This window comes from Pseudorhodoferax sp. Leaf265 (assembly GCF_001422365.1).
GTDB lineage: Bacteria > Pseudomonadota > Gammaproteobacteria > Burkholderiales > Burkholderiaceae_C > Pseudorhodoferax.
This window is the reverse complement of the sequence record NZ_LMMT01000023.1, coordinates 223,627-337,383: the sequence shown is the minus strand read 5'-3', so window position 1 is coordinate 337,383 and position 113,757 is coordinate 223,627. Positions and strand designations below refer to the sequence as shown.

100 protein-coding genes and 2 pseudogenes (2 of these 102 cut by a window edge) are annotated in these 113,757 nt (G+C 68.7%); 59 read left to right on the top strand and 43 right to left on the bottom strand.

Annotated features, from left to right (window positions below):
* The 6 genes from ASF45_RS20090 to ASF45_RS20065 all read right to left on the bottom strand — a co-directional run.
* Positions 1–385, bottom strand: the 5' portion of a protein-coding gene (locus ASF45_RS20090; RefSeq protein ID WP_056666708.1) for a Na+/H+ antiporter subunit E. 122 nt of this gene lie to the left of the window's left edge; the window shows 385 of its 507 coding nt (coding positions 1–385); the start codon lies at positions 383–385; its stop codon lies off the left edge, out of view.
* Positions 382–2,031 carry a monovalent cation/H+ antiporter subunit D gene (locus tag ASF45_RS20085; protein ID WP_056667056.1) on the bottom strand — a complete coding sequence of 550 codons (1,650 nt, stop codon included), beginning with the start codon at positions 2,029–2,031 and terminating at the stop codon, positions 382–384. Before ASF45_RS20085 ends, ASF45_RS20090 begins: the two co-directional genes overlap by 4 nt.
* 62 nt (positions 2,032–2,093) lie before the next feature.
* Positions 2,094–2,447, bottom strand: a complete 354-nt coding sequence (locus ASF45_RS20080; RefSeq protein WP_056666705.1) for a Na+/H+ antiporter subunit C — start codon at positions 2,445–2,447, stop codon at positions 2,094–2,096.
* A gap of 1 nt (position 2,448) precedes the next feature.
* The gene (locus ASF45_RS20075; RefSeq protein WP_056666701.1) at positions 2,449–5,397 is read right to left on the bottom strand and encodes a monovalent cation/H+ antiporter subunit A; all 2,949 of its coding nucleotides are present in this window, start codon (positions 5,395–5,397) and stop codon (positions 2,449–2,451) included.
* 106 nt (positions 5,398–5,503) lie between these two features.
* The gene (locus ASF45_RS20070) at positions 5,504–5,947 is read right to left on the bottom strand and encodes a VOC family protein (protein WP_056666698.1); all 444 of its coding nucleotides are present in this window, start codon (positions 5,945–5,947) and stop codon (positions 5,504–5,506) included.
* A 1-nt stretch (position 5,948) separates the two neighbouring features.
* Positions 5,949–6,386 carry a VOC family protein gene (locus ASF45_RS20065; protein ID WP_056666695.1) on the bottom strand — a complete coding sequence of 146 codons (438 nt, stop codon included), beginning with the start codon at positions 6,384–6,386 and terminating at the stop codon, positions 5,949–5,951.
* Between the two features lie 121 nt (positions 6,387–6,507).
* Here ASF45_RS20065 and ASF45_RS20060 point away from each other — a divergent pair, with 121 nt between their 5' ends.
* Positions 6,508–7,599 (top strand): PA0069 family radical SAM protein, encoded by a 1,092-nt coding sequence (locus ASF45_RS20060; RefSeq protein WP_056666692.1) that lies wholly within the window; start codon positions 6,508–6,510, stop codon positions 7,597–7,599.
* Between the two features lie 34 nt (positions 7,600–7,633).
* Here the strand turns inward: ASF45_RS20060 and dnaJ are convergent, their stop codons facing one another.
* From dnaJ to ASF45_RS20030, 6 genes are all read right to left on the bottom strand, one after another.
* The gene (dnaJ, locus tag ASF45_RS20055; RefSeq protein ID WP_056666689.1) at positions 7,634–8,779 is read right to left on the bottom strand and encodes a molecular chaperone DnaJ; all 1,146 of its coding nucleotides are present in this window, start codon (positions 8,777–8,779) and stop codon (positions 7,634–7,636) included.
* A 92-nt stretch (positions 8,780–8,871) separates the two neighbouring features.
* Positions 8,872–10,833 (bottom strand): molecular chaperone DnaK, encoded by a 1,962-nt coding sequence (gene dnaK / locus ASF45_RS20050; RefSeq protein ID WP_056666685.1) that lies wholly within the window; start codon positions 10,831–10,833, stop codon positions 8,872–8,874.
* A 120-nt stretch (positions 10,834–10,953) separates the two neighbouring features.
* Positions 10,954–11,517 carry a nucleotide exchange factor GrpE gene (grpE, locus tag ASF45_RS20045; RefSeq protein ID WP_056667052.1) on the bottom strand — a complete coding sequence of 188 codons (564 nt, stop codon included), beginning with the start codon at positions 11,515–11,517 and terminating at the stop codon, positions 10,954–10,956.
* A gap of 130 nt (positions 11,518–11,647) precedes the next feature.
* Positions 11,648–11,998, bottom strand: coding sequence for an FKBP-type peptidyl-prolyl cis-trans isomerase (locus tag ASF45_RS20040; RefSeq protein ID WP_056666683.1), 351 nt, complete (start codon positions 11,996–11,998; stop codon positions 11,648–11,650).
* Between the two features lie 53 nt (positions 11,999–12,051).
* Positions 12,052–13,227 carry a fumarylacetoacetate hydrolase family protein gene (locus ASF45_RS20035; RefSeq protein ID WP_056666681.1) on the bottom strand — a complete coding sequence of 392 codons (1,176 nt, stop codon included), beginning with the start codon at positions 13,225–13,227 and terminating at the stop codon, positions 12,052–12,054.
* The gene (locus ASF45_RS20030; protein ID WP_235580980.1) at positions 13,205–13,576 is read right to left on the bottom strand and encodes a helix-turn-helix domain-containing protein; all 372 of its coding nucleotides are present in this window, start codon (positions 13,574–13,576) and stop codon (positions 13,205–13,207) included. The genes ASF45_RS20035 and ASF45_RS20030 overlap by 23 nt, the downstream gene beginning before the upstream one ends.
* A 155-nt stretch (positions 13,577–13,731) precedes the next feature.
* On the opposite strand from ASF45_RS20030, the gene ASF45_RS20025 reads away from it, so the two are divergent.
* Positions 13,732–15,642, top strand: a complete 1,911-nt coding sequence (locus tag ASF45_RS20025; protein WP_056666678.1) for a propionate--CoA ligase — start codon at positions 13,732–13,734, stop codon at positions 15,640–15,642.
* A 21-nt stretch (positions 15,643–15,663) separates the two neighbouring features.
* On the opposite strand, the gene ASF45_RS20020 is transcribed toward ASF45_RS20025, so the two are convergent.
* Complete coding sequence (locus ASF45_RS20020) at positions 15,664–16,800, bottom strand: acyltransferase (RefSeq protein WP_056666674.1); 1,137 nt, start codon at positions 16,798–16,800, stop codon at positions 15,664–15,666.
* Between the two features lie 158 nt (positions 16,801–16,958).
* Here ASF45_RS20020 and ASF45_RS20015 point away from each other — a divergent pair, with 158 nt between their 5' ends.
* The 7 genes from ASF45_RS20015 (at position 16,959) to ASF45_RS19985 (ending at position 25,349) form a co-directional block, all read left to right on the top strand.
* Entirely contained in the window at positions 16,959–17,402 is a 444-nt protein-coding gene (locus ASF45_RS20015) for a thiosulfate oxidation carrier protein SoxY (protein ID WP_235580979.1), read from the top strand.
* Between the two features lie 14 nt (positions 17,403–17,416).
* A complete protein-coding gene (gene soxZ / locus ASF45_RS20010; protein ID WP_200932182.1) occupies positions 17,417–17,710 on the top strand; it encodes a thiosulfate oxidation carrier complex protein SoxZ in 294 nt (97 codons plus the stop codon).
* A 186-nt stretch (positions 17,711–17,896) separates the two neighbouring features.
* A complete protein-coding gene (locus ASF45_RS20005) occupies positions 17,897–20,779 on the top strand; it encodes a 2-oxoglutarate dehydrogenase E1 component (protein ID WP_056666669.1) in 2,883 nt (960 codons plus the stop codon).
* Between the two features lie 36 nt (positions 20,780–20,815).
* On the top strand, positions 20,816–22,087 hold the full coding sequence (gene odhB, locus ASF45_RS20000; RefSeq protein WP_056666666.1) for a 2-oxoglutarate dehydrogenase complex dihydrolipoyllysine-residue succinyltransferase: 1,272 nt from the start codon (positions 20,816–20,818) through the stop codon (positions 22,085–22,087).
* A gap of 68 nt (positions 22,088–22,155) precedes the next feature.
* The gene (gene lpdA / locus ASF45_RS19995; RefSeq protein WP_056666662.1) at positions 22,156–23,583 is read left to right on the top strand and encodes a dihydrolipoyl dehydrogenase; all 1,428 of its coding nucleotides are present in this window, start codon (positions 22,156–22,158) and stop codon (positions 23,581–23,583) included.
* A 3-nt stretch (positions 23,584–23,586) separates the two neighbouring features.
* Positions 23,587–24,690 carry a cell division protein ZapE gene (gene zapE / locus ASF45_RS19990; protein ID WP_056666659.1) on the top strand — a complete coding sequence of 368 codons (1,104 nt, stop codon included), beginning with the start codon at positions 23,587–23,589 and terminating at the stop codon, positions 24,688–24,690.
* Complete coding sequence (locus ASF45_RS19985; protein WP_056666656.1) at positions 24,687–25,349, top strand: hypothetical protein; 663 nt, start codon at positions 24,687–24,689, stop codon at positions 25,347–25,349. Before zapE ends, ASF45_RS19985 begins: the two co-directional genes overlap by 4 nt.
* 6 nt (positions 25,350–25,355) lie before the next feature.
* Here the strand turns inward: ASF45_RS19985 and ASF45_RS19980 are convergent, their stop codons facing one another.
* From ASF45_RS19980 to ASF45_RS19970, 3 genes are all read right to left on the bottom strand, one after another.
* Entirely contained in the window at positions 25,356–25,760 is a 405-nt protein-coding gene (locus ASF45_RS19980) for a hypothetical protein (protein ID WP_056666654.1), read from the bottom strand.
* An 88-nt stretch (positions 25,761–25,848) separates the two neighbouring features.
* Complete coding sequence (locus ASF45_RS19975; RefSeq protein WP_056666651.1) at positions 25,849–27,663, bottom strand: M14 family metallopeptidase; 1,815 nt, start codon at positions 27,661–27,663, stop codon at positions 25,849–25,851.
* Between the two features lie 17 nt (positions 27,664–27,680).
* Positions 27,681–27,920, bottom strand: a complete 240-nt coding sequence (locus tag ASF45_RS19970; protein WP_056666648.1) for a hypothetical protein — start codon at positions 27,918–27,920, stop codon at positions 27,681–27,683.
* Positions 27,921–28,014: 94 nt separating this feature from the next.
* Here ASF45_RS19970 and ASF45_RS19965 point away from each other — a divergent pair, with 94 nt between their 5' ends.
* The 4 genes from ASF45_RS19965 (at position 28,015) to flhC (ending at position 30,522) form a co-directional block, all read left to right on the top strand.
* Positions 28,015–28,746 (top strand): hypothetical protein, encoded by a 732-nt coding sequence (locus tag ASF45_RS19965; protein ID WP_056666645.1) that lies wholly within the window; start codon positions 28,015–28,017, stop codon positions 28,744–28,746.
* A gap of 86 nt (positions 28,747–28,832) precedes the next feature.
* Complete coding sequence (locus ASF45_RS19960; RefSeq protein ID WP_082551148.1) at positions 28,833–29,426, top strand: DUF2242 domain-containing protein; 594 nt, start codon at positions 28,833–28,835, stop codon at positions 29,424–29,426.
* A 196-nt stretch (positions 29,427–29,622) separates the two neighbouring features.
* Entirely contained in the window at positions 29,623–29,949 is a 327-nt protein-coding gene (gene flhD, locus ASF45_RS19955) for a flagellar transcriptional regulator FlhD (RefSeq protein ID WP_056666642.1), read from the top strand.
* Between the two features lie 27 nt (positions 29,950–29,976).
* The gene (gene flhC / locus ASF45_RS19950; protein WP_056666639.1) at positions 29,977–30,522 is read left to right on the top strand and encodes a flagellar transcriptional regulator FlhC; all 546 of its coding nucleotides are present in this window, start codon (positions 29,977–29,979) and stop codon (positions 30,520–30,522) included.
* A 13-nt stretch (positions 30,523–30,535) separates the two neighbouring features.
* On the opposite strand, the gene ASF45_RS19945 is transcribed toward flhC, so the two are convergent.
* The gene (locus ASF45_RS19945; RefSeq protein WP_056666637.1) at positions 30,536–31,228 is read right to left on the bottom strand and encodes an HPP family protein; all 693 of its coding nucleotides are present in this window, start codon (positions 31,226–31,228) and stop codon (positions 30,536–30,538) included.
* Positions 31,229–31,306: 78 nt separating this feature from the next.
* Between ASF45_RS19945 and ASF45_RS19940 the strand changes: the two genes are divergently transcribed.
* The 4 genes from ASF45_RS19940 (at position 31,307) to ASF45_RS19925 (ending at position 38,041) form a co-directional block, all read left to right on the top strand.
* Positions 31,307–33,685 carry a UvrD-helicase domain-containing protein gene (locus tag ASF45_RS19940; protein ID WP_056666635.1) on the top strand — a complete coding sequence of 793 codons (2,379 nt, stop codon included), beginning with the start codon at positions 31,307–31,309 and terminating at the stop codon, positions 33,683–33,685.
* An 87-nt stretch (positions 33,686–33,772) separates the two neighbouring features.
* Positions 33,773–35,344 (top strand): methyl-accepting chemotaxis protein, encoded by a 1,572-nt coding sequence (locus tag ASF45_RS19935; RefSeq protein ID WP_056666632.1) that lies wholly within the window; start codon positions 33,773–33,775, stop codon positions 35,342–35,344.
* An 85-nt stretch (positions 35,345–35,429) separates the two neighbouring features.
* Positions 35,430–37,586: a bifunctional diguanylate cyclase/phosphodiesterase gene (locus tag ASF45_RS19930; RefSeq protein WP_056666630.1), complete on the top strand. Its 2,157-nt coding sequence runs from the start codon at positions 35,430–35,432 to the stop codon at positions 37,584–37,586.
* A gap of 107 nt (positions 37,587–37,693) precedes the next feature.
* On the top strand, positions 37,694–38,041 hold the full coding sequence (locus ASF45_RS19925) for a hypothetical protein (RefSeq protein ID WP_056666628.1): 348 nt from the start codon (positions 37,694–37,696) through the stop codon (positions 38,039–38,041).
* A 25-nt stretch (positions 38,042–38,066) separates the two neighbouring features.
* On the opposite strand, the gene ASF45_RS35480 is transcribed toward ASF45_RS19925, so the two are convergent.
* Entirely contained in the window at positions 38,067–38,651 is a 585-nt protein-coding gene (locus ASF45_RS35480) for a hypothetical protein (protein ID WP_156473102.1), read from the bottom strand.
* Between the two features lie 386 nt (positions 38,652–39,037).
* Here ASF45_RS35480 and ASF45_RS19915 point away from each other — a divergent pair, with 386 nt between their 5' ends.
* From ASF45_RS19915 to ASF45_RS19905, 3 genes are read left to right on the top strand one after another with little or no spacing between them, the layout of a single operon-like run.
* Positions 39,038–39,385 (top strand): winged helix-turn-helix domain-containing protein, encoded by a 348-nt coding sequence (locus tag ASF45_RS19915; RefSeq protein ID WP_056666622.1) that lies wholly within the window; start codon positions 39,038–39,040, stop codon positions 39,383–39,385.
* A 48-nt stretch (positions 39,386–39,433) separates the two neighbouring features.
* Positions 39,434–40,117: a molybdate ABC transporter permease subunit gene (gene modB, locus ASF45_RS19910; RefSeq protein ID WP_056666620.1), complete on the top strand. Its 684-nt coding sequence runs from the start codon at positions 39,434–39,436 to the stop codon at positions 40,115–40,117.
* A 2-nt stretch (positions 40,118–40,119) separates the two neighbouring features.
* Positions 40,120–40,908 carry an ABC transporter ATP-binding protein gene (locus tag ASF45_RS19905; RefSeq protein ID WP_056666617.1) on the top strand — a complete coding sequence of 263 codons (789 nt, stop codon included), beginning with the start codon at positions 40,120–40,122 and terminating at the stop codon, positions 40,906–40,908.
* Positions 40,909–40,911: 3 nt separating this feature from the next.
* Here the strand turns inward: ASF45_RS19905 and ASF45_RS19900 are convergent, their stop codons facing one another.
* The 3 genes from ASF45_RS19900 to ASF45_RS19890 all read right to left on the bottom strand — a co-directional run bounded on the left by ASF45_RS19900 (position 40,912) and on the right by ASF45_RS19890 (position 43,081).
* A complete protein-coding gene (locus ASF45_RS19900) occupies positions 40,912–41,682 on the bottom strand; it encodes a BPSS1780 family membrane protein (protein WP_056666614.1) in 771 nt (256 codons plus the stop codon).
* Between the two features lie 84 nt (positions 41,683–41,766).
* The gene (locus ASF45_RS19895; RefSeq protein ID WP_056666611.1) at positions 41,767–42,738 is read right to left on the bottom strand and encodes a homoserine kinase; all 972 of its coding nucleotides are present in this window, start codon (positions 42,736–42,738) and stop codon (positions 41,767–41,769) included.
* A 4-nt stretch (positions 42,739–42,742) separates the two neighbouring features.
* Positions 42,743–43,081: a hypothetical protein gene (locus tag ASF45_RS19890; protein WP_063887730.1), complete on the bottom strand. Its 339-nt coding sequence runs from the start codon at positions 43,079–43,081 to the stop codon at positions 42,743–42,745.
* Positions 43,082–43,135: 54 nt separating this feature from the next.
* Between ASF45_RS19890 and polA the strand changes: the two genes are divergently transcribed.
* From polA to ASF45_RS19875, 3 genes are all read left to right on the top strand, one after another.
* The gene (gene polA / locus ASF45_RS19885; RefSeq protein WP_056666605.1) at positions 43,136–45,940 is read left to right on the top strand and encodes a DNA polymerase I; all 2,805 of its coding nucleotides are present in this window, start codon (positions 43,136–43,138) and stop codon (positions 45,938–45,940) included.
* A gap of 105 nt (positions 45,941–46,045) precedes the next feature.
* Positions 46,046–46,945, top strand: a complete 900-nt coding sequence (locus ASF45_RS19880) for a dienelactone hydrolase family protein (RefSeq protein WP_056666602.1) — start codon at positions 46,046–46,048, stop codon at positions 46,943–46,945.
* Positions 46,946–47,078: 133 nt separating this feature from the next.
* On the top strand, positions 47,079–48,029 hold the full coding sequence (locus ASF45_RS19875) for a PA2169 family four-helix-bundle protein (protein WP_056666599.1): 951 nt from the start codon (positions 47,079–47,081) through the stop codon (positions 48,027–48,029).
* A gap of 9 nt (positions 48,030–48,038) precedes the next feature.
* Here ASF45_RS19875 and ASF45_RS19870 read toward each other — a convergent pair whose 3' ends face one another.
* The 3 genes from ASF45_RS19870 to ASF45_RS19860 all read right to left on the bottom strand — a co-directional run bounded on the left by ASF45_RS19870 (position 48,039) and on the right by ASF45_RS19860 (position 51,163).
* Entirely contained in the window at positions 48,039–48,938 is a 900-nt protein-coding gene (locus ASF45_RS19870) for a sulfurtransferase (RefSeq protein WP_369802146.1), read from the bottom strand.
* Positions 48,939–48,984: 46 nt separating this feature from the next.
* On the bottom strand, positions 48,985–49,908 hold the full coding sequence (locus tag ASF45_RS19865; RefSeq protein ID WP_056666592.1) for a DMT family transporter: 924 nt from the start codon (positions 49,906–49,908) through the stop codon (positions 48,985–48,987).
* Positions 49,909–49,987: 79 nt separating this feature from the next.
* The gene (locus tag ASF45_RS19860; RefSeq protein WP_056666590.1) at positions 49,988–51,163 is read right to left on the bottom strand and encodes an aromatic ring-hydroxylating dioxygenase subunit alpha; all 1,176 of its coding nucleotides are present in this window, start codon (positions 51,161–51,163) and stop codon (positions 49,988–49,990) included.
* 258 nt (positions 51,164–51,421) lie between these two features.
* Between ASF45_RS19860 and xseB the strand changes: the two genes are divergently transcribed.
* The 4 genes from xseB to ASF45_RS19840 all read left to right on the top strand — a co-directional run bounded on the left by xseB (position 51,422) and on the right by ASF45_RS19840 (position 55,792).
* Positions 51,422–51,661, top strand: a complete 240-nt coding sequence (gene xseB / locus ASF45_RS19855) for an exodeoxyribonuclease VII small subunit (protein WP_056666587.1) — start codon at positions 51,422–51,424, stop codon at positions 51,659–51,661.
* On the top strand, positions 51,658–52,629 hold the full coding sequence (locus ASF45_RS19850) for a polyprenyl synthetase family protein (protein ID WP_056666584.1): 972 nt from the start codon (positions 51,658–51,660) through the stop codon (positions 52,627–52,629). Before xseB ends, ASF45_RS19850 begins: the two co-directional genes overlap by 4 nt.
* Before the next feature lie 22 nt (positions 52,630–52,651).
* Positions 52,652–54,577: a 1-deoxy-D-xylulose-5-phosphate synthase gene (gene dxs / locus ASF45_RS19845; protein WP_056666581.1), complete on the top strand. Its 1,926-nt coding sequence runs from the start codon at positions 52,652–52,654 to the stop codon at positions 54,575–54,577.
* Positions 54,578–54,709: 132 nt separating this feature from the next.
* Complete coding sequence (locus tag ASF45_RS19840) at positions 54,710–55,792, top strand: TRAP transporter substrate-binding protein (protein ID WP_056666578.1); 1,083 nt, start codon at positions 54,710–54,712, stop codon at positions 55,790–55,792.
* A gap of 65 nt (positions 55,793–55,857) precedes the next feature.
* Here the strand turns inward: ASF45_RS19840 and ASF45_RS19835 are convergent, their stop codons facing one another.
* Positions 55,858–57,687: a TRAP transporter large permease subunit gene (locus ASF45_RS19835; protein ID WP_056666574.1), complete on the bottom strand. Its 1,830-nt coding sequence runs from the start codon at positions 57,685–57,687 to the stop codon at positions 55,858–55,860.
* Between the two features lie 20 nt (positions 57,688–57,707).
* The gene (locus ASF45_RS19830) at positions 57,708–58,322 is read right to left on the bottom strand and encodes a TRAP transporter small permease subunit (RefSeq protein WP_056667045.1); all 615 of its coding nucleotides are present in this window, start codon (positions 58,320–58,322) and stop codon (positions 57,708–57,710) included.
* Positions 58,323–58,483: 161 nt separating this feature from the next.
* Here ASF45_RS19830 and ASF45_RS19825 point away from each other — a divergent pair, with 161 nt between their 5' ends.
* The 6 genes and pseudogenes from ASF45_RS19825 to ASF45_RS19800 all read left to right on the top strand — a co-directional run bounded on the left by ASF45_RS19825 (position 58,484) and on the right by ASF45_RS19800 (position 70,180).
* Entirely contained in the window at positions 58,484–59,698 is a 1,215-nt protein-coding gene (locus ASF45_RS19825; protein ID WP_056666572.1) for an SUMF1/EgtB/PvdO family nonheme iron enzyme, read from the top strand.
* 137 nt (positions 59,699–59,835) lie between these two features.
* A complete protein-coding gene (locus tag ASF45_RS19820) occupies positions 59,836–62,070 on the top strand; it encodes a type I secretion system permease/ATPase (RefSeq protein ID WP_082551146.1) in 2,235 nt (744 codons plus the stop codon).
* Complete coding sequence (locus ASF45_RS19815; protein ID WP_056666569.1) at positions 62,067–63,509, top strand: HlyD family type I secretion periplasmic adaptor subunit; 1,443 nt, start codon at positions 62,067–62,069, stop codon at positions 63,507–63,509. The genes ASF45_RS19820 and ASF45_RS19815 overlap by 4 nt, the downstream gene beginning before the upstream one ends.
* 353 nt (positions 63,510–63,862) lie before the next feature.
* A pseudogene (locus ASF45_RS19810) lies at positions 63,863–66,475 on the top strand (calcium-binding protein); the annotation flags it as partial.
* Positions 66,476–66,581: 106 nt separating this feature from the next.
* Positions 66,582–67,004, top strand: a pseudogene (locus ASF45_RS37125) (calcium-binding protein); the annotation flags it as partial.
* Positions 67,005–67,240: 236 nt separating this feature from the next.
* Positions 67,241–70,180 (top strand): beta strand repeat-containing protein, encoded by a 2,940-nt coding sequence (locus ASF45_RS19800; protein ID WP_369802145.1) that lies wholly within the window; start codon positions 67,241–67,243, stop codon positions 70,178–70,180.
* A gap of 16 nt (positions 70,181–70,196) precedes the next feature.
* On the opposite strand, the gene ASF45_RS19795 is transcribed toward ASF45_RS19800, so the two are convergent.
* Both ASF45_RS19795 and ASF45_RS19790 read right to left on the bottom strand, forming a co-directional pair.
* The gene (locus ASF45_RS19795) at positions 70,197–70,766 is read right to left on the bottom strand and encodes a hypothetical protein (protein WP_056666558.1); all 570 of its coding nucleotides are present in this window, start codon (positions 70,764–70,766) and stop codon (positions 70,197–70,199) included.
* A 74-nt stretch (positions 70,767–70,840) separates the two neighbouring features.
* On the bottom strand, positions 70,841–71,716 hold the full coding sequence (locus ASF45_RS19790; RefSeq protein WP_056666555.1) for an NAD(P)-dependent oxidoreductase: 876 nt from the start codon (positions 71,714–71,716) through the stop codon (positions 70,841–70,843).
* 98 nt (positions 71,717–71,814) lie between these two features.
* Between ASF45_RS19790 and ASF45_RS19785 the strand changes: the two genes are divergently transcribed.
* Positions 71,815–72,900, top strand: coding sequence for an isocitrate/isopropylmalate dehydrogenase family protein (locus tag ASF45_RS19785; RefSeq protein ID WP_056666552.1), 1,086 nt, complete (start codon positions 71,815–71,817; stop codon positions 72,898–72,900).
* A gap of 2 nt (positions 72,901–72,902) precedes the next feature.
* Here the strand turns inward: ASF45_RS19785 and nanR are convergent, their stop codons facing one another.
* From nanR to ASF45_RS19755, 6 genes are all read right to left on the bottom strand, one after another.
* Positions 72,903–73,631: a transcriptional regulator NanR gene (gene nanR / locus ASF45_RS19780; RefSeq protein WP_082551141.1), complete on the bottom strand. Its 729-nt coding sequence runs from the start codon at positions 73,629–73,631 to the stop codon at positions 72,903–72,905.
* Positions 73,632–73,667: 36 nt separating this feature from the next.
* Entirely contained in the window at positions 73,668–75,056 is a 1,389-nt protein-coding gene (gene oiaK / locus ASF45_RS19775; protein WP_056666549.1) for a 3-oxo-isoapionate kinase OiaK, read from the bottom strand.
* Entirely contained in the window at positions 75,056–76,318 is a 1,263-nt protein-coding gene (locus tag ASF45_RS19770; protein WP_056666546.1) for a ribulose-bisphosphate carboxylase large subunit family protein, read from the bottom strand. Before ASF45_RS19770 ends, oiaK begins: the two co-directional genes overlap by 1 nt.
* Before the next feature lie 5 nt (positions 76,319–76,323).
* Positions 76,324–77,295 (bottom strand): TRAP transporter substrate-binding protein, encoded by a 972-nt coding sequence (locus ASF45_RS19765; RefSeq protein WP_056666543.1) that lies wholly within the window; start codon positions 77,293–77,295, stop codon positions 76,324–76,326.
* Positions 77,296–77,332: 37 nt separating this feature from the next.
* Positions 77,333–78,163, bottom strand: a complete 831-nt coding sequence (locus ASF45_RS19760; protein ID WP_056666540.1) for a phosphogluconate dehydrogenase C-terminal domain-containing protein — start codon at positions 78,161–78,163, stop codon at positions 77,333–77,335.
* Between the two features lie 174 nt (positions 78,164–78,337).
* The gene (locus tag ASF45_RS19755) at positions 78,338–79,459 is read right to left on the bottom strand and encodes a helix-turn-helix domain-containing protein (protein ID WP_235580976.1); all 1,122 of its coding nucleotides are present in this window, start codon (positions 79,457–79,459) and stop codon (positions 78,338–78,340) included.
* A gap of 115 nt (positions 79,460–79,574) precedes the next feature.
* Between ASF45_RS19755 and ASF45_RS19750 the strand changes: the two genes are divergently transcribed.
* From ASF45_RS19750 to ASF45_RS19720, 7 genes are all read left to right on the top strand, one after another.
* Positions 79,575–80,048: a (2Fe-2S)-binding protein gene (locus tag ASF45_RS19750; protein WP_056666537.1), complete on the top strand. Its 474-nt coding sequence runs from the start codon at positions 79,575–79,577 to the stop codon at positions 80,046–80,048.
* A gap of 13 nt (positions 80,049–80,061) precedes the next feature.
* A complete protein-coding gene (locus ASF45_RS19745; RefSeq protein WP_056666534.1) occupies positions 80,062–82,434 on the top strand; it encodes a xanthine dehydrogenase family protein molybdopterin-binding subunit in 2,373 nt (790 codons plus the stop codon).
* Between the two features lie 16 nt (positions 82,435–82,450).
* On the top strand, positions 82,451–83,242 hold the full coding sequence (locus ASF45_RS19740) for a xanthine dehydrogenase family protein subunit M (RefSeq protein ID WP_056666531.1): 792 nt from the start codon (positions 82,451–82,453) through the stop codon (positions 83,240–83,242).
* A gap of 79 nt (positions 83,243–83,321) precedes the next feature.
* Positions 83,322–84,221: a MoxR family ATPase gene (locus ASF45_RS19735; protein ID WP_056666528.1), complete on the top strand. Its 900-nt coding sequence runs from the start codon at positions 83,322–83,324 to the stop codon at positions 84,219–84,221.
* Complete coding sequence (locus tag ASF45_RS19730; protein ID WP_056666525.1) at positions 84,222–85,406, top strand: VWA domain-containing protein; 1,185 nt, start codon at positions 84,222–84,224, stop codon at positions 85,404–85,406.
* 22 nt (positions 85,407–85,428) lie between these two features.
* Positions 85,429–85,962 carry a CoxG family protein gene (locus ASF45_RS19725; RefSeq protein WP_056666522.1) on the top strand — a complete coding sequence of 178 codons (534 nt, stop codon included), beginning with the start codon at positions 85,429–85,431 and terminating at the stop codon, positions 85,960–85,962.
* 3 nt (positions 85,963–85,965) lie between these two features.
* Positions 85,966–87,057, top strand: a complete 1,092-nt coding sequence (locus ASF45_RS19720; RefSeq protein WP_056666519.1) for an XdhC family protein — start codon at positions 85,966–85,968, stop codon at positions 87,055–87,057.
* On the opposite strand, the gene ASF45_RS19715 is transcribed toward ASF45_RS19720, so the two are convergent.
* The gene (locus ASF45_RS19715) at positions 87,058–87,306 is read right to left on the bottom strand and encodes a hypothetical protein (protein ID WP_156473101.1); all 249 of its coding nucleotides are present in this window, start codon (positions 87,304–87,306) and stop codon (positions 87,058–87,060) included.
* Positions 87,307–87,382: 76 nt separating this feature from the next.
* On the opposite strand from ASF45_RS19715, the gene ASF45_RS19710 reads away from it, so the two are divergent.
* The 10 genes from ASF45_RS19710 to queC all read left to right on the top strand — a co-directional run bounded on the left by ASF45_RS19710 (position 87,383) and on the right by queC (position 97,912).
* A complete protein-coding gene (locus tag ASF45_RS19710) occupies positions 87,383–88,234 on the top strand; it encodes a Sir2 family NAD-dependent protein deacetylase (protein WP_056666512.1) in 852 nt (283 codons plus the stop codon).
* Positions 88,235–88,370: 136 nt separating this feature from the next.
* Positions 88,371–89,678 (top strand): sugar ABC transporter substrate-binding protein, encoded by a 1,308-nt coding sequence (locus ASF45_RS19705; RefSeq protein ID WP_056666510.1) that lies wholly within the window; start codon positions 88,371–88,373, stop codon positions 89,676–89,678.
* A 12-nt stretch (positions 89,679–89,690) separates the two neighbouring features.
* Positions 89,691–90,548: a carbohydrate ABC transporter permease gene (locus ASF45_RS19700; protein WP_056666507.1), complete on the top strand. Its 858-nt coding sequence runs from the start codon at positions 89,691–89,693 to the stop codon at positions 90,546–90,548.
* Between the two features lie 2 nt (positions 90,549–90,550).
* Positions 90,551–91,387 (top strand): carbohydrate ABC transporter permease, encoded by an 837-nt coding sequence (locus ASF45_RS19695; protein WP_056666504.1) that lies wholly within the window; start codon positions 90,551–90,553, stop codon positions 91,385–91,387.
* A 12-nt stretch (positions 91,388–91,399) separates the two neighbouring features.
* A complete protein-coding gene (locus ASF45_RS19690; protein WP_056666500.1) occupies positions 91,400–92,434 on the top strand; it encodes an ABC transporter ATP-binding protein in 1,035 nt (344 codons plus the stop codon).
* 3 nt (positions 92,435–92,437) lie between these two features.
* Positions 92,438–93,844 carry a D-arabinitol 4-dehydrogenase gene (dalD, locus tag ASF45_RS19685; RefSeq protein WP_200932180.1) on the top strand — a complete coding sequence of 469 codons (1,407 nt, stop codon included), beginning with the start codon at positions 92,438–92,440 and terminating at the stop codon, positions 93,842–93,844.
* On the top strand, positions 93,841–94,797 hold the full coding sequence (locus ASF45_RS19680; protein ID WP_056666497.1) for a carbohydrate kinase: 957 nt from the start codon (positions 93,841–93,843) through the stop codon (positions 94,795–94,797). The genes dalD and ASF45_RS19680 overlap by 4 nt, the downstream gene beginning before the upstream one ends.
* A gap of 5 nt (positions 94,798–94,802) precedes the next feature.
* Positions 94,803–95,732, top strand: coding sequence for an AraC family transcriptional regulator (locus tag ASF45_RS19675; RefSeq protein ID WP_056666494.1), 930 nt, complete (start codon positions 94,803–94,805; stop codon positions 95,730–95,732).
* Positions 95,733–95,744: 12 nt separating this feature from the next.
* Complete coding sequence (xylB, locus tag ASF45_RS19670; protein WP_056666491.1) at positions 95,745–97,217, top strand: xylulokinase; 1,473 nt, start codon at positions 95,745–95,747, stop codon at positions 97,215–97,217.
* Positions 97,214–97,912: a 7-cyano-7-deazaguanine synthase QueC gene (queC, locus tag ASF45_RS19665; protein ID WP_056666488.1), complete on the top strand. Its 699-nt coding sequence runs from the start codon at positions 97,214–97,216 to the stop codon at positions 97,910–97,912. The genes xylB and queC overlap by 4 nt, the downstream gene beginning before the upstream one ends.
* Before the next feature lie 230 nt (positions 97,913–98,142).
* Here the strand turns inward: queC and ASF45_RS19660 are convergent, their stop codons facing one another.
* The gene (locus tag ASF45_RS19660) at positions 98,143–98,724 is read right to left on the bottom strand and encodes a chromate transporter (RefSeq protein WP_056666485.1); all 582 of its coding nucleotides are present in this window, start codon (positions 98,722–98,724) and stop codon (positions 98,143–98,145) included.
* Positions 98,721–99,311, bottom strand: coding sequence for a chromate transporter (locus tag ASF45_RS19655; protein ID WP_056666482.1), 591 nt, complete (start codon positions 99,309–99,311; stop codon positions 98,721–98,723). The genes ASF45_RS19660 and ASF45_RS19655 overlap by 4 nt, the downstream gene beginning before the upstream one ends.
* Positions 99,312–99,417: 106 nt before the next feature.
* Here ASF45_RS19655 and ASF45_RS36125 point away from each other — a divergent pair, with 106 nt between their 5' ends.
* Positions 99,418–100,164, top strand: a complete 747-nt coding sequence (locus ASF45_RS36125) for an acetoacetate decarboxylase (RefSeq protein ID WP_056666478.1) — start codon at positions 99,418–99,420, stop codon at positions 100,162–100,164.
* A 36-nt stretch (positions 100,165–100,200) separates the two neighbouring features.
* Positions 100,201–100,986: a 3-hydroxybutyrate dehydrogenase gene (locus ASF45_RS36120; protein WP_056666475.1), complete on the top strand. Its 786-nt coding sequence runs from the start codon at positions 100,201–100,203 to the stop codon at positions 100,984–100,986.
* 25 nt (positions 100,987–101,011) lie between these two features.
* On the opposite strand, the gene ASF45_RS19640 is transcribed toward ASF45_RS36120, so the two are convergent.
* Positions 101,012–101,947: a helix-turn-helix domain-containing GNAT family N-acetyltransferase gene (locus ASF45_RS19640; protein WP_056666472.1), complete on the bottom strand. Its 936-nt coding sequence runs from the start codon at positions 101,945–101,947 to the stop codon at positions 101,012–101,014.
* Between the two features lie 145 nt (positions 101,948–102,092).
* On the opposite strand from ASF45_RS19640, the gene ASF45_RS19635 reads away from it, so the two are divergent.
* A complete protein-coding gene (locus ASF45_RS19635; RefSeq protein WP_056666469.1) occupies positions 102,093–102,395 on the top strand; it encodes a YciI family protein in 303 nt (100 codons plus the stop codon).
* 41 nt (positions 102,396–102,436) lie between these two features.
* Here ASF45_RS19635 and ASF45_RS19630 read toward each other — a convergent pair whose 3' ends face one another.
* The 3 genes from ASF45_RS19630 to ASF45_RS19620 all read right to left on the bottom strand — a co-directional run bounded on the left by ASF45_RS19630 (position 102,437) and on the right by ASF45_RS19620 (position 106,190).
* Positions 102,437–103,579: a mechanosensitive ion channel family protein gene (locus ASF45_RS19630; protein WP_056666466.1), complete on the bottom strand. Its 1,143-nt coding sequence runs from the start codon at positions 103,577–103,579 to the stop codon at positions 102,437–102,439.
* Between the two features lie 83 nt (positions 103,580–103,662).
* Complete coding sequence (locus ASF45_RS19625) at positions 103,663–104,835, bottom strand: MFS transporter (protein ID WP_056666463.1); 1,173 nt, start codon at positions 104,833–104,835, stop codon at positions 103,663–103,665.
* Between the two features lie 83 nt (positions 104,836–104,918).
* Positions 104,919–106,190, bottom strand: a complete 1,272-nt coding sequence (locus tag ASF45_RS19620; protein WP_082551140.1) for an HD-GYP domain-containing protein — start codon at positions 106,188–106,190, stop codon at positions 104,919–104,921.
* Positions 106,191–106,337: 147 nt separating this feature from the next.
* Between ASF45_RS19620 and ASF45_RS19615 the strand changes: the two genes are divergently transcribed.
* Positions 106,338–108,662 carry a YgiQ family radical SAM protein gene (locus ASF45_RS19615; RefSeq protein ID WP_056666457.1) on the top strand — a complete coding sequence of 775 codons (2,325 nt, stop codon included), beginning with the start codon at positions 106,338–106,340 and terminating at the stop codon, positions 108,660–108,662.
* A 1-nt stretch (position 108,663) separates the two neighbouring features.
* Here the strand turns inward: ASF45_RS19615 and ASF45_RS19610 are convergent, their stop codons facing one another.
* On the bottom strand, positions 108,664–109,560 hold the full coding sequence (locus tag ASF45_RS19610) for a transglutaminase family protein (RefSeq protein ID WP_056666454.1): 897 nt from the start codon (positions 109,558–109,560) through the stop codon (positions 108,664–108,666).
* Positions 109,561–109,615: 55 nt separating this feature from the next.
* A complete protein-coding gene (locus ASF45_RS36115; RefSeq protein WP_186329730.1) occupies positions 109,616–109,786 on the bottom strand; it encodes a hypothetical protein in 171 nt (56 codons plus the stop codon).
* Between the two features lie 156 nt (positions 109,787–109,942).
* Between ASF45_RS36115 and ASF45_RS19605 the strand changes: the two genes are divergently transcribed.
* The 4 genes in view from ASF45_RS19605 to ASF45_RS19590 are tightly spaced (at most 4 nt apart) and all read left to right on the top strand, a layout consistent with a single transcriptional unit that may run on beyond the window.
* On the top strand, positions 109,943–111,133 hold the full coding sequence (locus ASF45_RS19605) for an imelysin family protein (protein ID WP_056666451.1): 1,191 nt from the start codon (positions 109,943–109,945) through the stop codon (positions 111,131–111,133).
* Positions 111,130–112,554, top strand: coding sequence for a di-heme oxidoredictase family protein (locus tag ASF45_RS19600; RefSeq protein ID WP_082551138.1), 1,425 nt, complete (start codon positions 111,130–111,132; stop codon positions 112,552–112,554). The genes ASF45_RS19605 and ASF45_RS19600 overlap by 4 nt, the downstream gene beginning before the upstream one ends.
* Positions 112,554–113,633, top strand: a complete 1,080-nt coding sequence (locus tag ASF45_RS19595) for an imelysin family protein (RefSeq protein WP_056666448.1) — start codon at positions 112,554–112,556, stop codon at positions 113,631–113,633. The genes ASF45_RS19600 and ASF45_RS19595 overlap by 1 nt, the downstream gene beginning before the upstream one ends.
* A 4-nt stretch (positions 113,634–113,637) precedes the next feature.
* Positions 113,638–113,757: the beginning of a DUF1513 domain-containing protein gene (locus ASF45_RS19590; RefSeq protein ID WP_235580975.1), read on the top strand. It continues 951 nt past the right edge of the window; the window shows 120 of its 1,071 coding nt (coding positions 1–120); it begins with the start codon at positions 113,638–113,640; its stop codon lies beyond the right edge, outside the window.

Below are 113,757 nucleotides of genomic sequence, written 5' to 3'. Positions count from 1 at the left end.
GGTCCAGCGAGAGCTCGCCCCAGGCCGTGCCTGGCGTCAGGCACATGATCATGGCCAGCACGGCGAGGCCGTTGGGGTCGCGCAGCTCCAGCGGGATGACGACGAAGTAGCTGGTCAGGCGCACGTTGCGCCGTGTCAGCACGATCCACGCCACGTTCTTGGCGGAGACCAGCATGTCGAACAGCGCCGCGCCCGCCAGGTGCAAGGCCACCCGGGGCTTGCGCATGCGCACGGTGGCTGGCCGCAGACCCTGTGTGATCAGCGGCACGACGAGGGCCAGCACGAAGGCCGACAGCAGCGTGCTGGCGTCCACCGACTGGTGCAACAGCAGCCAGACCACGAACAACGTGGCCGACAGCGGGGGCGACGGCAGCAGGCGCTTCACGGCGTCTTCTCCTTGAACGGCGGCGGCGGCACGGGACTGGCAGCCATCACGGCCTGGCGGTAGTGCCGGCCAGAGTGCAGCACCTCGGCCGTGGCCTGGGCGTGCTGCATGACAGGCCCCGCGCCGATGGTCAGGCCGATGGCGGCCAGCAGCAGGCCGGCCACCGGCAGCACCTCCAGTGCCGGCAGCGCCGGCATGTTGGCGTGCGGCTGGTTCCAGAAGTAACGGATGCCGGCGCGGCACAGCGCCACCAGCGTCAGGAAACCGCCGCCGATCAGCAGCACCATGACGGAGACACCGGCGTTGCCGAGCTGCGGCGCCTGCAGCAGGCCCGAGAGCATCGCGAATTTGCCAACAAAACCCGACAGGGGGGGCAGACCGGCCAGCAGCAGCGTGCACAGGATGAAGGCCAGACCCAGGAAAGCCACGCCTGCCGGGATGGCGCGGCCGTACAGGGCCTGCGCGTCGTCGTCCAGGTTCACGTCGGACAAGAGGCGCAGGTCTTCGCTGAGGAAGGGCGCGTCGTCGTCGGCCGCATGCGGTGCCACGCTGGAGCCGTTGCGCCAGCGCTCGACGATGTCCACGAGCAGGAACAGCGCGCTCACGGCCAGCGTGGAGCTCATGAGGTAGTACAGCGCGCCGGCCCAGACGGCGGCCTGGCCCAGCCCCACGGCGGCCAGCAGGGTGCCGGCCGAGACCAGCACGCTGTAGCTGGCCAGCAGGGCGAGCCGCTGTGTGCCCAGCACCCCGAGCGCGCCGACGAACAGCGTGACCAGGCCCAGGCCCAGGATGGTGGTCTGGCCGAACTGGGCCGATGCGCCGGCATCCGCGCCGAACAGCACGCTCCACAGGCGCAGCACGGTGTAGACGCCCAGCTTGGTCAGCAGCGCGAACACCGCGCCGACCGGCGCCACCACGCTGCCGTAGGCCGGCACCAGCCAGAAGTTGAGCGGCCAGGCGCCGGCCTTGGCGAAGAAGGCCGTGGCCAGGATGGCGGCCGCGGCGTGCACGAGGCCGCGATCGGCCGGGTCGACCTGTGCGATGCGCTGGCCCAGGTCGGCCATGTTCAGCGTGCCCGTCATGCCGTAGAGCATGGCCGCGCCGATCAGGAACATGGAGGAGGCCGCCAGGTTGATCGCGATGTAGTGCAGCCCGGCCTGCACGCGCTGGCGGCCCGAGCCGTGCAGCAACAGGCCATAGGAGGCGGCCAGCATGACCTCGAAGAACACGAACAGGTTGAACAGGTCACCCGTCAGGAAGGCACCGTTCAGGCCCATCAGCTGCAGCTGCAGCATGGGGTGGAAGTGCACGCCGACGCGGTCCCAGCGCGAGGTGGAGTAGATCGAGGCGGCGAACGCGATCACGCCGGTCAGCGCCACCATCATGGTCGAGAGCCGGTCGGCCACGAGCACGATGCCGAACGGGGCCATCCAGTTGCCGGCGAGGTACACGCCGATGGAGCCCGGGCCGTCGCCCGTGGCGGCGGCATTGACCCAGCGCAACAGCGCCAGCGAGACCAGCATGCCCAGCAGGCCGGAGACCACCGTCAGCGTGGCCTTGGTGCGGCGTTGCCGCTCGTCGAGCAGCAGCATCAGCGCGGCCGTCAGCATGGGCAGCAGGATGGGCACGGCGATCAGGTGCGGCATGCTGAATTCCAGCAGCCGGTCGAGCAGGTGCCTGGCGTCGTCGAAGAGCAGGTGCAGGCTGTTCACTCCGGCACCTCGCTGCGCTCTGTCCCGTCCACATGGTCGGTGCCCGTCAATCCGCGCGAGGCCAGCATCACGACCAGGAACAGCGCCGTCATGGCGAAGCCGATCACGATGGCCGTCAGCACCAGGGCCTGGGGCATGGGGTCGGCGGTGTTGGCCAGCGTGGCGATCACGCCGGACACGAGCACGGGCTCGCTGTCGACCTTGAGCCGGCCCATGCTGAAGATGAACAGGTTCACGGCGTAGGAGATCAGCGTCAGGCCCATGATGACCTGGAAGGTGCGCGGGCGCAGCAGCAGGTACACGCCTGAACTGGTGAGCACGCCGATGGCGATGGCGAGGACGGCTTCCAAATCAGTGGTCTTCCGTGTTGCCGGACAGGGCCGCACGGGCTTCAGCCAGGCGCTGGTCCTGCTCCTCGGACCAGCGGTGGCTGCGCACGCTCTGGTGCGCCAGGCTCGTCAGGATCAGCATGGTGGAGCCCAGCACGAGGGCGAACACGCCGGTGTCGAAGAACAGCGCGCTGGGGATGTGCAGTTCGCCCAGCACCGGCAGCGTGACATGGGCCGTGTGCGTGGTCAGGAAGGGGTAGTGCAGCACGATGGCGCCGGCGCCCGTGGCCAGCGCCAACAGCAGGCCCACCGCGATCCAGCGGCGCGGGTAGATGCGCAAATGTTCCTCCACCCATTCCGTGCCCGACACGATGTATTGCAGCAGCAGCGCGACCGACATCACGAGGCCGGCGACGAAGCCACCACCCGGCGCGTTGTGGCCACGCAGGAAAAAGTAGACCGACACCAGCACCGCCAGCGGCAGCAGCAGGCGCACCAGCACGGCCGGCACCATGAGGTAGCCGACGGCGGTGTCCTTGGCCAGGCGCGGGTTGAACACGTCGCTGCTGCCATCATCGGACTGGGCCAGCTGCTGCGGCGGCAAGGCCATGGATTCGGGTGCGGGGCGGAAGCGTCGCAGCAGCGCATAGACCGTCAGCGCGACGATGCCCAGCACCGTGATCTCGCCGAAGGTGTCGAAGCCACGGAAGTCCACCAGCATCACGTTGACCACGTTGGTGCCACCGCCCTCGGTGAGCGCGCGGTCCAGGAAGAAGGGCGAGATGCTGCCCACCGAATCGCGCGTCATGACCAGCCAGGCCAGCGCCGACATGCCGCAGCCGGCGGCGATGGCGATCGCCAGGTCGCGCCCGCGGCGGCCCCAGGGCAGGATGCGTTCGCGCGCGGACTGCACGACGAACTTGCTGCGCATGGGCAGCCAGCGCAGGCCCAGCAGGATCAGCACGGTGGTGACGGCCTCGACCACGAGCTGCGTGAGTGCGAGGTCGGGTGCGGAGAACCAGATGAAGGTCAGGCAGCAGGTCAGGCCCGCGCCCGAGGCCAGCATCAGCGAGGCCAGCCGGTGGAACTTGGCCTGCCAGGCCGCCCCGATGGCGCAGATGCAGCCGATCACCCAGGTCATCGCGAACATGGGCGAGAACGGCAGCGGTGATCGCTCGCCCTGCGTGACCGGCGTGAACCACAGCGATGCGCTGGCGCCGGCCAGTGCCACGCAGACCAGCAGCAGCAACTGTGTCTGCATCCGGTGCGTCGCGAGTAGGCGGCGGCTGCGGCGGCCGGCTTCGGATGCGCGGGCCAGCAGGTTCTCGAACACGCGCTGGCCGTCGAAGCGGTGCAGCACCGGCGTGCGGGCCAGGCGGCCGGCTTCACGCTGGCGGCGCTGCACAAGGTACAGCACGGCGCCGCCGGCCAGCGCCACGAAGCTCATGGCCAGCGGCAGGTTGAAGCCATGCCAGACCGCCAGGCTGTATTCGGGCAGGGTGCCGCCGACCACGGGCGCGGCGGCCGCGGCCAGCAACGGGCCAACCGACCATTCGGGCGCCACGCCCACCACCAGGCAGGCCAGCACCAGCAGTTCGACCGGCACGCGCATCCAGTGCGGCGGCTCGTGCGGCGGCTTGGGCACGGCGCCGATGCACGAGGGGCCGAAGAACACGTCGAACACGAAACGCGCCGAGTAGGCCACGCTGAACAGCCCGGCCACCGTGGCCAGCACCGGCAGCGCGCGGTCGACCCAGGGCGTGGACTGCAGGAACACGGTCTCGGCGAAGAACATCTCCTTGGACAGGAAGCCGTTCAGCAGCGGCACGCCGGCCATGGAGGCGCTGGCGATGATGGCCAGCAGGCCCGTGATGGGCATGAGCCTGGCCAGGCCCGAGAGCTTGCGGATGTCGCGCGTGCCGCTCTCGTGGTCGATGATGCCGGCAGCCATGAACAGCGAAGCCTTGAAGGTCGCGTGGTTCATGATGTGGAAGACGGCGGCGACCGTGGCCATCGGGCTGTTCATGCCCAGCAGCAGCGTGATCAGGCCCAGGTGCGAGATGGTGGAGTAGGCCAGCAGGCCCTTGAGGTCGTTCTGGAACATCGCCACGTAGGCGCCCAGCAGCAGCGTGATGGCGCCGGCCCCGCCGACCAGCCAGAACCATTGCTCGGTGCCGGCCAGCGCGGGCCACAGCCGGGCCAGCAGGAACACACCGAGCTTGACCATGGTGGCCGAGTGCAGGTAGGCGGAGATCGGCGTGGGCGCCGCCATGGCGCGCGGCAGCCAGAAGTGGAACGGGAACTGCGCGCTCTTGGTGAAGGCGCCCAGCAGCACCAGCACCAGCGCGGCCGGGTACAGCGCGTGGGCCTTGATCTGCGCGCCGGCGGCGAGCACGGCGTCGAGCTCGTAGCTGCCCGCGATGCGGCCGATCAGCAGCACGCCGGCGAACAGGCACAGCCCGCCTGCGCCCGTGACCGTGAGCGCCATGCGCGCGCCGCGGCGTGCGTCCTTGCGGTGGTGCCAGTAGCCGATCAACAGGAACGAGAACAGGCTCGTGAGCTCCCAGAACAACACCATCTGCACGAGGTTGCCCGACAGCACCACGCCCATCATGGAACCCATGAAGGCCAGGAAGAACGAGAAGAAGCGCGGCACCGGGTCGGAGGCCGACAGGTAGTAGCGCGCGTACAGCACCACCAGCGTGCCGATGCCGGTGACCAGCATGCCGAACAGCCAGGCGAAGCCGTCCAGGCGGAACACGAGGTTCACGCCCAGCGTGGGCAGCCACAGGTATTCCTCGCGCAGCATGTTGCCGCCGGTGACCTGCGGGAACTGCATGCCCAGGTGGAGCGCACAGCCCAGCGCAACCAGGCCGGCGAGCGTCGCCTCGCGGTTGCGGGCCGTCGATGGCATGAACATCGCGAGGACACTGCCGAGGAAGGGGGCGAGGACGAGCAGGGCCAGGGACATCGCGATCAATTTTATCGATGGGCGAAGGCCTTCCCTTTGGTGTTTCCCTCGTGGAGCAAGCTTTTTCGAGGCTTGCGCCGGGCGTCAGCCGCGGGTCAGGTCCGGCTCATCCGGGAACGGCCCAGGGATCGTAGTTGCCGAAGTTCCAGATGTGGCCCTCGGGGTCGGCGCAGGTGAAGCCGCGCGCGCCGTAGTCCTCGTCCTTGATCTCCAGCAGGATCTGCGCGCCTGCGGCCTTGGCGCGCGCATAGACCGCGTCGGGATCGGACACCACGAGGAAAGCGCTCTGCGTCTCGGCGCCACCGATCTCGTCGGGCTGGCGGATCAGCCGGCCCCAGGGCGTGGGCTCGGTGCTGACCGATCCCAGCATCACCATGCCGTTGCCGAACACGAGCTGCGCATGGGCGACCTGGCCCTTGTCGTCCAGGTGGACCGCATGGCGCTCGAAACCGAAGCTCGTGCAGAGCCAGTCGATCGCGGCCAGCGCGTCGCGGTAGCGCAGGCAGGGGATGACGCAGGCGCGGCCGGGGAGGGCGGGGGAGTTCGCCATCTCAGGTCTTGCTCGCGCAGTTGAACATCCAACAGATGCCGAAGCGGTCGGTCAGGCTGCCGAAGTAGTCGCCCCAGAACATTTCCTGCAGCGGCATCTGGACCGTGCCGCCCGCGGACAGGGCGGCGAACAGCCGGTCGGTGTCGGCGCGCGTGTCGGGCTCCAGGTTGATGTGCACGTTGTTGCCCTGGGTGAGCTGAAAGCCCATGGACTCGGGGGCGTCCGTGCCCATCAGCACATGCTCGCCCAGCGTGGCGAGTTCCACGTGCATCACGAGTTGCTTGTCGGCGTCCGGCAGCGGCGGCTGCCCGGGCATGGCGGGTGCCTCGCCCATGCGGTGCACGCCGCCGATGAAGTCGCCACCGAACACGCTGCGGTAGAAGTCGAAGGCTTCCTCGGTCTGGCGGTTGAAGTTGAGGTAGGTGCTGACGCGGGCCATGGAAACTCCTGTGGAGGTTGGGGGACAGGTGCACGACGCGCCGGCGGGCCAGGAATCGACAGCGGCGCTTGCCGGACACAAGATCCCTCAATATACTGGTTAAACAACCAGTACTCAAGCCATGGCCACCGAGACCACCATCCCCATCACGGCGCTCAGGGGCCGCGGCGCCGCCACGCGGATCGCGCACCGTTTCTCCAAGGACGCGCGCGACGCCTTCGACGATGGCTGGGGCACGTTGCAGACCGATGACGACCAGGCCGCTGCGCCGCTGCAGACCGAGGTGATCTTCGAGGAGGCGAAGAGCGCCATCGTGCAGCAGCAGTCGCCCGACATCTACTTCGAGCAGTCCATCAATCCCTACCGCGGCTGCGAGCACGGCTGCATTTATTGCTTTGCCCGGCCCACGCACAGCTACCTGAACCTCTCGCCCGGCCTGGACTTCGAGACCAAGATCATCGCCAAGCGCAACATCGCACAGCTGCTGCGCGCCGAACTCGCGCGCCCGCGGTATGTGCCGCAGGGCCTGGTCATCGGCGTGGCGACCGACTGCTACCAGCCCGTGGAGCGCGAGTTGCGGCTCACGCGCGGCCTCGTCGAGGTCCTGCACGAGGCGCGGCACGCGTTTTCGCTGATCACCAAGTCCAGTGGCGTGGAGCGCGACCTGGACCTCATCGCACCCATGGCCGCGCAGCAACTGGCCGCCGTCTACGTGACCATCACCACCCTGGACGCCGGCGTCGCGCGCACGCTGGAGCCGCGCGCCGCCTCGCCGCAGCGCCGGCTGCGCACCATCCGCACGCTGGCCGAGGCGGGCGTGCCCGTGGGCGTGAGCGTGGCGCCGCAGATCCCCTTCGTGACCGACGACATGGAACAGGTGCTGGCCGCGGCCTGGGATGCCGGCGCGCGCAGCGCGTTCTACACCGTGCTGCGCCTGCCCTGGGAGGTGGCGCCGCTGTTCCGCGAATGGCTGGCGCTGCACCTGCCCGACCGGGCCGAGCGCGTGATGGCGCGCGTGCAGGAGATGCGCGGCGGCAAGGACTACGACAGCGACTTCGCCACGCGCATGAAGGGCAGCGGCATCTGGGCCGAGCTGATCCGCCAGCGCTTCGAGAAGGCCTGCGCGAAGCTGGGCTTCAACCGCGAGCGCGCGGGAGCCGACCTGGGACTGTTCCGTCGGCCGGCACTGGACGGGCAGACCAGCCTGTTCTGAAAGCAGGACGCGGGCCCGGGGCCCGCGTTCCTTGTCAAGCGCTGAAGAACTTCTTCAGCCGGTCGGTCCAGCTGTCGCCGGACGGCGAATGCTTGCCGCCGCCCTTGCGCAGCGAGTCTTCCAGCTCGCGCAGCAGCTTGCGCTGGTGCTCGGTCAGCTTGACCGGCGTCTCCACCGCGATGTGGCAGTACAGGTCGCCCGGGTAGCTCTCGCGCACGCCCTTGATGCCCTTGCCGCGCAGGCGGAACTGCTTGCCGGCCTGTGTGCCTTCGGGGATGTCGATGGCCGCTTTGCCCGACAGCGTGGGCACCTCGATCTCGCCACCCAGCGCCGCCGTGATGAAGCTCACCGGCACGGTGCAGTGCAGGTCGCCGCCGTCGCGCTCGAAGATGTCGTGCTTCTTGATGCGCATCTCGATGTACAGGTCGCCCGGCGGGCCGCCGTTGGACCCGGGCTCGCCGTTGCCGACCGAGCGGATGCGCATGCCGTCGTCGATGCCGGCGGGGATCTTCACCTCCAGCGTCTTTTGCTTCTTGATCTTGCCCTGGCCATGGCAGGCGCTGCACGGCTCGGGAATGATCTTGCCGGTGCCGCGGCAGGTCGGGCAGGTCTGCTGCACGCTGAAGAAGCCCTGGCGCATCTGCACCGCGCCCTGGCCGTTGCAGGTGGTACAGGTCTTGGGCTGGGTGCCGGGCTTGGCGCCGCTGCCATGGCAGGTGTCGCAGGCCTCCCAGCTCGGGATGCGGATCTGCGCGTCCTTGCCGCGGGCGGCCTCCTCGAGCGTGACCTCCATCGCATACGATAAGTCGCTGCCGCGGAAGACCTGGCGGCCGCCGGCACCGCCGCGCCCGCGCTGCTGGCCGAACATGTCGCCGAAGATGTCGCCGAAGGCCTCGGCGAAGCCGCCGAAGCCTTCCGCGCCAGCGCCACCGGGGCCGCGCATGTTCGGGTCCACGCCGGCATGGCCGAACTGGTCGTAGGCCGAGCGCTTCTGCGCATCGGTCAGCATTTCGTAGGCCTCCTTGGCCTCCTTGAACTTCTCTTCGGCGGTCTTGGCTGTGTCACCCTGGTTGCGGTCCGGGTGGTGCTTCATCGCCAGCTTGCGATAGGCTTTCTTGATCTCGTCTTCCGAGGCGTTCTTGGGCACCCCGAGGACTTCGTAGTAATCGCGTTTGGACATGGTTCGTTCGGGTCGGCTCTGCGCGCTCGGTCAAACGGGAACGCCGCGTGCAACCTCTGGGTGGCTGCAGCGCGGCGTACGGGTGGGTCGGATCAGCCCTTCTTGACTTCCTTCACCTCGGCGTCGACGACATCGTCGTCGGCCGGCTTGGCCGAGGCCTGTTGCTCACCGGCACCCGGTGCTGCACCGGCACCGGCGCCAGCCGCAGCGCCTTCGGCCGCCTGCTTGGCCTGCATGTCGGCGTAGACCTTCTCACCCAGCTTGGCCGAGGCCGTCATCAGCGCGGTGGTCTTCTCGTCGATGGCAGCCTTGTCCTCGCCCTTGAGCGCCTCGTCCAGCGCCTTCAGGGCGGTTTCGATGGCTTCCTTCTCTGCGGCCTCGAGCTTGTCGCCGTGCTCGGCCAGGCTCTTCTTCACGCTGTGCGCCGAAGCCTCGCCCTGGTTGCGGGCCTGGATCAGCTCCAGCTTCTTCTTGTCGTCGGCCGCGTTGAGCTCGGCATCCTTCACCATCTGCTGGATCTCGGCCTCGGACAGGCCGGAGTTCGCCTTGATGGTGATCTTGTTTTCCTTGCCCGTGCCCTTGTCTTTGGCGCCCACGTGCAGGATGCCGTTGGCGTCGATGTCGAACGACACCTCGATCTGCGGCGTGCCGCGCGCTGCCGGCGGGATGCCTTCGAGGTTGAACTCGCCCAGCAGCTTGTTGCCCGACGCCATCTCGCGCTCGCCCTGGAACACCTTGATCGTCACGGCCGGCTGGTTGTCGTCGGCGGTCGAGAAGGTCTGCGCGAACTTGGTCGGGATGGTGGTGTTCTTGGTGATCATCTTGGTCATCACGCCACCCAGCGTCTCGATGCCCAGCGACAGCGGCGTCACGTCCAGCAGCAGCACGTCCTTGCGGTCACCCGACAGCACCTGGCCCTGGATGGCCGCGCCCACGGCGACGGCTTCATCGGGGTTCACGTCCTTGCGCGGCTCGCGGCCGAAGAACTCCTTGACCTTCTCCTGCACCTTGGGCATGCGGGTCATGCCGCCGACCAGGATCACGTCGTGGATGTCGGCCACCGACACGCCAGCATCCTTGATGGCGGTGCGGCAGGGCGCGATCGTGCGCTCGATCAGCTCTTCGACCAGGGCCTCGAGCTTGGCGCGCGACAGCTTGATGTTCAGGTGCTTGGGGCCGGAGGCATCGGCCGTCACGTACGGCAGGTTGATGTCGGTCGCGGCGCTGTTGGACAGCTCGATCTTGGCCTTCTCGGCGGCTTCCTTCAGGCGCTGCAGGGCCAGCACGTCCTTGGACAGGTCGACGCCCTGTTCCTTTTTGAACTCGGCAATGATGTAGTCGATGATGCGCTGGTCGAAGTCTTCGCCGCCCAGGAAAGTGTCGCCGTTGGTGGACAGCACTTCGAACTGCTTCTCGCCATCGACATCGGCGATCTCGATGATGGACACGTCGAAGGTGCCGCCACCCAGGTCATAGACGGCGATCTTGCGGTCGCCCTTTTCCTGCTTGTCCATGCCGAAGGCCAGCGCAGCGGCGGTCGGCTCGTTGATGATGCGCTTGACTTCCAGGCCAGCGATGCGGCCGGCGTCCTTGGTGGCTTGGCGCTGGGCGTCGTTGAAGTAGGCCGGCACCGTGATCACGGCTTCGGTCACGGGCTCGCCCAGGTAGTCCTCGGCGGTTTTCTTCATCTTGCGCAGGATGTCGGCGGAGACCTGCTGGGCAGAGATCTTGTTGCCGCGCACCTGCACCCAGGCGTCGCCGTTGTCGGCGGCCACGATCTGGTAGGGCATCAGGTCGATGTCCTTCTGCACTTCCTTCTCGGTGAACTTGCGGCCGATCAGGCGCTTCACCGCGTACAGCGTGTTCTTGGGGTTGGTCACGGCCTGGCGCTTGGCCGAGGCGCCGACCAGCACTTCGCCGTCTTCCTGGTAGGCGACGATGGACGGCGTGGTGCGCGCGCCTTCGGAGTTCTCGATGACCTTGGGGGTGTTGCCTTCGATGATGGACACGCAGCTGTTGGTGGTGCCGAGGTCGATGCCGATGATTCTTGCCATGTTGGTTTCTCCTGCTCTTCCTGAGATATTGGGTGACTGTTGGCCTCTTGGCCGACTGTTGCTAACGTGTGGATAACCCGGTGGGTTTCAAGGGGACGTCGTGTGGATCGCCGGTGCAGATCACTGCGGCGCCGCCACCGTCACCAGCGCCGGGCGCAGCACGCGCTCGGCAATCAGGTAGCCCTTTTGCAGCACGCTGACCACGGTGTTGGCTTCCTGCCCGGTGCCGGGCACCATGCTGATGGCCTGGTGCTGGTGCGGATCGAACTTCTCGCCGGCGGCGGGATTGATCTGCAGCACCTTGTTGCGCTCCAGCGCGCTCTTGAGCTGGCGCAGCGTGGCCTCTGCGCCTTCGCGCACCTGGGCGATCGTCGCATCGGTGTGCGACAGGCCGGTCTCCAGGCTGTCCATCACGGGCAGCAGGCTCTCGGCAAAGCCCTCGACGGCGAACTTGCGCGACTTGGCGATCTCGTCCTCGGCGCGGCGGCGGGCGTTCTCGGCCTCGGCCTTGGCGCGCAGGAACTGGTCGGCCAACTCGGCGCTCTTGGCCTTCAGCGTGGCCAGTTCGGCCTGGGTCTGGGCCAGCACATCGGCCTCGGTGGCGAATGCCGCGGCCTCGCGTTCCTCTGCGGTGTAAGGAGAAGGCTCGGCGGACTTGTCGTTCGGTTGGGTCGGGTCTGTCATGCGCTTGAATGGCTTGAAAAAGGTCACAACGGCTAACAGTTAGGGATTGACCCTGTCGTTTCAAGGGTCGACCCGCACGGAAGGCGAAAAAAAGCCGGCGAGTTGCCGGCCCGTGCGGTGCTGGCCGCGCTCAGGAGACGGCCAGCAGTTCCACGTCGAACTTGAGCGTGGCGTTCGGCGGGATCACACCGCCGGCGCCGCGTGCGCCGTAGCCCAGCTCGGCCGGGATGATCAGCGTGCGCTGGCCACCGACCTTCATGCCGGCCACGCCTTCGTCCCAGCCGCGGATGACCATGCCGGCGCCCAGGCCGAATTCGAAGGGGTCGTTGCGGTCGCGGCTGGAGTCGAACTTGGCGCCTTGCGCGCCGTCCTGGTAGAGCCAGCCCGTGTAGTGCACCGTCACGTGTTGGCCGGGCTTGGCCTCGGCGCCGGAGCCCACGGTGGTGTCCTCGAATTGCAGGCCGGAAGCGGTGGTCGTCATGTGGGCTCCTGAAAGTGCAGGCGCCCCGAAGAGGGGCGCCGAAAAGCCGCGGATTATGCCAGCAGACCCCGTCGGCCCAGGTCGCGCATCAGCGCGCCGGCGCCGTAGGTCCAGGGGGCGATCCGGTCGCTGTGGTTGACGCGGTTGGCCAGGAGGCCCAGGCGCGGCGTGGCCACCGTGACCACGTCGCCGATGGCGTGCGTGAAGCCCTGGCCCGGCCCATGGCGGTCCTGCGTGGGCGCGAACATGGTTCCGAGGAACAGCACCAGGCCGTCGGGGTACTGGTGGTTCTTGCCGATGGCCTGGCCCGCCAGGTCCAGCGGGTCGCGGCTGATCTGGGCCAGGTTGCTGGTCCCGGCCATGGCGAAGCCATCCTCGCCGGTCACGCGCATGGACAGGTCGGTGCGGCGCACGTCGTCGATGCCGAATCCGGCGTCGAACAGCCGGATGAAGGGGCCGATCGCGCAGGAGCCGTTGTTGTCCTTGGCCTTGCCCAGCAGCAGCGCGCTGCGGCCCTCGAAGTCGCGCAGGTTCACGTCGTTGCCCAGCGCCGCGCCCTTGACGCGGCCGTTGCTGTCGATCGCCAGCACGACCTCGGGCTCGGGGTTGTTCCAGGCGCTGCCGGGGTGGATGCCGACCTCCGCGCCCGTGCCCACGGCACTGAGCGGCTGCGACTTGGTGAAGATCTCGGCGTCCGGGCCGATGCCCACCTCCAGGTACTGCGACCAGGCGCCCTGGGCGATCAGCACCTCCTTGAGCCGCAGGGCCTCGTCCGAGCCGGGGCGGATGCTGGCCAGGTTGTCGCCGATCACGCCGACCACAGCGCGGCGCACGGTCTCGGCGCGGCCGGCGTCGCCGCGGGCCTGCTCCTCGATCACGCGCTCGAGCATGGAAGCCACGAAGGTCACGCCGGCGGCCTTGACGGCCTGCAGGTCGCAGGGCGCCAGCAGCCAGGGCAGGGCGGGGTCGCGGGCGTCCCAGGCCGAGTTGGCCAGCACGGCCGCGGTGTCGGCGATGCGCTCGCCGCCGTGTTCGCGCACGGCCGCGGCCGGATCGTCGTGCTCGAGCAGCGCGCTACAGGTCGGGTCCAGGCGCGACAGGTCGTACACGCCGTCGGCGCGCACCTGGACCAGCACGGCGCCCAGGCCCTCCTGCCAGACGCGACCGATCAGCACGGCGTCTGCGTGGTCCTGGGGCAGCACGGCTTCAGGCCGCAGGTGGTGGTGCATCGGGTTCTTCTCCGTCGGTGGTGGGTGGTGTCGTGGTGGTGGGCGCCTTGCGCGGCCGGCCCGCCGCCCACTTCTGGGCGAAGGCCGGCAATTCCCCGAGCCGGCGGACCAGGTCGGTGCCGGCCGGCGTGAGCAGGTAGCCGTCGCTGCCGTGCGTGAGCAGGCCGGCCTCGCGCATCTCCTTGATGCGCGTGTTCAGCGTGTTGGGCGTGACGCCGCCCACGCTGTCCTGCAGCAGCCGGAAGGTCTGGGCATGGCCATCGCGCAGGGCCCACAGCACCCGCATGGCGTAGCGGGCCTCGAGCAGGGCCAGCAGCTGGAAGATGGCAGGCTTGTCCCGCGCGTTCACGAGCGCCTTCCTCGGCGGGCAAGGGGGGCACGGTGCGGCGCTGCGGGCATCGACAAATTGTGCCAGCGGCGTATCCGAGTGCAACACCCGATTGCGTGGCCGCAGCCGCTGCGGGCATGCTGCGCGCGCCCGCAATTCCACCAAGCTGAGGAAACATGTCCGCCTACGCAGAGTTCTACCGCCGCTCGCTCGAAGACCGCGATGCCTTCTGGGCCGAGCAGGCCCGGCTCATCGACTGGCAGCAGGCGCCGCAGACCATCTGCGACGACAGCCACGCGCCGTTCACGCGCTGGTTCGCGGGCGGCACCACCAACCTGTGCCACAACGCCGTGGACCGGCACCTGGCCACGCGCGCCGACCAGGCCGCGCTGATCCATGTCTCGACCGAGACCGGTGTGGAGAAGACCTACAGCTTCGCCGAGCTGCATGCCGAGGTGCAGCGCATGGCGGCGGCACTGCAGGCCCTGGGCGTGGGGCAGGGCGACCGCGTGCAGATCTACATGCCCATGGTGCCAGAGGCGGTGTTCGCGATGCTGGCCTGTGCGCGCATCGGTGCCATCCACTCGGTTGTGTTCGGCGGCTTCGCCTCGGGCTCGCTGGCCTCGCGCATCGAGGATGCGGAGCCGCGCGTGATCGTCAGCGCCGACGCCGGTTCGCGCGGCGGCAAGGTGATCCCCTACAAGCCGCTGCTCGACGAGGCCATCCGCCTGTCGCGCCACAAGCCGCCCGCCGTGCTGCTGGTCGACCGCGGCCTGGCACCGATGGAACGCACCGCCGGCCGCGACCACGACTACGCCCAGTTGCGCCAGCAGCACCTGGACACCGTCGTGCCGTGCGCCTGGGTCGATGCCACGCACACCAGCTACACGCTGTACACCAGCGGCACCACGGGCAAGCCCAAGGGCGTGCAGCGCGACACCGGCGGCTACGCCGTGGCGTTGGCCGCCAGCCTGCCGCACATCTTCATGGGCCGACCCGGCGAAACCTTCTTCTGCACCAGCGACATCGGCTGGGTCGTGGGCCACAGCTACATCGTCTATGGCCCGCTGATCGGCGGCATGGCCACCATCCTGTACGAAGGCCTGCCCACACGCGGGCTGGACGGCAGCAACGATCCCGGCATCTGGTGGTCGCTGGTCGAGAAATACAAGGCCACGGTGATGTTCAGCGCGCCCACGGCCGTGCGCGTGCTCAAGAAGCAGGACCCGGCGTACCTGCAGAAGTACGACGTCTCCAGCCTCAAGGCGCTGTTCCTGGCCGGCGAGCCGCTGGACGAGCCCACGGGGCGCTGGATCGCCGATGCGCTGGGCGTGCCCATCATCGACAACTACTGGCAGACCGAGACCGGCTGGCCGCTCATGACGGTGGCCAACGGCGTGGAGAAGCAACCCAGCAAGTTCGGCAGCCCCGGCGTGCCGATGTACGGCTTCGACGTGCGGCTGCTCGACGAGGCCACGGGCGAGGAATTGAAGGGCCCTGACCAGAAGGGCGTGCTCGTCATCCAGGGCCCGACGCCGCCGGGCTTCATGCAGACCGTGTGGCGCGATGACGCGCGCTTCGTGAAGACCTACTGGGACAGCATTCCCGGCAAGCGCGTCTACAGCAGCTTCGACTGGGGCGTGCGCGATGCCGATGGTTACTACTACATCCTGGGCCGCACGGACGACGTGATCAACGTGGCCGGCCACCGCCTGGGCACGCGCGAGATCGAGGAGAGCATCTCCGGCCACCCCAACGTGGCCGAAGTCGCGGTGGTCGGCGTGGCCGATGCGCTCAAGGGCCAGGTGGCCATGGCCTTCGTCGTCGCGCGCGATGCGAGCGGGCTCGCCGACGATGCGGCGAAGCGGAGGCTGGAGGGCGAGATCATGAAGGTCGTGGACGGCCAGCTCGGCGCGCTGGCGCGGCCGGCGCGCGTGCAGTTCGTCGGCGTGCTGCCCAAGACGCGCAGCGGCAAGCTCTTGCGCCGCGCGATCCAGGCCGTCTGCGAAGGCCGGGACACGGGTGACCTGACGACCATGGAAGACCCGGGGGCGCTGCAGCAGATCCGGGATGCGTTCGCAGGCTGAGATCGCGCAGCGGGACTGGTCTCAGGATGCCTGTGGGCGCGGTGGCCGGCGGGCCCCAGGCGGGCGCCGCTTTCCGGTCCGGTTGATCCATTCGCGGGCGGGCTTCTCGATCAGCGGATGCGACAGTGCGGCGGCTGCGAGAGACAGCGCCACCATGCTCGCGGATTGAAGATACAAGCCGGCCCGGTCTTGCACGGCCAGGGTGCCTGCGTCGCGGAGCACGTTGTGGATCTGGATGACGAGCCAGTGCCACATGTAAAGCGAGAAAGATATCTCGCCCAGATACACCGCAGCGCGTCGGCTGAGTGCTTGGGACACTGCGCCACGATTGGTGCCGAGCGTGGCGATGAGCAGGGCGATCGCCGGCACGAACACGTGCCAGTAGCGTCGGTCGAAAAGCGCCAGCGCGGCCAGCGCGACGAGTGCGGCGCCATAGATCTCGAAGCGCATGGTCCCCGGCGGCGGGTGCAGTGTGTCGCGCACCTGGTAGACCAGGAAACCCAGCACGAACTCGAAGAACACGCGGACCATTCCGCCCGAGGACATGCCCCCGTAGTGGTTCCAGCCTCGCGACACGATGATGGCGACGTAGGTGCCTGCCAGCACAGCCATCAAACTGAATGCGAGCTGCTTGCTTCGGGGCGAACTTGACACGCGTTTCGCATAGGCCCACAGCAGCAGGGGAAACACGAGATACATGAACCACTCCGCGCTGATCGACCAGGAGACCATGTTCCAGGACGGACCGATGAACCCCCAGTTCTGCATCAACAGAAGGTTGAGAACGAACGAATCCACCCCGAAGTACGTCTGGTATCTCGGCGCGAACCCGGGAAGCCACAGCACCAGCGCGACGGTGGCCAGCAGTGTCGCCAGGTGAAGGGGATAGATCCGCGCCAGCCTGGCTTTGAGAAATCCGGTAGCGAATGCGGCAAATCCGTCGACGCGGGACTGGCGCATGTAGACATGGGCCATGATGAAGCCACTCAGCACGAAGAACAGATCGACACCGAACCCGCCATTGCGGAACCACGACACGACGAACAGGTCGTCCTTCGGAAATGTTTCGTGGACGTGAAAGACCACCACGACCAGCGCCGCGATGCCACGGATCGCAGTGAGGGCAGGAATGGCATCGGGGCGCGATGGTGTGGACATTGGAAGATGTGCCGCGGGTGCGTCATCACGGAGTGCGCGATTCTGTCACCACGCGCGAGCCCGGCCGGGCGCCGGGCAGCAGCACAAGCCAGCCCCTAGAGTTTCGGCCAATCGGAACAGGGAGCTCCATATCTTGGAAAGGCGTGAGTTCATCCACCGTGGCAGTGGTGCCGCCATCGGGTTGGCGTTCGGGGGCCTTGCTGCCGGCAGACGCCACGGCTGCCGCCGATGTGTCCGGCTGGAACCGGGCGGCGTTCCAATCCAGGCTGCTGGCCGACGTTGTCAAGGCCCTGGGGGGCGGCGCGCTCATCGAGAGCAAGGAAGTCTTCCTGCAGACGCCCGATATCTCCGACAACAGTGCGGCGGTGCGCATCGGCGTGCAGTGCATGCTGCCCGGCACGACGCTGCTCGCGCTGCTGGTCGAGAAGAACCCCAATGCACTGGCAGCGCTGTTCGACATTCCCTCAAGCACAGACGCCAACGTGGCCACCAACGTCAAGATGAACCAGTCCTCCAATGTCTACGCACTCGCCAAGGTCGGTGACAGGTTTCATTTCGCGGTGCGCGAAGTCAAGGTCACGTTGGGTCGCTGCGGCGCCTGAGGGAGCAAACGTCGATGAGCGAAGCCATGCAGATCCGAGTCCAGAGCGACAAGACCACGGTGCGCGTGCTGTTTAGCCACGAGATGGAAAGAGGACAGCGCCGCGATGCGGCCGGCAGGCCCATCGCAGCCCGGTTCATCCAGAGCACGCGCGCCATGCAGAAGGGCCGTGTCGTCCTGAGCGCGCAATGGGGTCCGGCCGTGTCGAGGAACCCCTTCCTGCAGTTCGGCTTCAATGGCGGCAAGCCTGGCGACAAGCTCGCGCTGAGCTGGATCTACATCCGCAGCGACGAGGTCGCCATCGGCTGATGGCGCTTACGTGAGATCGGTGCAACACCTCCTGGTGCCAGCCGCCGCAGTTTGTTTTCGGTGTGATAATCCGCGCCGAACTAAGGCCCTTCCTTGCCACAGTCGCATCCGCCAACCGGTTCAGCCGTGCAGCGGAAGGTTAATTCACCACCTAATGTTCCCCAGAGGGGAGCGGAGGTCAGCGCAATGAGTGCAACGCCACCGTCGGTCTACACGGCGTACTTAAACAACACCTATCTCTTCGGGGGCAACGCGCCCTATGTCGAAGAGCTCTACGAGAACTACCTCGCCAACCCGGGCAGCGTGCCCGACAACTGGCGCGAGTACTTCGATGCGCTGCAGCATGTGCCGGCCGTGGATGGCTCCAACATGCGCGACGTGCCGCATCTGCCGGTGGTCAACGCTTTTGCCGAGCGCGCCAAGCAGGGCCAGACCACCGTCGTGGTGGCCAGCGGCGCCGATTCGGAAATGGGCCGCAAGCGCACCGCCGTGCAGCAGCTCATCGCCGCCTACCGCAACGTGGGCGCACGCTGGGCCGACCTAGACCCCTTGAAGCGCGACGTGCGCGACGACATTCCCGAACTGGAACTGTCGTTCTACGGCTTCTCCGACGCCGACCAGGAAATCGTCTTCAACACCAGCAACACGTTCTTCGGCAAGGAGACGATGTCCCTGCGCGACCTGACGAACGCGCTGCGCGAAACGTACTGCGGCACCATCGGCGCCGAATACATGTACGCCACCAGCCAGACCGAGAAGCGCTGGTGGCAACAGAGGCTGGAAACCATCCGCAGCAAGCCCAGCTTCGATGCCCAGAAGAAGAAGGACATCCTGGACCGCCTGACCGCGGCCGAGGGCCTGGAACGCTTCCTGCACACCAAGTACGTGGGCCAGAAGCGCTTCTCGCTGGAAGGCGGCGAGAGCTTCATCGCCTCCATGGACGAGCTGGTGCAGCTGGCCGGCCAGCGCGGCGTGCAGGAAGTCGTGATCGGCATGGCCCACCGTGGCCGCCTGAATGTGCTGGTCAACATCCTCGGCAAGCTGCCCGCCGACCTCTTCGCCGAGTTCGACCATACCGCGCCGGAAGACCTGCCCGCCGGTGACGTGAAGTACCACCAGGGCTTCTCCAGCGACGTGTCCACGCCTGGCGGCCCGGTCCACCTGTCGCTGGCCTTCAACCCCTCTCACCTGGAGATCGTGAACCCGGTGGTCGAGGGCTCGGTCAAGGCCCGCCTGGACCGCCGCGGCGACACCGAAGGCGACACCGTGCTGCCCGTGCTGGTGCACGGCGACGCGGCCTTCGCCGGCCAGGGCGTGATCATGGAAACGCTGGCGCTGGCCCAGACGCGCGGCTACTACACCGGCGGCACGGTCCACATCGTCATCAACAACCAGATCGGCTTCACCACCAGCGACCCGCGGGACAGCCGCTCCACGCTGTACTGCACCGACGTCGTCAAGATGATCGAGGCCCCGGTGCTGCACGTGAACGGCGACGATCCAGAAGCCGTGGTGCTGGCCACCCAGCTCGCGCTGGACTACCGCCAGGAGTTCAACAAGGACGTGGTCGTCGACATCGTCTGCTTCCGCAAGCTGGGCCACAACGAGCAGGACACGCCCAGCCTGACGCAGCCGCTGATGTACAAGAAGATCGCCCAGCACCCCGGCACGCGCAAGCTGTACGCCGACAAGCTGGCCGCGCAGGGCCTGGGTGACACGCTGGGCGACGACATGGTCAAGGCCTACCGCGCCGCCATGGACGCCGGCAAGCACGCCGAAGACATCACGATCAGCAACTTCAAGAGCAAGTACGCGGTCGACTGGGCGCCGTTCCTGAACAAGCGCTGGACCGATGCCGGCGACACCGCGATTCCGCTGACCGAGTGGAAGCGCCTGGCCGAGCGCATCACGACCATCCCGGACAGCGTCACGCCGCACCAGCTGGTCAAGAAGGTCTATGCCGACCGCGCCGCCATGGGCCGTGGCGAGATCAACGTGGACTGGGGCATGGGCGAGCACATGGCCTTCGCTTCGCTGGTGGCCAGCGGCTACCCGGTGCGCCTGTCGGGCGAGGACTGCGGCCGCGGCACCTTCACGCACCGCCACGCCGTGATCCATGACCAGAACCGCGAGAAGTGGGACACCGGTACCTACACGCCGCTGCACCACGCGGCCGATGGCCAGGCGCCCTTCGTCGTGATCGACTCCATCCTGTCCGAAGAGGCCGTGCTGGGCTTTGAATACGGCTACGCCTCCAACGACCCCAACACGCTGGTGATCTGGGAAGCGCAGTTCGGCGACTTCGTCAACGGCGCGCAGGTCGTGATCGACCAGTTCATCGCCTCGGGCGAAGTGAAGTGGGGCCGCGTCAACGGCATCACGCTGATGCTGCCGCACGGCTACGAAGGCCAGGGCCCCGAGCACAGCTCGGCCCGCCTGGAACGCTTCATGCAGCTGGCGGCCGACACCAACATGCAGATCGTGCAGCCGACCACGGCCAGCCAGATCTTCCACGTGCTGCGCCGCCAACAGGTTCGCAACCTGCGCAAGCCGCTGATCATCATGACGCCCAAGTCGCTGCTCCGTAACAAGGACGCGACCTCGCCGTTGACCGAGTTCACCAAGGGCACGTTCCAGACCGTCATCCCGGACCAGAGCGAAGCCGTGGCCAAGAATGCGGCCAAGGTCAAGCGCGTGATCGCATGCTCGGGCAAGGTCTATTACGACTTGGTCAAGAAGCGCGAGGAGCGTGGCTCCGACGACGTGGCCGTCATCCGCGTCGAGCAGCTCTATCCGTTCCCGCACAAGGCTTTCGCCACCGAACTGAAGAAGTACCCGAACCTGGTGGACGTGGTGTGGTGCCAGGACGAGCCGCAGAACCAGGGCGCCTGGTTCTTCGTGCAGCACTACATCCACGAAAACATGAGCGAAGGCCAGAAGCTCGGCTATGCCGGCCGCGCCGCCTCGGCGTCTCCCGCAGTGGGCTATGCCCACCTGCACCAGGAGCAGCAAAAGGCCCTCGTGGATGCCGCCTTTGCCAAGCTCAAGGGCTTCGTGCTGACCAAGTGACAAGCAGTCTGAACAGAACAAACCGGAAATAAGAACATGGCGATCGTTGAAGTGAAGGTTCCGCAACTGTCGGAATCGGTGGCCGAAGCCACCATGCTGCAGTGGAAGAAGAAGGCCGGCGAGGCCGTGGCCGTCGATGAGATCCTGATCGAGATCGAGACCGACAAGGTCGTGCTCGAAGTGCCGGCGCCCGCCGCCGGCGTGCTGGCCGAGATCGTGCAAGGCGACGGCGCCACCGTCGTGGCCGACCAGCTGATCGCGAAGATCGACACCGAAGGCAAGGCCGGCGCCGCTGCGCCCGCACCGGCTGCTGCGGCAGCCGCTCCCGCGCCGGCTGCTGCCAGCGCTCCTGCGGCAGCTCCAGCCGCCGGCGGCAGCAAGGGCGATGTGGCCATGCCGGCCGCCGCCAAGCTGCTGGCCGAGAACAACCTGTCGGCCGGCGACGTGGCCGGCACCGGCAAGGACGGCCGCGTGACCAAGGGTGACGTGCTGGGTGCCGTGGCCGGCGGTGCCAAGCCCGCCGTGGCCGCACCCGTGGCAATCCCGACCGGCGCACCGAAGAGCGTGCTGCCGCAGGTCGCCGCCCCCGCGGCACCGAACCTGGGCGATCGCCCCGAGCAGCGCGTGCCCATGAGCCGCCTGCGCGCCCGCGTCGCCGAGCGCCTGCTGCAGTCGCAGTCGACCAACGCCATCCTGACGACCTTCAACGAAGTCAACATGGCCCCGGTCATGGAGATGCGCAAGAAGTTCCAGGACCAGTTCACCAAGGAGCACGGCGTCAAGATCGGCTTCATGAGCTTCTTCGTGAAGGCGGCCGTGCATGCGCTCAAGAAGTACCCGGTGCTGAACGCTTCGGTCGACGGCAACGACATCGTCTACCACGGCTACTTCGACATCGGCATCGCGGTCGGTTCGCCGCGCGGCCTGGTGGTGCCCATCCTGCGCAATGCCGACCAGATGAGCTTCGCCGCGATCGAGAAGAAGATCGCCGAGTACGGCAAGAAGGCCGCAGACGGCAAGCTGGGCATCGAAGAGATGACCGGTGGCACGTTCTCGATCTCCAACGGCGGCACTTTCGGCTCCATGCTGTCCACGCCCATCATCAACCCGCCGCAGTCGGCCATCCTCGGCGTGCACGCGACCAAGGACCGCGCGGTGGTGGAGAACGGCCAGATCGTGATCCGCCCGATGAACTACCTGGCCATGAGCTACGACCACCGCATCATCGACGGCCGCGAAGCCGTGCTGGGCCTGGTCGCCATGAAGGAAGCGCTGGAAGATCCCTCGCGCCTGCTGTTCGACATCTGATCGCAGCCAGCCTCCAGCAACGCCCCGCCCTCGGGGCGTTGTTCCATTGAATTCAGGAATTTCTCACCATGTCCCAAGCATTCGACGTCGTCGTCATCGGCGGCGGCCCCGGCGGCTACATCGCCGCGATCCGCGCCGCGCAACTCGGTTTCCAGGTCGCCTGCATCGACGAATGGAAGAACGGCAAGGGCGGCCCGGCCCCGGGCGGCACCTGCACCAACGTGGGCTGCATTCCCTCCAAGGCGCTGCTGCAATCGTCCGAGCACTTCGAGCACGCCAACAAGCACTTTGCCGACCACGGCATCACGGCATCCGACGTCAAGATCGACGTGGCCAAGATGCTGGCGCGCAAGGACACCGTCGTGAAGCAGAACAACGACGGCATCCTGTACCTGTTCAAGAAGAACAAGGTCACGTTCTTCCACGGCCGCGGCTCCTTTGCCAAGGCGGAAGGCGGCGTCTACGAGATCAAGGTCGCGGGTGCCAAGGAAGAAGCCATCACCGGCAAGCACATCATCGTGGCCACGGGCTCGAACGCCCGCGCGCTGCCGGGCGTGCCCTTCGACGAAGAGACCGTGCTGTCCAACGACGGCGCGCTGCGCGTCGGTGCCGTGCCCAAGAAGCTGGCGCTGATCGGCTCCGGCGTGATCGGCCTGGAAATGGGCTCGGTCTGGCGCCGCCTGGGCGCCGACGTCACCATCCTCGAAGGCCTGCCGACGTTCCTGGGTGCGGTCGACGAGCAGATCGCCAAGGAAGCCAAGAAGGCCTTCGACAAGCAGGGCCTGAAGATCGAGCTGGGCGTGAAGGTCGGCGAGGTCAAGGCCGGCAAGGCGGGCGTTTCTGTCGCCTACACCAATGCCAAGGGCGAAGCCCAGAGTCTGGACGTGGACAAGCTGATCGTCTCCATCGGCCGTGTGCCCAACACCATCGGCTTGAACGGCGAAGCCGTGGGCCTCAAGCTCGACGAGCGCGGCGCCATCATCGTGGACGACGACTGCAAGACCAGCCTGCCCAACGTCTGGGCCATCGGCGACGTGGTGCGCGGCCCGATGCTGGCGCACAAAGCCGAGGAAGAGGGCGTGGCCGTGGCCGAGCGCATCGCCGGCCAGCACGGGCATGTCAACTTCGACACCGTGCCCTGGGTCATCTACACCAGCCCCGAGATCGCCTGGGTCGGCCGCACCGAGCAGCAGCTCAAGGCCGATGGCGTGGCGTACAAGGCCGGTACCTTCCCGTTCCTGGCCAACGGCCGCGCGCGCGCACTGGGCGACACGACCGGCATGGTCAAGTTCCTGGCCGACGCCAAGACCGACGAGATCCTGGGCGTTCACATGGTGGGGCCGCAGGTCAGCGAGCTGATTTCCGAGGCCGTGGTGGCCATGGAGTTCAAGGCCAGCGCCGAGGACATCGCGCGCATCTGCCATGCGCATCCTTCGCTGTCCGAGGCGACCAAGGAAGCCGCGCTGGCCGTCGACAAGCGCACGCTGAACTTCTGACGCATGACGGGACCGGTCCGGGCGGCCTACGACGCGGAGCTGGCCGCCCGCGGTTACCAGAGCGACCCCGCGCAGCTGCGCGCGGTGGCCGCGCTGGAGCGTTGCGCCGCCGAGTGGGCGGCCTACAAGGACAAGCGCTCCAACGCATTCAAAAAGCTGATCCACCGTCTGCCCATCCCCAAGGGCGTCTACATGTACGGCGGGGTGGGACGCGGCAAGAGCTTCCTGATGGACTGCTTCTTCAACGCCGTGCCGATCAAGCGCAAGACGCGGCTGCACTTCCACGAGTTCATGCGCGAGGTGCACCGCGAACTGGTGGACCTGCAGGGCACGGTCAACCCGCTGGACGAACTCGGCCGGCGCATCTCCAAGCGCTACAAGCTGATCTGCTTCGACGAGTTCCACGTCGCCGACATCACGGACGCGATGATCCTGCACCGGCTGCTGCAGGCGCTGTTCGACAACGACGTGGGCTTCGTGACCACGTCCAACTTCGTGCCTGACGGGCTGTACCCGGACGGCCTGCACCGCGACCGCATCCTGCCTGCCATCGCGCTTCTGAACGCGCAGATGGAGGTGGTCAACGTGGACAACGGCACGGACTACCGGCGCCGCACCATGGAGCAGGTCAAGCTCTACCACACACCGCTTGGCGCCGAGGCCGATGCGCAGATGACGGAGGCGTTCAATCGCCTGGCCGACCACAGCGACGAGGATCCGCTGCTGCACATCGAGGCGCGCGAGATCCGCGCGCGGCGCAAGGCCGGCGGCGTCGTCTGGTTCGACTTCCGCACGCTATGCGGCGGCCCGCGCTCGCAGAACGACTACCTGGAACTGGCCAGCCGCTTTCACACCGTGCTGTTGTCCGACGTGCCTGCCATGCCGGTGCGCATGGCGTCCGAGGCGCGGCGCTTCACCTGGCTCGTGGATGTGCTGTACGACCGGCGCGTCAAGCTCATCATGTCGGCCGCCACGCCGCCCGAAGAGCTGTATACCGAAGGCCCTCTGGCGCACGAGTTTCCGCGAACCGTGTCACGCTTGAACGAAATGCAGTCCGTCGAATTCCTCGCGCTCGAACACCGCACCGTGGACACGGGGCTCACATGAAGGCCGCACGCCTGTGCGCCGGCTTGGCGCTGCTCTGGGTTGCGCAAGCCTGGGGCCAGAGTTCCACTGCGGTGAGCCCGGAGCAACTGGTGGCCGAGCGTGCACGCATCGCCAGCGAGCGCGCGGCCATCGCCACACGCTTCGCCGCGGAAGAGCGCGCCTGCCACCAGCGCTTTGCGGTCAACGACTGTCTGAACCGCAACCTGGCCTGGCAGCGCGCGGCCCTGGCCGACCTGCGGCGCCAGGAAATCGCGCTCAACGACGGCGAGCGGCACCGGCGCGCTGCCGAACGCCTCGACAGCCTGGAAGAGAAGAGCCGCGCGAATGCGGCGGGCCAGGCCGACCTACCTGTGGCCGATCCGCACACGCCCCATGCCGCGCCGCGGCCCGGTGGCGGCAAGCTGCCGAAAGCCGGCGAGCCCGCGCCGCGCGTACCCGATCAGGCCGCCATCCGCCAATACCAGGAACGCATGGAGCACAAGCAGGAGCGCCATGCCGAGGCCGAGGCCCAGCGCGCCGAGAAGGCCGCGCAGGGCGAGGACGAGGCACGCCGCCATGCCGCGCGCGTACGCCAGGCCGAGGAACGCAAGGCCAGCGTGCTGCGGCGCAACGCGGCCGAACCCAGCAAGGCCCGGGCGCTGCCCGACCCTGCGCCCTGAACCGCTTCAGGCCAGGTCTTCGATCACAAGCCGGCGGTACTTCTCGGCGAACGAGAAGGGCGCCTGGCGCACCACGCGCATGGCCGCCTCGGTGTCGTCGGCGTCTGGCGCATGCACCATGACAGCCCAGTGGCCTTGGCCTGCCAGCGCAGCGTATTGGCGCACAGTGGCAGCTTCGGTGCCTGCCGAGGGCAGGGGGATGTCGGCGCTGCCCACGGTGCGGACCACCTGTTCCAGGATCTGCTGTGGCGACAGCAGCATGACGGGCTTTTCCGACAGGCTGTCGCGCTCCAGTGCCTCGGCGGTGCTGCGGGCATCCTGCTCGGTGGGAAACATCGCGAACACGTAGCCGGTGGGATAGAAGACGCCAGCCAGCGTGAGCATGTCTGGGTCAAGTGCGAAGGCATGCATGCGGAACTCCTTGTGGTGTTCCTGCCATTGCAGCCCACACCGGGTGCCGCCGCTGTCGGCCGCGGCGGCTGCCCGGTGTAGGACGCGCTCAGAGGCTGCCGGCCGGCAGCGGCTCCAGGCGCATCGTGGGCTCGCCGACCACACGGGCCTGGCTCTGCAGCGCATCGACCACGCGGTTGGCGAAAAAGCTGTTCTGCGTGTCCGGCTCCAGCGCGGCCACGACCAGGTTGGCCAGGGGCTGCGACAAGGGCACGTAGTAGCTGCCCATGGGCGTGTCGAGCACACCGCGGGCCAGCGCCACCTCCACCTGCACGATGGGCGCGGCGTCGGCGATGGCGCCGCGCACGTCGCTGCGCTCGCCGCTGGTGCGTGCGGTCTCGCGGTAGCTCTCGCCCAGCACGGCGCCGGGTTCGGCGACGCGCATGACCTGCACGCCGAGTTGCTGCAGGCGCTCCACGGCCTGTGTCGCGGCAGCCGCCAACCAGTAGCCGCAGGGGCGGCCACGGGTCTTGAGCGGGCGCAGCTCGAGCGCGGAGTTCCAGTCCACGTCGATGGAGCGGTCGGCGCCCGTGGCCGGATCCAGCATCACGAGCGCGCGGCGCTGCGGCGTCGGGCCGGCGCTGGTCACCATCTCGCCGCGGCAGGCGTTGCCGGCGGCCTCGCGGTCCATGTAGGAGCGCACCTTGCCGAGATCGTCGGCGCGTTGCGAGGCGCTTTGCAGCACGCTGGTCAGCGCCACCACCTGGGTGTGAACGCGGCGCTGGATGTGCAGCCGGCCGATGCCCACGCCGCGCGTCTCCAGCAGCAGGCTGACCGAATTGCGCAGGCCGAAGACATTGCGGCCGGTGTCGGGCTGGGTGCCGCCCATGGAGATGCGCAGGTCGTTCGGATCGGTCGAGGTGGTGTAGTACCACTCGTTGGACAGGCCCTCGCGGTTCAGCGCGGCCACCAGTGGGCGGCGGAACCATTCCTCGGAGGCACGCGGCATGAATTCGGACAGGTTGGCCGTGGTGGCGTACTGCAGCAGCGCGTCGAACTTCTGGATGGCACCGAACTTCTCGAGGAAGCGGCCGACCACGGTGTACTCGTGCGCGTCCACGGTCACGGCGGGCTGGTAGTCGCGCTGCAGGCGTGCCAGCGCGCGTGCCTCGGGCGTGCGCAGCAGCAGGTGGTCGCGGTTCATGTCGATGCCGCCAGCCGTCACGCGCTTGCCGGCAGCTGCACCATCGGGATTGGCGCGCGGCACCAGAACCACGTTGATGCGGTCCAGCAGCGGTTCGAGCCGGCCCCGGGCCAGCTCACGCGCGAGCACCAGCAGGGCCTCGGCCGGGGCCGGTTCGTCGCCATGCTGCTGGCCGACCAGGAGCACCGTGGGCTTGCCGCTGGCCAGCAGCGCCGCCGGATCGGTCGATGCTGCGCGCGTGAGCACCAGGGCCTCGAGCGGCGTGCCGCTCTGCGAAGCGCCCAGGCCGAGAAGGCCGATGCGGCTGCGGCCACCGCTCGCGGCTGCCAGGTCGCGCAGCCAGCCGGAGATTTCGCTGTTGCTGCTGAACTGGTCGCGGCCGCTGGCCAGGCCCGGCGTCTGGTAGACGGTAGAAGGGTCGGGGAAGCGCGCCGCGACCTCGGGGCCGTAGGGGGCCGCGCCAGCGCCCGCGGCAGCTTCGGCGGGAGCTGCCGCACTGGCGGCGCCAGGTGGCGGCACGGCTTCGACGATGACGGCCGGCGCCGGGCTCGTCGCCGCGGGCGCACTGGCGGCAGCGCTGCCCATGTTGACGACGGCCGGCGCCGTGCGCGCAGCCGCGCGGTCGGAGGGCCAGGGCGGCAGGGGCGTGCTGCCACAGGCGGTGAGCAGCGCGAGCGCGGCCGGGGCCAGCGCGCGCAGGAGATGGGGACGAAGCTTCATGGGGCGTCGGGCAGGGGTCAATACTGGCTCTGGCTGGGCGGTGCCAGCACCGCCATCAGCGCCTCGGCGGTGACTTCGAAGGACAGCAGCTTGCGCTCGGTACCAGGCAGCGAGGCCAGCAGTTCGCGCGTGGCGTCCAGTTCATGGCGCAGGCCCTTGATGGCGTCGAGATCGCCCCGATGCGGTGCCAGCAGCAGCTTGACTGCCGCCAGCAGGGCCAGCTGCGAGCCGGCGGAATCATCAGGGTTCAGGGGCATGGAGGTCTCCGTCGCTGGATGCGTGAGGCGCACAGTATGCCTCGCACGTTTTTCCGGCCGGCCAAGGGCACAATGCCGCTCCGATCGAAGCTCCATGGGACCCGTCGCCGCGCTCTCTCGCCCACACGCCCGCCGTCTGCGCGAGGTCTACCGTTCCGCCGGCTGGCCCTGGCAGGACGTGGTGGAACTCGAACTGCTGGCGCTGGGCCTGCTAGAGCGCCTGCACACCGACGGGCGCGACTGCGTGCGCCTGACCGAGGCCGGCATCCAGGCCGTGGCGCACGCGGCGGTGCGCAACCAGCGGGCGCGCTCGGCGCACGAGGCATTGGTCGAGCGCGTTGCGCGCGAGCAGGGGCGGGCCGGCCGCATCGCCTGGCGCGGGCTTGCCCTGCGCGCGCTGCTGCCGGCAGCGACGGATGGTGCGGCGCCCAGCTGGTGCGTGGCTTGTCCGGACGTGTTCTCGATCCGCAACACCTCGGTGGCCAGCTATGTCGAGCCCGTGGTGCACGAGATCAAGGTCAGCCGCGCCGACCTGCTCGGCGACCTGCGCAAACCGGCCAAGCGCCAGGCCTACCTGGATCTGGGGGGCCAGTGCTGGTATGTGCTGGGCCGCGACGCGCGTGGGCGTGCGATCGGCGATGCGGACGACGTGCCGGCCGAATGCGGCGTGCTGCTGCAGCAGGAAGACGGCCAGCTGTGCGTGCAGCGCAATGCCCAGCGGCGTGAGCGCCTGGCCTTGCCTTTCCACGTCTGGATGGCGCTGGCCCGCGCCACGCCCTGCGCCGGCCTGGACGAGGATGCCCAGCAGGAGCTGCGCGCCGGTTGATGCAAGTCCCTGCTGCGTGTGCGGTGCGCGGGAACTTCTTGCCATGGGCGTGGCCTACACTTTCGCGCAGCCCGCTTCCCAACGACATGATCCACCGGCCCTCCCGCATCCTCGCCCTCGGCGCGCTGTCGCTCGCGCTGCTCAGCGGCTGCCAGCTGCCACGGCAGAAGCTGGCGCCGCAGGAGCATTTCGATTCGAGTTCGACCTATTCGCGCAGCTTCGGCGCCACGCCCGCGGAAACCTGCGAGGCCGCGCGCCGTGCGCTGCTCAGCCAGGGCTACCTGATCAACACCTCGACCAAGGACCTGGTGGACGGCCGCAAGAACTTTCAGCCGGGCGTGGACACCCATGTGCAGATGGAGATCCGCGTCGTCTGCGCACCCGAGACGCGCAGCGGCAAGAGCACGCTGGGCTTCGTCACCGCGCAGCAGGACCGGTTCTCGCTCAAGAAAAGCGCCACGGCGGCCAGCCTGGGCGTGGGCGCGGTGGGCTCGGTGTCGCTGCCGTTCGCGGCCAGCGACGATTCGCTGGTGCGCATCGGCAGCGAGACCATCGACGCCCAGGAGTTCTACGAGCGCCTGTTCCAGCTGATCAACCGCTTCCTGCTCGACGACGACGAGGAAGAACGGCAGCAGGAAGGCGGCGGCCGGCCGCCGCATCCGGACCAGCCGGCCGCGTGAGGCCGGTAGGCCGGCGCGAGACGCCGCTGTAGGGCGTTTTCCTACAGGGCGCGCCGGCGCGGGAGACGCGGCGTCCATCCAACCCCCGACTCAAAAGCTTTTGGGTGGCAACCACAATCCATTTCAACGGATCACGACCCCTCGCCTGCAGTAGATGCAGGCCTTCGGATCCGGTGACTTGCCAAGGAGTGCCGCCATGAACACCGAACAGATCATTGCCGAGATCCGCGAAGCCAACCTCACCTACCTGATGCTGGCCCAGAACCTGATCCGCCAGGACAAGGCGGCGGCACTGTTCCGCCTGGGCATCCAGGAAGAAGCGGCCGACATCCTGGGCACGCTGTCGGCGGCGCAGATCCTCAAGCTGGCCTCCAGCAACATGCTGCTGTGCCACTTCCGCGTGGACGACAACCTGGTCTGGAACCTGTTGACCAACCACGACGTGAAGAAGGTCGGCAACGAGGCCACCAACAAGCTGCACGCCAATATCCTGATGGCCGGCCGCCTGGCCGAAGTCATCTAAGCCCCCACTGCCTGCAGGAGCAAAGCCATGGCCGCCGCCTCGACCAAAAGTGTGCTGAACGATTCGCGCCAGATCGAGCGCGCCGCGATGCTGATCCAGATGGGTGCCCGCATGCAGGTGCTGGAGTCCGAGACCGACCTCTCCTACGAGCGGCTGCTGCGCCTGTACAAGGAAGTGGCGGGCAAGTCGCCGTCCAAGGGACAGTTGCCGTTTTCCACGGACTGGTTCCTGTCCTGGCAGGAGAACATCCACTCCTCGCTGTTTCTGAACATCTACGAGTACCTGTCCAAGAGCATGGACATGGACCCGATCGACATGCTGACCAAGGCCTACCGGCTGTACCTGGAGCAGGTCGAGGCGGCCGAGATCGACCCGCTGCTCTCGTTCACGCGGGCCTGGCGCCTGGTCAAGTTCGTCGACGCCAACATGCTCAACATGACGGCCTGCAGCAGCTGCGGCGGCAAATTCGTCTCCGAGCTCTACGAGAACCCGCGAACCTACCTGTGCGGCCTGTGCAACCCGCCGGCACGTGCGGGCAAGTGCAAGGGCGAACGCTCGCTGATGCTGCAGTGAGCGGCGTGGTGCGCTAGCTCCAGAGGTCCAGCGGCGGCTCGTGCGCCACGGCGCGCACGATGTCGCTGCGCGAGACGAAGCCGACCACGGCGCCCGCATCGTCCACCACGGGCAGCCCGGGCAGGCCGTCCTCGTGGAGCACGGCGGCCACGCGGCGGATCTCGTTGTCGGCCGAGGTGCTGGGCACCGGTGTCCACATCAGTTCGCCCACGGGCTGGGCCATGGCCCGAGCCCAGGTTTCCTGCGCAAGATCCGGGTGCGCCAGGCGCTCGGGCCGCAGCAGGTCGGCGCGCAGCAACAGGCCCACCAGCATCCCTGAACTGCTCACCACCGGCGCCTGCGCATGGCCGTGGTAGGCCAGCAGCTTCCAGGCCTCCAGCACGGGCATGCTCTCGGGCAGCGTGAGCGCAGGCGTGCGCATGATCTCGGCCACGCGTGTGAGCGGCTGGCGCTGGGTTTCGGGCGCGCCGGTCTGAGCGTAGGCGGCCAGCGCTGTCCGGCTCGCCACCGTGGTGCCCGCGGCCGGCACGGCGACTGGCTCCAGCGGCGTGGTCAGCGTCGGATCGGCCGATACGCGCTCGGGCAGCACCTCCTCGTTGGAATCGATGCGGCGTGTGCGCGCGGCTGCGTTCACGCGTTCGATCTGACGCAGCTGCTCGGCCGAGCCGGTGAACTGGCGCCCGCTGACGCCGTAGATGGAAAACATGGGGAGCCTCCTTGGCGCGTCGCATGGGGCTGAACTGCGGCGGAAATTACCACAGCGGCCGCTTCCTACAATCGCCGCATGCTTTCTTTCGATCCCCCGGCGGCCGACAGCGCCTCGCCGCTGCTGCGCCAGCTCAACCCCGAACAGCTGGCGGCCGTCACGCTGCCGCAGGAGCACGCGCTGATCCTGGCCGGCGCCGGCTCCGGCAAGACGCGCGTGCTGACCACGCGCATCGCCTGGCTCATGTCCACCGGGCAGGTCTCGCCCGGCGGCATCCTGGCCGTGACCTTCACCAACAAGGCCGCCAAGGAGATGATGACGCGCCTGGGCGCGATGCTGCCCGTCAACGTGCGTGGCATGTGGATCGGCACCTTCCATGGCCTGTGCAACCGCTTCCTGCGCGCCCACTACAAGCTGGCCAGCCTGCCGCAGAGCTTCCAGATCCTGGACACGCAGGACCAGCTCTCGGCCATCAAGCGGTTGCTGAAACAGCACAACATCGACGACGAGCGCTTTCCGCCCAAGCAGCTGCAGTGGTACATCAGCGGCAACAAGGAGGAGGGGCTGCGCGCCCACAACCTCACCGGCCGCGACGAGGACACGCGCAAGAAGATCGAGCTGTACCGCCTGTACGACGAGCAGTGCCAGCGCGAGGGCGTGGTCGATTTCGCCGAGCTGCTGCTGCGCAGCTACGAGCTCCTGCGCGACAACGACCCGATCCGCGAGCACTACCAGCGCCGTTTCCGCCACATCCTCATCGACGAGTTCCAGGACACCAACACGCTGCAGTACGCCTGGATCAAGATGCTGGCCGGCAAGGCCGAGGTCGACCAGGGCCTGCCACCAGGCCACGCCGGCAGCGTGCTGGCCGTGGGCGACGACGACCAGAGCATCTACGCCTTCCGCGGCGCGCGCGTGGGCAACATGTCCGATTTCGTGCGCGAGTTCGACGTGCGCCAGCAGATCAAGCTGGAGCAGAACTACCGCAGCCACGGCAACATCCTCGACTCGGCCAACGCGCTGATCGAGCACAACAGCCGCCGCCTGGGCAAGAACCTGCGCACCGACCAGGGACCGGGCGAGCCGGTGCGCGTGGTCGAGCAGGCCAGCGACTTCGCCGAGGCGCAGTGGATGGTGGACGAGATCCGCCAGCTCGTGCGCGACGACGTGCCGCGCAAGGAGATCGCGATCCTGTACCGCAGCAATGCGCAGAGCCGCGTGATCGAGACCGCGCTGTTCAATGCCGGCATGCCCTACCGCGTGTACGGCGGGCTGCGCTTCTTCGAGCGGGCCGAGATCAAGCACGCACTGGCCTACCTGCGGCTGCTGGAGAACCGACACGACGACACCAGCTTCCTGCGCGTCGTGAACTTCCCGCCGCGCGGCATCGGTGCGCGCAGCATCGAGCAGTTGCAGGACGCCGCGCGCATGCACGGCTGCTCGCTCAACGATGCGGTCAGCAGCCTGACGGGCAAGGCCGGCAGCAACCTGACGGCCTTCGTCGCGCGTGTGGACGTGCTGCGCGAACAGACCGCCGGCCTCACGCTGCGCGAGATCATCGAGCAGGTGCTGGACGGCAGCAGCCTCATCGAGCATTACAAGGCCGACCGCGAGGGCGCGGACCGGGTCGAGAACCTGGAGGAACTCGTCAACGCGGCCGAGAGCTTCGTGACGCAGGAAGGCTTCGGTCGCGATGCGGTGGCGCTGCCGCTGGACGAGCATGGCCTGTCCCAGTCGCCAGCCAGCCAGGGGCTGGACCCGAACGCCCCGGTCGTCGACACGCCCTTGCCCGATGTGTCGCCCGACACCGGTGAAACCCTGTCGCCGCTGGCGGCCTTCCTGACCCATGCGGCGCTGGAGGCCGGCGACAACCAGGCCCAGGCCGGCCAGGACGCCGTGCAGCTCATGACCGTGCACTCGGCCAAGGGCCTGGAGTTCGACTGTGTGTTCATCGGCGGCATGGAGGAGGGCCTGTTCCCGCACGAGAACAGCATGACCGAGCGCGACGGGCTGGAGGAGGAGCGCCGGCTCATGTATGTCGCCATCACGCGCGCGCGTGATCGCCTGTATCTCAGCTTCTCGCAGACCCGGCTGCTGCACGGCCAGACCCGCTACAACCTGCGCAGCCGCTTCTTCGAGGAGCTGCCCGAGGACGCGCTGAAGTGGATCACGCCGCGCCAGTCGGGCTTCGGCATGGGCAGCCGCGGGGCCGCACCGGGCCGCTTCGGCATCGAAGCCGGCAACTTCCCGTCTGCCGCCGCACCGCTGCCCCCTCAGAAGGCTGCGCCAAGCCACGGCCTGCGCGCCGGCATGAAGGTGTTCCACACCAAGTTCGGCGAGGGCACGGTCAAGTTGCTGGAAGGCAACGGTGACGACGCGCGCGCGCAGATCGATTTCCCGCGCCATGGCGTGAAGTGGCTCGCGCTGGCCGTGGCCAAGCTCACTCCCGTGCCTTGACTACGGGTTCGCTCTATTTTCGAACCAATTCCTTCGGATATTGTGGGTGGATTCTGAGCTCTGGCGGCCAAAACGGCCGGGTCCCACATGGCTGCAGCATCCGCTCCGCGTCCCCTCGGCACCGCCCAGCGCCTGGGCATCCTGATCGCCTGCGCGCTGGCGGGCGTGTTGGCGCTGTCCGCAGCCTTCCTGTGGTCCGAGCGCAACCTCATCATGGAGGAGCGCCAGGCCAGCGTGCGCCAGAACGTGGAGGCCGCCCACAGCGTGCTCGTGCACTACCAGCGCGAGGCGGCCGCAGGCCGGCTCTCCGAGGCCGATGCCAAGCGCCAGGCCATGGCCACCATCAAGGCCATGCGGTACAGCGGCGCGGAGTACTTCTGGATCAACGACTTCACGCCGACCATGGTGATGCACCCGATCCGGCCCGAGCTGGACGGCAAGAACCTGTCGGAAAACAAGGACCCCACGGGCAAACGCCTGTTCGTCGAGTTTGTCAACGTGGCCCGCGCCGCGGGCGCGGGCCACGTGCCCTACCTGTGGCCCAAGCCGGGCAGCGACAAGCCGGTGCCCAAGACCTCCTACGTGCAGGCCTTCCAGCCCTGGGGCTGGATCATCGGCTCGGGCGTCTATGTGGACACCGTGGAAGCCACCTTCCGCCAGCGCCTGCTGCGCTTCGGCCTCGCGGCGCTGGTGCTGGGCGCGGTGCTGGTCGGCGTCGGCGTGCTGGTCGCGCGCGGGCTGCTGCGCCAGCTGGGCGGCGAGCCGGCCTATGCGGTCGAGGTCGCGCACCGCATCGCCCGGGGCGAACTCGACGTGGCCATCGCCGTGCCGGCCCGGGCCGAGCGCAGCCTGCTGCATGCGATGCGCGGCATGCGCGACAGCATCGCCGGCATCGTGGGCGGTGTGCGCCAGGGTGCGGATGCGATCGCCGCGGCCTCCAGCGAGATCGCGGCGGGCAACCATGACCTGTCGGCGCGGACCGAGCGCCAGGCCAGCGCGCTGGAGCAGACCGCGGCCTCGATGGAGCAACTGACCGGCACCGTCAAGCAGAACGCCGACAACGCACGCCAGGCGAGCCAGCTGTCGGCCACGGCCTCGCAGGTGGCGGGCAAGGGTGGGGCGGTGGTGACCGAGGTGGTGGCGACGATGGAGACGCTGACAGCCTCCTCGCGCAAGATCGTGGACATCATCGGCGTGATCGACGGCATCGCGTTCCAGACCAACATCCTCGCGCTGAACGCGGCCGTGGAGGCGGCGCGCGCTGGCGAGCAGGGCCGGGGCTTCGCGGTGGTGGCCGGCGAGGTGCGCCATCTGGCACAACGCTCAGCCGAGGCGGCCAAGGAGGTGCGCACGTTGATCCAGGCCTCGGTGCAGAACGCAGAGCACAGCAGCGGCCTGGTGCATCAGGCCGGCGCGACCATGCAGGAAATCGTGGACAGCGTGCAGCGCGTGTCGGCCATCGTCGCCGAGATCGCCGCCGCGAGCCAGGAGCAATCGCAGGGCATCGACCAGATCAACCAGGCGATCGCCGACATGGATGCCGTGACGCAGCAGAACGCGGCGCTGGTGGAGCAGTCCGCGGCGTCGGCTGCCGCGATGCGCACCCAGGCCGACCAGCTGGCGCAGCAGGTGGGAGTATTCCGCATCGGCATGGGTTGAAGGCCCGGTCCGACACGATTGCGCCACATTCCAGGGAGGGACTGGCGGCACAGTCCCGGGCACCGCCAAGGAGCCTGACACCGCAATGAGCCTGTTCCCCAACCTGTTTCCCGAAATGAGCATCCGCCTGAAGTTGCTGGGTGCCTTTCTGGTGATGCTGGCGGGCTTCATCGTTCTGGCCGGCGCGGCCGTGGTGTTGCAGCTGGTGGGCGCGCAACGTGCGGCGCTGCAGGAGGCACAGCATGTGGCCGTGGCGGTGGCGCGCATGTCCGACCAGTCGGGCACGGCGCAGCGCGACCGGCAGAGTTACTTTGACAGCCTGGGCGTGCTGTTCGACCGCGACATTTTCCTCGTCGATGGCAACGGTGTCGTTGTCGCCGCCACCGACCGCGGCGTCATCGGTCAGACCTACCATGTGCCCGAGATCGCGCAGGCCGTGGCAGAGGGCCGGCCGCGCGACTTCGTCGGCCCCGACGTGTCCGACGGCAGCGAGGCGCACCAGGTCGTGGTGCCGCTGCCGGGGTCCGACGGCCCGGCCGGCCTGCATGGCGGCGATGCCGTGGTGTTCGAGTACACCCAGGTCTACGACACGCTGATGGCCGAGGCCAAGCAGGCCGCGCTGCTGACCGTGGTGGCGACCTTCATCCTGGCCGTGCTGGGCTGGATCATGGCCTTTCGTGTCACGCACGCGCTGGTGCGCCCCCTGGCGGAACTCGAACACACGGTGGCCTTGGTGGCAGCCGGCAACCACGGCGCGCGCCTGCGCGTACGTTCCAACGACGAGGTCGGCCGGCTGGCCGCAGCCGTCAACCGCATGGCGGCGGACCTGCAGCGCCAGCACGCTGCGCTGCAGGAGCGCCATGCCGACCTGGCGCGCAGCAATGCGCTGCTACAGGACGGCATCACGCGCCAGCAGGAAGCTGCCGAGCGCATCGAGTACCTGGCCTACCACGACAGCCTCACGGCCTTGCCCAACCGCAACCAGTTCGGTGCGCTGCTGGCCGACGCGGTGGCCCGCGCCGAACGCGGACACCACCCCTTCGGCTTGTTCTTCGTCGACCTGGACCGTTTCAAGCAGATCAACGACACGCTGGGGCATGGCGCCGGCGATGCGCTGCTGCAGGAGGTGGCCCACCGCCTGCGCCAGACCCTGCGCGCCGGCGATGCGATCGCGCGTTTGGGAGGCGACGAGTTCGTCGTGCTCGTGGACGAGTTGCGCAGCGACCGCCATGCCGAGGCCGTGGCGCACAAGATCCTGCAGGCCGTCGCCAAGCCCTTCGCCATTCCCGGTTACGAACTGCGTGTGACGGCCAGCGTGGGCATCAGCCGCCATGGCCGCGACGGCAGCGATGGGCAGACACTCATGAAGTACGCCGACATCGCCATGTACCAGGCCAAGGCCGCGGGCAAGAACAGTTTCGCCTTCTACTCCCCCGCGCGCGACGACAACTCGATCGCCCGGCTGGAACTGGAATCAAGGCTGCGCTGCGCGCTGGACCTCGGGGAACTGGAGCTGCACTACCAGCCCAAGCTCGACCTGCGCAGCGGCCGCATCACGGGCATGGAGGCACTGCTGCGCTGGCCCAGCCCGGGGTTGGGCATGGTCTCGCCAGAGCAGTTCATTCCCGTGGCCGAGGAAACCGGGCTGATCGTGCCGTTGGGCAAGTGGGCGCTGCGCCAAGCCTGCCGGCAGAACATGGCCTGGCAAGCCCAGGGGCTGGACGGCCTGACGGTGGCCGTGAACCTGTCGCCACGCCAGTTCAGCGATCCCGACCTGTTGACCGACATCGTGTCCATCCTGCACGAGACCGGACTGGACGGCCGCCAGCTGGAGCTGGAGATCACCGAGAGCGCGATCATGCAGGACGCCGAGGCGGGTCGCCGGCTGCTGCGCTCGCTCAAGTCGCTGGGCGTGCGGATTGCCATCGACGATTTCGGCACCGGCTATTCCTCGCTGTCCACACTCAAGCAGTTCCCGATCGACACGCTCAAGATCGACCGCTCCTTCATCGCCGATCTGGCCAGCGATCCGGAGGACCGCGGCCTGACCGAGGCCATCTTGCAGATGGCGCGCACGCTCAAGTTGCACGTCGTCGCCGAGGGCGTGGAGAACCGGGTCCAGCAGACCTTCCTGCGCGAGCGAGGTTGCGACGAACTGCAGGGCTTCCTGTTCAGCAAGCCGCTGCCCGCTGCAGAGTTTGCCGCGTTCGTGCACGACCAGCGCCAGCCCACGGCAGCCTGAACGCCACGCCAGCAGGTGTCCTACAGCCGTATCGCCGCTCTCTGACAGCGGGCAGCCGGTGCCTTGCGTACGCTGGGCCCGATCTACCCAACGAACAGGAGTTCAGCATGCACAACGACACCCCGGCATTCACCCCGTCCCTGGACGACGGCAAGTTGCAACGCGGCGTGCACGAAGTGGGTGAGAACCTGCACTCCACCATCGACCGGGTGGCCCAGCCCGTGCACCACGCCGTGGAGCGCGTCTCTGCCGGCGCGCACCAGACCGTGGACCGCGTGGCCAGCGGCGTCGCCGGCGCCGCGCAGCGCCTGGACCACCGGATCGACCGTGTGCGCGCCGCGCCCAACCAGTTGCTCGATGGCGCGTGCGCGTACGTGGCCGCGCGGCCGCTCAAGGCAGTCGCCACGGCGCTGGTGATCGGGTGGCTGCTGGGGCGCACCGGCGCCCACCGCTGAGCGCGGCGGCGCGCCGCTACCGGTCTCAGGGCGTGCGCGTGCCTAGCGCGATGGTGCCGATCTTCCGGTCAGCACTTTGGCCCATCACCATCAGAGCCGGTTCACCGTCTTCCACGACGACGATGGCGACGCCGTTCGCCACCAGATCTGGTTGCGCACAGGCGCTGCTGAAGCGCAGCGCAGCATTGAAAACGTTCTTGCCGGAGGGCCGTGGTGTCAGGCTGCCCGCCAGAAGGCAACCGCTCGGCCCGGTGCCGGAAAGCGTGCCATCAGTCGCCACTTGGAGCCGCATGGATTGATCCGCCCAGGACGCGAGCGTCCAGTTGCCGGTGATGCTGGCCGGGTCTGCGGGGATGTCATACCGGTAACCCTGGGTAGATCTCCTGGCCGAGAAGGGAACCACGTCATTGCCAAACACGTACTGGCCTTGAATGGTTCCAGCTGACGCGTTGTAGCTGGCCGAAACAGTGCCTGCAACGGGAGGCGCCGCGCCATAGTCCAGTACATCGTTGGCGCTGAAGGACCCGTTGGCCGAGCTGCCGTGCGCGTGCAGGAAGCCACCGCCGCCGTTGAAGCTGTAGAGTGCCCACGATTCTCCGTTCTCCAGCACGATGGCTGCGTACTGCCCCGTGGTCGCGGCCCCCAGGCTACCTTAGTAAACCCCCTCTGCGGATGCAGGCGTTTCCGGGGTGCTGTCCCCATCTCCGCCACCGCCGCCGCACGCGGAGAGCGCGGCAACAGCAGCAAGCGTCATGAGGAAGGTGGAGGAGCGAGAGTGGAATGAGGACATCGAAGTGATTTACGGTTGAAATGAATACCAAAAATGCAATTTGCATACGACAACCTTGGCGAGTGAGTCTACGTTGGTTTCAAATTCAACCTGAGACGCGACGCACGGGTTTCCGCACTTTGGTGGAGAAGCTCGGGAACTCCGGACTCCATTTGGACATGCGCTTCTCAGAAGCGCCATGCCGGTGCCCGGCACAATGCACTGCCATGAAATCCAAAGTGCAGTTCCGCCTGCGCATCTACCGCGACGACAACATCGCCATCGGGCCCGGCAAGGTCGCCCTGCTGGAGGCCGTCGCCGAGACCGGCTCGATCTCGGCGGCGGCGCGCCACCTGGGCATGTCCTACCGCCGGGCCTGGGTGCTCATCGACGAGACCAACCGTGCGTTGGCGCTGCCTGCGGTCAACACCGCGGCGGGCGGCGCGCACGGCGGCGGCACCGCGCTGACCGAGGTGGGCATCGAACTCGTCACACGCTACCGCGCGATTGAAAACACGGCACGCCTGGCCGCCGCGGCCGACATCACAGCACTGAACCGCCTGCTCGCACCCTAGGCGGCCAGACGCTTGAGGTGGCTATGCCAGAATGCGCGCTGTATCTTCATGGACACGACGCGCGCACTCCTGGCCGGCATGGACTGGCATCCCCTGATCCTGTCGCTGCAGGTGGCCGCCTGGGCCACGGCCGTTGCGCTGGTGCTGGGCATGGGCCTGGGCTGGCTGGTGGGGCGTTGCCGTTTCCCGGGCCGCCAGCTGCTCGAGGCCGCCTGCATGCTGCCCCTGGTGCTGCCGCCCACCGTGGTCGGCTATGGCATCCTGGTGCTGGCCGGTCGGCGCAGTCCGCTCGGCGCCTGGCTGCGCGAACATTTCGACTACTCCATCATCTTCAGTTGGCATGGCGCCGTGGTGGCCTCGGCCATCGTGGCGTTGCCGCTGGTGCTCAAGTCGGCCAGCGCGGCGTTCGCCGGTGTCGACCGCTCGCTGGAGGCGGCTGCCGCGACACTGCGCCAGTCACCTCTGTCGGTGTTCCTGCGCGTCACGCTGCCGCTGGCCTGGCCCGGCATCCTGGCCGGCACGCTGCTGGCCTTCGCGCGGGCCATGGGCGAGTTCGGCGCTTCGCTGATGGTGGCCGGCTCCATTCCGCAGCAGACGCAGACGCTGTCCATGGCCATCTACGACGCGAGCCAGGCCGGGCAGGACGATCTCGCACTGCTGCTGGTCGCCATCACCTCGGTGTTGTCCATCACGGTGCTCGTTCTGTCCAACCGGTTGCTGGCGCCGCGTTGAACATGGCTGCACGCGTCGATGTCGATCTGCAGCTGACCGTGGCCGACGGGCGGCGCAGTTTCACGCTGTCGGCCGCCTTCGCGTCCGACGCCGCCTTCGTCGCGCTGTACGGCCCCTCGGGGTCGGGCAAGTCGCTCACGCTGCAGGCCATGGCCGGCCTGCTGCGGCCCAGCGCCGGCCATGTGCACGTGGCCGGCCGCACGCTGTTCGACGCGGCCACCGGCGTGGACCTGCCACCGGCCGCGCGCCGCGTCGGCTACCTGTTCCAGGACTACGCGCTGTTCCCGCACCTCACGGTGCGCCAGAACATCGGTTTCGGGCTGACCTCCTGGCGCAGCCGGCGGCTGACGCCGGCGCAGCAGGCGCGCATCGACACGCTGCTGCAGAACTTCGGGCTGTCTGCCATGGCCGACAGCCGGCCCCAGACCTTGTCGGGCGGCCAGCGCCAGCGCGTGGCGCTGGCCCGGGCCCTGGCCTGCGAGCCCCACCTGCTGCTGCTGGACGAACCCTTCGCGGCGCTCAACCCGATGCTGCGCGATGAGCTGCGGGTCGAGCTCGCGAGCGCCTGCCGGCAGGCCGGCATCCCGGCGCTCATGATCACGCACGACGTGGAAGATGCGCTGGCGCTGGCCGACGAAGCCTTTGTTTACGAGGAGGGCTGCATCGTGCGGCGCGTGGACCTGCGCGCCGGCGTGCAGGCGGAACTGCGGCGCGCGGCGCTGGCCGGCGCGGCCCCGCTGGCCGCCACGCCCTTGCGCGCCAGGCTGCAGCGCATGCTGCTGGGCCGCTGAGCTTCAGGCCTCGCTGGGCAGTGCCGGCGTTTCGCTTTCCACGAAGCAATCGCGGAAGCTGAAGTAGATCGAGGTCGACATCATGGCCGCCATCAGGAAGGCGAACGGCATCATGACCATGCTCGCCGCCTCGGCGCTGCCGACCAGCGAAGCGAAGATCGCGATCACCATGCCCATGGCCATCACCAGGCCGGCCCAGGCCAGTCCGTAGACCAGGAAGGCGCGCGCATTGCGCAGGCAGGCCACGATGCTGAAGAACAGGCTCTTGGCCGGCGAGATGCCATGCCAGTGCACGAGGGCGGGTGCGTGCCAGAACATCAGGAAGATCGGCAGGTGCAGCAGCAGCGTGAGCAGCACGGCGCCGCTGACCTGCTCGGCGGCCGGCGCGCCAGCCTGGACCGGCGCGGACGGTGCCGGCAGCAGGGCAGAGACGATCAACGAGACCAGCGTGGACAGCACGGCATAGGCCAACCCCAGTGCCAGCATCGCCTTCATGCGCTGCTGGCCGGCGCGGAAGGCGCTGGCCAGTACGGTCGGCATCGGAAAGCGCCCCTGCGCGGCCTCGCGCGTGGCGGCCATCAGGCCCAGCGTGCTGGCCGGCACCAGCACGCCGGCCAGCAGCACGCCGATGCCCGGCAGCTGCGAGACGATCAGCATGACCGCCATGTACATGAAAAACAGGCCGACCAGGGCCAGTGGCTGGCGGAAGAAGGTCTGGATGCCCTCGCGCACCCATTGGATGCCAGTGCGGGCGGGGACGATGTTGAGGATCATGTCAGTGCCGCCCGGCCGCCCGTAGGCACTGACGCGCCCCCTCGGGGGGCAGCGATACGCGGAGCGATGGGCGTGGGGGCAGGTTCATGCGAAGGCGGGCGCAAAGCGCGTCGCGCGGGCGCGCAGCACGCGCTCGAAGTGGCCGGGGTCGTGCGGGGTCAGCAACGCGGCTTCGCGCGGCAGGTGAAAGTCCCACAGCCGCGAGATCCAGAAGCGCAGGGCCCCGGCGCGCAGCATGGCGGGCAGCAGTTCGCGCTCCGCGCCGGTGAGCGCGCGCTCGGCACCGTAGGCATCGAGGAAGGCGGCATGGCGTTCACCATCGGCCTGGCCGTCGGCCAGGTGGATGCACCAGTCGTTCAGGCACACGGCGATGTCGAACAGCCAGGTGTCCACGCCCGCGAAGTAGAAGTCGAAGAAGCCGGTCAGCACCGGGGCCTGGCCCGGCAACTGCTCGAACATCACGTTGTCGCGGAACAGGTCGGCATGCACCGGGCCGCGGGGCAGCGCCGCGTAGGCGGCCGAGGCCGCCACATGGTTCTGGTAGGCCAGTTCGCTCTGCAGCAGAGCGGCCTGTTCCGGCTCCAGGTGGGGCATGACCACGGGTGCGGTTTCGTTCCACCAGGGCAGGCCGCGCAGGTTGGGCTGGTGCCGCTCGTAATCGCGGCCGGCAAGGTGCATGCGCGCCAGCATGGCACCCACGGCGGCGCAGTGCGCCGGGCCCGGGGACAGCTCGCTGGCACCGCGCAGCCGGTTGACCAGTGCGGCCGGCTTGCCGTTCACACGGTGCAGGATGCTGCCCTCGGCATCGGCCGCCGGATCGGGCACCGGGATGCCCCGGCGCGCCAGGTGCTGCATCAGATGCAGGTAGAAGGGCAACTGCGCGAACGACAGGCGCTCGAACAGCGTCAGCACATGCTGGCCGCGTTCGCTGTCGACGAAGTAGTTGGTGTTCTCGATGCCGCCCTGGATGCCGCGCAGGCCGCGCAGCGCGCCCAGCCCCAGGGTGTTCAGCAGGGCCTGGGCATCGTGTTCTGTGACCTCGGTGAAGACTGCCACGGTGTCAGAAGCCGAGCACTTTCCAGACGCGCTGCCCGGCATTGCCCTGGGCGTTGTCGCGTTCGTTGCCGGGCCGCACGCGCGCGCCGTTGTGCGGCACGATCTCGTAGGCCGGCATGGCGCTGTTGAGCGGCTGCACGGTGATGCTTTGCGGTTCGCCGCCGTAGCGCAGCTCGTCGATGCGGGCGCCCTTGTCCTCGATGCGGATGTGCTCGATCCGCTTGTCGGTGCCGGACTGGCCCGGGTTGTCGGCCACCAGCGGCGGCGGGGCCGCGGCCGGGGCCTGGCCGAAGGCCGAAGCCGTGGCCACCAGGCTGAAACAGAGGAGGGCGAGTGCGCGCATGGGCGGCATTGTAGGTGGCCGCAACGCCCTGGGCGCCGAAGGCACAATGCCCCGATGAGCGACACGAATACCCTGCTGCTGGTCGACGGTTCCAGCTATCTGTACCGGGCCTACCACGCGCTGCCGGATCTGCGCGGCCCCGACCAGTTCCCGACCGGCGCGCTCCACGGCATGGTGGCCATGCTGACCAAGCTGCGGGCGCAGTTTCCGTCCGCCCATGCGGTCTGCGTGTTCGACGCACCGGGCAAGACCTTCCGCGACGACTGGTATCCCGAGTACAAGGCCAACCGCGCCGCCATGCCCGAGCCGCTGGTGCAGCAGATCGGCCCGATCCACGAGGTGGTGCGGCTGCTGGGCTGGCCGGTCCTGTCGATCGTGGGCATCGAGGCCGACGACGTGATCGGCACGCTGGCGCGTTCCATGGCGGCGCGCGGCGGTACGGTGGTGGTGTCCACGGGCGACAAGGACATGGCGCAGCTGGTCGACGACCACGTCACGCTGATCAACACCATGAGCAACGAGACGCTGGACCCGGCCGGCGTGCAGGCCAAGTTCGGCGTGCCGCCCGAGCGCATCGTGGACTACCTGTCCCTGATCGGCGACACGGTGGACAACGTGCCCGGTGTGGACAAGGTCGGCCCGAAAACAGCCGTGAAATGGCTGACCGAGCACGGCTCGCTCGACGGCGTGATGGCCGCCGCGGGCAGCATCAAAGGTGTGGCCGGCGACAACCTGCGCAAGGCGCTGGACTGGCTGCCGCTGGGTCGCAGGCTCGTGACCATCCGCACCGATTGCGACCTGGCCGAGCACGTGGCCGGCTGGCCGGCCGAGGCCGGCTTCGAGGCGCTGAAGTTCGCCGAGCCCGACCCTGTGCAGCTGCTGGCCTTCTACCAGCGTTACGGCTTCAAGACCATGGCCCGCGAGCTGGAAGCGCGCATGGCTGCCACCAAGCCCGCGCCGGCCAGCACCGACGACCTGTTCGCCGAAGGCCAGGGCGACACCGAGGCACCGGCCGCCACGGCCTGCGAGCCGACACCACCCAGTGGCAACTACCAGACCATCGCCAGTTGGGAGCAGCTGGACGCGTGGATCGCACGCCTGCGCGCCGCGCCGCTGGCCGCGCTCGACACCGAGACCGACTCGCTGGACCCGATGCGCGCGCGCATCGTCGGCATCTCGTTCGCGCTGCAGGCGCGCGAGGCCGCCTACATTCCGCTCGCCCACAACTACGCCGATGTGCCCGACCAGTTGCCGCTGGACGCGGTGCTGGCCAAACTCAGGCCCTGGCTGGAGGACGAGGCCGCCGGCAAGATGGGCCAGAACATCAAGTACGACAGCCACGTGTTCGCCAACCACGGCATCACGGTGCGCGGCTGGCGCCACGACACGCTGTTGCAGAGCTATGTGATCGAAGCGCACAAGCCGCACAGCCTGGAGAGCCTGGCCGACCGCCACCTGGGCCGCAAGGGCCTGTCCTACGAGGATATCTGCGGCAAGGGCGCCAAGCAGATCCCGTTCGCGCAGGTCGACGTGCAGACCGCCACCACCTACTCGGGCGAGGACAGCGAGATGGTGCTGGACGTGCACCGCGTGCTGTGGCCCGAACTCGAAGCCGAGCCGGCCGCCGCGCCGAGCCGGCGCTATGTCTACGAACAGATCGAGATGCCGACCAGCGGCGTGCTGCAGCGCGTGGAGCGCCACGGCGTGCTGGTCGATGCGGCCGTGCTGCAAAAGCAGAGCCAGGCCCTGGCCGAGCGCATGGTCGCGCTGGAGCAGGAGGCCTACGACCTGGCCGGCCAGCCCTTCAACATGGGCAGCCCCAAGCAGATCGGCGAGATCCTGTTCACCAAGCTCGGCATCCCGGTGCAGAAGAAGACCGCCACGGGCGCGCCGTCCACCGACGAGGAGGTGCTGGAGAAACTCGCGGCCGACTACCCGTTGCCCGCGCGCCTGCTCGAACACCGCGGTCTGTCCAAGCTCAAGAGCACCTACACCGACAAGCTGCCGCTGATGGTCAACCCGATCACCGGCCGCGTGCACACCAACTACGCGCAGGCCGTGGCCGTGACGGGCCGGCTGTCCAGCAACGAGCCCAACCTGCAGAACATCCCGATCCGCACGCCCGAGGGCCGGCGCGTGCGCGAGGCCTTCATCGCGCCGCCGGGCCACCAGATCGCCAGCGCCGACTACTCGCAGATCGAGCTGCGCATCATGGCCCACATCAGCGAGGACCCGGGCCTGCTGGCCGCCTTCGCCGAGGGCCGCGACGTGCACCGCGCCACCGCGGCCGAGGTCTTCGGTGTCGACGTGGAGGCCGTCAGCAGCGAGCAGCGCCGCTACGCCAAGGTCATCAACTTCGGCCTGATCTACGGCATGGGCGCCTTCGGCCTGGCCAGCAACCTCGGCATCGACCAGAAGGCGGCCAAGAACTACATCGACCGCTACTTCGACCGCTTCGCCGGCGTCAAGCGCTACATGGACGAGACGCGCGAGAAGGCCAAGGACCAGGGCTATGTGGAAACCCTGTTCGGCCGGCGCATCGTGCTGCCTGAGATCCAGGGCGGCAGCGGCCCGCGCCGCGCCGCGGCCGAGCGCCAGGCCATCAACGCGCCCATGCAGGGCACGGCGGCCGACCTCATCAAGCTGGCCATGATCGCCGTGCAGGCCGAACTCGACCGGACCGGCCAGTCCACGCGCATCGTGATGCAGGTGCACGACGAACTCGTGTTCGAGCTGCCCGAGCAGGAAGCCGACTGGGTGCGCACCGAGGTGCCGCGGCTCATGGCCGGCGTGGCCAGCCTCAAGGTGCCGCTGCTGGCCGAGGTGGGATTCGGCGCCAACTGGGACCAGGCGCACTGAACCCTGCGGGCTGGCGCGCCTGCGCTATCGTCGCGCGCGACCGCCCGGCACGGAACTGTCGGCGCCGGCGCGGCTCAGTCCACTTCCATCCACCCAGGAGCCAGCATGCTGCGTGAAGATCTCCAGTCCGATTTCGACTCCTTGCTGCCCGGCAGCACCACCGAACAGGGCGCTTCGCGCCGCACCGCGCTGAAAGCGGCGCTGGGCGTGGGCTACGCGGCCTCGGTCCTGCCCACCATGGCGCAGACGGCGGTCAAGACCTCGTCCGAGGGGCTGACCGTTGGCGAGGTCGGCTTCGAGGTCAACGGCTTCAAGGTGCCGGCCTACCGCGCCGCGCCGGCCGGCAAGACCGGCCTGCCTGTGGTGCTCGTGATCCAGGAGATCTTCGGTGTGCACGAGTACATCGCCGACACCGCGCGCCGTTTCGCCAAGGCTGGCTACCTGGCGATCGCCCCCGAGCTGTATGCGCGCCAGGGCGATCCGGGCCAGTACGGAGAGATCGCCAGGCTGCAGGCCGAACTGGTGTCCAAAGTGCCCGACGCGCAGGTCATGGCCGACCTGGACGGCGCCGTCCAATGGGCCGGCGCCAACGGGGGCGACGTCACCAAGGTCGGCATCACCGGCTTTTGCTGGGGCGGCCGCATCACCTGGCTGTACAGCGCGCACAGCCCCAACGTGAAGGCCGGCGTGGCCTGGTATGGCCGCTTGGTCGGCAATGCCAGCGCCACCACGCCGCGCCACCCGGTTGACGTGGCGGGCCAGTTGCACGGTCCGGTGCTGGGCCTGTATGGCGCGGCCGACACCGGCATCCCGCTGGACACGGTGGAGAAGATGAAGGCCGCGCTGGCCCAGGGCAGCGCGGCCGCCAAGGCCTCCGAGTTCGTCGTCTATCCCGACGCGCCGCATGCCTTCCATGCGGACTACCGGCCCAGCTTCCGCCAGGGCCCGGCCGAAGATGGCTGGAAGCGCGCGCTGGCCTGGTTCAAGGCCAAGGGCGTGGCCTGATCCGGGGCGGCGCTGCGGCCTGCGCCTACGGGCGGCTTCGGGCCTGGACGACGCCGCCGCCGCCAAGGTGCGCCGACCATGGGGACATGTCCCGAGACGGGACCTTGTTCAACCTGAGCGAAGGAGCACCACCATGGCAGCAGCCGACGAACGCGATCTGCGCGACCAGCGCAACCTCGATCCCATCACCGAAGCACCCGGCGCGCACCCCGTAGGCACCGGCGTCGGCGCCACCGGCGGCGGTGTCGCCGGTGCGGCCATCGGCGCCGTCGGCGGCCCGATCGGCGCTGCGGTCGGCCTGGTTGCCGGTGCCCTCGTGGGCGGCCTGGCTGGCAAGGCCACGGCCGAGCGCATCAACCCCACGGTCGAGGAAGCCTACTGGCGCGAAAGCTATACGCGCGAGCCCTACTACGAAGCGGGTCGCAGCTTCGACGACTATGGCCCTGCCTACGCATACGGCTGGGGTGCCACCACGACCTATCCGGGCCCGTTCGAGGAGGTCGAACCGACGCTGGCCCGCGACTGGGACAGCCGGCGCGGCAACTCGTCGCTGGACTGGCAGCAGGCCCGCCCCGCCACGCGCGCCGCCTGGGATCGCGTGCAGGCGCCAGCCGCCAGCGTGGGCGACTACGACCGCGACGAGGTGCTGGAGTCGCTGGACGACCTGCTCAAGACCTGCCGCGACGGCGAGAAGGGCTTCAAGGAGGCAGCCGAGCACACGCGCACCGCCAGCCTGGCCACCTTGCTGCGCGACCGCGCCCAGACCTGCGCCCGCGGTGCCGAGGATCTCATCGCGGCGATCGGCCGCCTGGGCGGCGAGGCCAACGACCGGGGCAGCGCCACGGGCGCGTTGCACCGCGGCTGGGTCAGCGCACGTGGCAGCGTCGGCGCCCTGAGCGACCTGGACATGCTGGAGGAATGCGAGCGCGGCGAGGATGCGGCGCTGGCCCGCTACCGCAAGGTGCTGGCGCAAGCGCTGCCGGCCGATGTGCGCACGCTGGTGCAGCAGCAGATGGAGGGAGCCCAGCGCAACCACGACGAGATCAAGCGCCTGCGCGATGCCGAACGCGCGCGCAAGGGCTGATCGCGGCGCTCAGCCGCCCGTGGCGACCGGACGGCTCCGGTCGCTGCACCAGTCGCTCCAGCTGCCGGCATAGAGCGCGGTGGCGGGGTAGCCGGCCACCTGCATGGCCAGCAGGTTGGGCACGGCGCTGACGCCGCTGCCGCATTGGTGCACCACGCTGGCCGGGTCGCGTCCGGCCAACAGCGCGTCGAATTCGGCGCGCAGCTGCTGCGCGGGCTTGAAGCGCCCGTCTTCGCCGATGTTCTGGGCGAATGGGCGGTTCAGCGCGCCCGGGATGTGGCCGGCCACCGGGTCGAGCGGTTCGGTCTCGCCACGAAAACGCGGGCCTGCCCGCGCATCGAGCACGGTCTGCGCGGGACTGTCCAGCCGCGCCAGCACCGCATCGGCATCGACGAGGCGCGCCAGCGGCGCACGCAGTTCGAAGTTGCTGCGGAAGTGGCCCGGTTCCTCGCCGGCCACCACCTCTCCGCCGCTGGCCTGCCAGGCCTGCAGGCCGCCATCGAGCACGGCCACGGCCTCGTGGCCGGCCCACTTGAGCATCCACCAGAGCCGGCCGCAGTAGTTGGCGCCCTGGCGGTCATAGACCACCGCCTGCATGCCATTGGCAAAGCCGACGCTGGACAGCCAGATCGCGAACTTCTCGCGGTTGGGCAGCGGGTGGCGTCCGCCCGAGGCCGGCGCGTCGGCCGCCTGCGCGGTCAGCGTGCCGTGCTTGCCCGGTGCGCCGTGCATGGCGCTCAGGTGGCGGTCGAGGTCTGCGCGCACTGCGCCGGGGATGTGGGCATCGCGGTACTGGGCGTCGCCGGCCTGCGGCTTCATGAGTTCGAAGCTGCAGTCGAACAGCATCTGCGGCTGGCCGCTGGCGCGCAGGGTGCGCAACTGTTCCGGCGTGATCAGGGTGGTGTACATGGGCACTCGGCTTCGTGTTGGACACGCCATTGTGGCGCCCCGGGCCTCAATGCTCCTCCGCCGGTGCCTTGGGCACGGCGCGTTGGCGCAGCACCGTGGCCACCACCCCGCTCGCGATGACCAGGCCGATGCCCACCACGCCCGTCGTGTCGATCACGTCGTCGAACAGCAGCACGCTGAAGATGGACGCGAAGACGATGCCCGAATACTGCAGGTTGGCCACCACCAGCGTGCCGGCCTGGGTCTTGGCCTGGGCATAGGCGCGCGTCATGCACAGCTGGCCCAAGGCCGCCAGCACACCGATGGGCAGAAGCCACAGCGCGTGCAGCCAATTCCAGGGCGACAGGCCGGTGAACAGCATCCACAGCCCGCCCATCGCGGCCGCGCCGAGCGCGAAATAGAACACCGTGCGCGTCTCGGGCTCGCCGATGCGCGACAGCGCGATGACCTGCAGGTAGGCGAAGGCCGCCGTGAGGCCGGAGATCAGCCCCACCATGCTGGCGAAGCCCTGGCCGGGGTTCACGTCGGGCTTCAGGATCATCACCACGCCGGCGAAGCCGACCAGCACCGTCAGTGCCAGCACCCCCTGCAGCGGGGGCAGCGGCACGCGGCCGTCGCGGCCCGGGATCGGCACCCAGGCCAGCAGCGCGCCGCCGACCAGGAAGGTGGCGATCCAGATGCTGCTCATGTAGTTCAGCGTCATCGCCGCCGACAGCGGGATGTGGGCGATGGCGTAGAACCAGCAGCCCAGCGAGAAGGTTCCGATCACGCTGCGCCAGACATGCATGCCCGGGTAGCGCGTGGCCAGCGAGACGCCTTGGCGCCGGGCCAGCACGCCGATGAAGACCACGCCGACGATGCCGCGCCAGAACACCAGTTCGGCGCTGTTGAACGAGGCCGAAGCGAACTTGACGCACACCCCCATGGCGGCGAACAGGAACGCCGACGCCACCATCCAGAGACCTTGCATGACCGCTCTTGCTTGTTGTTGTGGGTTGGAAAGGAAAAAGGGGGCGCAAGGCCCCCTGCCGGACGGACGGCGGAGAGCCTCAGCGCTCCCGCATCTGGAACGGCCGCGCCAGCGGCACGCCCTGCAGTTGCCGCCGGTACCACTCGTGGAAGTGCTGCATGCCGTCTTCCATCGGACTCTGGTAGGGGCCGGCCTCGTCATCGCCGCGCTCCATCAGTGCCTTGCGGCCGGCGTCCATGCGCAGCGCGATCTCGTCGTCCTCCACGCAGGTCTCCATGTAGGCGGCCTGCTGGGCCTGGACGAACTCGGGCTCGAAGGCGGCGATCTCCTCGGGGTAGTAGAACTCCACCGTGTTGAGCGTCTTCTGCGGCGACACCGGGTACAGCGTGGACACCGTCAGCACGTGCGGATACCACTCCACCATCACGGTCGGGTAGTAGGTCAGCCAGATCGCGCCATAGCGCGGGGCCTCGCCGTTGCGGTAGTCCATCAAGGCCTTCTGCCAGCGCTGGTAGGCTGGGCTGCCGGCCTTGCCCAGGCGGCCGGCGATGCCCACGGTCTGCACCGAGTGGTGCTCGCCGAACTCCCAGCGCAGATCGTCGCAGGTCACGAAGTTTCCGAGGCCGGGGTGGAACGGGCCGACGTGGTAGTCCTCCAGGTAGACCTCGATGAAGGTCTTCCAGTTGTAGTCGCACGTGTGCAGTTCCACGCGGTCGAACACGTAGCCGTCGAAGCTCAGGTCGGCGCGCGGCCCCAGGCGGGCCAGCTCGCGCTCGACACGGCCGGGCTCGGCGCCTTCGAACAGCAGGCCGTTCCAGTTCTGCAGCGGGTAGTTCGCCAGGTTCAGGCAGGGGTCCTCGGCGAAATGCGGCGCGCCCAGCAGCGTGCCCGCCTTGTCGCCGCGCCCGCCGCTGTAGGTCCAGCGGTGCAGCGGGCAGACGATGTTGCCGCCCGCGCTGCCGCTCTGCGTGTTCGCCAGCGAGCCGCGGCCCTTGAGGATCACGGCCTGCCGGTGGCGGCAGACGTTGGACACGAGGTCCACACCCTGCGGCGTGCGCACCAGTGCACGGCCCCCGCGTTCCTGCGGCAGCACGTGGTAGTCGCCGACCTGCGGCACCAGGAGTTCATGCCCCACGTAGCGGGGCCCGCGCTGGAAGATCGTCTCCAACTCGCGCTGGAACAGCGCCTCGTCGAAGTAGCTGGAAACGGGAAGTTGGCTTTCGGCCTGCTGAAGTTGAAGACTTAAATCAGACATGCATGTCCTGACCTAGAGACTCCCCCTATGAAGGGGCAGGGTAGGCGCCTGTTCCGACGGCACCAAGGCACCAGTGGAGATTTGCGCGGGAGGGGTGGATCGGCTGAGCCGCCGAGGCTCCTTTCGAAGCGTTGCCGCTTGCTGGGGAAAAAGAGGCGCGATTGTAGCCGCGGCCGATGTCAGTTCGCCCTGTAAGGAATGCGCGGCGGCGCAGCGCCTAAAATCCCGCCCTTCGCCCCAACTCGCTCCAGATTGCCCATGCCCAAGGCCGCCGCCTCGCCCCCACCCGCCCCGGTCAGCTACGAGGCCGCGCTGCAGGAGCTGGAAGCGCTGGTGGGCCAGATGGAATCGGGCCAGATGCCGCTGGATGGCCTGTTGACCGGCTACCGCCGCGGCGCGGACCTGCTGCAGTTCTGCCGCGGCCGGCTCGACGCCGTGGAAGAGCAGATCCGCGTGCTGGACCAGCAAGGCCAGGTCAAGCCCTGGAGCGCCGAATGAGCGCCGTGCCCGCCTTCGCTGATTTCGATCTCGCCGCCTGGAGCACCGCCACGCTGGACCGCGTCGAGAGCGCGCTGTCGGCCTGGGTCGCGCCCGACGCGGCCGATGACGACGGCCACGAGGCCCCCGCTGCGCTGCGCGAGGCCATGCGCTATGCCGTGCTGGACGGCGGCAAGCGGCTGCGGCCCCTGCTGGTGCTGGCGGCCCGCGCGGCCGTGGGCGGTGCCGAGCCCGAGGGCATGGCCCGTGCGCTGGACGACGCTGCGCTGCGCGCGGCCTGCGCGGTCGAACTGATCCATGCCTACTCGCTCGTGCACGACGACATGCCGTGCATGGACAACGACGTGCTGCGCCGGGGCAAGCCCACCGTGCACGTGCGTTTCGGCGAAGCCCAGGCCCTGCTGGCCGGCGACGCCCTGCAGGCGCTGGCCTTCGAACTGCTGACGTCCGAGCAGGCCGCCGCCCCGGCCAGCGTACAGGCCAGGCTGTGCCGCCTGCTGGCACGTGCCGCGGGCTGCGAAGGCATGGCCGGCGGCCAGGCCATCGACCTGGCCAGCATCGGCCGCAGCCTGTCGGAAGACCAGCTGCGCGACATGCACCGGCTCAAGACCGGCGCGCTGCTGCAGGGCAGCGTGATGATGGGCGCGGCCTGCTGCGATCCGCAGAGCAGCTGCAGCGCGCAGGCGCTGCAGGGCCTCGCAGCCTACGGGGCGGCGCTGGGCCTGGCCTTCCAGGTTGTCGACGACATCCTGGATGTGACCGCCGATTCCGCCACCTTGGGCAAGACCGCCGGCAAGGACGCCGCGCAGGACAAACCCACCTACGTCTCGGTGCTGGGCCTGGCGCGTTCGCAGGCCTATGCCCAGGACCTGCTGGGCCAGGCTCTCATGGCGCTGGATGGCGCCGGCCTGGCCGACACGCGCGCGCTGCGCGCCCTGGCCGACATGGTCGTGAACCGCTCGACCTGAGCGTTACGGAGAGAACAACCCCATGGCGAACCCGGACGCAGCGGCCTACCCGCTGCTCATGCGCATCAACGATCCGGCCGACCTGCGCCGGCTGCCGCGCCACGAACTCAAACCCCTGGCCGACCAGCTGCGCGCCTATGTGCTGGACAGCGTCTCCAGGACCGGTGGCCACCTGAGCTCCAACCTGGGCACCGTGGAACTCACGGTGGCGCTGCACTACGTCTTCAACACGCCCGCCGACCAGCTGGTCTGGGACGTGGGCCACCAGACCTATCCGCACAAGATCCTGACGGGCCGGCGCGACCGCATGCCCACGCTGCGCCAGCTGGGCGGCCTGTCGGGCTTTCCGATGCGCAGCGAAAGCCCGTACGACACCTTCGGCACGGCGCATTCCTCGACCTCGATCTCGGCGGCGCTGGGCATGGCCATGGCCGCCAAACAGAAGGGCGAGGACACCCATGCCGTGGCCATCATCGGCGACGGCGCGCTGACCGCCGGCATGGCCTTCGAGGCGCTCAACAACGCGGGCGTGTGCGACTGCAACCTGCTCGTGATCCTGAACGACAACGACATGAGCATCAGCCCACCCGTGGGCGCGCTGAACCGCTACCTGGCGCAGCTGCTGTCGGGCAACTTCTACGCACGCGCCAAGAACGTCGGCAAGCAGGTGCTCAAGGCCGCACCGCCGCTGTTCGAACTGGCCAAGCGGCTGGAGCAGCATGCCAAGGGCATGGTCGTGCCGGGCACCATGTTCGAGCAGTTCGGCTTCAACTACATCGGCCCGATCGACGGGCACGACCTCGAATCGCTGATCCCGACGCTGGAGAACATCCGCCACCTCAAGGGCCCGCAGTTCCTGCACGTGGTGACCAAGAAGGGCCAGGGCTACAAGCTGGCCGAGGCCGATCCCGTCGCCTACCACGGTCCCGGCAAGTTCGACCCGCGCGTGGGCCTGGTCAAGCCCAGCACGCCGGGCAAGCCCACCTTCACACAGGTGTTCGGCCAGTGGCTGTGCGACATGGCCGCGCACGACCCGCGCCTGGTCGGCATCACGCCGGCCATGCGGGAAGGCTCGGGCATGGTGGAGTTCGAGCAGCGCTTTCCCAAGCGCTACTACGACGTGGGCATCGCCGAGCAGCATGCCGTGACATTCGCTGCGGGCCTGGCCACCCAGGGCCTCAAGCCCGTGGTGGCGATCTACTCGACCTTCCTGCAGCGCGCCTACGACCAACTGATCCACGACGTGGCGCTGCAGAACCTGCCCGTGGTCTTCGCGCTCGACCGCGCCGGCCTCGTGGGCGCCGACGGCGCCACGCATGCGGGCGCCTACGACATCCCGTTCCTGCGCTGCATCCCGAACATGGCCATCGCCTGTCCGGCCGACGAAGGCGAATGCCGTGGCCTGCTCAGCACCGCCTTCGCGCAAGGACATCCGGTGGCCGTGCGCTATCCACGCGGTGCCGGTGTCGGCGCCGCCGTGGCCACCGACCTGCAGCCCTTGCCCTACGGCAAGGGCGAGGTGCGGCGCCAGGCGCAGCGGCCGGCCGCCGGGCGGCGCATCGCCATCCTGGCCTTCGGCAGCTTGCTGTACCCGGCGCTGGAGGCGGCCGAGCGGCTCAATGCCACGGTGGTCAACATGCGCTGGGCCAAGCCGCTGGACACCGAACTGCTGCTGCAGGTCGCGGCCGAGCACGACGCGCTGGTGACGGTGGAAGAGGGCGCCATCATGGGCGGCGCCGGCAGCGCCGTGGCCGAGGCACTGGCTGCCGCCGGCGTGGTCAAGCCCCTGCTGCAACTGGGACTGCCTGACCGCTTCATCGAGCACGGCGACCCGGCCAAGCTGCTGGCCTTGCAGGGCCTGGATGCGCCGGGCATCGCGAAGGCGATCGAGGCCCGCTTTCCTTCCCTCGTCGAGCAGGCCCAGGCCGCACTCAAGCTCGTTGCATGAACCCCTCGTTCGGGGGTAAACCCGCAAGAAGCGGCTTGTAACCGCTTTCTACAATCGGCGCCGACCTTGTGTCCCCGTTTCTCCAAAAGGGAAGCGGGTTTTTCTTTTGTTGAATCTTCGGAGAGCTTTTCAATGGATCGTCGTTCCGTCATCAAGAATGCTGGCATCGCCGGTGTGCTGGCCACGGGCATCGCGCCGGCCGTGCATGCCCAGGCCGCAGTGCGCTGGCGCCTGGCTTCGAGCTTCCCACGCTCGCTGGACACCATCTTCGGCTCGGCCGAAATGCTGTCCAAGACGGTCAAGGCGCTGTCGGGCGGCAAGTTCGAGATCTCCGTGCACCCGGCCGGCGAACTGATGCCCGCCTTCGGCGTGGTCGATGCGCTGCAGGGCGACAACATCGAGATGGCGCAGACCGCGGCCTACTACTTCACCGGCAAGGATCCGATCTTCGCGTTCAGCTGTGCCGTGCCCTTCGGCCTGACGACGCGCCAGAACACCTCCTGGAAGGACCACGGCAACGGCCGCAAGCTGCTGGACGCCTTCTTCGCGCAGTACAACTTCAAGACCGCCAGCGCCGGCAACACCGGCACGCAGATGGGCGGCTGGTACCGCAAGGAGATCAAGACGGCGGCCGACCTCAAGGGCCTGAAGATGCGCATGGGCGGCGGCGTGTTCGGCGAAGGCATGGCCAAGCTGGGCGTGGTCTCGCAGAACATGCCGGCCGGCGACGTGTACCAGGCGCTGGAAAAGGGCACGCTGGACGCGGCCGAGTTCGTCGGCCCCTACGACGATGCCAAGCTGGGCTTCAACAAGGTGGCCCCGTTCTACTACTACCCCGGCTGGTGGGAAGGCGGCGCCGACCTGGAGTTCTTCATCAACGTGAAGAAGTACAACACGCTGTCCGACGAGAACAAGGCCATCCTGGATGCCGCCTGCAAGGTGGCCGCCACCGACATGACGGCCAAGTACGACGCCTTCAACCCGATCGCGATCAAGAAGCTCGTGGCCGAAGGCACCAAGCTCATGGCCTTCCCCAAGGCCGTGATCGACGCGGGCTTCAAGTCCTGCATGGAAGTGTTCGCCGAGCACGAGGCCAAGTCGCCCGAGTTCAAGAAGATCCACCAGGACATGCGTGCCTTCCAGCGCGACCAGATCCTGTGGAACCGCTTCTCCGAATTCCCGTTCAACCAGTACATGAACGGCGTGAAGATCTGATCTTCCAGCCCCCGAGAAAAAAGCCCCGCGGCGCAGGCCGTGGGGCTTTTTTCATGGGAGGCCGCTCAAGGCTTTTGCTGTTTGAGCGCGTCCTGCATGGCCTTCATCGGGTCGTCGTCGGCGGCCGCAGGCGCCGCTTCGGGCGCCGGCACCGCGGGCTCTGACGCACCGCCTTCGGGCTCTGCGGGCTTCTCGTCGGAACCGTAGCCACCGTCGGAGCCATACCCTTCGCTGCCGCTGTCGGGAGCGGCAAGGCCTTCGCGCATCTGGTCGCCGACTGCCTTCAGGTCGTAGCTCTGCACCTTGTCCAGGCTGCCCGTCACGAGGTTCGGGAAGGCGATCATGGTGCCCACCATGAACAGCTGGATGAGCAGGAACGGGATCGCGCCCTTGTAGATCTGCATGGTCGTGACCGGCTCCATCACCTTCTTGGTCACGCGGTCCACGTAGGGCTTGTCCGGTGCCACCGAGCGCAGGAAGAACAGCGCGAAGCCGAACGGCGGGTGCATGAACGAGGTCTGCATGTTCATGGCCAGCAACACGCCGAACCAGATCAGGTCGATGCCCAGCTTGTCGGCCACCGGTGCCAGCAGCGGCACCACGATGAAGGACAGCTCGAAGTAGTCCAGGAAGAAGGCCAGGAAGAACACCAGCATGTTCACGAAGATCAAAAAGCCGATCTGTCCGCCCGGCAGGCTGGCCAGCAGGTGCTCGACCCAGATCGGACCGTCCGCTGCCTGGAACACCAGGCCGAACACGGTGGCGCCAATCAGGATGAACATCACGAAGCTGCCCAGCTTGGTGGTGCTGGCCAGCGCCTGTTTGAGCAGCGTGAGGTCGAGCCGGCCGCGCATCCAGGCCATGACGATGGCGCCGATGGCACCCATGGCGCCGCCTTCGGTCGGCGTGGCCACGCCCAGGAAAATCGTGCCCAGCACCAGGAAGATCAGCAGCAACGGCGGGATCAGCACGAAGGTCACGCGCTCGGCCAGGCGCGAGAGCAGGCCGAGGCCCGTGAACTTGTTGAGCAGCGCGATCAGCAGCGCCACCACCGCACCGCCGCACATGGCGACCACCACCTTCTCGTCGGTGGCGACGGAGGTGATCTCCTTGTCCAGCCACCAGCTGTGCACCTCGGGCATGTGGCGCGCCAGCACCATCGACACCAGGAACGAGATGAGCACCAGCACCAGCAGCGAGGGGTAGCCGCCGCTGCCGTTGGCCTCGCGGTAGATGCGCGCCTCGGGCGGCAGGGCCGGCACGCTGGCCGGTTTGAAGATGGCCAGCGCGGCGATGTAGAGCACGTAGCAGCCCACCAGCATGAAGGCCGGCACGAACGCGCCCTTGTACATGTCGCCCACGCTGCGGCCGAGCTGGTCGGCCATGATGATCAGCACCAGCGAGGGCGGGATGATCTGCGCCAGCGTGCCCGAGGCCGCGATCACGCCGCTCGTGAACTTCCGGTCGTAGCCGTAGCGCAGCATGATGGGCAGCGAGATCAGGCCCATGGAGATCACCGAGGCCGCCACCACGCCCGTGGTGGCCGCCAGCAGCGCGCCCACGAAGACCACGGCCAGCGCCAGGCCGCCGCGCATGGGACCGAACACCTGGCCGACGGTATCGAGCAGGTCCTCGGCCATGCCGCTGCGCTCCAGGATCAGGCCCATCAGCGTGAAGAAGGGCACGGCCAGCAGCGTGTCGTTGGCCATGATGCCGATCAGGCGCTGCGGCAGCCAGGCCAGCACCGAGGACGGGAACACCCCCAGCTCGATGCCGATGATGCCGAAGCTCAGGCCGCAGGCGCCCAGGCTGAACGCCACCGGAAAGCCCAGCAGCAGAAAGCAGATCAACCCCGCGAACATGATCGGGGCGAAGTTGGTGGTGATGAATTCCATCGTGGTCGTCTCCGGCGCGCTCAGCGGGCCGCCGCGGGGGCGTCTGCGGCCTTGCCCTGCTCGCGTTGGCGCAGGATCTCGGCCAGTTCTTCTTCAGCGCTCTTCTCACCGGCCTTGAGGGTCGGATCCGGTCCGTCGCCGGTCAGGAAGGCGATGCGCTTGATGAGCTCGGACCAGCCCTGCAGCATCAGCAGCGTGAAGCCCACCGGCAGCGCCAGCCACACCGGCCAACGGATCAGGCCGCCGGGGTTGCCGGACATCTCGCCGCTGTGGTACTGCTGCAGCGTCATCGGCACGGTGTAGTACAGCACCAGCAGGCACAGCGGCGTGAGGAACAGCGCGAAGCCGACGATGTCGATCCAGATCTGCGCCTTCTTGGGCAGGCGGCTGTTCAGCACGTCGATGCGCACATGCTCGCGGTTGAGCAGCGTCACGCCGGCGGCCACGAGGAAGGACCAGGCGAACAGGTACCACTGGACTTCGAGGTAGGCGTTGGAACTGGTGTTGAACACCTTGCGCACCACGGCATTGATCGCACTGATGGCGGTGGACGCCAGGATCAACCAGATCACCCATTTGCCCACCTGGGCGTTGAGCCAGTCGATGGCCCGCGATAGCTTTAACAAGCCTTGCATGTCTTCCTCGTTGGTGTTGGATGCCCCGGATGCGAAAGCACCCGACACACCGGCGTTGTGCGCCAGCAGGTCGGGTGCGTGAGGCGCGCGGATTTTATAGGCTGTGCCGGTGCGGTCTTCCGCGTGGGAACCCGGGCCGGCGGCCGTGCCCATAATGGCCCATGCCTACGTCTTCCGCCGCCACGCTGTCCGCGTCCGTGGACACGCCCGCCTTTCGCCGTGCCGGCCGCGAGGCCTTGTCGCTGGCCCTGATGGACGCGCGCAACCACACGCTGCACTTGCTGGGCCTGTGCGAACGCCATGGCGCAGGCATGGCGGGCCGGGCAGGCGATCCTCTTTGGCTGGCTGGCCATGCGGGCTGGTTCGCCGAGCGCTGGATCGGCCGCAACCCGCAGCGCCACCAGGGCACGGCCTGTCCGCCCCAGCCGCTGCGCCTGGCCTCCATCGAGCCACGGGCCGACCTGTGGTGGGCCGATGGTGCCGAGCAGGGGCCCGATGCGGCCACCACGCGGGCCTTCCTGCTGGAGCAGCTGGAGAGCACGCTGGAACTGCTGGAGAAGGCGCCAGACAACGATGCCGGCCTGTACTTCTTCCGTTTGGCGGTGCTGCACGAGGACCGGCGTGGCGAGGACATCCTGGTGCAGGCCCAGCGCCTGGGCGTGCCGGTGCCGCTGCTGGCGCGCGAACCGCGCCGCCCGTCCGCGCCGCTGCTGGTGCCGGCCACGCGCTGGCAGCTGGGCGCGATGCCCAACGGTCTCGTGCTGGACAACGAGCAATGGGCCCATGCGGTGCAGATCCCCGAATTCGAGATCGATGCCCAGCCGGTCAGCTGGGCCCAGTTCGTGGAGTTCGTCGACGACGGCGGTTACGACCGCGCCGAACTCTGGCAGCCCGAGGGCTGGGCCTGGCTGGAGCGCGCGCAGGCCCAGGACGACGGCCGGCGCGGGCCGCGCTACGTGGAGCAGATCGGCGTGGCCAGCGGCGCCGTGCTGCAGCAACGCTTCGGCAGGCCGGTGCGCATGGCCGCCGAGCACAGCGCCACGCACGTGAGCTGGTGGGAGGCCGACGCCTGGTGCCGCTGGGCCGGGCGGCGCCTGCCGGCGGAGGCCGAATGGGATTGCGCCGCGCACACCGCGGCACGGCGTGGCTTCGACTGGGGCATGGTGCACGAATGGATGGCCGGCACGCTGCAGCCCTGGCCCGGCTTCACACCGGGGCCCTGGGCGGAGATGAGCCAACCCTGGATGGGCCGCGCACGGGTGCTGCGCGGGGCCTCCTTCGCCACGCGTGCGCGGCTGCACGACCGTGGCCTGCGCGGCTTCGCGCTGCCCGACGACGACTGGCGCTTCGTCGGTTTTCGCAGCTGCGCGCAGTGACTTATTGCATGCTGGACAGCAGGGCCATGCGCAAGCGTTGATTTGTGCACAGGGCGTTCAATGGGACTTGCCAACTAGCTGGCATGCAGCCAGTCAACATCTAGCTACAAACGCGTACACGATGTTGAAAGGTTGTCATGGAGCTTCAAGCAGCGGGTCGCGCCAGCGGGCAAACGCCTCAATTTGTAGAGGATTCGAATAGCGGCAGATTCACTCCATCGCAGAGGAGTGGTCTCGGTGCTTTGTGCGCAATCGCGGCGTTCCATCAGATCGCTGCAGACCCTGCTGCGCTGGCGCACCAGTTGGGCTTGGCTGCTACCGAGCAAGTCGATGTAGAACAGCTTCTGCTTGCAGCCCGTCAACTCGGCCTCAAAGCCAAACGCAGCCGCGCCGACCTGGTCCGCCTGCCCCAGGTGCCTCTGCCCGCACTGGCCCTGCTGCGAGATGCAGACGGCAGCCAGCGCACTGTCGTCCTGGCCCAGTGCGACGGCCAGCGCGTGCTGCTGCAAGACTTCTCCAACACCCCTGCGCGCCCACAGATCGAGCCGCTGGCCAGCTTTGCCAATCGCTGGACCGGCGAGCTGATCCTGATCACCAGCCGAGCCGCCCTGGCCGGTGCACTGGCCAAGTTCGACTTCTCCTGGTTCATCCCCAGCCTGGTCAAACACCGCAAGCTGCTGGGCGAGGTGCTGCTGATCTCCTTCGTGCTGCAGCTGTTCGCCCTGGTCAGCCCCCTGTTCTTCCAGGTCGTGATGGACAAGGTGCTGGTGCACCGCGGCATGACCACGCTGGACGTGCTGGTCATCGGACTGGTGGTCGTCATGCTGTTCGAGAGTGTGCTCAGCGGCCTGCGCGCCTACGTCTTCAGCCACACCACCAGCCGCATCGACGTGGAACTGGGTGCGCGCCTGTTCCGCCACCTGGTGGCACTGCCGCTGGCCTACTTCCAGTCCCGCCGCGTAGGCGACTCCGTCGCCCGCGTGCGCGAGCTGGAGAACATCCGCAGCTTCCTGACCGGCAACGCCCTCACCGTACTGCTGGACGTGGCGTTCTCCATTGCCTTCATCGCCGTCATGCTGTTCTACAGCGTGCCGTTGACGCTGATCGTGCTGGTCAGCCTGCCGCTGTACTTCGGCCTGTCTCTGGCCGTGGTGCCGGTGCTGCGCCGCCGCCTGGACGAGAAGTTCGCCCGCGGTGCCGAGAACCAGGCCATGCTGGTGGAGACCATCGCCGGCATCCAGACCGTCAAGGCCGGCGCACTGGAGCCCAGCTTCGGCAGGCGCTGGGACAACCAACTGGCCGCCTACGTGTCGGCCAGCTTCAAGACCCAGAACCTGGCCACCTGGGCGCACGAGGGCGTGAGCCTGATCGGCAAACTGGTCAACGCCGCCACCCTCTGGTATGGCGCCCACCTGGTGATGGACAACCAGCTTACTGTGGGCCAGTTCGTCGCCTTCAACATGTTCGCCGGCCGCGTCAGCCAGCCCATCATGCGCATGGCCCAGTTGTGGACCGACTTCCAGCAGACCGGCATCTCCGTCGCGCGCCTGGGCGACATCCTGAACACCCGCACCGAAGTGGCCCCGCGCAGCACCGCCCAGCTGCCGCCGGTGCAAGGCCGCATCACGCTGGACGGCGTGAGCTTTCGCTACCGCCCCGAAGCCACCCCCGTGCTGCACAACTTGAGCCTGGACATCCGCCCCGGCGAAGTGCTGGGCATCGTGGGCCGTTCCGGCTCGGGCAAGAGCACGCTGACCAAGCTGGTGCAGCGCCTGTACACCCCCGAGCAAGGCCGCGTGCTGGTGGACGGCATCGACACCAGCCTGATTGACGCCGCCCAGCTGCGCCGCCAGGTGGGCGTGGTATTGCAGGAGAACCTGCTGTTCAACCGCAGCGTGCGCGAGAACATCGCCATCGCCGACCCGGCCGCACCGCTAGAGGCCGTGGTGCGCGCCGCCCAACTGGCCGGCGCGCACGACTTCATCGGCGAACTGCCAGAGGGCTACGACACCGTGGTGGGCGAGCAGGGCGCCAGCCTGTCCGGCGGCCAGCGCCAGCGCATCGCCATCGCCCGTGCCTTGTTCACCAACCCGCGCATCTTGATCCTGGACGAAGCCACCAGCGCGCTGGACTATGAATCGGAGGCCATCGTCCAGCGCAACATGGCCCAGATCGCCCAGGGCCGCACCGTACTCATCATTGCCCACCGGCTCAGCGCAGTGCGCCAGGCCGACCGCATTATCGTGATGGAGAAAGGCGCCATCGTCGAAGCCGGGCCGCACGACGCCCTGGTGCAGAAGCAGCAAGGCCTGTATGCCCACCTGTGGCGCATGCAGGACCGGCACCAAAGCATGGGAGGAGCGGCAGCATGAGCGCGAACCCGACCCCTGTCCTGCGCCACCCCGCACTGGAATTGCTGGCCCGCTACCGCGCCGTGTTCCAGGCCGCATGGGGCCTGCGCCACGAACTGGCCGGCCCGAAGCGCCTGGCCGACGAGGCGGCCTTCCTGCCCGCCGCGCTGAGCCTGCAGGACACGCCGGTGCACCCGGCCCCGCGCCGATTGGCCTGGCTGCTGATCGGCCTGGCTGCCATCGCACTGGCCTGGGCCTGCATCGGCCAGGTCGACATCGTGGCTGTCGCCCCGGGGCGCATCGTGGTGAGCGAGCGCACAAAGCTGATCCAGCCGCTGGAACGCAGCGTGGTGCAGCAGGTGCTGGTGAAGGACGGCGACCGGGTCCGGGCCGGTCAAGCCCTGGTCACGCTGGACCCCACGGCCGCCACGGCCGACAACGCCAGCGTGCTGGAGCAGCGCAAGGCGGCCCAATCCGAAGCCCTGCGCACGCGCAGCTTGCTGGCGGCCCTGCAACAGCACAGCGGCGCCAGTCTGCCCCGCCCGCAGCCTGCCGACTGGACAGAAGCAGAAGCCCAGGCTGCCCAGGCCCAGCTGCAGGCCGAGTGGAGCGACGTGCAGGCCCGGTTGGCCAAGGCCGGCGCCGAGCTGGTGCGCAAACAGGCCGAAGCGGACACCGTGCGCGCGATGGTCGACAAGCTGCAGGCCACGCTGCCGCTGGCGCGGCGGCGTGAGCAGGACTTCCACCAGCTGATCGCCCAGGGCTTCATGGCCAGCCACGCCGGGCAGGACCGCTCGCGCGAGCGCATCGAGCTGGAACGTGATCTGGCCACCCAGAAGGCCCGGCTGCTGGAAGCCCAGGCCGCCATCCGCGAGAGCGAGAACGCCAGGGCCGCCTATTTGGCGGAGACCCGACGCCTGCTGCACGAGCGCCAGGCCAAGGCCGAACTTGTGCATGCCCAGGCTCAGCAAGAGCAAACCAAGGCCCGCCAGCGCGAGAAGCTGGCCACGCTGACAGCGCCGGTCGCCGGGACGGTGCAACAGCTGGCGGTGCACACCGCGGGCGGGGTGGTGACGGAGGCACAGGTGCTGATGGTCATCGTGCCCGAGAACGCGGAGGTCACGGCGGAGGTGACGCTGGAGAACAAGGACATCGGGTTTGTGACCGCAGGGCAACAGGCGGAGATCAAGTTGGAGACATTCAACTTCACGCGGTACGGGACGGTGGGGGCGACTGTGAGCCGGGTGACAGCGGATGCGGTCAATGATGAGAAGCGCGGGGCGATATTTCCTGTGACGCTCAAGTTGGATCAGCATGAAATCGATGTGGATGGCAGATCTATCAAACTCACCGCAGGAATGAATTTGACTGCAGAAATCAAGACCGGCAAGCGGCAGGTGATTGATTTTCTGCTGAGTCCTATCCGCCGTGCTAGCGGCGAAAGCTTGCGAGAGCGGTGACATGTCAATACGCTACTTCAACGTGGCGCCGAGAGGCGAAATAATTCGCTTAGGTGCACTGCCGGAAGTGCCTCACTGTACGTCTTGTCAATCTGGCGGGAATATCTGTGAGATTTCAATCTGTTCCAATGGACTTACTTGGAGGTGCCGATGAGTGCTAGATCTTTGGGAATTATTTTTCTGCTCTGCGCATGCATTCAAATATGTTTTGCTGTTAAGGTTTTCCGACTGAAGAAGAATTCAACCTCGAAGGAAAATGAGATGAAGATTAAGGAGATCAACAAGCTTAGCGTGAGGATACAAATCTCTCTTCTCGCCGCCTATGGAGTCTATGTGTTTCTTGGGAGCTACAAATGAGCGATCAAAAGATTGATGTTGTTATTGCCATTGTGGGCGGAACTCAGGGCACATGGACTGCGGGCCAAGGGATTTCCATGCTCTCTGCTGGTGGTCAGGCGCTTGCTGGAGTAATATCTGCCGTCGCCCCTATTGGTGGCGCAATTGCAGTCAATCCAGCCGCAGGGCTCATTACTTTGGTAAAAATCGGAATTGATGCTAACGAAAAAAATCAAGTTAATATGGGCGATGCGATAAGCATCGTTGGCAATAGTGTTTCCGTCATGGCAGCCGTTTGCATGGTCGTGCCAGGGGGGCAGCCAATTGGATTGGCTCTAGCAGTAGTGGGCCGTGCGCTGGCATTGGCTGGCATTGGCGCTTCACTGCTTGACGTAAATTATCCGCTTTCGCCACGGCCTGTCGTTTCCCGGTCAATTGGGGCCACTCCCGACCCCCTAGTCAAAACCATCCACTACATCCCCTACACCGACCCCCTAATCCTCGACCTAGACGGCGACGGTCTGGAAATCACCCCTCTATCTGCCGGCATCCTCTTCGACGCCAATGGCGACGCCATCAAGACCGGCACCGCTTGGGCTGGCGCTGACGACGGTCTGCTGGTTTGGGACCGCAACGCCAACGGTCAGATTGATTCCGGACGCGAACTGTTTGGTGATGAAACCCTGCTGGCCGACGGCACCAAGGCCGCCCACGGTTTCGCAGCGCTGTCAGAACTTGATAGCAACGCTGACGGGAAGTTCGACGCCAGCGACGCCCAATACGCCAATCTGCGCGTCTGGCGCGACTTGAACCAGGACGGAATCAGCCAAGCCACCGAGTTGCAGACCTTGGCCGATGCCAACGTCAGGGATATCCAGATCGCCAGCACGGCGACCTTCCAAACCTACGGCGACGGCATGCTGGTGCAAAACGGCAGCTTCACGCGCACGGATGGCTCCGAAGGTCAGGCGGGCAGTTTCATCCTGGCGCAGAACAACTTCGAGCGCTCATTTGCCCCGATCACCATCAGCGAGGAAGCCAAGTCGTTGATGAACATCGGCGGTAGCGGCTGGGTGCGTGATCTGCAAGAGGCGGCGACGCTGAGTCCAGAACTGGTCACGCTCTATAACCAGGCCAAGGGCGCCAGTACACACGGAAGCTTCAAGGATGCCGTAGCTGGTTTGCTGCGTGAGTGGGGCAACGAGTCGGCCTACAACAGCGCCAGCAGGCAAGGTCTTGCGGCCGGCTACGGTCTGATCCTGAGCGACCCGCAGGACGATCAGGAGCGCGGCTGGATGGACATGGCCATCAAGGCCAGCGATGAAGACCGGGCCAGCTACCGGGCGACGCTTTCCGCTGCCGACTTGGGAAAGTTCGATGCCATGCGTGAGCGCATGGTCGGTGGGCTGGAGAAGATCCATGCCTACGAGGCGTTCACCGGACATACTTTTCTGGATTGGGGACGAGTCCAAAGCGATGCCTACGGCGGGTTCATTCCGGTGAGTGCACCCACGAATGGGCGCCCCGTGGAGGTGTGGGTGCCACTGTCGCTCATCATCCGAGATACGCGGATCGCGTTCATGTCGAGCGAAGCGGGGTACATCCGCGTCAGCATTCCTTCGCCCTTGGTGGGCATCGGCCATATCGAAAGTCTGTGGAACCGAATCGTGGATGACGCCACGTCCAATCTGATGGCGCCGTTGCGACTGTCGAAGTACCTGGACATGGTGGACCTCACCGTGAGCGATACGGGCGTCGGCTTTGATTTCAGCCGAATGGAAGCGGCACTTACTGCGGTCGCTGCAACCAATCCGCAGGAAGGTGTTGCGCTGCTTTTGGACATCTACAAAAGTCTTGGCGTCATGTTCGATGAGATGGGCTGGGGTGGCACGGATCGAGTGCGCGCCTTGATGCAGCAGGCGGTGACAAATTCAGATGCTCGCGACGGATTCAGTGCCGGCGAAGTTAGCTTCTTCAGTTCGGGCGCGACTGCCGGTTCCGGTGGGTCTGACGCATTTGCCGGCGACGGCCTCGGCAATGTATTTGACGCTGGGGACGGCAACGACATCGTCGACGGACAAGCGGGCAACGACAACCTGTCGGGCAACGCTGGGAACGATGTTTTGTTTGGTGGATCGGGGGATGACTCGGTCGCGGGAAATGATGGCATTGACACCCTTTATGGCGAGGGTGGCAACGACCAGCTTCAAGGCGGCTCCGGCAGCGACACCTTGCTCGGTGGCAGCGGCGACGACTGGCTGGTCGGTGGCGATGGTGACGACACCATCGACGGCGGCGCGGGCAACGACCGGCTGAGCGGGGGCAACGTCTCGTACAGCCACTGGGACTACACGAACGCCACGGCAGGCAACGACACCTATCTGTTCGGTCGCGGTGACGGGCAGGACACCATCCGCGATGCCGACAACACGGTGGGCAACCTGGACAAGCTGGTGTTCAAGGCCGGCGTGGCGGTGGCCGACGTGGCCATCCACCGCGACGGCGACACCTTGGTGCTCAAGATCGTGGGCACCAACGACCAGGTGCGCATCGACAACTACTTCGGCGCTGACGCCACGAACGGCTGGCAGATCGAGGAGATCCGCTTCACCGATGCGCCGAACACCGTGTGGACCATTGCAGAAGTGAAGGCGCGCGCAGTTGCCAGCAGCGGTATCAACAACGATTCGCTATTTGGAGGTGCGGGCAATCAAACCTATTTGTTTGGCATAGGAGATGGGCAGGACACGATCTCGGACAACGACACTACTGCGGGCAACGTGGACAAACTGGTGTTCAAGGCCGGCGTGGCAGTTGCCGACGTGCTGGCGTGGCACGGCCGACCAGGTGCGGGTGGAGAACTACTTCCACACCGACGCCACGAACGGCTGGCAGATCGAGGAGATCCGCTTTGCCGATGCACCGACCACCGTGTGGACGCTGGCCACTGTCAAGACCATGGTGCTGACCGGCACGGCCGACAACGACACCGTGCAAGGCTACGCCAGCGACGACACGCTGAACGGCGGGGCGGGCAACGACACGTTGTACGCCCGCGCGGGCAATGACACCGTGCTCGGCGGTGGCGACAACGACAACCTGCACGGCGAAGCTGGCAATGACACGCTGAAGGGCGAAGCGGGCGACGACATTCTGTCCGGTGGTGCGGGCGACGACACGCTGGACGGCGGCACGGGCAACGACATCCTGGTGGGCAGCACGTACTGGTCAGACCCGTTCAGCTACCCGAGCAACGAGGCGGGCAACGACACTTACCTGTTCGGCCGTGGCGATGGCCAGGACCGCATCGTGGACGTGGACACCTCGGCGGGCAACGTGGACAAACTGGTGTTCAAGGCCGGCGTGGCAGTTGCCGACGTGGCACGGCCGACCAGGTGCGGGTGGAGAACTACTTCCACACCGACGCCACGAACGGCTGGCAGATCGAGGAGATCCGCTTTGCCGATGCACCGACGGTCGTTTGGGGTATTCCACAAATCAAAGCCTTGGTGTCGGGATCCTTGTCGCCCCTCGTGGCCGTACCGATCAGAGACCAAAGCATCGTCGAAAACGCCGCCTTCAGTTGGATGGTGCCCAGCAATGCCTTCGCCGACGCAGATTCTGGAACTGCCTTGACCTACACGGTCCGCTTGGAAGACGGCGGCGCGCTTCCGTCCTGGCTGACTTTCGATGCTTCTAGCCTCCGGTTCTCCGGCACGCCAGGCCACATGGCAGTCGGAGCCGTTCAGATCAGAATCACGGCCACCGATGCGCAGGGCCTGGCGACCAGTGACGTATTCACCCTCACCGTGGTGGCCGCTCCGGCACCGGTCATTCGCGGTACTGCTGGCGCTGATACCTTGACCGGCACGGCTGAGGCCGACACCGTGCAAGGTGAAGCCGGCGACGACAGGCTCGACGGCGGCGCAGGCGCCGACACCATGGCTGGCGGCACCGGCAACGACACGTACGTCGTGGACAACGCAGCCGACGTGGTGCTTGAGAACGTCAACGAGGGCATTGACCTCGTCCAGTCCAGCGTCAGCTATACGCTCGCCGCCAACGTCGAGAAGCTCACGCTGACCGGCACCACCGCCACGCACGCAACCGGCAATGCGTTGAACAACACCTTGACCGGTAACAGTGCCGCCAATGTGCTCGACGGTGGCACTGGCGCGGACACCCTGGTCGGTGGCACCGGCAACGACACCTATGTCGTCGACAACGCGGCCGATGTGGTGACCGAGGGCGCCAGCGCCGGCACCGACCTGGTGTTGTCCAGCGTCAGCCACATGCTGGCCACCAATGTCGAGCAACTCACGCTGACCGGCACCGCCGCCATCAACGCCACCGGCAACACCCTGACCAATACGCTGACCGGCAACGGTGCCGCCAACGTGCTGGACGGCGGCGCCGGTGCCGACACCCTGGCCGGTGGGGCCGGTGACGACACCTACGTCGTCGACAACACCGCCGACAAGGTGCTGGAGAACGCCGACGAGGGCACGGACCTGGTGCGTTCCAGCGTCAGCCACACGCTGGCGGCCCATGTCGAACACCTGACCTTGACCGGCACGGCTGCCATCAACGCCACCGGCAACAGCTTGAACAACAGCCTGACCGGCAACAGCGCCGCCAATGTGCTCAATGGCGGCGCGGGCGCCGACACGCTGGCCGGCGGTGCCGGCAACGATACCTACGTGGTGGACGACGCTGCCGATCTGGTGACGGAGAACGCCAACGAAGGGTTCGACTTCGTGCAGTCCAGTGTCAGCTACACGCTCGCTGCAAACGTCGAGAAACTCACGCTGACCGGCACAGTGGCCACGCACGCTACTGGCAACGCGTTGAACAACGTCCTGACCGGCAACAGCGCCGCCAACGTGCTGGATGGCGGCGAAGGCGCCGACACCCTGGCCGGCGGCACCGGCAACGATACCTACATCGTCGACCACACCGCCGACGTGGTGACCGAGGGTGCCAGTGCCGGGACGGATCTGGTGTTGTCCAGCGTCAGCTATACGCTGGCTGCCAATGTGGAGCAATTGACTCTGACCGGCACCGCCGCCCTCAACGCCACTGGCAACACGCTGGCCAACACGCTGACCGGCAACAGCGCTGCCAACGTACTGAACGGTGGCAGCGGTGCGGACACGCTGGTGGGCCGGGCCGGCGACGACACCTACGTGGTGGACAACACGGCCGACAAGGTGGTGGAAGCCGCCGACGAGGGTGTCGACCTGGTGCAGTCCAGCGTTACCTACACCTTGGCCGCCCACGTAGAACACCTGACCCTGACCGGCACGGCTGCCATCAACGCCACCGGTAACAACCTGGACAACCGCCTGACCGGCAATGCCGCCGCCAACGTGCTCAACGGCGGTGCGGGCGCAGATACGCTGGCCGGCGGTGCCGGTAACGACACGTACATGGTCGACAGCGCGGGCGATCAGATCGTCGAGAACAGCGACGAGGGCACGGACCTGGTGCAAACCGGCATCAGCTACACCCTGGCCGCCAATGTCGAGAACCTCACGCTGACCGGCGCCGCAGCGGTACAGGCCACGGGCAATGCGCAGGCCAATGTGCTGACGGGCAACAGCGCGGCCAACACCTTGATCGGCCTGGACGGCAACGACACGCTGAACGGTGGCACCGGCGCCGACACGCTGATCGGTGGATTGGGCGACGACATCTACCTGGTGGACAACGCGAGCGATGTGACCACCGAGAACGCCGACGAAGGCGTGGACACCGTGCAATCCGGTGTCACTCGCACGCTGGGTGCCCACCTGGAGAACCTGACCTTGACCGGCACCGCCAGCATCAGTGGCACTGGCAACAGCCTGGACAATGTGCTGACCGGCAACACCGCTGCCAACACGTTGAGCGGCGCTGCAGGCCACGACACGCTGATCGGCGGCAAGGGCGCAGACAACCTGATCGGTGGCGATGGCAACGACATCTATGTGCTGCGCCGTGGCGATGGTGCCGACCGGATCACCGAAAACGGCAGTGCGGCCACGAACCAGGACACCGCCCGCTTCGGCGCCGACATCGCGGCCGACCAGCTGTGGTTCCGTCAGGTGGGCAACGACCTGGAAATCAGCGTGCTGGGCACCGGCGACCGGTTCAGCGTCGGCAACTGGTATCTCGGCGCCGAGTACCAGGTGGAGCGCTTCGAGAGCGGCGACAGTCTGGCGCTGATGAGCTCGCAGGTTCAACAACTGGTGCAAGCCATGGCGGCATTCGCTCCACCGAGCGCAGGGCAGACGACGATGCCCGCAGACTACGCCGCTACGCTACAACCGGTCATCGCGGCGAACTGGCAGTAAGTTGGCCTGACACGGCTCAGGGCTTGGCGGCGGGCGCCGGGGCGGCTTCAGGCGTGCCGATGGCGGCGTCCAGCTTCTTGCGGATGCTGGCTTCCAGCGCCTTGAGCTTGGGCTCCATGTCGCCGCGCACCTCGGGGCCGAGCTTCTCGGCCAGCGGGCGGAACATCTCTTCGTTGATCTGCTGGTACTTGCGGAAGGCCGGGGCCTCCAGCGCGCCGATCAGCTGCTTGAGTTCGGCTTCGGAGAACTTGGCCTCCAGCACGGCGCCGGTGGTCGAGGGCAGCAGGCGCACCGCGCCTTCACGCAGGACAGGCGTGCTTTCCTCCACGAACTTGCGCACGTCGGCCTGCACCTCGCGGATCAGCGCCTCGCGCTTTTCCAGCGGCACGCGCTGCTGGATCACGGCATTGACCGACTGCATGATCGCCACGGCCGGCCGCTCGGCCAGTCCGCGCACCTGGGTCTCGACGATGGGGCGTTGCAGCTGCAGCACCTTGGCGATGAGCTCCTTCTTGGCGGGCGAGGTTTCGGCGTGGGCCAGGGTGCTGGCTGCGACCAGCAATGCGGCGGCGAGGATCTTGTTCAAAGCGTGTTCCTGTCTTGGAAGAGGCGGGCGTGCGGCCATTATCACCACGCCCGGTGACACGGCCGGCGCCGGGGTCAGCGCGCCGCCAGCAGCGCCACGAGCTCGGGCAGCAGGCGATCGCCGTTGCCGGCCTGCACCGCCTGCTCCAGCGTCTGGCGCACGCCCTGCGCCACGTCGCGCGCGGCACCGCCGTCCTCGGCCATCTGCGTGTAGTAGCCCAGGTCCTTGAGCGCGTTGGACATGGAAAAGCGCAGGCCCGAGCTGTCCTGGGCCAGCAGGAAGGGCTTGAGCCGTTCCAGCGCCGCGCCGCCGCCGCCGCCCTTGGCCAGCACGTCGACGAAGACCTCGGGCGCCACCCCGGCACGCTGCGCGCAGGCCGCGGCCTCGGCCAGCAAGGTCACGAAGCCCAGCGAGACGTAGTTGTGCAACAGCTTCATGCGGTGGCCCGCGCCGATGGGGCCGGCGTGCGTGATGTTCTCGGCGAAGCAGGCCAGGATGGGCCGGCATTCGGCGAACAGCGCTGCGTCGCCACCGACCAGCAGATTGAGCCGACCCTCATGCGCCTCCTTGGGCGTGCGCGTCATGGGCGTGTCCAGGAAGCGGCCACCCGCGGCCTGCACGGCCTGGGCCACGCGTTCGGTGGAGGTCGGTACCGCCGTGGAGCAATCGATCACCACGGTGCCGGGCTTCAGGCCCTCCAGCACGCCGCCCGCTCCCAGCAGCACGGCCTCGACCTGGGGCGTGCCCGTCACGCACAGGATCACGACCTCGGAGGCGGCGGCCACGTCCTTGGCGCTGGTCTGCGTGGTGACACCGGCCGCCTTGAGCTCGTCCAGCGGCTGGTTGCCGGCATGTTCGAGCACCGTGAGCGGGTAACCGTGCCTGGCGATGTTGCGGGCGATGCCGTGGCCCATGAGGCCGATGCCGATCATGCCGATCTTCTGTTTCATGCCGTTGTCCTTGCGTGTTGGCGGAGAGGGAAAGGGGGCCTGCGGCGCGGGATTGTCTGGCATATTCGTCGGCCAACCACCGAGGAGACGAGACAGCCATGCGCAGCTACGACATCGCGACCATCGAAGGCGACGGCATTGGCCCGGAGGTGTGCCGGGCCGCCGTCACCGTGCTCACCGAGGCGTGCGGCGCCAGCGTGCTGCGCTTTGCCAACTTCGATGGCGGGGCCTTGCACTACCAGCGCAGCGGCGCCGTGCTGCCCGACGATACCTTCGCGGCGTGCAAGGGCATGCACGCCATGCTGCACGGGGCGGCCGGCCTGCCGGGCGTGACCTATCCGGACGGCACCGAGGTCGGCAACGACCTGCACCTGCAGCTGCGCTTCAAGCTGGACCTGTTCGCCAATGTGCGACCGATCCGGCTGTACGCGGGTGTGCAGTCGCCGCTGTCGGGCTGGCAGGCAGGCCAGATCGACTATGTGATCGTGCGCGAGAACACCGAGGGCCTGTACGCCAGCCGCGGTGCGGGCGTGAACCTGCGCGGCGAGGTGGTCACCGACCAACTGGTCGTCACGCGCAAGGGCACGGAGCGCGTGGCCAGGTTCTCGTTCGACCTGGCGCGCCGGCGCCAGGGTGCACCGCGCGACGGCAAGCGCCGCGTGACGGTCTGCGACAAGGCCAACATCCTGCGCAGCTATGCGTTCTTCCGCGCCGTCTGCGACGAGGTGGCGGCCGGCTACTCGGACGTGGAGATCGACTACGCCTATGCCGATGCGATCACCGTGCACATGCTCAAGAAGCCCGACTTCTACGACGTGGTCGTGGCCGAGAACATGTTCGGCGACATCATCTCCGACCTGGGTGCCGGCACCGTGGGCGGCCTGGGCATCGCGGCCTCGGCCGAGCTCGGCGAACGCCATGGCCTGTTCCAGGGCGCGCACGGTTCGGCGCCCGACATCGCGGGCCAGAACCTGGCCAGCCCGGTCGCCACCGTGCTGTCGGGTGCGCTGATGCTGCGCTGGCTCGGCGAGCAGCATGGCGACGAGGCGCTGCACGCGGGCGCCGCGCGGGTCGAACAGGCCGTGGAAGCGGTGCTGGCCGAGGGCCGTGTGGTGCCGCGCGACCTGGGCGGGCAGGCCAGCTGCACCGAGATGACCGCCGCGATCTGCCGGCGCCTGCGCTGAGTTCAGCCAGCGGTCCGCTGCTGCTGCGCGATGCGCTGGTACATTGCGTTGGAGCGCAGCAGGTGGGCACGCATGGCCTGTTCGGCCGCGTCGCCATCGTGCGCCGCGATCGCATCGACGATGCGCCGGTGCTCGGCCAGCGTGAGTTGCTCGGCGCCGGGCGCGCGCACCAGCGGCTGGTAGTAGTCGCTGCCCCAGCGGAAGATGGCCTCCACGATGGCCGGGAAGATCGGGTTGCCGCTGATGCGCGCGATCTCGCGGTGGAAGGCCATGTCGCGGTCGAGGAAGCGGTCCAGCTCGGCCAGCGAGGCCTCGTGCTCGGCGATGCGCGTTTGCAGGGCCGCCACGTCCTCGGGCGTGGCACGCGCGGCCGCCATGCGGGCGGTGCCGGCTTCCAGGAACACCCGCGCGTCCTTGAGATGCTCCAGCGTGTCGGGCTGCATGCTCAGCAGGTGCCGCGCGCCGCTGCCGATCTGGCGGATCAGGTCGTCGGCCGTGGGCACGACCACGCGCGCGCGCTCGCCGTGCGAGATCTCCACGATGCCCGAGCGCTCCATGGCCTGCAGCGCCTCGCGCACGGCGGGCCGGCCCACGCCGTACAAATCCATGAGTTCGCGCTCGGGCGGCAACTGCTCGCCGGGGCGGATCTCGCCGCTTTCGATGCGCGCCATCAGGCGATCCCGCACCTCCTGGTAGAGCTTGCGTTTCTGGATCGGGCCGGTGGTGCTCATGCGAAAGGCGGGGACGGGCAGGGTGGTGCCGGCGCATTATCCGGCTGCCGGATGCAGGGCCCCGTCGCGCACCCGGGCGAAGAAGTCGGCCCCGCCCATCTGGCCGCCCTTGAGCACGATCTCCAGGCCATCGCGCGCAGGCACGGCCGACCAGGCGCGGCACAGCGGCGCGCCGGGCGCCAGGCCCGCCGCCACCGTCAGCGCCGTGATGCCGAGTGCGGCCGCCACCTCGCCGGAACTGTCGCCACCGGCCACGGCGATGCGGCGCAACGCAGGCACGCGCTCCAGCAAGGCGCGCACCAGCGTGGCCAGCAGTTCGCCGGTGCGCTGGGCGGCCTGCGCGCGCGACAGGCCGGCGCTGGCGGCGGTGGCATCGAAGGCCTGCACGGCCGGATCGTCGGGGCCGCGCGCGGTGTAGAGCAGCGGGCTGGTGCCCCGGTCCAGCGCCGCGCAGGCCGCATCGAGCACCCGCACCAGCTCCGCCTGCGCCCCGGTGCCCAGCGCGCGCGCCAGGTCGATCCGCAGCAGCGCGAAGCCGTCGGCCTCAGCCTGGTCGATCTGCCGTGCCGTGGCGGGCGAGCAGCTGCCGCTGACGGCCGCGATGCGGCCGGCCGGCCTGGCCGCCGGCAAGGGCGCGGCCGCGGGCAGCAGGCCCTGCGCGCGCCACCAGGCCGCCAGCGCGTACTGCAGGCCGGAGGAGGACGCTGTGAACACGCCCGCGCCGCGTTGCTCCCAGACCAGGCGGCCGGCCTCGGCCAACGTCTGCTCGTCCAGCACATCGATCAGCACCACGGGTGGCGTGCTGCTGTCCTGCAGGCACTGGGCGAGCGCCTGCGCGCCGTGCCCGGCCTGGAGCTGCGTGAAATCCACGAGCGCGCGCGGCCGCCCGGTCTGCGCGCCCAGGTGGCGGCGCAGGTCGGCCTCGGCCATGGGCGTGACCGGGTGGCGCGACATGGTCGGGTGGCGGTCCAGCCGCCAGCCCTGGCCGTCGGCCACCGCGAACAGGTTGCCGAAGGCCTGGTAGCGGCCCAGCCGCGGTGCGCCGACCACCATGGGCGACCAGCGGCCGGGCATCAGCGGCACGCCGATGTCGATGGCGCAGCCGATCGAACCGGTGCCCGGAGAAGAATCGAAGGTGGAGCAGACCTTGTACTGCAGCAGCGGCGCGCCGAGCCCGGCCAGCGCTTGCAGGGCCGGGCGCAGGTGCACCTGCATCCAGGCCGGGTCGCGGCCACGCGAGGTGCCGGCCAGGCCCACGCAGCGCGCCTGCGGAAAGCGGGCCAGCGCGGCCGCATCCGGCGTCTGCAGGAACAGCACGGTGGGCACGCCGGCCGCCGTGAACGCCTCCAGCACATCGGTGGAACCCGTGAAGTCGTCGCCGTAGTAGGCCAGCAGCAGACCGGACGGCAGCGTCGGTGCCGCCATCACCAGACCCCCAGCGCGGCCTGCAGTTCGGCGTGTCGGCGCGCGTGCTGCGCCAGTGGCACGCCGGCCTGCGCCGCGTCCCAGGCCTGGCGCATCGCGGCCACGCCGGCCTGGATGCCGCCCGGGTGGCCCAGGATGCCGCCGCCGGCCGCGTGGATCAGGTCGCAGCCGCCGATGGCCGCATGCGTGGGCGCGGCCTGCAGCCCGGTCTGGCCGGAACTGAACACGGGCATGGCGGCCATGGGATGGTCGTCGAAGGCGGGCGCCAGCACCGCTTGCGCAGCGGCGATGACGCTGTCGTCGGGCTCGCTGAACTTGTTGGCCAGGCCGTTGACGTGCAGGTGGTCGGCGCCGGCCAGGCGCCACAGCAGTTGCCAGGGCGCGTAGTCCCAGCCCAGGGCCGGGCTGCGCGACAAATAGCCCCAGCCGGCGCGGTGGGCGTGGATCGGCAGTTGCGCGTGCTTGCGCAAGGCCAGCAGGCCGGCGATGCCGATGGCGTTCAGGTTCACCATCACGCAGGTGCCGCCAAGCGCGCGCACGAGGTCGTGGCGGCGCCGCATCTCGTCCAGGTCGCCGGTGATGTTGAAGGCCACCATGGCCTTGCGGCCGCTGCGGTCGGCCGCTTCGTTGACGACCTGCATCACGGCGCGCGCGCGCTCGTCGAACGGGCAGTGCGGGCCGTCGGCCTGCAGTTCGTCGTCCTTGACGAAGTCGATGCCGCCTGCGACCAGCAGGCGCACGGTGTCGGCCGTCTGCGCCGGCGACAGGCCCACGCTGGGCTTGACGATGGTGCCGATCAGCGGGCCTGTCGCCACGCCGGCCAGTCGGCGCGTGCCGGCGATGCCGAAGGCCGGGCCCGGCGCGGCGGCGGCGAACGCGGCCGGCAGGCGCAGGTCCAGCAGCCGCAGCCCCGAGACCTGGCGCAGCTCGAACAGGTTGCCGGCCACGGTCGATACCAGGCTGGGCAGCGAAGGCCCGAAGTTCTCGAGCGGCCAGGACAGCGTGAGCCGGCAGCGCGTGTAGCGTGCCGACACCATGCCGCCGGGCAGGCTGGGGCGGTCGCTGTGGTCGATCACCTCCAGCTGTTCCACGCGCGCACCGGCGCGCGCCTTGAGCTCGGGCGTCTCGCCCGGCACGGCCGTGAAGGTGCCGCTGGACTGCTCACCCGCGATGACCTCGGCGGCGTGCTGCGGGTGGTCGCCGGTCTCCAGCCAGTAGCTGGCGTGGACGCGGCCGTCGGGCGATTCGAAGCGGGCTGCCATGCCGCTTACTTCACGTCCTGGATCTTCTTGATGTTGTCCGCGCCGAACTCCTTGGCGTAAGCCGCGTAGGCGGGCTTGAGCGCCTCCTGGAACGCGGCCTTGTCGACGGTGCGCACCACCTGCATGCCTTGGCTTTCCAGCAAGGCCACGCCGTTGGCATCGTCCTCGTCGACCTTCTTGCGCTGCGCTGCGGCACTGGTCCTGGCAGCATCGAGGAAGACGCGCTTGTCCGCCTCCGACAGCTTGCTCCAGACCGTGTTGGACAGCAGCAGCAGGGCGGGCGAGTAGACATGCCCGGTCAGCGACAGGTGCTTTTGCACCTGCGAGAACTTGGAGCTGGTGATCACGGGGATCGGGTTCTCCTGCCCGTCCACCGTGCCTTGCTGCAGCGCCGTGAAGACCTCGGGGAAGGCCATCGGCGTGGGCAGCATGCCGAAGGTGCGGTAGCCGTCCATGTGCACCTTGTTTTCCATCGTGCGCACCTTCAGGCCCTTGGTGTCGTCGGGCTTGACGATGGGCCGGCGGCTGTTGGTGATGTGGCGGAAGCCGTTCTCGGTCCACACCAGCGCGACCAGGCCCTTGGGCGGGAACTTGGTCAGCAGGTCCTGGCCGATGGGGCCGTCGAACACCTTGCGCGCGTGGTCGTAGTCGCGGAACAGGAACGGGATGTCGACGATCTTGACCTCCGGCACGAAGTTGCCGACCGGGCCGGTGGACGTGATCACCGCGTCCTGCGTGCCCAGCTGCACGGCCTCGATCTGCTCGCGCTCCCCACCCAGCGCGGAGCTCGGGAACTGCTGGCACTTGAAGCGGTTCTGGGTGTTCTTCTCGACCTCGGCGCAGAAGGCCGTGGCGCCGACCCAGTAGTGCGAGTCCTTGGCCGGCGTGTAGCCGATCTTGAGCACGGTCTGGGCCTGGGCGCCGATGGCCAGCAGGGCCAGGGCGGCAGCGATGCCGGTGCGGGTGGTGTAGGGCATGGGGTGTCTCCTCGGTTGTGATCGTGAAAGCCGGGCGTCAGGTGATGCGCCGGATGCTCTCGGCGATCTCCTCGCGTTCGAACACGCCCTTCCAGTCCTCGCGCATCAGCCGTGGCTTGCCGAAGGTGATGGCCTTGTTACAGGCGTCGGAGAACTGCCCAGGGATCTCCTGGAAGATCACCGCCGAGAGGATGGTCATGTGGCCGAGCAGGAAGTCGCGCGCGGCATCGGCCGGCACCCCGCGGCTGACGACCTCGTCCATGGCCTCGCGCATCACGTCCAGCAGCGTGGCGCAGACGGTTTCCGACAGGCCGGGTTCCAGCAGCGCCATCTGCTCCACCGTCACGCGGTAGGAGCGCAGGATGGGCGCGTAGATGGTCTTGGCGATCTCCTCGCCGAGGTCGAAGTCGGCCGGCGCGCCCTGCATCAGCGCACTGACGACCGATTGCGGCGCGTGGCCGCCACCGAAGAAGTCGGGCAGCCCATCCTTGCGCAGGTCCGCACTGAAGATCGGCGGGTGGCAGGGGTGGGCGACGAAGTACACCAGGTCGGCCCGCTCGGGCAGGTGGCCAGCGAACGGGGCCGCCGCATCGAGCAGCATCACCATGGTGCCGGGCGCCAGCTGCGGCGCGATGGCGTGGGCGATCTTGCCGATCAGCGTGTCGGGCACCGCGAGGATGACGACCTGCGCGCCGTCCAGCGCGGTGGCCTGGTCCACGCAGGCGATGCCGGCCTCGTCCAGCAGCCGCTTGCGGCCGACTTCGCCCACTTCCACATGGCGCACCGCGAAGCGCGAACCCTGCAGGTTCTTCGCCAAGCGCACGCCCATCTTTCCGCCCGCACCGAGCAGGGCAATCGTCGTTGTCATCGTGTCTCCTGTTGTGAAAAGCGCGGATCAGCGCGGCTTGCGCACCTTCCGGACCATCCAGTCGATCGGATGGCCATGTGTAGTGGAGTAATGGTATGACGACTAGACCAAATCCACAGCGGACCAAGGGTAAGTCCCAGGGGCGTGAAGCGGTGGAGCGCGCGGGGCGCCGGCTCAGCGCTGGCCGAGCTTGCGGTACACCGTGGCGCGGCTGATGCCCAGCCGGCGCGCGGCCAACGCCACATTGCCGCGCGCCGAATCCACCGCCTGGCGGATCAGCGCGTCTTCGATGGTCTTGAGCGGCAGCGGCCCTGCGATGGCCTCACCCCGCTGGGCCGCATCGGCCTGCGCCCAGATGCGCAAGCCGGACCACAGCGGCACATCGAACGGCCGGCCTTGCAGCGCGGCATCAACGAGGTGCGCGTGCGGCATGGCGAACAGCGCATCGGCGTGGACGGCAGGGCCCTGTGGCGCCAGCGCCAGCATGGCGCGCGCCGCCGGGTTGGCGGCCACCACCAGGCCGTCCCCATCCAGGCCGAGCAGCCCGTCGCTGTCGCCGCCCGGCAGCGCGCCCGGCCAGCTCAGGCGCAGGGCCAAGGCATGCGGCACGGCCAGCACCAGGGCGTTGTCGATGCTGCGCGCGGCCTGCGCCGCCAGGTGCTGCAGCTCGGGGCGTTCGGCCACGTCGATGCCGGTCAGATCGAGCATGCCGGCCAGCTGCCCGTCCGCCCCGCGCAGCGGCGCGCCGGCGCAGCTGTAGGCGCCTGTGTCGGCGAAGAAGTGCTCGGCCCGGTGCAACCAGACCGGCTGCTGCTCGAACAGCGCGGCACCGATGGCCGTGGTGCCCACGCGCCGCTCCGACAGGTCGGTGCCGATGCGCGTGATCAGCAGCGCGCGCCGGTCGCTGCGGTCGATCGCGCCATGGGCGTCGACCACCACGCCATCGGCGTTGGTCAGCACCGCGAAGTAGCGCGTGTGCGCCAGTGCCTGCGCCACGCGCTCGAGCACCGGCCGCGCCGCCGCAGCGAGCCGGCGGTTGCCTTCGGCCGCGGCACGCGCCTGCGCCGCCGACACCGCGTCGAAACCCAAGGGCTGCTCGGGCCGGTGGCCTGCGGCCAGGCAACGCTGCCACGAGCGCTCGATCCACGGCGCGACCAGCCCCTGGAGCGCCGGCACGCGCTCGCGCAGCACCTGTTCGCGCGCGCGCCGGATCGGCTCGGTGCGGTCGGGCAGGGGAGGCGGTGAGGGCTGCAACATGGTCTTCGTGGCGGCGCGCGCATTGTGCGGCTGTTTCATTTTGAGAATATGTTTCAGGGGGCTCGCAGGTCCAAGGGTTTCGCCTAGGTGATGTACCGTGGTGCCTCCGAACAATGCGTGCGGACCCCACACCCCACAGATGGAGAAACATCCTATGCAGGTACAACTGACGGTCAACGGCAAGCAGGTCGCGGTGGACGTGCCGCCCAACACCCTGCTGGTCCAGACGATCCGCGAACACCTTCACCTGACCGGCACCCACGTGGGCTGCGACACCGCCCAATGCGGCGCCTGCACCGTGATCCTGAACGGCCGCGCCGTGAAGTCGTGCAACGTGCTGGCCGCCCAGGTCGCCGGCGCCGAGATCACCACCATCGAAGGCCTGGCCAAGGAAGACGGCACGCTGCACCCGATGCAGGCGGCCTTCAAGGAGTGCCACGGCCTGCAGTGCGGCTTCTGCACCACCGGCATGGTGATGAGCGCGGTCGACCTGTGCACTCACCATCCCAAGGCCGACGAGACCGAGATCCGCGAGCTGCTGGAAGGCAACATCTGCCGCTGCACCGGCTACCAGAACATCGTCAAGGCGGTGGTGCTGGGCAAGACCAACATGGCGGCCACGGCCTGAGCAGGGGAACACCATGGGCGCCCCCGACTTCGCCAAGCTGCCGCACATCGGCGAGGCCCTCCAGCGCAAGGAGGACTACCGCTTCCTGACCGGTGCCGGCAACTACACCGACGACATCCACCTGGCCAACCAGGCCCACGCCGTGTTCGTGCGCTCGCCGCATGCGCACGCCGCCATCACCGCCATCGACACGTCCAAGGCCGCCGCAATGCCCGGCGTGGTCCGCGTCTTCACCGGCAAGGACGTCGAAGGCAAGATGGGCGGGCTGCCCTGCGGCTGGCTCATCACCTCCACCGACGGCCAGCCCATGAAGGAGCCGCCGCACCCCATCCTGGCCCAGGGCAAGGTGCGCTACGTGGGCGACCACGTGGCCATGGTCGTGGCCGAGACGCTGGAGCAGGCCAAGAACGCGGCCGAGGCCGTGGAGGTGAGCTACGACGTGCTGCCCGCCGTCACCAAGGTCAGCGACGCCGCCAAGGCCACGGCCCTGCACGAGGCCGCGCCCGACAACCACTGCTACAAGTGGGCGATTGGCGACAAGGGCCAGGTCGACGCAGCCTTCGCCAACGCTGCCCACGTCACCAAGCTGGACCTGACCAACAACCGCCTGGTGCCCAACGCCATGGAGCCGCGCGCCGCCATCGGCAGCTACAACCGTGCCAGCGACGAGTACCTGCTCTACGTGTCCAACCAGAACCCGCACGTCGAGCGGCTGCTCATGACGGCTTTCGTGCTGGGCCTGCCCGAGCACAAGGTGCGCGTGATCGCGCCCGACGTGGGCGGCGGTTTCGGCTCGAAGATCTACCTCTACGCCGAAGACGTCTGCCTGACCTGGGCCGCCAAACAGCTCAACCGCAACATCAAGTGGAACTGCGAGCGCAGCGAGGCCTTCCTGTCCGACGCCCACGGCCGCGACCACGTGAGCCACGCCGAGATGGCGATGGACAAGGACGGCAAGTTCCTGGCCATGCGCGTGCACACCGACGCCAATCTGGGCGCCTACCTGTCGACCTTCTCGACGGCCGTGCCGACCATCCTGTACGCCACGCTGCTGGCGGGCCAGTACACCTGCCCACAGATCTACGTGGAGGTGGACGCCTGGTTCACCAACACCGCGCCGGTCGACGCCTACCGCGGGGCCGGCCGTCCCGAGGCCACCTACCTGCTGGAGCGCCTGGTCAGCCGCTGCGGCTGGGACATGGGCCTGGGCCAGGACGAGATCCGCAAGCGCAACTTCATCACCCAGTGGCCTTACCAGACGCCGGTGGCGCTGCAGTACGACGTGGGCGACTACCTGGGCTGCATGACCAAGGCCGAGGGCCTGGCCGACGTGGCCGGCTTCGCGGCCCGCCGCGCGGCCAGCGAGGCCAGGGGGCTCAAGCGCGGCATCGGCTACAGCAGCTACATCGAGGCCTGCGGCATCGCGCCGTCCAACATCGCAGGCGCGCTGGGCGCGCGCGCCGGCCTGTTCGAGTGCGGCGAGGTGCGCGTGCACCCGACCGGCAGCGTCACCGTGTTCACGGGCTCGCACAGCCATGGCCAGGGCCACGAGACCACCTTTGCGCAGGTGGTGGCGGCGCGCCTGGGCATCCCGGTCGAGAACGTGGACGTGGTGCACGGCGACACCGGTCGTGTGCCCTTCGGCATGGGCACCTATGGCTCGCGCTCGATCTCGGTCGGCGGCGCGGCCATCATGAAGGCACTGGACAAGATCGAGACCAAGGCCAAGAAGATCGCCGCGCACCTGATGGAGGCGTCGGACGCCGACATCGAGTTCGCCAATGGCGAGTTCACGGTCAAGGGCACCGACAAGAAAATCCCGTTCGGCCAGGTGGCGCTGACGGCCTACGTGCCGCACAACTACCCGCTGGACAAGCTGGAGCCGGGCCTCAACGAGACGGCCTTCTACGACCCGACCAACTTCACCTTCCCGGCCGGCACCTACATCTGCGAGGTCGAGGTCGACCCTGCAACGGGCGTGGTGCGCGTGGACCGCTTCAGCGCGGTGGACGACTTCGGCACCATCATCAACCCCATGATCGTGGAGGGCCAGGTGCATGGCGGGCTCGTGCAAGGCATCGGCCAGGCGCTGATGGAGAACTGCGTCTACGACGAGAGCACCGGCCAGTTGCTGACCGGCTCGTTCATGGACTACGCGATGCCGCGCGCCGACGACTTCCCGCAGTTCAAGCTCGACACCGTCTGCACGCCGTGCACGCACAACCCGCTCGGCACCAAGGGCTGCGGCGAGGCAGGGGCGATCGGCTCGCCGCCGGCCGTCATCAATGCCGTGCTGGATGCGCTGGCGCCGCTGGGCGTGAAGGACTTCGACATGCCGGCCTCGCCGGCCCGCGTCTGGGAAGCCATCCAATCCGCCAAGGCCTGAAAGCAGGGAGAACACCATGTACGCATTCACGATCGAACGACCTGCCAGCGCTGCCGATGCCGCCAAGCTCGCAGCCGCAGGCGCCCGCCCTCTGGCCGGCGGCCAGACCCTGCTGGCTTCCATGAAGCTGCGCCTGGCCGACCCCGGCCAACTGGTCGACCTGGGCGGCATCGCCGACCTGGCCGGCATCAAGCGGGAGGGCGACAGCGTTGTCATCGGCGCCATGACGCGGCACCTGGCCGTTGCCGACAGCGCCGAGGTGCAGGCCGCGATCCCTGCGCTGGCCGACCTGGCCTCGCACATCGGCGACCGCCAGGTGCGTGCCATGGGCACGCTGGGCGGCTCGGTGGCCAACAACGATCCCTCGGCCTGCTACCCCAGCGCCGTGCTGGCCCTGGGTGCCACGGTCATCACCACGCAGCGCGAGATCGCAGCCGATGATTTCTTCACCGGCATGTTCTCGACCGCACTGGAGGAGGGTGAGCTCATCACCGCGATCCGCTTCCCGATCCCGAAGCGCGCGGCCTACCTCAAGTTCAAGCAGGCGGCCTCGCGCTTCGCGCTGGTCGGCGTGTTCGTCGCCCAGTTCGACAGCGGTGTGCGCGTGGCCGTGACGGGAGCGTCCACATGCGTGTTCCGCCACGCCGAACTGGAGGCCGCGCTGAGCAAGAGCTTCACGCCCGAAGCCGCGGCCGCTGTGAAGATCGACGCGACCGACCTCAACGCCGACATCCACGCCTCCGCCGCCTACCGCGCCAACCTGGTCAGCGTGCAGACGCAGCGGGCCGTGGCCAAGGCCCTGGGATAATTCAGGGTTCCACCGCGTGCGCCAGGCCCCGTTCTCGCGGGGCCTTTTTCCTTGCATGCCATCTGCATGAGGTCGTGCCTTGAGTTGCCCTTTTCCTTCGATCGATGCCCTGTCGGCGGCGCTGGCCGAGGCCGGCTACTTCGCCGACCGCCGCCTTGCCACGGCCGTGTTCCTGGCCTTGAAGCTGGAGCGCCCGCTGCTGCTGGAGGGCGAGCCCGGCGTGGGCAAGACCGAGCTGGCCAAAGCCTTGTCCAAGGCCTTGCAGCGCGAGCTGCTGCGCCTGCAGTGCTACGACGGCCTGGAGCAGCGCGAGGCGCTCTACGAATGGAACTACGCCGCCCAGCTGTTGCACATGCGCGCGGCCGAGAGCCATGAAGACTCGGTCACCCTGGAACGCGAGGTCTACCAGCCGCGCTACCTGATCCGCCGCCCGCTGCTGCAGGCGCTGCAGACGCCCAGCCCCGGCGCCGTTCTGCTGGTCGACGAGGTCGACCGCGCCGACGAGCCCTTCGAGGCCTTCCTGCTCGAGTACCTGGGCGAGTACCAGGTCAGCGTACCCGAGATCGGCACCATCCGCGCGCTCGTGAACCCCGTGACCATCCTCACGAGCAACCGTACGCGTGAACTCAACGATGCCGTCAAGCGCCGCTGCCTGTACCACTGGCTCGACTACCCCGAACGCGAACGCGAACTGGCCATCGTGCGGGCGCAGGTGCCGCAGGCCAGCGAAGCGTTGTCGGCCCAGGTGGCCGAGGTGGTGGGCCGGCTGCGCAGCGCACCCTTCGCCGACGCCTTCCAGCGCGCGCCGGGCATCGCCGAGAGCGTGGAATGGGCCAAGGCCCTGGTGGCGCTGGACACGCTGGCCATCGACCCGGAAGTCGTGGCAGATACTGCCGGCATCCTGTTCAAGCAGCGCGAAGACGTGGCGGCCCTGACGCAGGACATGGCCACCGCACTGCTCAAGCCCGCGGAGGCCTGAGTGCTGCTGGGCGACGCGCGCCGCGGCAAGCTCGCCGACAACATCGGCGGCTTTGGCCGCACACTGCGCCGCGCCGGCATGCGCATCGACCCGGCGCGCATCGCGCTGGCGCAAGAGGCCGCCCAGCTCGTCGACATCGGCCGCCGCGACGAACTGGCCCATGCGCTGGAGGCCGTGATGCTCAGCCGCGAGCAGGACCGCGGCGTGTTCCGCGAGCTGTTCGACGCGTACTTCCGCAACCCCGACGTCGCCAACAAGCTGCTTGCGCAGATGCTGCCCACGAGCGAGGGCCGGGCCGAGCCGAGCAAACGCCGCCCGCGCGTGAACGAGGCCCTGGCGCCGCAGCGCGCGTTTGCGCAGGCCGTGCCACCCAAAAAGGAGGACGACAGGATCGACTTCGACGCGGCCATGACCGCGAGCGACCTGCAGCGTTTGAAGCAGGCCGACTTCAACACCTTGTCGGCCAGCGAGTACCGTCTTGTCGAGCGGCTCGCGCGCGACATCGCGCTGCCCGTGCCCGAGGTGCCGTCGCGCCGCCTGCGGCCGGGCACGCGCGGTGGCCGGCTGCACTGGGCCGGCGTGCGGCGCGAGGCCGCACGCACGGGCGGCGAACTGATCCGCCTGCCGAAGCTGGCGCGTCGCAGCCAGCCGCTGCCGCTGCTCGTGCTGGTCGACGTGTCCGGTTCCATGGAGCGCTATGCGCGGCTGCTGCTGGCCTTCCTGCACGCGGCCACGCGCGGGCTGCCGCGGCGTGACGTGTTCGCCTTCGGCACCCGCCTGACCGACCTCACGCCCACCTTCCGCCATGCCGACACCGACGACATGCTGGCCGATGCGGGCCGGCGCATCGCCGACTTCGCTGGCGGCACCCAGCTCGGCAGCAGCCTGCAGACGCTGCGCGAGGTGTACGCGCGCCGCCTGGTCGGCCGCCGTACGCTGGTGCTGCTGGTCAGCGACGGACTGGACACCGGCGAGCCGGCCGTGCTGGCCGAGCACCTGGCCTGGCTGCGCCGACGCTGCCGCCGCCTGCTCTGGCTGAACCCGCTGCTGCGCTTCGGTGGCTACGCCCCCATTGCGCGTGGGGCCGCGCAACTGCACCGCCAGGCACACGCCATGCTTGCCGTCCACAATCTGGAGCGTCTGCAGGACCTGGCGCGCAGCCTCGCGCAGCTGATGAAACATTGAACGACAACCACAAGGATCCCCCATGGAAATGCAAGGCAGCCGCCAACTCGCCGTGACCCAGCAGCAGGCCTGGGACGCGTTGAACGACCCCGAGGTGCTCAAGCTCTGCATCCCGGGCTGCGACAAGGTCGAGGCCACGGGCGAGAACCAGTACGCCATCGGCATGGCGCTCAAGATCGGCCCGGTTTCGGCCAAGTTCGGCGGCAAGATCCTGCTCTCCGACATCGTGGCGCCCGCGAGCTACACCATCGCCTTCGAAGGGCAGGGTGGGGTCGCAGGCTTCGGCAAGGGTTCGGCCAAGGTCAACCTGGTGCCCAACGACGAGGGCTGCGAACTCCAGTACGCGGTGCAGGCCCAGGTCGGCGGCAAGGTCGCCCAATTGGGCCAGCGGCTCATCGATGGCGCAGCCAAGTCGCTGTCGGAAGACTTCTTCAAGCGCTTCGACAACGAGATGCGCAAGCGCCATGGCGTGGCGCAGGAGCCGCCGGAAGAAGAGAAGGCCGGCTGGCTGGCCAAGCTGACCGGCAAAGGCAAGGACAAGGACAAGGACGCCTGATCCATGGAAAACCTCGATGTGATGGTGTTGCGCGGCCTGCGCGACTGGCGCCGGGCCGGCAAGCGCGCGCTGCTGGCCACCGTCGTGCGCACCTGGGGTTCGTCCCCGCGGCCGGTCGGCTCCATCATGGCGCTCAGCGAAGACGGCGCCGTGCTCGGCTCGGTCTCGGGCGGCTGCATCGAGGACGACCTGATCTACCGTTACACACAGGCCTATGCCGCGGGCGCCGCGTCCGAGGTGGCCAAGACGCTGCCGTCGGGCCCGCCGGCCTTCGTCAAGTACGGCGTCACGGCCGACGAGGCGCACCGCTTCGGCCTGCCCTGTGGCGGCACGCTGGAACTGCTGCTGGAGCACGATCCCGACCCCACCAGCCTCGCAGAACTCGTGGCCGCGCTGGAGGCCGGGCGCCTGATGCGCCGCCAGGTGCGCCTGGCCGACGGCGCGGTGCAACTCGCACAAGCCGATGCACCGGCCGAGCTCGATGTGGACACGGACCGGCTCGTCAACACCTTCGGCCCCGAGTACCGCATGCTGCTGATCGGTGCCGGCCAGCTGACGGAGTACCTGGCCACCATGGCGTTGTTCTCGGGCTTCGCCGTGACCGTCTGCGACCCGCGCGAGGAGTACCGCGGCGCCTGGTCGGTGGCCGGGGCCACGCTGCTGCGCGACATGCCCGACGACGTGGTGCGCGCCTTCCGGCCCGACCGGCGCAGCTGCGTGGTCGCGCTCACGCACGACCCCAAGCTCGACGACCTGGCGCTGCTGGAGGCGCTGGAGACCGAGGCCTTCTACGTGGGCGCCATCGGCTCGCGCCGCAACAACGAGGCGCGCCACCAGCGCATGGTGGAGCACTTCGAGCAGACCGACGACTCGCTGGCGCGGCTGCGCGGCCCGATCGGCATCTACATCGGCAGCAAGACGCCGGCCGAGATCGCCGTCAGCGTGATGGCCGAGATCCTGGCCGTGAAGAACGGCGTGCAGCTGCCGCGCGACATGGCCGTGACGCACGCCAAGAACGCGCGCGGCATTGCGGCCAACGAAGACGAGCAGCAGGCCCTGGGCAGCGACGCCGCCCTGTGCGCCGTGCCGCGCTGATCAGCCCTGGCCCAGCATCCGCAGCGCGGTGGCGCGCGAGCGGAAACCCAGCATGGCGCAGACCACGGCCTGGCCGTCCAGGTGCTGCAGGCGTGCACCGCCCACGTTGAAGAACTTGCCGGAAAGCACGTCGCCGGCGCGCACGCGGGTTCCCTTGATGAATTGCAGGATGGCGCAGCGGCCGCCTTCGATTTCCAGGACCAGGCGGCCCGCTGTTGCAGCGACCGCGATGACGATGCCTTTTTGCATGGGGCCAGTGTAGGCAGCCGGCATGACAGTGGTGTAACGCCCCCGGCGCAGATAAGCCTTCTGTAGAGTCGGGCGCATGCCGGATTCCCCACTCGACCATGCCGCCGCCTGCATCGCGCAGGCCGACGCGTTGGTCGTGGCTGCCGGTGCCGGCATGGGGGTGGATTCGGGCCTGCCGGACTTCCGCGGCCCCGAGGGTTTCTGGCGCGCCTATCCGGCGCTCGGCCGCGCCGGCATCGACTTCTACACGGCCGCCTCGCCTGCCAGTTTCCGGCGCGACCCGGCCCTGGCCTGGGGCTTCTACGGGCACCGGCTCGCGCTGTACCGCGCCACGCAGCCGCACGCGGGTTTCGCGTTGCTGGACACCTGGGGCCGGCGCATGCGCGCGGGCTGGGCGGTGTTCACGAGCAATGTCGATGGCCATTTCCAGCAGGCCGGCGCAGCACCCGCCGCGCTGCTGGAGTGCCATGGATCGATCCACCATCTGCAGTGCATCGACGATTGCCGCGGCGCCGTCTGGCCGGCCGATGCGTTCGTGCCCGAGGTCGATGCCGCGCACTGCCGGCTCCTGAACGCGCCGCCGCGCTGCCCGCACTGCGGTGCGCTCGCGCGGCCCAACATCCTGATGTTCGGCGACGGCGATTGGAATGCGCAGCGGGAACAGACGCAGGCGGCGCAGCTGCAGGACTGGCTCGCGGGCCTGCGCCGCCTGCGTGCGCGGCTGGCCGTGGTCGAGATCGGCGCTGGCACGGCCGTGCCCTCGGTGCGCCACTTCGTGCAGGGATTGCAACGCGGTTTTGGGGCGCAACTGGTGCGCATCAATCCACGCGAGGCCGAAGTGCGGGGCCCGCACGACGTGGCCGTGCCCGCTGCCGCGCTGCAGGCCCTGAGCGGCATGGCCGAACGCCTGGCGCTTCCGCCAGGCTGATGCTCAGTCCTGCGACCCAAGGGAATATCCGGGGTCCATTGCGCATAAAAGTATCAATGGTGGACTGAACAGGTACAACACACGCAAGGCAGAGTCTCCAGAATCGCGGCACACCGATTCCATGACAGGAGACACCATGCAGCGTTTCGTTCGCACCGCCCTCGTTGCCGCACTGGCCAGCATCGGCCTGGCCGCCCAGGCCCAGGAGCTCGTCATCGCCACCGTGAACAACGGCCACATGATCGAGATGCAGAAGCTGACACCCGAGTTCGAGAAGGCCAACCCCGGCATCAAGCTCAAGTGGGTGACGCTCGAGGAGGGGGTGCTGCGCCAGCGCGTGACGACCGACATCGCCACCAAGGGGGGGCAGTTCGACGTGATGACCATCGGCCTGTACGAGGCGCCGATCTGGTCCAAGAAGGGTTGGTTGAAGCCCATCGCCACCGACGCCGCCTACGACGTGGACGACCTGCTGCCCGCCATCCGCGAAGGCCTGTCCTACGAGGGCAAACTGTACGCCGCGCCGTTCTACGCCGAAAGCTCCATGCTGATGTACCGCAAGGACCTGGCCGACAAGGCCGGCGTGCAGCTCGGCGAGCGGCCGACCTGGGCGCAGGTCAAGGCCTTCGCGGCCAAGGTGCACGACCCCAAGGCCGGCGTCTACGGCATGTGCCTGCGCGGCAAGCCGGGCTGGGGCGACAACATGGCCCTGGTCACCACCATGGTCAACACCTGGGGCGGCCAGTGGTTCGACATGGCCTGGAAGCCGCAACTCGAATCCAAGCCCTGGAAGGACGCGATCACGTTTTACGTGGACCTCATGAAGCAGTATGGCCCGCCCGGCGCCTCGGCCAACAGCTTCAACGAGAACCTGGCGCTGTTCAACGAAGGCAAGTGCGCGCAGTGGGTGGACGCGACCATCGCCGCGTCCTTCATCAGCGACCCCAAGCAGTCCAAGGTGGCCGACAAGGTGGCCTTCGCGCAGGCGCCCACGGCCGTCACGCCCAAGGGCGCGAACTGGCTGTGGTCCTGGAACCTGGCGATCCCGTCCAGCTCCACGAAGAACGAGGCGGCGCAGAAGTTCATCCGCTGGGCCACCTCCAAGGACTACGTGAACCTGGTCGCCAAGACCCACGGCTGGCACGCCGTGCCCACCGGCACACGCCAGAGCACCTATGCCAACCCCGCGTTCCAGAAGGTCGCGGTGTTCGCCGCGGCCGAGAAGAAGGCCATCGACTCGGCCAACCCGAACGACAGCACCCTGGCCAAGTCGCCCTATGTCGGCGTGCAGTACGCGGCCATCCCCGAGTTCCAGGCCATCGGCGTGGGCGTGGGCCAGCAGATGAGCGCGGCCCTGGCCGGCCGTTCCACGGTGGAGCAGGCGCTCAAGACCTCGCAGACCCTGGCCGAGCGCGAGATGAAGAAGGCGGGCTACTACAAGTAAAGAGCCATCGCCATGAACCGGCTGTTGCCCCGGGCCTTGATGGCCCCCGCGGTCGTCACGCTCCTCCTCTGGTCGATCGTGCCGCTGCTGATGACGCTGTACTTCTCGTTCGTCAGCTACAACCTCATGCAGCCCGGCGAACACCCCTTCGCCGGCCTCTCGAACTTCGAGTACTTCGTCACCGATCCGGACTTCTGGCCGGCGGTGGGCAACACGCTGGTGCTGATCGGCAGCGTGATCGGCGTCACGCTGGTCGGCGGCGTGCTGCTGGCGCTGCTCGTCAACGATCCGTTCCCGGGCCAGGGCATCGTGCGCGTGCTGCTGATCTCGCCGTTCTTCGTCATGCCCGCGGTCAACGCGCTGCTGTGGAAACACATGATGATGAACCCGATCTACGGGGTGCTGGCCAACGTCTGGAAGTTCTTCGGCGCCGACCCCGTGGACTGGCTGACCGACCTGCCGCTGTTCTCGGTCATCGTCATGGTGGCCTGGCAGTGGTTGCCGTTCGCGTGCCTGATCTTCATCACCTCGCTGCAGTCGCTGGACCGCGAGCAGATGGAGGCCGCGCGCATGGACGGCGCCACCGCCGTGCAGCGCTTCTTCTACCTGACCCTGCCGCACCTGGGCCGGGCCATGGCCGTGGTCATCATGATCGAGATGATCTTCCTGCTCTCGGTGTTCGCCGAGATCGCGATCACCACCAGCGGCGGCCCCGGCAACGCCAGCACCAACCTGACCTACATGATCTTCAAGCAGTCGCTGCTGAACTTCGACGTGGGCGTGGCCTCGGCCGGCGCGCTGTTCGCCGTCGTGCTGGCCAACATCGTCGCGGCCTTCCTGATCCGCATCATCGGCAAGAACCTGGATTGAACATGCAAGCCAGTGCACCCCCCAACACCTTCTGGCCCACCGCGCTGCGCACCGTCGTGGCCTGGGCGCTTGCCCTGCTGCTGTTCTTCCCGCTGGGCTGGCTGTTCCTCACGGCCTTCAAGACCGAGCTGCAGGCCATCGCCGTACCGCCGCTGTTCGTGTTCGAGCCCACGCTGCACAACTTCGCCGAGGTGCAAAGCCGCAGCGACTACCTGCTCTACGCGAAGAACTCGCTGATCGCCAGCGTGGCCTCGACCATCCTGGGTCTGGCGATTGCCGCGCCCGCCGCGTACTCGATGGCCTTCTTCAAGACGAAGTCCACGCGCGACATCCTGATGTGGATGCTGTCGACCAAGATGATGCCGGCCGTCGGCGCGCTGGTGCCCATCTACGTGCTGGCCCAGAGCGCCGGCATGCTGGACACGCTGCCCGCGCTGATCATCGTGTTCACGCTGTCCAACCTGCCCATCATGGTGTGGATGCTCTACACCAACTACAAGGAGATCCCGGCCGAGATCCTGGAGGCCGCGCGCATGGACGGCGCCAACCTGTGGACCGAGTTCCGCGAGGTGGTGCTGCCGCTGTCGGTCGGCGGCCTGGCGTCCTGCGGCCTGCTGTGCCTGGTGCTGAGCTGGAACGAGGCCTTCTGGGCATTGAACCTCACCTCGGCCAAGGCCGGCACGCTGGCCACGCTGATCGCCTCGTACTCCAGCCCCGAGGGCTTGTTCTGGGCCAAGCTGTCGGCCGCCTCGCTGATGGCGATCGCGCCCATCGTCGTCTTCGGCTGGTTCAGCCAGAAGCAACTCGTCCAGGGCCTCACCTTCGGTGCGGTCAAGTAAACGGAGCCTCCCATGTCCTACCTGGAACTCAAGAACGTCAAGAAGAGCTTCGGCGACGCCCACATCATCAAGGGCGTCGACCTGCAGATCGAGAAGGGCGAGTTCATCGTCTTCGTCGGCCCTTCGGGCTGCGGCAAGTCCACGCTGCTGCGGCTGATCGCGGGGCTGGAGCCCATCAGCAGTGGCCAGCTCATGCTGGACGGGCGTGACATCACCTATGCGCCCTCGGGCAAGCGCGACCTGGCCATGGTGTTCCAGAGCTATGCGCTGTACCCGCACATGAGCGTGTACGACAACATGTCTTTCGCGCTCAAGCTGGCCAAGGTCGACCCGGCCGAGATCAAGACCAAGGTCGAACGCGCGGCCGCGCAGCTCAACCTGTCGAACTACCTGCAGCGCACCCCCAAGGAACTGTCGGGCGGCCAGCGCCAGCGCGTGGCCATCGGCCGCGCCATCGTGCGCGCACCCAAGGTCTTCCTGTTCGACGAGCCGCTGTCCAACCTGGACGCCGCGCTGCGCGGCAACACGCGCGTGGAGATCAAGAAGCTGCACGAGTCGCTGGGCGCCACCACCATCTACGTCACGCACGACCAGGTCGAGGCCATGACGCTGGCCGACAAGGTGGTGGTGCTCAAGGACGGGCTGATCGAGCAGGTCGGCTCGCCTTTGGAGCTCTACGACCGCCCGGCCAACCGCTTCGTCGCGCAGTTCATCGGCATGCCGTCCATGAACATGCTGCCGGCGCAGGCGCTGCCCGCCATCGCGCAGCTCACGCAGGGCCGCTTGCCCACCGACGGCTTCCTGGGCGTGCGGCCCGAGGGCGTGCGCGTGCTGCCGGGCCAGCGCGGCGGCCTGCAGGGCCGCGTGGACCTGGTCGAGGCGCTGGGCTCGGACACGCTGATCCATGTGGACGTGAGCGGCGTGAACATGATCGCGCGCCAGAACGAGCGCACGCAGCTGGCCGAGGGCGACACGGTCGGCGTGGAGATCGACCCCGCCGTGCTGCACCTGTTCAACCGCGACGGCCGCACGCTGGCAGCCGCCTGAAACATGACCCCGTCCACCATCCTGCACCTGGGCCTGGGCTCCTTCCACCGCGCACACCAGGCTGTCTACCTGCAGCGCCTGATGGATGCAGGCGACCGGCGCTGGCAGTTGGCCGGCTGCAACATCCGGCCCGACATGGCCGACGTGCTGCAAGCCCTGGCCGACCAGGGCGGCGCCTACACGCTGGAGACGGTCACGCCGGCCGGCGTGCGCCGCTACGAGCGCATCACGGCCATCCGCGAAGTCATCCCCTACGCGCCTGGCCTGCCGGCCATGGTGGTGCGCGGTGCCGATCCCGCCACGCGCATCGTCTCGTTCACGGTGACCGAGGCCGGCTACTACCTGGACCCCTTGCACCGGCTCGACGCCGGCCAGCCCGAGCTGGCGGCCGACATCGCGCGCGCGGCGCGCGGCGAGGCCGGCGAAACCATCTACGGCGCCGTGGCCGCCATTCTGCGCGCGCGCCATGCGGCCGGTGCCGGCCCGCTCACGCTGCTGAACTGCGACAACCTGCGCCACAACGGCGAGCGCTTCCGCGCCGCGATGCTGGCGTTCCTGGAGGCTGCGGGCGAAGGCCCGCTGGCGGCCTGGACACGCCAGCACACCACCTGCCCGAACGCCATGGTGGACCGCATCACGCCGCGCCCGCCACCCGAATTGCGCGAACGCGTGCACCAGGCCACCGGCATCGACGACGCCGCGCCGGTCACGGGCGAGAGCTTCATCCAGTGGGTCATCGAGGACGACTTCGCGGCCGGCCGCCCGGCCTGGGAGCAGGTCGGCGTGGAACTGGTGCGCTCGGTCCAGCCCTACGAGGAGGCCAAGATCCGCATCCTCAACGCCAGCCACAGCTGCATCGCCTGGGCGGGTACATTGGCCGGCCTGGACTACATCCACGAGGGCACGCTGGACCCGGACATCCGGCAGATGGCCTACGACTACGTGAGCGACGACGTGATTCCCTGCCTGCACCGGCCCGGCCACGCAAGCCCGGTGGACCTCCCGGCCTACCGCGACGTGGTGCTCGAGCGCTTCGCCAACCCGGCGATCCGCGATACCAACCAGCGCGTGGCGGCCGACGGCTTCGCCAAGATCCCGGGCTTCATCGCGCCCACGGTGCGCGAGCGGCTCGCCGCCGGCCAGAGCATCGCCGCCGTGGCCATGCTGCCGGCGTTGTTCCTGGCCTTCCTGCAGCGCTGGCATGCGGGCCGACTGCCCTATGCCTACCAGGACCAGGGCATGGACCCGGCGGCCGCGCATGCCATCTGCGCCGCGCCCGAGCCCGAGGCTGCGCTGGTGGCCGACCGCCAGCTGTGGGGCGACCTGGCCGGCGATACGCGGCTGCTGGCCGCGCTGCGCCTGGCGGGCCAGCGCGTGGCGACCTTCGTGCAGGGGAGGGCCGCGCCGTGAGCTTTCGCATCGCCTTCGTCGGTGAAGCCTTGATCGACTTCACGGCCCAGGCCGGCGCGGGCCTGCAGTTCCAGGGCCATGTGGGCGGGGCCCTGCTCAATGGCGCGGTCGCGGCCGCGCGGCTGGGCGCGCCCGTGGGCTACCTCACGCAACTGTCCACCGACCTGTTCGGAGAGCGCCTGCTGGCGCATCTGCAGGCCAACGGCATTTCGACTGAACTCGTGCTGCGCTGTGCGGCGCCCAGCACGCTGGCCTTCGTGGAGCGCACGCCACAGACCAACCGCTACGCCTTCTACATGCAGGGCACGGCCGACGTGCTGTGGACGCCCGATCCGCTGCCCGCGCTGCCCGAAAGCTGCCGCTGGCTGCACTACGGCTCCAACCTGCTCACGCGCGAGCCCTCGGGCCAGCGCGTGCTGGACTTCGCACGTGCCCAGCGCGGCCGCGTGCTGCGTGTGTTCGATCCCAATGCCCGCCCCAGCCTGGTCGAGGACCTGCCGGCCTGGCGTGCGCGCTGCGCCGAATGCATCGCCGAATGCGAACTGCTCAAGCTCAGCGACGAGGATTGCGCGCTGCTCGCGCCCGGCCAGCCGTTCGATGCGTTGGCCCAGGCCTGGCTGCAGGCCGGCCCGCGCGCTGTGCTCATCACGCGTGGCGCAGAGGGCGCCGCGCTGTACCGCCGCGGCCAGCCGCCACTGGCGGTGCGGCCGCCGCCCGTGCAGGTGGTCGACACCATCGGTGCCGGCGACACCTTCGGCGCCGGCCTGTCCGTGGCCCTGCTGGACCACGGCGTGCAGGACGCAGCCCGGCTCGCGGCACTGCCCACCACCGCCTGGGCCGACGTGCTGCGCTTCGCCGCCACAGCCGCGGCGCTGAACTGCGCGCGCGAAGGCGCCGACCCGCCGCAGCGCGCGGCGGTCGAGGCCCTGCAGCCGCAGGCCGCCGCCGCTTGAGCGCCATGCCCGCACCGCGCAGCCGCCCGCGCCAGCGCCAGCCCGAACTGGAAGGGGAGTTCGCGCGCTCGCCCGCACTCGGCTACGAGGCACCCGAGGACGGCGGCCTGGTGCGCTGCCTCGCCCACGGCTTTCCGACGCCGCTGGCGCGCTGGCATTTCCACGACGAGTACGAGTTGCACCTGATCACCTGCACCTCGGGCAAGGCCTTCGTGGGCGACTGGATCGGCCAGTTCGAGCCCGGTCACCTGGTGCTGTGCGGCCCGCGCCTGCCGCACAACTGGATCTCGCTGGACGCGGGCGAGGGCGTGCCCGAGCGCGACCTCGTGATCCAGTTCGAGCATGCACCGCTGGCGCGCGCCGCCGAATCGCTGCCCGAGCTGCGCGAGGTCATGGCGCTGCTGCAGCGCGCGCGCCACGGCATCGAGTTCTTCGGCATGTCCGAGCGCGCACAGGCGCACTGGCAGGCCGTCAAGGCCACGCGCGGCGTGCGCCGCTTCGGCCATTTCTGCGCGTACCTGGCCGACCTGGCCCAGTGCGGCGACTACCGGCTGCTGTCCACGGTGCAGATCCAGAGCGCCGAGGGCGACGGCGAGCTGGAGCAGATCAACCGCATCGTCGACCGCATCACGGGCGACCTGGCGGCCTCGGTGAGCCTGGCGGACCTGGCCGGCGAGCTGGGCATGAGCGAGAGCCGGCTGTCGCGCTTCTTCAAGCGCGCCACGGGCAACAGCTTCACCGATTTCGTGAACATGGTGCGCATCAACAGCGCCTGCCGCCTGCTGATGCAGACCGACCATTTCGTGGCCGACATCTGCTACCAGGTCGGGTTCAACAACGTGGCAAACTTCAACCGCCGTTTTCTGGAGCTCAAGGGCGTGACGCCCACGGAGTTCCGCCGCCAGGCGGAACATCGCTTCGGCGGCGCTTCTTGAAGTGTTCTTGCCATGTACCTGGGACTCGATCTCGGAACTTCCGAACTCAAAGCACTGCTGCTCGCCGACGACCATGGGGTCGTGGGCGTCGCGCACGCCGCCCTGATCGCGCAGCGTCCGCAGCCGCAGTGGTCCGAGCAGCAGCCGCAGGCCTGGGCCGATGCGCTCGACGTGGTGATGGCCGCGCTGCGCGCGCGCCATCCGGACGCCATGCGCAGCGTGCGCGCCATCGGCCTGTCGGGCCACATGCACGGGGCCGTGCTGCTCGACGCGGCAGGCGCCGTGCTGCGCCCGGCCATCCTGTGGAACGACGGCCGCAGTGCGGCCCAGTGCGCGGCGCTCACGCAGGCCGTGCCGGACCTGGTCCGCATCACCGGCAACCTGGCCATGCCGGGGTTCACCGCCCCCAAGCTGCTGTGGGTGCGCGAGCACGAGCCCGAGGTGTTCGCCAGGACGGAGCGCGTGCTGCTACCCAAGGACTGGTTGCGCCTGTGGCTGAGTGGCGAAGCCGTGACTGACATGTCCGACGCCTCCGGCACGCTGTGGCTGGACGTGGGCCGGCGCGACTGGTCCGACGAACTGCTGGCCGCCACCGGCCTGACGCGGGAACACATGCCGCGCCTGGTCGAGGGCAGTGCCGTGTCTGCGACGCTCCAGCCCGAGATGGCGCAGCGCTGGGGCCTGCCGGCCGGCATCCCGATTGCTGGCGGCGGCGGGGACAACGCCGCCAGCGCGGTCGGCATGGGCCTGGTGGCGCCGGGGCAGGGTTTCGTCTCGCTCGGCACTTCGGGCGTGATCTTCGTGTGTTCGGATGGCTTCACGCCCAACCCGGCCCGCGCCGTGCATGCGTTCTGCCATGCGCTGCCGGGCCGCTGGCACCAGATGGCGGTCATGTTGTCGGCCGCCAGCAGCGTGGACTGGGCCGTGCGCGCCTTCGGCTTCGCCGACATCCCGGGCTTCTTCCACGCCGCGGCATCGCTGGACGACGCCGCACGCGCCCAGGCGCCGCTGTTCCTGCCCTACCTGTCGGGCGAGCGCTCGCCGCACAACGATGCGCAAGCGCGCGGCGTGCTGTACGGGCTCACGCCCGCGCATTCGCGTGCCGACATCGCCTATGCCGTGGTCGAGGGCGTGGGCCACGGCCTGCGGGACGGGCTGGACACGCTGTCGCGCCCGCCCGGTGCCAGGCCGCTGTCGTTGGTGGGTGGCGGCGCGCGCAGCGCCTGGTGGTCGCAGTTGCTGGCCGATGTTCTGCAGGTGCCGCTGGCGTTGGGCGCAGGCGGCGAATCGGGCGGTGCCCTGGGGGCCGCGCGCCTGGCCTGGCTGGCCGATGGCGGCGACGAGGCCGCGGTCTGCACCGTGCCGCCGCGGCGTGGCCTGTTCACGCCGGGCGAGGGCACGGCCGCGCTGCACCAGCCGCGCATGGAGCGCTTCCGCGCGGTGTATGCCGCGCTGAAGCCTGTCTTTGCGCAGGGATCGGCATGAGTCTTCCACGCCAGGCCCTGGTGCTGTTCTCGGGCGGCCAGGATTCCACCACCTGTTTGGCCCACGCGCTCGTGCAGTACGAGCGCGTCGAGACCATCGCCTTCGACTATGGCCAGCGCCACCGCATCGAGCTCGATGCGCGGCTCGAGGTGCTGCGCCAGTTCCGCGTGCAGTTCCCGCACTGGGCCGCCCGCCTGGGCGAAGACCACCTGCTGGCCGTGCCCGTGCTGGGTGAGATCAGCGAAACCTCGCTCACGCGCGACATCGCCATGGAGATGCAGGAGCAGGGCCTGCCCAACAGCTTCGTGCCGGGCCGCAACCTGCTGTTCCTGACGCTGGCCGCCGCGCTGGCCTACCGGCGCGGGCTGGACGTGCTCGTCACGGGTGTTTGCGAGACGGATTTCTCTGGCTACCCCGACTGCCGCGACGACACCATCAAGGCCATGCAGATCGCGCTGTCGCTGGGCATGGACCGGCGCATCCTGATCGACACGCCGCTGATGTGGATCGACAAGGCCGACACCTGGCGCATGGCCGAGCGGCTGGGCGGGCCAGCCCTGGTCGATCTCATCGTGGAGCACACCCACACCTGCTACCTTGGCGAGCGCGGCGCGCTGCACGCCTGGGGCTACGGCTGCGCCACCTGTCCGGCCTGCGTCTTGCGGGCCAAGGGCTGGGAGCGCTACTCAGCCTAGATTCGGCAGTTGGATGCGCCCGATGGTGCCGTGATCGGCGTGTCAGGCAAGGCGCGACGACGCGGCGCACTCCTGTGCGCAAGGAGGAGCAAGGCCGCCTGGCGCGGCGAGCGCGGTGCCGGCGGGTGCATAGCGCGCTCGCCCAGAAGATGCGCGGGAGCGAAGACGCCAAGTCCAGTGTCCATGCGGCTTTCCTGAAGGCTGCAAGCGGTCAACTGCCGAATCTAGGCTCAGACCAGGCCGAAGCCGCCCAGTAGCGCGCCGGCGCCCAGCAGCCAGAGCAGGTGCAGCCGGGTGCGCCAGACCAGCACCGCCACCACTGCCGTCAGCAGCCACAACCGCCAGTTCTGTGCCGCCGCGCCCTGGCTGCCGGCCAGCACCCAGCCGGTGGCGACCAGCAAGGCCACGACGATGGGCGCCATGCCGGCCTTGAAGGCCCGCACGCTGCGCCGGTGCCGGTTGCGGTGGCCCCATTGCGCGCTGAGGTAGGTCAGCGTGGAGCTGGGCAGCAGCACGCCGACCATGGTCACCGTGAGGCCCAGTGCGGCCGTGGCGTAGCCGCCTGCGTTGAGTCCCACGTTCCAGCCCATCAGCGCGACGAACAACACGTTGGGCCCCGGCGCGGCCTGGGCGATCGCGATCGAGGCGCTGAACTGCGGGTCGCTGAGCCAGTGCCGCTGGTCGACCAGGAAGCGGTGCATGTCGGGCGCGGTGGTGATGGCGCCGCCCACGGCCAGCAGGGAGAGCGTGGCGAAGTGCAGGAACAGCGCAAGCCAGTCGGGCGCGCCCAGCGACAACGCCGGGCCGATCATGGCGCCAACCGGCGCCAGGCCAGCACGCAGGCCGCGGCGCCCAGGCCGAACAGCACGTAGGCCAGCGGCCAGCGCAGCAGCGCGATGCCGGCGAAGCACAACAGGCCGAAGGCGGCGCAGAGCCCACGCCCCAGCACATTGCGCTGCAGGGCCGGGACCAGCTTGATGCCGGTGGCCATGATGAGCCCGGCGGCCACCGCACCCATGCCACGCAGTGCGCCGGCCATGTGCGGGTCGTTGGCCAAGCGGGTGTAGGCCAGCGCCAGCAGCAGCACCACCACGAGCGGCGCCAGCAGCATGCCGGACAGCGCCGCCAGTGCGCCGGGCAGGCCGAAGTAGCGCGCGCCGATCATCATCGACAGGTTGACCACATTGGGCCCCGGCATGATCTGCGCGACGGACCATTCCTCGACGAACTCGTCGCGGCTCATCCAGCGCTTCTTCTCCACGAGCTCGCGCTGCACCACGGCCAGCACGCCGCCGAAACCCTGCAGCGCGAGCCAGGTGAACGAGAGGAAGAGGTCGGTCTTGGAGCGTGGCTGCGCGAGGGCGCCGGGAGGCTCGGGCGCGGAATCGGGGGCGGGCATGGTGCGGATTATCCCGTCGCGCTGCGGCGCGATCGCGCGCAGCCCGCTTCAGTTTCGTCTAAGTCTCGCGGCGCAGAGTGGGGCTCTTCCTCACAGAAAGCCCTCCATGCAGCTTGACGACGTACGCCGCGCCTTCGCGATGCCGGCCACCAGCCCCGCATTCCCGTGCGGCCCCTACCGATTCCTGCGCCGCGAGTTCGTGGTCATCACCTACCGCACCGACGTGGATGCGCTGCGCGCCGTCGTGCCCGAGCCGCTCGAAGTCGTGGAGCCTCTGGTCAAGTACGAATTCATTCGCATGCCCGACTCCACGGGCTTCGGCGACTACACCGAGTCGGGCCAGGTGATCCCGGTGCAGCTGCGCACGGCCAAAGGCCTGGAGCAGGGCGCCTATGTGCATGCCATGTACCTCAACGACCACCCGCCCATCGCAGGCGGTCGCGAGCTCTGGGGCTTTCCGAAGAAGCTCGCCACGCCGCAGCTGGACTACGAGACCGACACGATCGTGGGCACGCTGGACTACGGCCGTGTGCGCGTGGCCACGGCCACCATGGGCTTCAAGCACCGCACGCTGGAGCCGGGCCCCGTCCTGGCGGCGCTGGCCCAGCCGAACTTTCTGCTCAAGATCATTCCGCACGTGGACGGCTCGCCACGCATCTGCGAACTCGTGCGCTACCACATGGTCGACATCGAACTGCGCGGCGCCTGGAGCGGCCCGGCCGCCCTGGAACTGCATCCGCACGCGCTGGCACCGGTGGCAGACCTGCCCGTGCGCAAGGTCGAGTCGGCCGTGCACTACATCGCCGACATGACGCTCGCGCTCGGCACGGTCGAGCACGACTACCTCGCCTGAACTTCCCCAACCGCCTCACACCCGAAGGAACCCACCATGCAACAGCTTCAAAACAAGGTCGCCTACATCACGGGCGCGGCCAGCGGCATCGGCAAGGAGATCGCCACCGTCTTCGCCCGTGAGGGCGCGGCCGTGGTCATCGCCGACCTCAACCCGGCCGCGGCCGAGAGCACGGCCGCCGAGCTGCGCGCTGGCGGCGCCCAGGCTCTCGGCGTGGCCGTGGACGTGACCGACGAGGCGCAGGTCGAGGCCTCGGTGGCGCAGGCCGCCCAGGCCTTCGGGGGCATCGACATCCTGGTCAGCAATGCCGGCATCCAGATCGTGCATCCGCTCGAGGCGTTTTCCTTCGCCGACTGGAAGAAGATGCTGGCGATCCACCTGGACGGCGCCTTCCTGACCACGCGCGCCTGCCTGAAGCGCATGGTCGCCCAGGGCCGCGGCGGCAGCGTGATCTACATGGGCTCGGTGCACTCCAAGGAGGCCTCGCTGCTCAAGGCGCCCTATGTGACGGCCAAGCACGGCCTGATCGGCCTGTGCAAGACCGTGGCCAAGGAGGGCGCGGCGCACGGCGTGCGCGCCAACGTGATCTGCCCCGGCTTCGTGCGCACGCCGCTGGTGGAAAAGCAGATCCCCGAGCAGGCCAGGACGCTGGGCATCAGCGAGGCCGAGGTCGTCAAGAACGTGATGCTCAAGGAGACCGTGGACGGCGAGTTCACCACCACCGACGACGTGGCCCAGGTGGCGCTGCTGTTCGCGGGCTTCCCGACCAACGCGCTGACCGGCCAGTCGCTGGTCGTCAGCCACGGCTGGTTCATGCAGTGACCAGGGCCTGCGCGCACGGCACACCCTAGAGCTTGAGTTCCCAGGTCTCGCCGACCAGCGACCGGCCGAAGTCCTCGTAGGGCTCGCTCTTCTTCAGCACGAAGCCGCGCGCCGCGTAGATGCTGCGCGCGGCAGTCAGGCAGCTGTTGGTCCACAGCACCATCTTGCGGTAGCCCTTGGCGCGCGCGAAGGCCAGGCACTCGTCGGTCAGGCGCGCGCCCAGGCCAAGGCCGCGGGCACCGGGCGCGAGGATCAGCATGCGCAGCTGTGCCACGGTCTTGCTCTTGCGCGCCACGAAGACCGAGCCCACGCGTTCGCCGCCCAGCTCGGCGATCCAGCAGCGCTCCCAGCCGGGCTGGAAGTTGCGCACGAAGCGCGCCGCGATGTCGGCCACCAGGGCCTCGAAGCGCGCGTCCAGGCCGTACTCGCGCGCATACAGCTCGCCGTGCTGCTGCACCACCCAGCCCATGTCCCCGGCCCGCGGCTCGCGCAGCACGGCGGTGCGCGGGCGCGGTGCCGCGCCGGCGGCCGGTGGCGCGAGCAGACGCTGGACCCTGGCCATGGCATCGACCAGTTCCGCGCGCTCGGCACTGGGCAGGCGTTCCAGCAGCTGGCGCGCAGCATCGCGCGATTTCTGCTGCAGCGGTGCGAACGCAGCGTGGCCGGCAGGCGTCAGCCGCAGAAACTGCTGGCGGCCATCGGCCGGGGAAGTGCTGCGCTGCAGCCAGCCGCGCGCCTCGAAGCGTTTGACGATGCGGCTCAGGTAGCCGGCATCCAGCCCCAGTTCCCGGCCGATGTCGCTGGCGGCGCTCTGGTCCTGGTGGGCCAGCTCGTACAGCACGCGCACCTCGGTCAGCGACAGCGGGCCGTCCAGGTAGGGCTCCAGCAGGCCGGTGCTGCGCGTGTAGCTGCGGTTGAAAGCGCGCAGCGCCTTGACCTGTTCGGTGATGGCTTCATCCATGGTTGATGGAGTCTAGCAAATTTAGTTGACTAAGTCATTTAGTTGGTGCTTGAACGAGGGCAGGCAAGCAGGCCCTAGACTCCCCGGCGCAAGGCCTTGCGCCGCAGGCAAGGCCGATGCACCAACGCCGGCAGAGGGGAATCCAGTGAACGAATACATGCTGCTGATGCACGAGGACGCGAACGATCCGCAGGCCGCCGACGATCCCGAACGGTGGCGGCAGTACCTCGCCCGCTTGCGCAGCAGCGGCCGGTTCGATGGCGGTAGCGCGATCGGAAGCGGGGAACGGTTCCGCAAGGGCCACCCCAGCCAGCCCAGCGGCCGGGGGCTTGGCGGCTTCATCCGGGTGCGGGCGGCAAGCCTGCAGGAGGCGGAAGGCTTTCTTGTCGGCAATCCGGTCTTCGAGGCCGGGGGCACGGTGGAAGTCCGGGAGTTGCCGCAGACCTGAGCGCGCCGGACAAGCTGCGGAGCCGCCGGGTGCAGGCGGCGTCAGCTTGCCTGGGCGGGTGCCTGCGGCGGCTCTGCCAGGACCTGTACAGCGTCCTTGCCGGCCGGCCCGGACAACACGACGTTGCGCGTCGGGAACGCGAACGCCACGCCCATGGCGGCGAATTCACGCATCAGTCCGATGTTGATGGCCTGCTGGTTGTCCATGTACTGGCCGTAGTTGGCGGTCTGCATGACGTAGACCACCACGTAGTCGAGCGAGCTCTCGCCCAGCTTGGCGAAGTGGGCGCGGTCGAACACCAGGTCCGGCTGGGCCTCGACCACGCGACGAATCACGGCCGGGATCTCGGCGGCCTGCTCGGGCGTGGTGTCGTAGCTCACGCCCACCGTGAACTCGATGCGCCGCGTCGACATGCGCTTGAAGTTGCGCAGCGAGCCCTTGAGCAGCTCGGTGTTGGACACCACGATCTGCTCGCCGCTGGGGCTGCGCAGCCGTGTTGTCTTCATGCCCACGTGCTCGACCGTGCCGTTGACGCTGCCGTTGTTGATGGCGTCGCCGACCTCGAAGGGCTTGTCCAGCGCGATGGCGATGGAGGCGAACAGGTCGCCCAGGATGTTCTGGGCCGCCAGCGCGATGGCGATGCCGCCGATGCCCAGGCTGGCCACGAAGGCCGTGATGTTGAAGCCCAGGTTGGACAGCACCGCCAACGCCACCACCGCCCACAGCGCGGTGTTCAGGCCCCAGCCGATCAGGGTGCTGGACACCGTGGCCTGCGGCGAGCTGCCAGGGGCGGCATGGCGCTGCAGCTGGCGCTGCATCAGCACGTCGATGAGGCGAGCGCCCCACAAGGCCAGTTGCAGGGCCACCGTCACGTACCAGAGCTGGGCGATGCGGTCGGACCAGCGCGCCGGCAGGTCCAGCAGCGACAGGCCGACCAGCACCGAGGCGACGGTCAGCAGCAGGCCGTTGGTGGCGTCCAGCATCTGCGCCAGCGTGGGCCGCACCTGGCCCAGGCCGCGCACGCTCGCGTCGGCTTCGGCGTTCTGGCGGATGCGCCCGCGTGCGAACCGCAGGGCGGTGCGCATGACGAAGTAGGCGGCGAGGGCGGCGGCGGCGGCCAGGACCCATTGGGACATGGGCACGCCGAGCAGCAAGGTGGTGTGGAACCAATCGGACAGCAGCATCGGCGGTTTATATCCGCTCGGCCGCACCGGGTGCCACCAGTCCCGTCATGCGCGGCCTGTAGGAGAGGGGCGCACGGACCGCGTCATGCGCCGCGCGAAAAGCGCCGTGCGTAGGCCGTGCCGCCCGAGAGGATGGCCGCCAGCGTCCAGAACGCCGACCCCATGCCGGCGGCCGAGCCCAGGCCGCCGAACAGGATGGGCAGGAACACCTGGCTGGCGTTCATGATGGTGGCGCGCACGCCCAGTGCCTCGCCGGAACGGCCCGGCGGCGCCACCTGGTGCACCAGGCTCATGACCATGGGCTGGGTGGAGCCCAGGCTCAGGCCGTTGACGAAGGCCAGTGCCAGCAGGAGCGGCACCGCGGTCGTGAGCGGGAACAGCAGGTAGACGGCGGCCGTCACACCCAGCGAGATGGTCAGCGTCTGCCACTCGTTGAGGTGGCGCTGCAGCAGCGGCATGGCCAGGCGCACGACGAAGGTGGCCACGCCGAAGCAGCCCATGATGAGGCCGATGGTGGAGGCCGACAGCCCGATGCGCGCGCCCTGCACGGGCACCATGAAGGTGAACATGTCCCAGCCCATGGACAGCAGGCCGCTGACGATGAACACGGCGCGCATGCGCGGGTTCCTGAGCAGGTCCATGACCTGGCCCGCGCCGGCCACGCCGCCCGGCGCATTGCGCGGCGCCACGCGGATGCGCAGCGCCACGAGCACGACCAGCGCCAGCAGCGGGAACAGCACCAGCAGCGCGAAGGTCCAGCGGTGGCCGATGCCGTCGATGGCGATGCCGGCGATCACGGGGCCCATCACCGTGGAGGTCGAGAAGGCCAGTGCCAGCAGCGTGAAGGCGCGCACGCGGGTCTGGTCGTTGGTGCTGTGGCCCACCTCGTTGTAGACCGTCATGTGCAGGAGCATGAAACCGCTGCCCAGCAGCATGCTGGCCAGGCACAGCACCGGCACCGAGGGCCACAGCGCCGGCAGCGCCACGCCCACGGCCGAGACGGCCGTTGCGATGCGGGCCGGCCGCTGCATGCCCACGCGGTCGATCCAGCGCCCCAGCCGCACCGACAGCAGCATGGGCAGCACCGACAGCAGGCTGACCTGCAGGCCGACGACCACGGTGGGCGCGTGCAGTGCGATGGCGTAGAGCGACAGCGCCACGCGCCCCCCGGTGAAGGCCAGGTGCACCAGCACCATCACCGCCATGAGCGGCAGCAGCTGGCGCGCCAGCGAGGGAGGGGTAGCGGGGGAGTTCATCGGGGCGGCAGCGCGCGGGAAAGCCACGCAGTGTCCCACGGCCTGCGGGGCGGTGCTGGGCCGGCCGGTTCAGGCCGACCCGGTCAGAGGCAGGCGTCCACCTCGCCCACCCAGGCGGCAAGCGCGGTCGGCAGCTCCTCGCCCGCCGCCGGCGCCCAGCGGCGGCGGGCATTGCGCGCCAGCGCGCGCAGCTGCCAGGTCATTTCCTGGGCGATCAGCGAGAGTTCAGCCATGAGATCGGCATCCTGGTCGTCGCCCAGCATCAGCAGCTGGTCGCCGCTGGCGCCCACGTCGGCCAGCAGCCGGCGCATCTGCTCGCACTGCTGGCCGATCGCGGCCATGCCCTGCACACGTGCCGGTGTGGCGTCGCCGCCCCGGCCCAGCGTGGCCGGCCAGGCGGCCAGCAGCCGGTCGAAGGCGATGAGCTGGCCGACGGGCGAGGCCCCCGGCTCCAGCGCCGCGATACCGGTGACCGAGGCCGGCGCGCTCTCGCTGGCCATGCCGCGCAGCGCACCGAGCACCCGGTCGCCCAGCGCGGGGTCGAACTGGTGGCGGTTGGTGCGCAACAGCAGCGACAGGCGCAGCGCCGACAGGGCGCGCCCCGGCCGCAGCAGGGCCGACATGACCTGGGCCAGGGACACCACGCGGCCCCAGGGGCTGATCCGGTCGCCCGCCAGGTGGGCGGGATAGCCCGAGCCGTCGAGCAACTCGTGGTGCTCGCGCACGGCGCGGATCAGCTCGCGCGGGTACTCGTGGTGGCGTTCCAGCAGCAGCGCGGACACCAGCGGGTGCGAGTACAGTTGGCGCCGCTGCTCGGGCGTGAGATCGCCCTGGGGTTGCAGCAGCGCCGGGTCGATGTGCATCATGCCCAGGTCCTGCAGCAGCCCGGCAGCCATCGGCATGATGACGTCGTAGCGCACCATGCCGGGGCGCAGCACCAGCCAGCCGGCCAGCAAGGCCGTGCACACGGCGTACTGGAACAGGGCAGGGTGCACGTCGCGCGCCACGCTGAGCTGGAACGCCACCGGCGGCGGCAGCGGAATGGCTTCCAGCGCATCGAGCAACTGGGCCTGGTGGTTGCCGTGCCCCAGCAGCCGGGCCAGCACGGGCCGGCGCTCCACGAGGTCCTCGGCCGTGCTGCGCAGGGCCTTGCCGTTGATGCTGTCCTGGGCTTGCAGGGCATCTTCCAGCGGGGCCGACAGCTGGTGGCGCAGCAGGCGCTCGTACAGGCGGGGATCGACCTTGACGCCGCGCTCGATCAGCTTGATGCCCTGGGAACTGTAGATGGCGTGGACAGCGGTCGGCGGCCGGTCGTCCACAAGCTGCTGGACGGCTTCCTGGAAATTTGACGACATTAGTTAGGAATTTTTGGTATATCGCTACCAAGATTTGTAGCACAGCCCGGGCCGCTGTGCCCTTACGCGGGCAGGAACATGGCGCAGCCGCCTAAAATCCCGTCCTTCCCCCGCCTGCCGTCCCGCTCCGAGGACAACCCCCACCCGATGAACGCCCCCGTCGACGTTTCCTTTTTCGCGCGCGCCGCCAAGCCGCTGACCAGCTACCGCAAGTACTGGGCGGCCCGCTTCGGCACGGCGAAGTTCCTGCCGACCTCGCGTGAGGAGATGGCGACCCTGGGCTGGGACAGCTGCGACATCGTGCTGGTCACGGGCGACGCCTATGTGGACCACCCCAGCTTCGGCATGGCCGTGATCGGGCGCATGCTGGAGGCCCAGGGCTTCCGCGTGGGCATCATCGCCCAGCCCGACTGGACCAGCGCCGAGCCGTTCCGCGCACTCGGCAAGCCCAACCTGTTCTGGGGCGTGACGGCCGGGAACATGGATTCCATGATCAACCGCTACACGGCGGACCGCAAGATCCGCAGCGACGACGCCTACACGCCGGGCGACGTGGGCGGTGCGCGGCCCGACCGCGCGGCCATCGTCTACTCGCAGCGTTGCCGCGAGGCCTTTCCCGAGGTGCCCATCGTGCTGGGCGGCATCGAGGGCAGCCTGCGCCGCATCGCCCACTACGACTACTGGAGCGACAAGGTGCGTCGCTCGGTGGTGGTGGATGCCAAGTGCGACCTGCTGCTGTACGGCAACGCCGAGCGCGCCATCGTCGAGGTGGCGCACCGGCTGGCCGCGCGCCAGCCGGTTGCCGAGATCACCGATGTGCGCGGCACGGCCTTCGTGCGGCGCGAGACACCCGAGGGTTGGTTCGAGATCGATTCGACCAGCGTGGACCTGCCGGGCCGGGTCGACGCGCACGTGAATCCCTACCTCATGGTGTCGGAGCAGGCCAAGGCCAACGGCGCCAGCTGCGCCAAGGAAGATGAGGCCCAGGCCGTGGCCGACCGGGCCAATGGCGCGGCGCCGGTCAACCCGCCGATCCAGGCCATCCAGTTCGTCGCCAACCCGCGCGTGGCGCTGAAGCCGCCGCCGCGCGACAAGAGCGTGATCCGCCTGCCGAGCTTCGAGCAGGTCAAGTCCGACCCCATCCTCTACGCCCACGCCAACCGCGTGCTGCACCTGGAGACCAACCCCGGCAATGCACGCGCACTGGTGCAGGCGCACGGCGAGGGCCACACGGCGCGCGACGTGTGGATCAACCCGCCGCCGATCCCGCTGACCACGGCCGAGATGGACCATGTGTTCGACCTGCCGTACGCGCGCAGCCCGCACCCGCGCTATGCGGACGAGAACGGCAGCCACGACGGTGCGACCAAGATCCCGGCCTGGGAGATGATCCGCTTCAGCGTGAACATCATGCGCGGCTGCTTCGGTGGCTGCACCTTCTGCTCGATCACCGAGCACGAGGGCCGCATCATCCAGAGCCGCTCGGAGGAATCGATCATCAAGGAGGTCGAGGCCATCCGCGACAGCGTCGCCGGCTTCACCGGGACCATCTCCGACCTGGGCGGCCCCACGGCCAACATGTACCGGCTGGGCTGCAAGAGCCCCGAGATCGAGGCCGCCTGCCGCAAGCCCAGTTGCGTCTACCCGGGCATCTGCTCCAACCTCACCACCAACCACGACCCGCTGATCAAGATCTACCGGCGTGCGCGCGCGCTCAAGGGCATCAAGAAGATCCTGATCGGCTCGGGCCTGCGCTACGACCTGGCGGTGCAGTCGCCCGAGTACGTCAAGGAACTCGTGCAGCACCACGTGGGCGGCTACCTCAAGATCGCGCCCGAGCACACCGAGCAGGGCCCCTTGTCGAAGATGATGAAGCCGGGCATCGGCAGCTACGACAAGTTCAAGCAGATGTTCGAGAAGTACTCGGAAGAGGCCGGCAAGAAGCAGTACCTGATCCCGTACTTCATCGCCGCGCACCCGGGCACCAGCGACTCGGACATGATGAACCTGGCGATCTGGCTCAAGAAGAACGGTTTCCGCGCCGACCAGGTGCAGACCTTCTACCCCAGCCCCATGGCCACAGCCACGGCCATGTACCACACCAACAAGAACCCGTTGCGCAAGATCACCCGCGACAGCGAAGGCGTGGACATCGTGCGCGGCGAGAAGCGCCGCCGGCTGCACAAGGCCTTCCTGCGCTACCACGACCCGAACAACTGGCCGCTGCTGCGCGAGGCGCTCAAGGCCATGGGCCGGGCCGACCTGATCGGCAACGGCAAGCACCACCTGATTCCCACTTGGCAGCCTTTGAGCGACGGCGGTTACCAGAGCGCACGGCGCAAGAACTCCACGCCGGCGCCGCAGGCCAGGACGGTGGCGGACAAGGCCGTCAAAGGGCGCCTGCTCACGCAACACACGGGCCTGCCGCCCCGCGCCGGCACCGCCGCGCGCAAGCCCGGCAAGCCGCGCTGACTCAGCCCTGGCGGCGCGTGACCTGCACGGCCACGTCCATGCCTTCGTAGGCGTCGGCTTCGCCGAACCAGCTGCCGCTGATCGGCGTGGCCAGCGCCGGGTCGCGCGCCACGCCCACGCGCAGCAAGTGGCCGCTGCCCATGAGGTCGTTGGTCGGATCGAAGGCGACCCAGCCCGCACCCGGCAGGTAGGCCTGCAGCCAGGCGTGCGTGGCGCCGGCGCCCACGATGCTGTCGCCGGCCTGCTGGCCCGCCGCGTCCAGCGCCGGGTCGTACAGATAGCCTGAGACGAAGCGCGTGGCGATGCCCAGGCGGCGCACGGCCTCCATCATGAGCAGCGCGTAGTCGCGGCAGCTGCCACCCTGGGCGGCCAGGGTCTGCAGCGGCGTCTGCGTGCCTTCCTCGTCCCGCGACTGGTAGCTGAAGGCGGTGTGGATGTGCGCGTTCATGCGCTTGAGCGTCTCGCGCGTGCTGTTGGGCGCGTCGCTCAGCAGAAACTGGTGGGCCCAGCGCAGCAGCAGGCCGTCCGGGTCCTCGTGGTGCGGGCGCAGGTAGTGTTCCAGGTCCAGCCGGTCCTGCAGCGAGTAGGCGAAGGGCAGGAACTCGGCCGCCGGGGCCAGCGCCAGCAGGTCGCCGGGGGAGGGCACATGCTCCACCGTGAAGGCGCAGACAATGGTCAGCGCGGTCGCCTCGCCCTCGGGCTGCACGAGGGCTACGGAGTTGGAATGCGGGTCCTGGATCAGGCGCACGGCGGCCCTCGGGCTCACCTGCAGGTCGGTCGCCAGCACACGCAGGTCGTGGCTGTCGCGCGGCCGGAACATCACGCGGTGCAGGCCGAAGCGGACCGGTGTGCGGTAGCGGTAGGTGGTGGTGTGGTGGATGTCGTACTGCGTGGCCATGGCGGCATGCCTCGCAAAGGGGCGGCCCGCATTGCGCGGGCCGCGGCAAGGGCGATCAACCGCCCTTGTGGGGCCGCTTGCCCGGGTTCTTCTTGCTGCGCGTGGCGACGCCGCGCTCCAGGCTCACGCGCTGGCCGCCGCCGGAACGGCGCAGGACCAGGCCGCCGGCGGGCGTGGGTGCGGGGGTGGCGCGGCGGTCGGCTTCGGTGACGAGTTTGTTGCCCATGGTCTTCTCCTGTCGGACGGTAAAAACGAACCCGCGATGATCGCACATCGTCCGATGCGACCCGTCGGCTGGCTGTCATCCGGCCATCGGAGCTGTCAACTTGATAATCACTCGCATCTAGAATGGGCTCTCGCCGCAACTCCGAGAAGCACTGCCTTGAAGCACTCCACCATCGCCTGGCTCCTGGCCGCCACCGCCGCGGCCTGTGCGCCCGCCTGGGCCCAGAACACCGCCGCCAAACCCGCCGCCGCCAACAAGGCCGTCGCGGCCGACATCGCCCCTGCCGTGCGCCACCACGCCGTGCTCGTCAGCGCGGCCTATGAGGACGCGCTGGCTGCAGCGCAGGCGCTGCAGACCGCCATCCACGCCTTCCTCGACAAGCCCTCCCAGCCAGGCCTGGACGCCGCGCGCAAGGCCTGGCTGGACGCTCGCGAGTTCTACGGCCAGACCGAGGCCTTCCGCTTCTACGGCGGCCCGATCGACAGCGACGACGGGCCCGAAGGCCGCATCAACGCCTGGCCCATGGACGAGTCCTACGTGGACTACGTGGTCGACGCGCCCGACGCCGGCATCATCAACAACCGCAAGCTGCAGATCAGCAAGAAGCAGCTGTCCTCGCTCAACGAGCGCGACGGCGAGGAGAACATCGCGACCGGCTGGCACGCGATCGAGTTCCTGCTCTGGGGCCAGGATCTGTCGGAGTCCGGCCCGGGCAACCGGCCCTACACCGACTTCGTCGACGGCGGCAAGCCCAACGCCGACCGCCGCCGCCAGTACCTGCGCGTGGTGACCGAGCTGCTCGTGGACGACCTGCGCTCCGTGGCCCGCGCCTGGGCGCCGAACCAGGCCAAGAACTACCGCGCGCGTTTCGAGCGCGGCGGCATGGAGTCGGTGCGCAAGATGCTCGTGGGCCTGGGCTCGCTGTCGCGCGGCGAACTGGCCGGCGAGCGGCTCGAAGTGGCCCTGGCCAGCCAGGACCAGGAGGACGAGCACTCCTGCTTCTCCGACAACACCCACCGCGATGCCGTGGCCAACGCGACCGGCATCCTGAACGTCTGGCTCGGCCAGTTCAAGCGCCGCGACGGCAGCCAGGTGCAAGGCCCCGGCCTGCGCGACCTGGTGGCCGCGCGCGACGCCGCCGTGGCCGAGAAGACGAGCCGGCAGATCGCCACCTCCGTGGCCGCGGCCGAGGCGATTCCCGCGCCGTTCGACCAGGCCATCAAGGTCGGCAACCCGGGCCGCGCCAGGATCCAGGCCACCATCGACAGCCTGACCCAGCAGTCCAAGGACATCGTGGAAGCGGCCAGCGCGCTGGGCATCACCAAACTCACGCTGGTGCAACCTTGAACCCTCGTCGCATTGCGGGCGCAGCGGCCGGCATTTCCCTGGCGTCGCTGGGCCTGGCCTGGGCCGCCAGCGACCCGGCGCCGGCCGACGATGTCGCTGTCGGTGGTGCCACCACGGTCTACGCCACCGGCCAGAACGCCTTCTCGTTTCCCGCTGCCAACCTGAGCGATCCGGAGCGCACGCGCTTCGTGATCGGCAATTCCTTCTTCAAGCGCAACTGGGTGCAGGCGCCGGCCTCGACCAAGGCACGCGACGGCCTGGGCCCCCACTTCATCGCCCGTTCCTGCGGTGGCTGCCACACGCAGGACGGGCGCGGCCAGCCACCGGACTTCACGAAGGGCCTGTCGGACCAGCCCGTGGGCCTGCTGCTGCGCCTGTCGGTGCCGGGCCAGGACAAGGTGGGTGGGCCCTTGCCCGACCCGGTCTATGGCGACCAGTTCTCCAACTTCGCGGTGAACGGCGTCCAGCCCGAGGGCAGCATCACGATCCGCTACGAGCCCGTCCACGGCCGCTTCGCCGATGGCACGCGCTATACGCTGCAAAAGCCTGTCTACGGCTTCAAGGGCCTGCACTACGGCCCCATGGCCAAGGATGTGATGGTCAGCCCGCGGCTCGCGCCGCAGGTGATCGGCATGGGCCTGCTCGAGGCCATCCCCGAGGACGCGATCCGCGGCAACGCCCGCGCCCAGGCCGCCGCCGGCGGGCCCATCCGCGGCCAGGTCAACGAGGTCTGGGACCAGCCCTCCCAGAAGACGATGCTGGGCCGCTTCGGCTGGAAGGCCAACGTGGCCACGGTGGCGCACCAGACGGCCGGCGCCTTCCATGGCGACATGGGCATCACCTCCAGCCTGTTCCCCGACGAGACCTGCATGCCGAAGCAGAAGGACTGCCTGGCTGCGCCGCGCGGTGCGCAGGGCAAGCAACCCGAGGTCGACGACAAGACCTTCGAGGACGTCGTGTTCTACACCGCCACGCTGGCACCGCCGGCCCGGCGCAACGCCGATGATCCGCAGGTGCTGCGCGGCCAGCAGCTCTTCGCGCAGGCACAGTGCGCGGTCTGCCACCGCCCCAGCTACACCACGGCCGAGGGCCCGTTCCCGCGGCTGACCAGCAAGGCGCTGTCGGGCCAGACCATCCATCCCTACACCGACCTGCTGTTGCACGACATGGGCGAGGGCCTGGCGGACGGCCGGCCCGACTTCCAGGCCAACGGCCGCCAGTGGCGCACGCCGCCGCTGTGGGGCATCGGCCTGATCCAGGACGTCAACGGCCACACCCGGCTGCTGCACGATGGCCGCGCCAACGGCGTGCTCGAGGCCGTGCTGTGGCACGGCGGCGAGGCCCAGGCCAGCCGCGACGCTGTGCTCCGATTCACGGCCGAGGAGCGCGCGGCGCTGGCCAAGTTCGTGGAGTCGCTGTGATGCATCGCGATGTGGCGCGCAGGCGCCTGCTGCTGGGCGCCCTGGTGGCACTGGCGTTGCCGGCCGCGGCCCAGCATGTGCCGGGCAACGTGGCGCTGCCGTTCTACGGCCCGCCGGACTTCATGCAGGGGGCCTGGCGCCGCTGGTTCGCGCCGCGCGCGCAGGACTTCCAGCAGCGCGCGCAGGCGCTTGTGGCCGCGCTGTCGGCCCAGTGTGCGGCAGCGGCTGGCGACGGCGCCGCGCTGGCCGCGTCGCGCAGCGCCTGGAGCGAGGCCGCGCTCGCGCTGGGCCGGCTGTCCTCGGTGTCGGTCGGCCCGCTGCTGCAGCGGCGCACGCTGCGCCAGATCGATTTCGCGCCCACGCGGCCCGAGCTGATCCGCCGGGCCATCGCGCAGGCGCCGCAGGACGCTGCCGCGCTGGAGCGCATCGGCACGCCGGCCAAGGGCCTGCCGGCGCTCGAATGGCTGCTCTGGACGCAGCCTTCCGCGCCCGGCACGCCAGGCTGCCGCTACGCCCAACTGCTGGCCGAGAACGTGCTGGCCGAGGCGCAGACTTTGGCCCAGGCCTTCACGGCCCTGGCCGACGCCCAGCCCGACCCCGACGACGAGGACGCCAACGAGGCCGCCGCCGTCGCCATGTCCGAGCTTGTGAACCAGTGGGTGGGTGGCGTGGAGCGCCTGCGCTGGCCGTTCATGGACAAGCCGCTCAGGAGCGCGCCCAAGGGCAAGCCGCCGGCTTACCCGCGTGCCGCCAGCGGCCTCGCGCGCGAAGCCTGGTCCGCGCAATGGCAGGGCCTGCGCACGCTGGCCGTGGCACCCGACGACAGCGTCCCGCAGCCGGGCCAGGACCTCGTGGCGCTGGAGACCTACATGCGCGGCCGCGGCCTGAACCCGCTGGCCGACCGCTGGGCCGCCACCGTGCGCAAGGTCGACGACGCCATGGCCGCTGCGCGGCCCGATGCGCCGGCCAGCGTGCAGGCCGCGTCCAAGGCCGTGGCCGGGCTCAAGCAGCTCGCCGAGGCCGAACTGGCGCCGGCGCTCAACATCCGGATCGGCTTCTCCGATGCCGATGGAGACTGAGGCCATGCTGACACGCCGCCATTGCCTGGCGCTGGCCGCCGCCGCACTGGCCGCGCCGGTCTGGTCCGCGGCCACGCCGCGCCTGCTCGCCGCCTGGCAATGCGAACCGCAGGACACGGCCGAG

Coding starts and splice junctions, on each gene's coding strand:
- ASF45_RS19930 (WP_056666630.1), top strand. CDS start 35,430: ATGAGCCTGTTCCCCAACCTGTTTCCCGAAATGAGCATCCGCCTGAAG.
- ASF45_RS19740 (WP_056666531.1), top strand. CDS start 82,451: ATGTACGCATTCACGATCGAACGACCTGCCAGCGCTGCCGATGCCGCC.
- ASF45_RS19745 (WP_056666534.1), top strand. CDS start 80,062: ATGGGCGCCCCCGACTTCGCCAAGCTGCCGCACATCGGCGAGGCCCTC.
- oiaK (WP_056666549.1), bottom strand. CDS start 75,056: ATGGCGGCACCGACGCTGCCGTCCGGTCTGCTGCTGGCCTACTACGGC.
- ASF45_RS19615 (WP_056666457.1), top strand. CDS start 106,338: ATGAACGCCCCCGTCGACGTTTCCTTTTTCGCGCGCGCCGCCAAGCCG.
- ASF45_RS20060 (WP_056666692.1), top strand. CDS start 6,508: ATGGCCACCGAGACCACCATCCCCATCACGGCGCTCAGGGGCCGCGGC.
- ASF45_RS19940 (WP_056666635.1), top strand. CDS start 31,307: ATGCTTTCTTTCGATCCCCCGGCGGCCGACAGCGCCTCGCCGCTGCTG.
- ASF45_RS19975 (WP_056666651.1), bottom strand. CDS start 27,663: ATGAAGCTTCGTCCCCATCTCCTGCGCGCGCTGGCCCCGGCCGCGCTC.
- ASF45_RS19710 (WP_056666512.1), top strand. CDS start 87,383: ATGCCGGATTCCCCACTCGACCATGCCGCCGCCTGCATCGCGCAGGCC.
- ASF45_RS19695 (WP_056666504.1), top strand. CDS start 90,551: ATGCAAGCCAGTGCACCCCCCAACACCTTCTGGCCCACCGCGCTGCGC.
- dalD (WP_200932180.1), top strand. CDS start 92,438: ATGACCCCGTCCACCATCCTGCACCTGGGCCTGGGCTCCTTCCACCGC.
- ASF45_RS19655 (WP_056666482.1), bottom strand. CDS start 99,311: ATGCCCGCCCCCGATTCCGCGCCCGAGCCTCCCGGCGCCCTCGCGCAG.
- ASF45_RS19705 (WP_056666510.1), top strand. CDS start 88,371: ATGCAGCGTTTCGTTCGCACCGCCCTCGTTGCCGCACTGGCCAGCATC.
- ASF45_RS19905 (WP_056666617.1), top strand. CDS start 40,120: ATGGCTGCACGCGTCGATGTCGATCTGCAGCTGACCGTGGCCGACGGG.
- ASF45_RS19925 (WP_056666628.1), top strand. CDS start 37,694: ATGCACAACGACACCCCGGCATTCACCCCGTCCCTGGACGACGGCAAG.
- dnaK (WP_056666685.1), bottom strand. CDS start 10,833: ATGGCAAGAATCATCGGCATCGACCTCGGCACCACCAACAGCTGCGTG.
- ASF45_RS19935 (WP_056666632.1), top strand. CDS start 33,773: ATGGCTGCAGCATCCGCTCCGCGTCCCCTCGGCACCGCCCAGCGCCTG.
- soxZ (WP_200932182.1), top strand. CDS start 17,417: ATGAGCGAAGCCATGCAGATCCGAGTCCAGAGCGACAAGACCACGGTG.
- ASF45_RS19725 (WP_056666522.1), top strand. CDS start 85,429: ATGGAAATGCAAGGCAGCCGCCAACTCGCCGTGACCCAGCAGCAGGCC.
- ASF45_RS19865 (WP_056666592.1), bottom strand. CDS start 49,908: ATGCAAGGTCTCTGGATGGTGGCGTCGGCGTTCCTGTTCGCCGCCATG.
- queC (WP_056666488.1), top strand. CDS start 97,214: ATGAGTCTTCCACGCCAGGCCCTGGTGCTGTTCTCGGGCGGCCAGGAT.
- ASF45_RS36115 (WP_186329730.1), bottom strand. CDS start 109,786: ATGGGCAACAAACTCGTCACCGAAGCCGACCGCCGCGCCACCCCCGCA.
- ASF45_RS19755 (WP_235580976.1), bottom strand. CDS start 79,459: ATGAAACAGCCGCACAATGCGCGCGCCGCCACGAAGACCATGTTGCAG.
- ASF45_RS19825 (WP_056666572.1), top strand. CDS start 58,484: ATGCCTACGTCTTCCGCCGCCACGCTGTCCGCGTCCGTGGACACGCCC.
- ASF45_RS19915 (WP_056666622.1), top strand. CDS start 39,038: ATGAAATCCAAAGTGCAGTTCCGCCTGCGCATCTACCGCGACGACAAC.
- ASF45_RS19900 (WP_056666614.1), bottom strand. CDS start 41,682: ATGATCCTCAACATCGTCCCCGCCCGCACTGGCATCCAATGGGTGCGC.
- ASF45_RS19675 (WP_056666494.1), top strand. CDS start 94,803: ATGCCCGCACCGCGCAGCCGCCCGCGCCAGCGCCAGCCCGAACTGGAA.
- ASF45_RS20065 (WP_056666695.1), bottom strand. CDS start 6,386: ATGGCCCGCGTCAGCACCTACCTCAACTTCAACCGCCAGACCGAGGAA.
- lpdA (WP_056666662.1), top strand. CDS start 22,156: ATGTCCCAAGCATTCGACGTCGTCGTCATCGGCGGCGGCCCCGGCGGC.
- ASF45_RS20025 (WP_056666678.1), top strand. CDS start 13,732: ATGTCCGCCTACGCAGAGTTCTACCGCCGCTCGCTCGAAGACCGCGAT.
- ASF45_RS19840 (WP_056666578.1), top strand. CDS start 54,710: ATGGATCGTCGTTCCGTCATCAAGAATGCTGGCATCGCCGGTGTGCTG.
- ASF45_RS19980 (WP_056666654.1), bottom strand. CDS start 25,760: ATGCATGCCTTCGCACTTGACCCAGACATGCTCACGCTGGCTGGCGTC.
- dxs (WP_056666581.1), top strand. CDS start 52,652: ATGGCGAACCCGGACGCAGCGGCCTACCCGCTGCTCATGCGCATCAAC.
- xylB (WP_056666491.1), top strand. CDS start 95,745: ATGTACCTGGGACTCGATCTCGGAACTTCCGAACTCAAAGCACTGCTG.
- ASF45_RS19875 (WP_056666599.1), top strand. CDS start 47,079: ATGGCAGCAGCCGACGAACGCGATCTGCGCGACCAGCGCAACCTCGAT.
- ASF45_RS36125 (WP_056666478.1), top strand. CDS start 99,418: ATGCAGCTTGACGACGTACGCCGCGCCTTCGCGATGCCGGCCACCAGC.
- ASF45_RS19985 (WP_056666656.1), top strand. CDS start 24,687: ATGAAGGCCGCACGCCTGTGCGCCGGCTTGGCGCTGCTCTGGGTTGCG.
- xseB (WP_056666587.1), top strand. CDS start 51,422: ATGCCCAAGGCCGCCGCCTCGCCCCCACCCGCCCCGGTCAGCTACGAG.
- ASF45_RS19715 (WP_156473101.1), bottom strand. CDS start 87,306: ATGCAAAAAGGCATCGTCATCGCGGTCGCTGCAACAGCGGGCCGCCTG.
- ASF45_RS19630 (WP_056666466.1), bottom strand. CDS start 103,579: ATGCTGCTGTCCGATTGGTTCCACACCACCTTGCTGCTCGGCGTGCCC.
- odhB (WP_056666666.1), top strand. CDS start 20,816: ATGGCGATCGTTGAAGTGAAGGTTCCGCAACTGTCGGAATCGGTGGCC.
- ASF45_RS19815 (WP_056666569.1), top strand. CDS start 62,067: ATGAGCGCGAACCCGACCCCTGTCCTGCGCCACCCCGCACTGGAATTG.
- ASF45_RS19770 (WP_056666546.1), bottom strand. CDS start 76,318: ATGGCAGCCCGCTTCGAATCGCCCGACGGCCGCGTCCACGCCAGCTAC.
- ASF45_RS19660 (WP_056666485.1), bottom strand. CDS start 98,724: ATGATCGGCCCGGCGTTGTCGCTGGGCGCGCCCGACTGGCTTGCGCTG.
- ASF45_RS19690 (WP_056666500.1), top strand. CDS start 91,400: ATGTCCTACCTGGAACTCAAGAACGTCAAGAAGAGCTTCGGCGACGCC.
- ASF45_RS19965 (WP_056666645.1), top strand. CDS start 28,015: ATGGGACCCGTCGCCGCGCTCTCTCGCCCACACGCCCGCCGTCTGCGC.
- ASF45_RS19835 (WP_056666574.1), bottom strand. CDS start 57,687: ATGGAATTCATCACCACCAACTTCGCCCCGATCATGTTCGCGGGGTTG.
- ASF45_RS20040 (WP_056666683.1), bottom strand. CDS start 11,998: ATGACGACCACCGCTTCCGGCCTGCAATTCGAGGACACCACCGTGGGC.
- ASF45_RS19850 (WP_056666584.1), top strand. CDS start 51,658: ATGAGCGCCGTGCCCGCCTTCGCTGATTTCGATCTCGCCGCCTGGAGC.
- ASF45_RS19720 (WP_056666519.1), top strand. CDS start 85,966: ATGGAAAACCTCGATGTGATGGTGTTGCGCGGCCTGCGCGACTGGCGC.
- ASF45_RS19760 (WP_056666540.1), bottom strand. CDS start 78,163: ATGACAACGACGATTGCCCTGCTCGGTGCGGGCGGAAAGATGGGCGTG.
- flhD (WP_056666642.1), top strand. CDS start 29,623: ATGAACACCGAACAGATCATTGCCGAGATCCGCGAAGCCAACCTCACC.
- polA (WP_056666605.1), top strand. CDS start 43,136: ATGAGCGACACGAATACCCTGCTGCTGGTCGACGGTTCCAGCTATCTG.
- ASF45_RS19610 (WP_056666454.1), bottom strand. CDS start 109,560: ATGGCCACGCAGTACGACATCCACCACACCACCACCTACCGCTACCGC.
- dnaJ (WP_056666689.1), bottom strand. CDS start 8,779: ATGTCCAAACGCGATTACTACGAAGTCCTCGGGGTGCCCAAGAACGCC.
- ASF45_RS20035 (WP_056666681.1), bottom strand. CDS start 13,227: ATGCACCACCACCTGCGGCCTGAAGCCGTGCTGCCCCAGGACCACGCA.
- ASF45_RS19870 (WP_369802146.1), bottom strand. CDS start 48,938: ATGTACACCACCCTGATCACGCCGGAACAGTTGCGCACCCTGCGCGCC.
- ASF45_RS19640 (WP_056666472.1), bottom strand. CDS start 101,947: ATGGATGAAGCCATCACCGAACAGGTCAAGGCGCTGCGCGCTTTCAAC.
- ASF45_RS19620 (WP_082551140.1), bottom strand. CDS start 106,190: ATGTCGTCAAATTTCCAGGAAGCCGTCCAGCAGCTTGTGGACGACCGG.
- ASF45_RS19960 (WP_082551148.1), top strand. CDS start 28,833: ATGATCCACCGGCCCTCCCGCATCCTCGCCCTCGGCGCGCTGTCGCTC.
- ASF45_RS19945 (WP_056666637.1), bottom strand. CDS start 31,228: ATGTTTTCCATCTACGGCGTCAGCGGGCGCCAGTTCACCGGCTCGGCC.
- ASF45_RS19790 (WP_056666555.1), bottom strand. CDS start 71,716: ATGAAACAGAAGATCGGCATGATCGGCATCGGCCTCATGGGCCACGGC.
- ASF45_RS19830 (WP_056667045.1), bottom strand. CDS start 58,322: ATGCAAGGCTTGTTAAAGCTATCGCGGGCCATCGACTGGCTCAACGCC.
- ASF45_RS19785 (WP_056666552.1), top strand. CDS start 71,815: ATGCGCAGCTACGACATCGCGACCATCGAAGGCGACGGCATTGGCCCG.
- ASF45_RS36120 (WP_056666475.1), top strand. CDS start 100,201: ATGCAACAGCTTCAAAACAAGGTCGCCTACATCACGGGCGCGGCCAGC.
- ASF45_RS19700 (WP_056666507.1), top strand. CDS start 89,691: ATGAACCGGCTGTTGCCCCGGGCCTTGATGGCCCCCGCGGTCGTCACG.
- ASF45_RS19890 (WP_063887730.1), bottom strand. CDS start 43,081: ATGCGCGCACTCGCCCTCCTCTGTTTCAGCCTGGTGGCCACGGCTTCG.
- ASF45_RS19595 (WP_056666448.1), top strand. CDS start 112,554: ATGCATCGCGATGTGGCGCGCAGGCGCCTGCTGCTGGGCGCCCTGGTG.
- grpE (WP_056667052.1), bottom strand. CDS start 11,517: ATGACAGACCCGACCCAACCGAACGACAAGTCCGCCGAGCCTTCTCCT.
- ASF45_RS20005 (WP_056666669.1), top strand. CDS start 17,897: ATGAGTGCAACGCCACCGTCGGTCTACACGGCGTACTTAAACAACACC.
- flhC (WP_056666639.1), top strand. CDS start 29,977: ATGGCCGCCGCCTCGACCAAAAGTGTGCTGAACGATTCGCGCCAGATC.
- ASF45_RS20070 (WP_056666698.1), bottom strand. CDS start 5,947: ATGGCGAACTCCCCCGCCCTCCCCGGCCGCGCCTGCGTCATCCCCTGC.
- ASF45_RS19750 (WP_056666537.1), top strand. CDS start 79,575: ATGCAGGTACAACTGACGGTCAACGGCAAGCAGGTCGCGGTGGACGTG.
- ASF45_RS19880 (WP_056666602.1), top strand. CDS start 46,046: ATGCTGCGTGAAGATCTCCAGTCCGATTTCGACTCCTTGCTGCCCGGC.
- ASF45_RS19820 (WP_082551146.1), top strand. CDS start 59,836: ATGGAGCTTCAAGCAGCGGGTCGCGCCAGCGGGCAAACGCCTCAATTT.
- ASF45_RS20020 (WP_056666674.1), bottom strand. CDS start 16,800: ATGTCCACACCATCGCGCCCCGATGCCATTCCTGCCCTCACTGCGATC.
- ASF45_RS19625 (WP_056666463.1), bottom strand. CDS start 104,835: ATGAACTCCCCCGCTACCCCTCCCTCGCTGGCGCGCCAGCTGCTGCCG.
- ASF45_RS19860 (WP_056666590.1), bottom strand. CDS start 51,163: ATGTCTGATTTAAGTCTTCAACTTCAGCAGGCCGAAAGCCAACTTCCC.
- ASF45_RS20085 (WP_056667056.1), bottom strand. CDS start 2,031: ATGCCGCACCTGATCGCCGTGCCCATCCTGCTGCCCATGCTGACGGCC.
- ASF45_RS19765 (WP_056666543.1), bottom strand. CDS start 77,295: ATGCCCTACACCACCCGCACCGGCATCGCTGCCGCCCTGGCCCTGCTG.
- ASF45_RS20075 (WP_056666701.1), bottom strand. CDS start 5,397: ATGTCCCTGGCCCTGCTCGTCCTCGCCCCCTTCCTCGGCAGTGTCCTC.
- zapE (WP_056666659.1), top strand. CDS start 23,587: ATGACGGGACCGGTCCGGGCGGCCTACGACGCGGAGCTGGCCGCCCGC.
- ASF45_RS19970 (WP_056666648.1), bottom strand. CDS start 27,920: ATGCCCCTGAACCCTGATGATTCCGCCGGCTCGCAGCTGGCCCTGCTG.
- modB (WP_056666620.1), top strand. CDS start 39,434: ATGGACACGACGCGCGCACTCCTGGCCGGCATGGACTGGCATCCCCTG.
- nanR (WP_082551141.1), bottom strand. CDS start 73,631: ATGAGCACCACCGGCCCGATCCAGAAACGCAAGCTCTACCAGGAGGTG.